General features: G+C 58.2%; 106 protein-coding genes and 1 pseudogene (2 of these 107 only partly in view). 60 read left to right on the top strand and 47 right to left on the bottom strand.

Translation table 11 applies throughout. The features are described from left to right. Together NMK_RS05965 and NMK_RS05960 are read left to right on the top strand one after the other, a co-directional pair. A protein-coding gene (locus tag NMK_RS05965; protein WP_109014831.1) for a monovalent cation:proton antiporter family protein crosses the window boundary here: on the top strand, positions 1–1,001 show its 3' portion. Its footprint begins 970 nt before the window's first position; only the last 1,001 of its 1,971 coding nucleotides appear in the window; its start codon lies beyond the left edge, outside the window; its stop codon occupies positions 999–1,001. After that, positions 998–2,023: an NAD(P)/FAD-dependent oxidoreductase gene (locus tag NMK_RS05960; protein WP_109014830.1), complete on the top strand. Its 1,026-nt coding sequence runs from the start codon at positions 998–1,000 to the stop codon at positions 2,021–2,023. Before NMK_RS05965 ends, NMK_RS05960 begins: the two co-directional genes overlap by 4 nt. Here NMK_RS05960 and moaC read toward each other — a convergent pair. Next, positions 2,020–2,511, bottom strand: a complete 492-nt coding sequence (gene moaC, locus NMK_RS05955) for a cyclic pyranopterin monophosphate synthase MoaC (RefSeq protein WP_109014829.1) — start codon at positions 2,509–2,511, stop codon at positions 2,020–2,022. The genes NMK_RS05960 and moaC overlap by 4 nt on opposite strands. Before the next feature lie 59 nt (positions 2,512–2,570). Here moaC and NMK_RS05950 point away from each other — a divergent pair, with 59 nt between their 5' ends. The 4 genes from NMK_RS05950 (at position 2,571) to NMK_RS18950 (ending at position 6,907) form a co-directional block, all read left to right on the top strand. Continuing rightward, positions 2,571–3,995, top strand: a complete 1,425-nt coding sequence (locus NMK_RS05950) for a beta-barrel assembly-enhancing protease (RefSeq protein ID WP_109014828.1) — start codon at positions 2,571–2,573, stop codon at positions 3,993–3,995. Continuing rightward, positions 3,992–4,441, top strand: a complete 450-nt coding sequence (gene soxY / locus NMK_RS05945) for a thiosulfate oxidation carrier protein SoxY (RefSeq protein WP_109014827.1) — start codon at positions 3,992–3,994, stop codon at positions 4,439–4,441. The genes NMK_RS05950 and soxY overlap by 4 nt, the downstream gene beginning before the upstream one ends. Before the next feature lies 1 nt (position 4,442). Next, on the top strand, positions 4,443–4,760 hold the full coding sequence (soxZ, locus tag NMK_RS05940) for a thiosulfate oxidation carrier complex protein SoxZ (protein ID WP_109014826.1): 318 nt from the start codon (positions 4,443–4,445) through the stop codon (positions 4,758–4,760). Positions 4,761–4,885: 125 nt separating this feature from the next. Further along, positions 4,886–6,907, top strand: a complete 2,022-nt coding sequence (locus NMK_RS18950; protein WP_109014825.1) for a methyl-accepting chemotaxis protein — start codon at positions 4,886–4,888, stop codon at positions 6,905–6,907. Here NMK_RS18950 and NMK_RS05930 read toward each other — a convergent pair. Genes NMK_RS05930 through NMK_RS05920 form a run of 3 tightly spaced genes read right to left on the bottom strand, consistent with a single transcriptional unit; the run spans position 6,904 to position 8,939 of the window. Then, positions 6,904–7,188 carry a hypothetical protein gene (locus tag NMK_RS05930; protein WP_109014824.1) on the bottom strand — a complete coding sequence of 95 codons (285 nt, stop codon included), beginning with the start codon at positions 7,186–7,188 and terminating at the stop codon, positions 6,904–6,906. The two genes, NMK_RS18950 and NMK_RS05930, sit on opposite strands and share 4 nt — an antisense overlap. A gap of 12 nt (positions 7,189–7,200) precedes the next feature. After that, on the bottom strand, positions 7,201–7,872 hold the full coding sequence (hda, locus tag NMK_RS05925) for a DnaA regulatory inactivator Hda (RefSeq protein ID WP_306419337.1): 672 nt from the start codon (positions 7,870–7,872) through the stop codon (positions 7,201–7,203). Between the two features lie 5 nt (positions 7,873–7,877). Then, positions 7,878–8,939: an AI-2E family transporter gene (locus NMK_RS05920; protein ID WP_109014822.1), complete on the bottom strand. Its 1,062-nt coding sequence runs from the start codon at positions 8,937–8,939 to the stop codon at positions 7,878–7,880. Positions 8,940–9,003: 64 nt separating this feature from the next. Between NMK_RS05920 and purM the strand changes: the two genes are divergently transcribed. The 6 genes from purM to NMK_RS05890 all read left to right on the top strand — a co-directional run bounded on the left by purM (position 9,004) and on the right by NMK_RS05890 (position 15,371). Next, positions 9,004–10,053, top strand: coding sequence for a phosphoribosylformylglycinamidine cyclo-ligase (gene purM, locus NMK_RS05915; protein WP_109014821.1), 1,050 nt, complete (start codon positions 9,004–9,006; stop codon positions 10,051–10,053). A 37-nt stretch (positions 10,054–10,090) separates the two neighbouring features. Then, entirely contained in the window at positions 10,091–10,807 is a 717-nt protein-coding gene (locus tag NMK_RS05910) for a DUF3108 domain-containing protein (RefSeq protein WP_109014820.1), read from the top strand. Positions 10,808–10,810: 3 nt separating this feature from the next. Beyond that, complete coding sequence (locus tag NMK_RS05905) at positions 10,811–11,842, top strand: DUF3108 domain-containing protein (protein WP_109014819.1); 1,032 nt, start codon at positions 10,811–10,813, stop codon at positions 11,840–11,842. 45 nt (positions 11,843–11,887) lie between these two features. After that, a complete protein-coding gene (locus NMK_RS05900; protein WP_109014818.1) occupies positions 11,888–13,141 on the top strand; it encodes an RsmB/NOP family class I SAM-dependent RNA methyltransferase in 1,254 nt (417 codons plus the stop codon). Positions 13,142–13,272: 131 nt separating this feature from the next. Continuing rightward, positions 13,273–14,514, top strand: coding sequence for a dicarboxylate/amino acid:cation symporter (locus NMK_RS05895; RefSeq protein ID WP_109014817.1), 1,242 nt, complete (start codon positions 13,273–13,275; stop codon positions 14,512–14,514). A 134-nt stretch (positions 14,515–14,648) separates the two neighbouring features. Continuing rightward, positions 14,649–15,371 (top strand): helix-turn-helix transcriptional regulator, encoded by a 723-nt coding sequence (locus NMK_RS05890; RefSeq protein WP_227871384.1) that lies wholly within the window; start codon positions 14,649–14,651, stop codon positions 15,369–15,371. A gap of 13 nt (positions 15,372–15,384) precedes the next feature. On the opposite strand, the gene NMK_RS05885 is transcribed toward NMK_RS05890, so the two are convergent. Continuing rightward, positions 15,385–15,675 carry a helix-turn-helix domain-containing protein gene (locus NMK_RS05885; RefSeq protein WP_227871383.1) on the bottom strand — a complete coding sequence of 97 codons (291 nt, stop codon included), beginning with the start codon at positions 15,673–15,675 and terminating at the stop codon, positions 15,385–15,387. A gap of 204 nt (positions 15,676–15,879) precedes the next feature. Here NMK_RS05885 and NMK_RS05880 point away from each other — a divergent pair, with 204 nt between their 5' ends. The 4 genes from NMK_RS05880 to NMK_RS05865 all read left to right on the top strand — a co-directional run bounded on the left by NMK_RS05880 (position 15,880) and on the right by NMK_RS05865 (position 20,149). Then, positions 15,880–16,464: an acyl-homoserine-lactone synthase gene (locus tag NMK_RS05880; protein ID WP_109014816.1), complete on the top strand. Its 585-nt coding sequence runs from the start codon at positions 15,880–15,882 to the stop codon at positions 16,462–16,464. 248 nt (positions 16,465–16,712) lie between these two features. Further along, on the top strand, positions 16,713–16,988 hold the full coding sequence (locus NMK_RS05875) for a hypothetical protein (protein WP_109014815.1): 276 nt from the start codon (positions 16,713–16,715) through the stop codon (positions 16,986–16,988). An 80-nt stretch (positions 16,989–17,068) separates the two neighbouring features. Beyond that, entirely contained in the window at positions 17,069–17,935 is an 867-nt protein-coding gene (locus NMK_RS05870; protein ID WP_109014814.1) for an SDR family oxidoreductase, read from the top strand. A 93-nt stretch (positions 17,936–18,028) separates the two neighbouring features. Further along, complete coding sequence (locus tag NMK_RS05865; RefSeq protein ID WP_109014813.1) at positions 18,029–20,149, top strand: DUF6600 domain-containing protein; 2,121 nt, start codon at positions 18,029–18,031, stop codon at positions 20,147–20,149. Here NMK_RS05865 and NMK_RS05860 read toward each other — a convergent pair. Continuing rightward, positions 20,140–21,672 (bottom strand): SUV3 family DEAD/DEAH box RNA helicase, encoded by a 1,533-nt coding sequence (locus NMK_RS05860; protein WP_109014812.1) that lies wholly within the window; start codon positions 21,670–21,672, stop codon positions 20,140–20,142. The two genes, NMK_RS05865 and NMK_RS05860, sit on opposite strands and share 10 nt — an antisense overlap. Positions 21,673–21,711: 39 nt before the next feature. Beyond that, the gene (locus NMK_RS05855; protein WP_109014811.1) at positions 21,712–22,941 is read right to left on the bottom strand and encodes a hypothetical protein; all 1,230 of its coding nucleotides are present in this window, start codon (positions 22,939–22,941) and stop codon (positions 21,712–21,714) included. Between the two features lie 215 nt (positions 22,942–23,156). Here NMK_RS05855 and NMK_RS05850 point away from each other — a divergent pair, with 215 nt between their 5' ends. Continuing rightward, entirely contained in the window at positions 23,157–23,864 is a 708-nt protein-coding gene (locus NMK_RS05850) for a phosphatase PAP2 family protein (RefSeq protein WP_181376179.1), read from the top strand. A gap of 36 nt (positions 23,865–23,900) precedes the next feature. Here NMK_RS05850 and NMK_RS05845 read toward each other — a convergent pair whose 3' ends face one another. Beyond that, positions 23,901–24,215: a hypothetical protein gene (locus NMK_RS05845; protein WP_109014809.1), complete on the bottom strand. Its 315-nt coding sequence runs from the start codon at positions 24,213–24,215 to the stop codon at positions 23,901–23,903. Between the two features lie 205 nt (positions 24,216–24,420). Between NMK_RS05845 and NMK_RS05840 the strand changes: the two genes are divergently transcribed. Continuing rightward, a complete protein-coding gene (locus tag NMK_RS05840; protein ID WP_109014808.1) occupies positions 24,421–26,202 on the top strand; it encodes a monovalent cation:proton antiporter-2 (CPA2) family protein in 1,782 nt (593 codons plus the stop codon). Here NMK_RS05840 and NMK_RS05835 read toward each other — a convergent pair. Next, a complete protein-coding gene (locus NMK_RS05835; RefSeq protein ID WP_109014807.1) occupies positions 26,199–26,525 on the bottom strand; it encodes a cupin domain-containing protein in 327 nt (108 codons plus the stop codon). The two genes, NMK_RS05840 and NMK_RS05835, sit on opposite strands and share 4 nt — an antisense overlap. 70 nt (positions 26,526–26,595) lie before the next feature. Continuing rightward, a complete protein-coding gene (locus NMK_RS05830; protein WP_109014806.1) occupies positions 26,596–30,072 on the bottom strand; it encodes a DUF748 domain-containing protein in 3,477 nt (1,158 codons plus the stop codon). Between the two features lie 194 nt (positions 30,073–30,266). Between NMK_RS05830 and NMK_RS05825 the strand changes: the two genes are divergently transcribed. Then, positions 30,267–31,916 carry a methyl-accepting chemotaxis protein gene (locus tag NMK_RS05825; protein ID WP_109014805.1) on the top strand — a complete coding sequence of 550 codons (1,650 nt, stop codon included), beginning with the start codon at positions 30,267–30,269 and terminating at the stop codon, positions 31,914–31,916. 49 nt (positions 31,917–31,965) lie between these two features. Here NMK_RS05825 and rlmF read toward each other — a convergent pair whose 3' ends face one another. Beyond that, positions 31,966–33,012: a 23S rRNA (adenine(1618)-N(6))-methyltransferase RlmF gene (gene rlmF, locus NMK_RS05820; protein WP_109014804.1), complete on the bottom strand. Its 1,047-nt coding sequence runs from the start codon at positions 33,010–33,012 to the stop codon at positions 31,966–31,968. 201 nt (positions 33,013–33,213) lie between these two features. Between rlmF and NMK_RS05815 the strand changes: the two genes are divergently transcribed. The 4 genes from NMK_RS05815 (at position 33,214) to NMK_RS05805 (ending at position 36,350) form a co-directional block, all read left to right on the top strand. Further along, a complete protein-coding gene (locus NMK_RS05815; RefSeq protein WP_109014803.1) occupies positions 33,214–34,032 on the top strand; it encodes a ferritin-like domain-containing protein in 819 nt (272 codons plus the stop codon). A gap of 14 nt (positions 34,033–34,046) precedes the next feature. Further along, complete coding sequence (locus tag NMK_RS18705; RefSeq protein WP_227871382.1) at positions 34,047–34,229, top strand: hypothetical protein; 183 nt, start codon at positions 34,047–34,049, stop codon at positions 34,227–34,229. Between the two features lie 15 nt (positions 34,230–34,244). Next, a complete protein-coding gene (locus NMK_RS05810; protein ID WP_227871381.1) occupies positions 34,245–35,210 on the top strand; it encodes a hypothetical protein in 966 nt (321 codons plus the stop codon). 147 nt (positions 35,211–35,357) lie between these two features. Continuing rightward, positions 35,358–36,350: a hypothetical protein gene (locus tag NMK_RS05805; RefSeq protein ID WP_109014802.1), complete on the top strand. Its 993-nt coding sequence runs from the start codon at positions 35,358–35,360 to the stop codon at positions 36,348–36,350. Here the strand turns inward: NMK_RS05805 and NMK_RS05800 are convergent, their stop codons facing one another. The 7 genes from NMK_RS05800 to NMK_RS05770 all read right to left on the bottom strand — a co-directional run bounded on the left by NMK_RS05800 (position 36,351) and on the right by NMK_RS05770 (position 39,844). Then, on the bottom strand, positions 36,351–36,569 hold the full coding sequence (locus tag NMK_RS05800) for a hypothetical protein (protein WP_109014801.1): 219 nt from the start codon (positions 36,567–36,569) through the stop codon (positions 36,351–36,353). Positions 36,570–36,718: 149 nt separating this feature from the next. Next, positions 36,719–36,931: a DUF3820 family protein gene (locus NMK_RS05795; RefSeq protein ID WP_109014800.1), complete on the bottom strand. Its 213-nt coding sequence runs from the start codon at positions 36,929–36,931 to the stop codon at positions 36,719–36,721. 7 nt (positions 36,932–36,938) lie between these two features. Next, positions 36,939–37,964, bottom strand: a complete 1,026-nt coding sequence (arsB, locus tag NMK_RS05790; RefSeq protein ID WP_109014799.1) for an ACR3 family arsenite efflux transporter — start codon at positions 37,962–37,964, stop codon at positions 36,939–36,941. A 3-nt stretch (positions 37,965–37,967) separates the two neighbouring features. After that, the gene (locus NMK_RS05785) at positions 37,968–38,471 is read right to left on the bottom strand and encodes an arsenate reductase ArsC (RefSeq protein ID WP_109014798.1); all 504 of its coding nucleotides are present in this window, start codon (positions 38,469–38,471) and stop codon (positions 37,968–37,970) included. Positions 38,472–38,518: 47 nt separating this feature from the next. Next, the gene (locus tag NMK_RS05780; RefSeq protein ID WP_109014797.1) at positions 38,519–38,977 is read right to left on the bottom strand and encodes an ArsI/CadI family heavy metal resistance metalloenzyme; all 459 of its coding nucleotides are present in this window, start codon (positions 38,975–38,977) and stop codon (positions 38,519–38,521) included. Beyond that, the gene (locus NMK_RS05775; protein WP_109014796.1) at positions 38,974–39,315 is read right to left on the bottom strand and encodes an ArsR/SmtB family transcription factor; all 342 of its coding nucleotides are present in this window, start codon (positions 39,313–39,315) and stop codon (positions 38,974–38,976) included. The genes NMK_RS05780 and NMK_RS05775 overlap by 4 nt, the downstream gene beginning before the upstream one ends. Positions 39,316–39,376: 61 nt before the next feature. Then, complete coding sequence (locus tag NMK_RS05770) at positions 39,377–39,844, bottom strand: nuclear transport factor 2 family protein (RefSeq protein ID WP_109014795.1); 468 nt, start codon at positions 39,842–39,844, stop codon at positions 39,377–39,379. A 181-nt stretch (positions 39,845–40,025) separates the two neighbouring features. On the opposite strand from NMK_RS05770, the gene NMK_RS05765 reads away from it, so the two are divergent. From NMK_RS05765 to NMK_RS05750, 4 genes are all read left to right on the top strand, one after another. Continuing rightward, complete coding sequence (locus NMK_RS05765) at positions 40,026–40,310, top strand: hypothetical protein (protein ID WP_109014794.1); 285 nt, start codon at positions 40,026–40,028, stop codon at positions 40,308–40,310. Positions 40,311–40,462: 152 nt separating this feature from the next. After that, complete coding sequence (locus NMK_RS05760) at positions 40,463–41,488, top strand: DUF475 domain-containing protein (RefSeq protein ID WP_109014793.1); 1,026 nt, start codon at positions 40,463–40,465, stop codon at positions 41,486–41,488. 155 nt (positions 41,489–41,643) lie between these two features. Then, positions 41,644–41,919 (top strand): hypothetical protein, encoded by a 276-nt coding sequence (locus NMK_RS05755; protein ID WP_109014792.1) that lies wholly within the window; start codon positions 41,644–41,646, stop codon positions 41,917–41,919. A 184-nt stretch (positions 41,920–42,103) separates the two neighbouring features. After that, the gene (locus tag NMK_RS05750) at positions 42,104–44,167 is read left to right on the top strand and encodes an AAA family ATPase (protein WP_109014791.1); all 2,064 of its coding nucleotides are present in this window, start codon (positions 42,104–42,106) and stop codon (positions 44,165–44,167) included. Here the strand turns inward: NMK_RS05750 and NMK_RS05745 are convergent. Both NMK_RS05745 and NMK_RS05740 read right to left on the bottom strand, forming a co-directional pair. Further along, positions 44,164–44,613, bottom strand: coding sequence for a YaiI/YqxD family protein (locus NMK_RS05745; RefSeq protein ID WP_109014790.1), 450 nt, complete (start codon positions 44,611–44,613; stop codon positions 44,164–44,166). The two genes, NMK_RS05750 and NMK_RS05745, sit on opposite strands and share 4 nt — an antisense overlap. A gap of 12 nt (positions 44,614–44,625) precedes the next feature. Continuing rightward, positions 44,626–45,183 carry a YaeQ family protein gene (locus tag NMK_RS05740; RefSeq protein ID WP_109014789.1) on the bottom strand — a complete coding sequence of 186 codons (558 nt, stop codon included), beginning with the start codon at positions 45,181–45,183 and terminating at the stop codon, positions 44,626–44,628. 51 nt (positions 45,184–45,234) lie between these two features. Between NMK_RS05740 and NMK_RS05735 the strand changes: the two genes are divergently transcribed. Both NMK_RS05735 and NMK_RS05730 read left to right on the top strand, forming a co-directional pair. After that, on the top strand, positions 45,235–45,789 hold the full coding sequence (locus NMK_RS05735; RefSeq protein WP_227871380.1) for a YehS family protein: 555 nt from the start codon (positions 45,235–45,237) through the stop codon (positions 45,787–45,789). A 55-nt stretch (positions 45,790–45,844) separates the two neighbouring features. Further along, positions 45,845–46,717, top strand: coding sequence for an ion transporter (locus NMK_RS05730; RefSeq protein ID WP_109014788.1), 873 nt, complete (start codon positions 45,845–45,847; stop codon positions 46,715–46,717). Here NMK_RS05730 and NMK_RS05725 read toward each other — a convergent pair. Continuing rightward, positions 46,714–48,936 carry an ATP-dependent DNA helicase gene (locus NMK_RS05725; RefSeq protein WP_227871379.1) on the bottom strand — a complete coding sequence of 741 codons (2,223 nt, stop codon included), beginning with the start codon at positions 48,934–48,936 and terminating at the stop codon, positions 46,714–46,716. The two genes, NMK_RS05730 and NMK_RS05725, sit on opposite strands and share 4 nt — an antisense overlap. Positions 48,937–49,164: 228 nt before the next feature. Between NMK_RS05725 and NMK_RS05720 the strand changes: the two genes are divergently transcribed. The 5 genes from NMK_RS05720 (at position 49,165) to NMK_RS05700 (ending at position 64,328) form a co-directional block, all read left to right on the top strand. Then, positions 49,165–50,949 carry an autotransporter assembly complex protein TamA gene (locus NMK_RS05720; protein WP_227871378.1) on the top strand — a complete coding sequence of 595 codons (1,785 nt, stop codon included), beginning with the start codon at positions 49,165–49,167 and terminating at the stop codon, positions 50,947–50,949. A gap of 1 nt (position 50,950) precedes the next feature. Further along, on the top strand, positions 50,951–54,847 hold the full coding sequence (locus tag NMK_RS05715; RefSeq protein ID WP_109014787.1) for a translocation/assembly module TamB domain-containing protein: 3,897 nt from the start codon (positions 50,951–50,953) through the stop codon (positions 54,845–54,847). Positions 54,848–54,961: 114 nt separating this feature from the next. Next, positions 54,962–60,910, top strand: a complete 5,949-nt coding sequence (locus tag NMK_RS05710) for an Ig-like domain-containing alpha-2-macroglobulin family protein (protein ID WP_109014786.1) — start codon at positions 54,962–54,964, stop codon at positions 60,908–60,910. Then, a complete protein-coding gene (pbpC, locus tag NMK_RS05705; RefSeq protein WP_227871377.1) occupies positions 60,907–63,099 on the top strand; it encodes a penicillin-binding protein 1C in 2,193 nt (730 codons plus the stop codon). The genes NMK_RS05710 and pbpC overlap by 4 nt, the downstream gene beginning before the upstream one ends. A 134-nt stretch (positions 63,100–63,233) precedes the next feature. Then, on the top strand, positions 63,234–64,328 hold the full coding sequence (locus NMK_RS05700; protein WP_109014785.1) for a helix-turn-helix transcriptional regulator: 1,095 nt from the start codon (positions 63,234–63,236) through the stop codon (positions 64,326–64,328). Positions 64,329–64,346: 18 nt separating this feature from the next. Here the strand turns inward: NMK_RS05700 and NMK_RS05695 are convergent, their stop codons facing one another. After that, positions 64,347–65,366 carry a MalM family protein gene (locus tag NMK_RS05695; protein ID WP_109014784.1) on the bottom strand — a complete coding sequence of 340 codons (1,020 nt, stop codon included), beginning with the start codon at positions 65,364–65,366 and terminating at the stop codon, positions 64,347–64,349. An 84-nt stretch (positions 65,367–65,450) separates the two neighbouring features. Further along, a complete protein-coding gene (locus NMK_RS05690; protein ID WP_109014783.1) occupies positions 65,451–66,902 on the bottom strand; it encodes a protein adenylyltransferase SelO in 1,452 nt (483 codons plus the stop codon). A gap of 147 nt (positions 66,903–67,049) precedes the next feature. Between NMK_RS05690 and NMK_RS05685 the strand changes: the two genes are divergently transcribed. From NMK_RS05685 to NMK_RS05675, 4 genes are all read left to right on the top strand, one after another. Further along, complete coding sequence (locus NMK_RS05685; protein WP_109014782.1) at positions 67,050–67,397, top strand: HNH endonuclease; 348 nt, start codon at positions 67,050–67,052, stop codon at positions 67,395–67,397. A gap of 3 nt (positions 67,398–67,400) precedes the next feature. Next, positions 67,401–68,177, top strand: a complete 777-nt coding sequence (locus NMK_RS05680; protein ID WP_109014781.1) for a PD-(D/E)XK nuclease-like domain-containing protein — start codon at positions 67,401–67,403, stop codon at positions 68,175–68,177. A 97-nt stretch (positions 68,178–68,274) separates the two neighbouring features. Continuing rightward, positions 68,275–68,448 (top strand): hypothetical protein, encoded by a 174-nt coding sequence (locus tag NMK_RS18420; protein ID WP_181376178.1) that lies wholly within the window; start codon positions 68,275–68,277, stop codon positions 68,446–68,448. 131 nt (positions 68,449–68,579) lie between these two features. Further along, positions 68,580–69,059 carry a septal ring lytic transglycosylase RlpA family protein gene (locus NMK_RS05675; RefSeq protein WP_109014780.1) on the top strand — a complete coding sequence of 160 codons (480 nt, stop codon included), beginning with the start codon at positions 68,580–68,582 and terminating at the stop codon, positions 69,057–69,059. Between the two features lie 120 nt (positions 69,060–69,179). Here the strand turns inward: NMK_RS05675 and NMK_RS05670 are convergent, their stop codons facing one another. Then, entirely contained in the window at positions 69,180–69,794 is a 615-nt protein-coding gene (locus NMK_RS05670; RefSeq protein ID WP_109014779.1) for a TetR/AcrR family transcriptional regulator, read from the bottom strand. A 126-nt stretch (positions 69,795–69,920) separates the two neighbouring features. On the opposite strand from NMK_RS05670, the gene NMK_RS05665 reads away from it, so the two are divergent. Next, positions 69,921–70,664 carry an SDR family oxidoreductase gene (locus NMK_RS05665; protein WP_109014778.1) on the top strand — a complete coding sequence of 248 codons (744 nt, stop codon included), beginning with the start codon at positions 69,921–69,923 and terminating at the stop codon, positions 70,662–70,664. Between the two features lie 381 nt (positions 70,665–71,045). Further along, on the top strand, positions 71,046–73,613 hold the full coding sequence (locus tag NMK_RS05660) for a sensor domain-containing protein (protein ID WP_109014777.1): 2,568 nt from the start codon (positions 71,046–71,048) through the stop codon (positions 73,611–73,613). A gap of 259 nt (positions 73,614–73,872) precedes the next feature. Here the strand turns inward: NMK_RS05660 and NMK_RS05655 are convergent, their stop codons facing one another. The 3 genes from NMK_RS05655 to NMK_RS05645 all read right to left on the bottom strand — a co-directional run bounded on the left by NMK_RS05655 (position 73,873) and on the right by NMK_RS05645 (position 75,344). Further along, positions 73,873–74,154: a hypothetical protein gene (locus NMK_RS05655; RefSeq protein ID WP_109014776.1), complete on the bottom strand. Its 282-nt coding sequence runs from the start codon at positions 74,152–74,154 to the stop codon at positions 73,873–73,875. A gap of 107 nt (positions 74,155–74,261) precedes the next feature. After that, entirely contained in the window at positions 74,262–74,711 is a 450-nt protein-coding gene (locus NMK_RS05650) for a nucleoside deaminase (protein WP_109014775.1), read from the bottom strand. A 60-nt stretch (positions 74,712–74,771) separates the two neighbouring features. Continuing rightward, entirely contained in the window at positions 74,772–75,344 is a 573-nt protein-coding gene (locus NMK_RS05645; RefSeq protein WP_109014774.1) for a nucleoside deaminase, read from the bottom strand. Between the two features lie 311 nt (positions 75,345–75,655). Here NMK_RS05645 and NMK_RS05640 point away from each other — a divergent pair, with 311 nt between their 5' ends. Further along, the gene (locus tag NMK_RS05640; protein WP_109014773.1) at positions 75,656–77,128 is read left to right on the top strand and encodes a RimK family ATP-grasp domain-containing protein; all 1,473 of its coding nucleotides are present in this window, start codon (positions 75,656–75,658) and stop codon (positions 77,126–77,128) included. Between the two features lie 19 nt (positions 77,129–77,147). Next, a complete protein-coding gene (locus NMK_RS05635; RefSeq protein WP_109014772.1) occupies positions 77,148–78,638 on the top strand; it encodes a leucyl aminopeptidase in 1,491 nt (496 codons plus the stop codon). A 60-nt stretch (positions 78,639–78,698) separates the two neighbouring features. Here NMK_RS05635 and ypfJ read toward each other — a convergent pair whose 3' ends face one another. The 3 genes and pseudogenes from ypfJ to NMK_RS05620 all read right to left on the bottom strand — a co-directional run bounded on the left by ypfJ (position 78,699) and on the right by NMK_RS05620 (position 80,719). After that, on the bottom strand, positions 78,699–79,553 hold the full coding sequence (ypfJ, locus tag NMK_RS05630; protein ID WP_109014771.1) for a KPN_02809 family neutral zinc metallopeptidase: 855 nt from the start codon (positions 79,551–79,553) through the stop codon (positions 78,699–78,701). 269 nt (positions 79,554–79,822) lie between these two features. Next, positions 79,823–79,957: pseudogene (locus NMK_RS19025) on the bottom strand (DUF1330 domain-containing protein); the annotation flags it as partial. Between the two features lie 45 nt (positions 79,958–80,002). After that, complete coding sequence (locus tag NMK_RS05620) at positions 80,003–80,719, bottom strand: TSCPD domain-containing protein (protein ID WP_109014770.1); 717 nt, start codon at positions 80,717–80,719, stop codon at positions 80,003–80,005. Positions 80,720–80,922: 203 nt separating this feature from the next. Between NMK_RS05620 and ku the strand changes: the two genes are divergently transcribed. Then, positions 80,923–81,876, top strand: a complete 954-nt coding sequence (gene ku / locus NMK_RS05615) for a non-homologous end joining protein Ku (RefSeq protein WP_109014769.1) — start codon at positions 80,923–80,925, stop codon at positions 81,874–81,876. A gap of 21 nt (positions 81,877–81,897) precedes the next feature. Beyond that, positions 81,898–84,477: a DNA ligase D gene (gene ligD, locus NMK_RS05610; protein ID WP_109014768.1), complete on the top strand. Its 2,580-nt coding sequence runs from the start codon at positions 81,898–81,900 to the stop codon at positions 84,475–84,477. A gap of 105 nt (positions 84,478–84,582) precedes the next feature. On the opposite strand, the gene NMK_RS05605 is transcribed toward ligD, so the two are convergent. The 3 genes from NMK_RS05605 to NMK_RS05595 all read right to left on the bottom strand — a co-directional run bounded on the left by NMK_RS05605 (position 84,583) and on the right by NMK_RS05595 (position 87,553). Then, positions 84,583–85,017: an Hsp20/alpha crystallin family protein gene (locus NMK_RS05605; RefSeq protein ID WP_109014767.1), complete on the bottom strand. Its 435-nt coding sequence runs from the start codon at positions 85,015–85,017 to the stop codon at positions 84,583–84,585. 141 nt (positions 85,018–85,158) lie between these two features. Next, the gene (gene argA / locus NMK_RS05600; RefSeq protein ID WP_109014766.1) at positions 85,159–86,727 is read right to left on the bottom strand and encodes an amino-acid N-acetyltransferase; all 1,569 of its coding nucleotides are present in this window, start codon (positions 86,725–86,727) and stop codon (positions 85,159–85,161) included. A gap of 88 nt (positions 86,728–86,815) precedes the next feature. After that, positions 86,816–87,553, bottom strand: coding sequence for a 16S rRNA (uracil(1498)-N(3))-methyltransferase (locus NMK_RS05595; protein ID WP_109014765.1), 738 nt, complete (start codon positions 87,551–87,553; stop codon positions 86,816–86,818). Positions 87,554–87,618: 65 nt separating this feature from the next. On the opposite strand from NMK_RS05595, the gene NMK_RS05590 reads away from it, so the two are divergent. The 6 genes from NMK_RS05590 to fba all read left to right on the top strand — a co-directional run bounded on the left by NMK_RS05590 (position 87,619) and on the right by fba (position 95,453). Beyond that, on the top strand, positions 87,619–88,176 hold the full coding sequence (locus NMK_RS05590; protein WP_109014764.1) for a thioredoxin family protein: 558 nt from the start codon (positions 87,619–87,621) through the stop codon (positions 88,174–88,176). Positions 88,177–88,400: 224 nt separating this feature from the next. Further along, positions 88,401–90,386: a transketolase gene (tkt, locus tag NMK_RS05585; RefSeq protein WP_109014763.1), complete on the top strand. Its 1,986-nt coding sequence runs from the start codon at positions 88,401–88,403 to the stop codon at positions 90,384–90,386. 161 nt (positions 90,387–90,547) lie between these two features. Then, a complete protein-coding gene (gene gap / locus NMK_RS05580; protein ID WP_109014762.1) occupies positions 90,548–91,546 on the top strand; it encodes a type I glyceraldehyde-3-phosphate dehydrogenase in 999 nt (332 codons plus the stop codon). Between the two features lie 58 nt (positions 91,547–91,604). Beyond that, positions 91,605–92,810, top strand: a complete 1,206-nt coding sequence (locus tag NMK_RS05575; RefSeq protein ID WP_109014761.1) for a phosphoglycerate kinase — start codon at positions 91,605–91,607, stop codon at positions 92,808–92,810. A gap of 92 nt (positions 92,811–92,902) precedes the next feature. Beyond that, entirely contained in the window at positions 92,903–94,360 is a 1,458-nt protein-coding gene (gene pyk, locus NMK_RS05570) for a pyruvate kinase (RefSeq protein WP_109014760.1), read from the top strand. Between the two features lie 22 nt (positions 94,361–94,382). After that, positions 94,383–95,453: a class II fructose-bisphosphate aldolase gene (gene fba / locus NMK_RS05565; RefSeq protein ID WP_109014759.1), complete on the top strand. Its 1,071-nt coding sequence runs from the start codon at positions 94,383–94,385 to the stop codon at positions 95,451–95,453. Between the two features lie 14 nt (positions 95,454–95,467). Here fba and NMK_RS05560 read toward each other — a convergent pair whose 3' ends face one another. The 5 genes from NMK_RS05560 to NMK_RS05540 form a co-directional block, all read right to left on the bottom strand. Then, positions 95,468–96,115 (bottom strand): prepilin-type N-terminal cleavage/methylation domain-containing protein, encoded by a 648-nt coding sequence (locus NMK_RS05560; RefSeq protein WP_109014758.1) that lies wholly within the window; start codon positions 96,113–96,115, stop codon positions 95,468–95,470. A 71-nt stretch (positions 96,116–96,186) separates the two neighbouring features. Continuing rightward, positions 96,187–96,759, bottom strand: coding sequence for an ABC-type transport auxiliary lipoprotein family protein (locus NMK_RS05555; protein ID WP_109014757.1), 573 nt, complete (start codon positions 96,757–96,759; stop codon positions 96,187–96,189). After that, positions 96,756–97,718 (bottom strand): MlaD family protein, encoded by a 963-nt coding sequence (locus NMK_RS05550; RefSeq protein WP_109014756.1) that lies wholly within the window; start codon positions 97,716–97,718, stop codon positions 96,756–96,758. Before NMK_RS05550 ends, NMK_RS05555 begins: the two co-directional genes overlap by 4 nt. 9 nt (positions 97,719–97,727) lie before the next feature. Then, entirely contained in the window at positions 97,728–98,501 is a 774-nt protein-coding gene (locus NMK_RS05545; protein ID WP_181376177.1) for an ABC transporter ATP-binding protein, read from the bottom strand. Positions 98,502–98,521: 20 nt separating this feature from the next. Continuing rightward, positions 98,522–99,640 (bottom strand): ABC transporter permease, encoded by a 1,119-nt coding sequence (locus NMK_RS05540; RefSeq protein WP_109014754.1) that lies wholly within the window; start codon positions 99,638–99,640, stop codon positions 98,522–98,524. An 87-nt stretch (positions 99,641–99,727) separates the two neighbouring features. Between NMK_RS05540 and NMK_RS05535 the strand changes: the two genes are divergently transcribed. Beyond that, positions 99,728–100,147, top strand: coding sequence for a secondary thiamine-phosphate synthase enzyme YjbQ (locus tag NMK_RS05535; protein WP_109014753.1), 420 nt, complete (start codon positions 99,728–99,730; stop codon positions 100,145–100,147). A gap of 95 nt (positions 100,148–100,242) precedes the next feature. Here NMK_RS05535 and hxlA read toward each other — a convergent pair whose 3' ends face one another. After that, positions 100,243–100,941: a 3-hexulose-6-phosphate synthase gene (gene hxlA, locus NMK_RS05530; RefSeq protein WP_109014752.1), complete on the bottom strand. Its 699-nt coding sequence runs from the start codon at positions 100,939–100,941 to the stop codon at positions 100,243–100,245. 148 nt (positions 100,942–101,089) lie between these two features. Next, positions 101,090–101,647 (bottom strand): 1,6-anhydro-N-acetylmuramyl-L-alanine amidase AmpD, encoded by a 558-nt coding sequence (gene ampD / locus NMK_RS05525; RefSeq protein ID WP_109014751.1) that lies wholly within the window; start codon positions 101,645–101,647, stop codon positions 101,090–101,092. Positions 101,648–101,683: 36 nt separating this feature from the next. On the opposite strand from ampD, the gene NMK_RS05520 reads away from it, so the two are divergent. Then, positions 101,684–102,685 carry a sodium:calcium antiporter gene (locus NMK_RS05520; RefSeq protein WP_109014750.1) on the top strand — a complete coding sequence of 334 codons (1,002 nt, stop codon included), beginning with the start codon at positions 101,684–101,686 and terminating at the stop codon, positions 102,683–102,685. A gap of 9 nt (positions 102,686–102,694) precedes the next feature. Here NMK_RS05520 and NMK_RS05515 read toward each other — a convergent pair whose 3' ends face one another. Genes NMK_RS05515 through NMK_RS05505 form a run of 3 tightly spaced genes read right to left on the bottom strand, consistent with a single transcriptional unit; the run spans position 102,695 to position 105,835 of the window. Beyond that, positions 102,695–104,044 (bottom strand): sigma-54-dependent transcriptional regulator, encoded by a 1,350-nt coding sequence (locus NMK_RS05515; RefSeq protein WP_109014749.1) that lies wholly within the window; start codon positions 104,042–104,044, stop codon positions 102,695–102,697. Continuing rightward, on the bottom strand, positions 104,041–105,609 hold the full coding sequence (locus tag NMK_RS05510) for a two-component system sensor histidine kinase NtrB (protein WP_109014748.1): 1,569 nt from the start codon (positions 105,607–105,609) through the stop codon (positions 104,041–104,043). Before NMK_RS05510 ends, NMK_RS05515 begins: the two co-directional genes overlap by 4 nt. Positions 105,610–105,616: 7 nt before the next feature. Further along, positions 105,617–105,835: a PP0621 family protein gene (locus NMK_RS05505; protein ID WP_109014747.1), complete on the bottom strand. Its 219-nt coding sequence runs from the start codon at positions 105,833–105,835 to the stop codon at positions 105,617–105,619. A gap of 52 nt (positions 105,836–105,887) precedes the next feature. Between NMK_RS05505 and NMK_RS05500 the strand changes: the two genes are divergently transcribed. From NMK_RS05500 to NMK_RS05485, 4 genes are read left to right on the top strand one after another with little or no spacing between them, the layout of a single operon-like run. Further along, on the top strand, positions 105,888–106,457 hold the full coding sequence (locus NMK_RS05500) for an RNA polymerase sigma factor (RefSeq protein WP_109014746.1): 570 nt from the start codon (positions 105,888–105,890) through the stop codon (positions 106,455–106,457). Continuing rightward, positions 106,454–106,834 carry a DUF3619 family protein gene (locus NMK_RS05495; RefSeq protein ID WP_109014745.1) on the top strand — a complete coding sequence of 127 codons (381 nt, stop codon included), beginning with the start codon at positions 106,454–106,456 and terminating at the stop codon, positions 106,832–106,834. Before NMK_RS05500 ends, NMK_RS05495 begins: the two co-directional genes overlap by 4 nt. Continuing rightward, positions 106,810–107,235, top strand: coding sequence for a DUF3106 domain-containing protein (locus NMK_RS05490; protein ID WP_109014744.1), 426 nt, complete (start codon positions 106,810–106,812; stop codon positions 107,233–107,235). The genes NMK_RS05495 and NMK_RS05490 overlap by 25 nt, the downstream gene beginning before the upstream one ends. A 7-nt stretch (positions 107,236–107,242) precedes the next feature. Beyond that, positions 107,243–107,653 (top strand): RDD family protein, encoded by a 411-nt coding sequence (locus NMK_RS05485; protein ID WP_109014743.1) that lies wholly within the window; start codon positions 107,243–107,245, stop codon positions 107,651–107,653. Here the strand turns inward: NMK_RS05485 and lptG are convergent. Both lptG and lptF read right to left on the bottom strand, forming a co-directional pair. After that, positions 107,650–108,720, bottom strand: a complete 1,071-nt coding sequence (gene lptG, locus NMK_RS05480; protein ID WP_109015078.1) for an LPS export ABC transporter permease LptG — start codon at positions 108,718–108,720, stop codon at positions 107,650–107,652. The two genes, NMK_RS05485 and lptG, sit on opposite strands and share 4 nt — an antisense overlap. Further along, positions 108,717–109,802, bottom strand: coding sequence for an LPS export ABC transporter permease LptF (gene lptF, locus NMK_RS05475; RefSeq protein ID WP_109014742.1), 1,086 nt, complete (start codon positions 109,800–109,802; stop codon positions 108,717–108,719). Before lptF ends, lptG begins: the two co-directional genes overlap by 4 nt. Before the next feature lie 76 nt (positions 109,803–109,878). On the opposite strand from lptF, the gene NMK_RS05470 reads away from it, so the two are divergent. From NMK_RS05470 to NMK_RS05460, 3 genes are read left to right on the top strand one after another with little or no spacing between them, the layout of a single operon-like run. Beyond that, positions 109,879–111,378, top strand: a complete 1,500-nt coding sequence (locus tag NMK_RS05470) for a leucyl aminopeptidase (RefSeq protein WP_109014741.1) — start codon at positions 109,879–109,881, stop codon at positions 111,376–111,378. 3 nt (positions 111,379–111,381) lie between these two features. Continuing rightward, positions 111,382–111,810 carry a DNA polymerase III subunit chi gene (locus NMK_RS05465; RefSeq protein ID WP_109014740.1) on the top strand — a complete coding sequence of 143 codons (429 nt, stop codon included), beginning with the start codon at positions 111,382–111,384 and terminating at the stop codon, positions 111,808–111,810. After that, entirely contained in the window at positions 111,807–112,202 is a 396-nt protein-coding gene (locus NMK_RS05460; protein ID WP_109014739.1) for a hypothetical protein, read from the top strand. Before NMK_RS05465 ends, NMK_RS05460 begins: the two co-directional genes overlap by 4 nt. On the opposite strand, the gene tpx is transcribed toward NMK_RS05460, so the two are convergent. Continuing rightward, positions 112,199–112,711 carry a thiol peroxidase gene (tpx, locus tag NMK_RS05455; RefSeq protein ID WP_109014738.1) on the bottom strand — a complete coding sequence of 171 codons (513 nt, stop codon included), beginning with the start codon at positions 112,709–112,711 and terminating at the stop codon, positions 112,199–112,201. The genes NMK_RS05460 and tpx overlap by 4 nt on opposite strands. A 223-nt stretch (positions 112,712–112,934) precedes the next feature. Between tpx and pbpG the strand changes: the two genes are divergently transcribed. Next, a complete protein-coding gene (gene pbpG, locus NMK_RS05450; RefSeq protein ID WP_109014737.1) occupies positions 112,935–113,969 on the top strand; it encodes a D-alanyl-D-alanine endopeptidase in 1,035 nt (344 codons plus the stop codon). A gap of 39 nt (positions 113,970–114,008) precedes the next feature. Here the strand turns inward: pbpG and topA are convergent, their stop codons facing one another. After that, positions 114,009–114,549: the final stretch of a type I DNA topoisomerase gene (gene topA / locus NMK_RS05445; protein WP_109015077.1), read on the bottom strand. Its footprint extends 1,946 nt past the window's final position; 541 of the gene's 2,487 nt are visible here — the last part of the coding sequence; its start codon lies off the right edge, out of view — the gene reads right to left on this strand; its stop codon occupies positions 114,009–114,011.

The raw sequence follows: 114,549 nt of genomic DNA, 5'->3' as shown, positions 1-114,549 counted from the left end.
GCGCAGGACTGACACTAGCCCAGGCAGGCGAATTCAGTTTCGTGTTGCTGGCGATGGGGAGTGATTCGGATCTGCTCAATCCCCAGCACACGCAAATCCTGCTGGCGACAATGTTGTTCTCGATGTTGCTGGCGCCTTTCCTCATCCAGAACAACGGACGCCTGGCGCGGTTGATGGCGCCCAGCTACAAGCGTAACCGTGCAAGACAGGTGCAAGGGGTCGCCGACGCCAGCATGGGGCTCGCCGGACACGCCATCCTTTGCGGTTACGGCCGCAGCGGGCAGAACCTGGCGCGCTTCCTGGCGCAAGAACAGATTCCTTACATCGCGCTGGATACCGACCCGGTGCTGGTGAAAGAGACTGCCGCTGCCGGTTTGCCGGTCGCCTATGGCGATTCCTCGCGCTTGGAAATCCTGGAAGCCGCAGGCTTGGAAAAAGCGCGCGTGGTCGTGATCAGCTTTCCGGAACTGCGGGCTACCTTGAAGGTCTTGCACGTATTGCGCGAGCACTATCCCAATGTCCCGGTGATCGTGCGAACGCTGGACGACCGCGACATGGACAAGCTGCGCGACGCTGGTGCGACGGAAGTAGTGCCGGAAATCCTCGAGGGCAGCCTCATGTTGGCTTCCCACGCGCTGGTCGTGTTGGGAGTGCCGCTCAACCGGGTGGTGAAGCGTATCCGTCGTTTCCGGGAGGAGCACTACAGCATGCTGCGCGGTTTTTTCCATGGTTTGTCGGATAGCGATCTCGACGTCGCCGACAAATTCCAGATGCGCTTGCGCTCAGTGCAACTAGGCCCGAGTTCAGCCGGCGTGGACAAAAAGCTGTACGATCTCGCCCTCGAACAGTTCGACGTGCAGGTGCAGTCGGTACGGCGTGGTAGCGAGGGTACGCTTCCGGCTGATCCCGATCTGGTCCTGCAAGACGGAGACGTGGTCGTGCTGCTGGGCATGTGGGAAGGCCTGGCCAGCGCTGAAAATATCTTGTTGAAGGGCAAATGAACGACGTCATTATCATTGGAGCAGGCGCAGTCGGCGGCTTAACCGCGATGGAGCTGGCCAAGCGCGGGGCACACGTTACGCTGATCGACCGACATGAAGCCGGGCGCGAAGCCTCTTGGGCGGGCGGCGGCATCCTGTTTCCGCTATTGCCCTGGCGCTATCGTGAAGAGGTCAACCGCTTGGCGCTGGCCGGAATGACGGCCTACCCGGCTGTGATCGATGAACTGCGGGCGGCCGGGCATGAGCCGGAATACATTGTGAGCGGGATGGAGGTCCATCCTGAATTCGATACTGACGTCATCCGGTCGTGGTGCGAGACTCACGCTTTTCCGGTAGAAATTACGGCCGACAAGGTCTGGCTGCCCAGCGTGGCCCAGGTACGCAATCCGCGTATTCTCGGGGCAATCAAACAATGGCTCAAGGATCACGGCGGCAGGCTGCTGGAACATGCGGAAGTGGCTCCGATCCAAGCGCCGCAAGGCCGGATTTCATCGATCAATGCCGGCGGCGAAAGTTTGCAGGCGGACCACTATGTACTGACCGCCGGCGCCTGGAGCCGGGATATCCTCGGCACCCATGCCATCAATCGCGATCTCAAGCCGATGCGTGGGCAAATGCTGCTCTATAAAACTGATCCCGGCGTGTTGACGCGCATTCAATACAAGAACGACTTTTACCTGGTGCCGCGGCAAGACGGCCATGTCCTGGCAGGCAGTACGGTGGAAGACGTGGGATTCGACAAGGGCACGACGGAAAACGCCTTGCAGGACCTGCATCGCAAGGCGGGTGATTTGCTTCCGGCGCTACGCGATTTGCAGCCAATCCAGCATTGGTCGGGCTTGCGGCCAGGCTCGCCTGACAATATTCCTGTCATCGGCCGCCATCCAGAGGTCGAAAACCTGTGGATCAATACCGGGCATTTCCGCTATGGCGTCACCATGGGGCCGACGAGCGCCAAGCTGTTGGTCGATTTGATGCAGGGCCTGTCGACGGAGCTGGACCCGGAACCTTACGCCGTTTAGGCTTCTTCGGCTGCAGCGCCAGCCACCCAATGGCCGGATTTTCCGCCGGCTTTCTCCAGCAAACGAATCCCATGCATGGACATGCCCCGGTCTACAGCCTTGCACATGTCGTAGATCGTCAACAAAGCCACGCTGACAGCGGTCAGGGCTTCCATCTCCACGCCAGTACGGCCAACGGTTTCGGCCGTCACCAGGCAGCGAATTTCGCAGGCGGTGCCGGTATCGAACTCCACGCTGACCTTGGTGAGCGGAATGGGGTGACACAGGGGAATGAGTTCCGAGGTGCGCTTGCTGCCCTGGATCGCCGCGATGCGTGCGATGCCGAGCACGTCGCCTTTCTTGGCGTTGCCGCCGAGGATCATGGCGTAAGTTTCCGCCAGCATGTGGATCGTGCCTTCAGCCCGCGCCACGCGGCGGGTCTCGTTTTTGTCGCCGACATCCACCATGTGGGCCTGCCCGGCGGCATCGAAATGGGTGAACTCGGCCATTTACAATTCCTTACTGTAATTCATGTGAACTAATATTCGTCAGCCATTATCATAGCAGCATGAAATTTTCGTACCTTTTGCTCGCCGCACTGGCGCTGGCGCCATTGGCATTGGCCGACGGTCTGCCCGACCTGGGCGATTATTCTCAAACCGTATTGCCGCCGCAGGAGGAACGCCGCATCGGCGAAGAAATCATGCGCGAGATTCGCGCCAGCGGCGAAATGGTCAGCGACGTGGAGGTTGCCGACTACATCGGTGCCCTGGGTTATCGGCTGGCTTCCAACAGCTCGGAAAATACCCGCTCGTTCTCGTTCTTCGTCATCCAGGATCCGACCATCAACGCCTTCGCGCTTCCCGGTGGGTTTATCGGCGTGCATACCGGTCTTATTGCCCAAACGCGCAGCGAATCCGAACTCGCCAGCGTACTGGCCCACGAAATCGGCCACGTGGTGCAGCACCACATGTCTCGCATGCTGGAGGCGCAAAAGCGCGCGACCATTCCTTCCATGGCCGCTTTGGCGGCCTCTATCCTGGTGGCTCGGGCCAATCCGCAACTGGCGCAGGCCGGTATCGTCGCTTCCCAGGCAGGGGGCATCCAGCGGCAACTGGATTACACCCGCGAGCATGAACGGGAAGCGGATCGCGTCGGGCTGCAAATCCTTAACGATTCAGGATTCGATACCAGCGCCATGCCGACGTTCTTCGAAACGTTGATGAAGAACACGCGCATTTCCGAAGGCAGCGCGCCGTCCTTCCTGCGCACCCACCCACTGACGACCGAACGTATCGCAGAAATTCGCAACCGCGTGGAGCAGCTGCCCTATCGCCAAGTGCCGGACAGCCTGGAGTTCCAGATGGTTCGTGCCAAACTGAGCGCCGGGGTCGGCACGCCGAGCGATGCTGTACGTTATTTCGATTCGAATTTGCGCGAGAAGAAATTCAGCAACGAGGCGAGCCAGCGCTATGGCCTAGTGGTGGCTTTGCTGCGCAAGCAGGATACCTTGCGGGCAGAGCACGAATTCGCGGCGTTGCAAGCACTGCTACCGCGACATCCCATGGTGGAAACGCTAGGCGCCAACCTGCTCATGGCGGAGGGGAAGGCCAAGGAAGCCTTGGCTCGTTATCGTAACGGGCTGGGCTGGTTCCCCAAGTATCGTGGGCTGGTGTACGGTTATGCCGAAGCCTTGCTTTCAACCGGCCAACTCGACCAGGCGGCCAACTTTTTGTCGGAAAAAGAGTCGCTCCTGCCCGAGGATGGTTATTTGTACGAATTGCAATCTCAAGCTTACGTGCGTCAAGGCAAGAACCTGCTGGGACATCAAGCGCAGGGCGAGGCGTATTTCCGCAATTTCGATATCGGTTCCGCAGTCGAGCAGATGGAACTCGCGGTGAAGAGCGGCGACGGCGACTTCTACCAGCAATCCATTGTCGAGGCGCGCCTCAAGGAGCTGCGCCAGTTACAAGGAGACCCCAAGAAAAAATGAACGATTCTCGTCGAAGCTTCATACAGGCAGGCGTAGCCTTGCTCGGTTTGATGGCGCTGGCGCCGCTCAAAGCGTTGGCTGCCATTTGGAACAAGCCCGCCTTCGAATCAACCAGTGTGGACGGCGCGCTTGCCGGATTGGATGCTAAGTCGCCTCAGCCCAGCAAAGACATCGTGCTAAGCGCGCCCGACCTCGCCGAAAACGGCGCCATCGTGCAGATCGAGGTGGAAAGCCGCATTCCCAATACCGAAGCGATTGCCATCATTTCCGACAAGAATCCCACGCCGCTCATTGCCAATTTCGTCTTCAGCGAAGGTGTTGACCCTTATGTCGTCACGCGCATCAAGATGGCGGAAACCTCAGAGCTGCGGGCGGTAGTGAAAGCTGGTGGGCGCTACTTTATGGCTTCGCGCAAGGTCGAAGTCGCCGTTGGGGGGTGCGGCTGATATGGCAAACGGAATGAAAATAAGGGCGCAGCTCAAAAACGGCGTGACTGAAGTCAAGGTGCTGATGAGCCATCCCATGGAAACCGGTCGTCGCAAGAACGATTTCGGCGAGTTGGAACCGGCGCATTTTATCCAGCTGGTTACGGCAACGCTGAATGGAAAAACGGTCATGGAGGCCCAGTGGGGCACAGGGATTTCCAAGAACCCCTACCTGACCTTCCGCCTGCGCAACGCCAAGGCGGGAGACAGGATCGGTGTGCGCTGGACGGACAACAAGGGCCAGGGCGACGCGATTGAGACGGAAGTCATCTCAGCCTGAGCCGTAAAGATCCGGCATCAAGAATATTAATGATTTCATTGTATTTTTTAATAACAGGACTTGTAAGTATTATTAGCTGGGGGAATGTGACAGACTCCGTGGTGCTGTAATTTTGGAGAACCAATGTGAGTCTAATAAGAAATTATTTTGCTCCGGCAAAGCCGGGCATCGTGACGTTGCAATCCAATTTCGGCGGCCTCGCCGATAAGCTTGCTTCTCTTGGCATAACTCCCGTTTTCATTAGCGGCTACGTTTCGCCTCATCTGGATATCGATGCGGTAGCCCGTCAGGTCGCCACCCGGTTTCCGGGAGTTCCCATGCAGATTTGCAGTACTGCGGGCGAGCTCTGCAATGTCGACCCCGGCAATATGTACCGTTCGGCAGAAGGCGCCTGGGATCATGTTGTCTTGCAGCTGTTCGATAGCAGTGTGATCTCGCAGGTGGAATTGATAGCCCTGCCGCTTAATAGCGAGGATTTGCGGCGAGGCGGGGCATTTGCGCCGATGCGCGACCGTCTAGACCGATTGGCAAGCAACATACGCCAGATGCAGGTTCGGATGGATATCGACCATCGCGACACCTTGGCGCTGATTGCATTCGATGGTCTTTCGGTTTCCGAATCGTTTTTCATGGAAGCGCTTTATGAGTCAGGGCGTTTTCCATGCCTGTTCGTCGGCGGCTCAGCGGGCGGCAAGTTCGATTTCCGTAATACCTGGATGCATGACGGGAAACAGCGGCTGGAAAACCATGCGCTGATCGCTTTTGTCAAAACCGCGCCCGGCGTCCGCTTCGGCGTGTTCAAGACGCAGAATTTTGAGCCGACCGGAACAAGTTTCCAGGTGCTGACCGCATCCCTGGAACGTCGCAACATCAGTCAGGTCATCAACGGCGAAGGTCGCATCGTGCCGCTGATCGATGCCCTATGCGTCGTTTTGAATTGCAGCCAGCAAGAGCTAGAGCGCAAGCTGGCGGATTATTCCTTTGCCATTCGCGTGCGCGACGAGCTGTACGTACGCTCGGTGCAAAAGATCGACCTGGACGAAAACATCATTCATTTCTATTGCGATGTGGCGCCTGGCGACGAGTTGCTGCTGGTCAAGCGTACCGGCCTTGTCAGCACCACGGAGAATAGTTTCAGGAAATTCATGCAGGGCAAGCCGAAGCCTGCTTTTGCCGGTATTTTCAACGACTGTATCCTGCGCCGGCTCTACAACGGCCCGGAATTATCGGCGATGGGCAGGATTTTCGAGGGCATTCCGATCGCCGGGTACTCGACCTTTGGCGAAATCTTGGGGCTCAACCTCAACCAGACACTGACGGCGATTTTCTTTTTCAAGGTGAGCCAGGGCGAGGCGTTCAACGATGATTATGTCGATAACTTCGTGGCGCATCACGGCGAATTCAAGGCGTTCTTTCTGCGGCGCCAGATTGGCAAGCTGGGTGGGTTGTCGCGTGTCATCGTGCAACAAATCGCAGATTACAAAGAGCAAAAATTCGACAACAAACTGGATGCGCTCAATTTCGATAACAACATTCGTTCCGTCGTGGATGGCCTTAACAGCTTGGGCGATGCGTTACGCAATGCGAACGAGCAGCGCGAAAGCACGGCCCACCAATTGGAGGTTTGCGCCGAAGACTTGTACAGCTCTGTCGACGGCCTCACCCATCAACTGGACGAACAGACGCACGTTATTCACCAAGCCAGTTCAACCGTATCGTTCCTGACGCAGCAAGCCAAGGATGTCGCCGGAAACGCGCGCTCATTGGCTATTGCCAGCCAGCGCATCCAAGGGGTTGTGGAAGTGATTCAGCAAATTTCCGACCAGACGAATTTGCTGGCGTTGAATGCTGCCATTGAGGCAGCGCGAGCAGGTGATGCCGGGCGCGGGTTTGCGGTGGTGGCGGACGAGGTGCGTGGATTGGCAGAGAAGTCTCGATCGAGTGCAACGGAAATCGGTGCAGATATTTCCCAGTTGGCGAGGGAGATCGAGCAGGTGGCCCAATCCATTGAAGTGCAATCGGACAACGTGGCTGATTTGTCCGGCATGTTGCAGTCGATCGAGGAAGCTAGTAGTCAAACGGCCCACATTGCGGGGCATACCAAAGGTGTGGCCGATACCCTCAAAAACTTTACTGCGGTGAGTTAGCGCGCCTCATCCCGGTCCAGCATCTTGCGGATTTCGGTTCGGTATTCCGGGAAGTAACGGGCGATGACCGGTAAATCGAATTTCCGCAGGATGCTGCTGTTCGACTCGCGCTCCAGCAAAAACTCGAACGATGTCCTGACCAAACGCCCTAGTGGCACTCCTGGCGCGACGGATGCCGCATATTCGAGAGGAACCGTAACGGTGTGATGGGTGGAAGTCCTATCCTCAACGGCGACATCAAAGGTCGTATCGTCGATTTGCTTGACGTTAATGCTAGCCATGACAGTCCCCTTTTATTGCGTGGGCGAAGAAGCCGGTTGCAGCAATTGCTTCAATAGCGAAACCGTCACCGGCTTTTTGGCGGTGAGCGACCATTTGTCGAGGGAATCCAACACGCCCATCAACGTGGGCAAGTCGCGGCGTACGTGGGCCAGCAGGTAATCGATAACTTCCTGCGGCAGGCGAAACCCGCGTTCGTTGGCGTGACGTTGCAGCGCCTGGGATTTTTCGTCATCCGAGAGCGCTTGCACCTGGTACACCAAGCCCCATCCCAGCCGCGTCCGTAAATCGGGACGCACTTCCAGTGCTTGCGGAGCATCTCGGCCGGCAACGATGAGCGGGCGGCCGGCATCGCGAAACTCGTTGAACAGGTTGAAAAGACCGACCTGGCTGTCTTCGTCGAGGTTTTGGACGTTATCCACCGCCACTGCATCGTAAGCCGAAAGTCGCGACCAGTCCGTAGCTTCTTCGACATAGGCTGCATTCAGGCCGCGGGAAAGATACAACGCGGTGGCGGCTTTCAACAGATGCGTCTTGCCACTGCCGCTTTCTCCCCATACGTAGAGCGAAGCAGCGCCTTGCTCGGCAAGGGGCAGGGTACGCAGTGCATCGATCAATTCCTGGTTGCGGCCGACGACGAAATTCACCAGCGACGGCACCGGAGCCGGCTGGAAATCGAGAAGCATTTGTTTCAATTCTGGTAGAACTCGCTATCGAGGTAGTGGCTGCGTACGTGGCGCAAGCCCACGAGCAGGGTGGCGCTGACCGGCAGGGCGAGCAGGATGCCGAAAAAGCCGAACAGTTCGCCGAAAGCCAGCAAGGCGAAAATCACGACCACGGGATGCAAGCCGATGCGCTCGCCGACAAGGAAGGGCGTGACCACCATGGCTTCCAGCGATTGCCCGATGCCGAAGGCGATAGCGACGGGCAGTACTCCGCTGAATCCTTGAAACTGCATGAGTGTGGCCAGCATTCCCAGCGTCAGGCCCACCGCAAAACCGAGGTAGGGGATGAACACCAGCATCCCGGCGACCAGGCCGATCGGCAGCGCGAATTCCAGCCCCGCGAAGTGCAGCGCAGTTACGTAATAGATGCTCATGACCAGCATGACGGAGAGTTGGCCGCGCAAGAACTCGGAAAGCACGGTATCGATTTCGCGCCCGATTTGCGTAGTAAGCGCATGCCAGCGGCGCGGCAACAGGCTTTCTACCCGGATCATGAGACTGTTCCAGTCTCGCAGCACGTAGAAAAACACCACCGGAACCAACAACAAATTGGTTGCCAGACCCACGACTACAAGACTGCCCGATTTGATCGAGGGCAACAGGCCGACAGCCAAATCCTTCGCATTGGAAAGATGGCCGGTCAGGTAGGTCTTGAATTCGTCCGCATCCAGCGCGACGTCGATGCCGAAACGCGTATGCAGCCAGGGCGCAGCATTTTTCTTGATCGAATCCAGATAACCGGGAAGGTGGGCGATGAACTGCTGGAGCTCGCTCCTAATCAGTGGCGCAATGATGAGCGCCAGCCCGGCAAAGGTGCTGATGAGCATGAGTAGCGCCAATACGGCGCCCACGCTACGCGGCACGCGTTTTTTTTCCAGCCAGTCGACGATGGGGTTGAAAATGTAGGCGAGGATGATGCCGAACATGAACGGTGCGAGAATCGGGCCGAGGCGATACAGCAACCAGAGGCCGGCCGCGAGGGGAATCAGCCAAAAGAATTGAGATAAGCCAGTACTGTTGTCTCGCATTTGGCCGTTTCGCGGTAAAATTCGAAAAAACCGTAATTTATCCTGCTGACAGCGAGAACACAACTTGAGCGCTCCCGATCATCAAAAACCATCCATCAGCTACCGCGATGCCGGCGTCGATATCGATGCGGGCGACGCGCTGGTCGAAGACATCAAACCTTTCGCCAAGCGCACCATGCGCCCCGAAGTGCTGGCCGGCATCGGCGGCTTCGGTTCCTTGTTCGAAGTGCCGAAAAAATATAAAAATCCGGTGTTGGTGTCCGGCACGGACGGCGTCGGCACCAAGCTGAAACTGGCATTCCAGCTCAACAAGCACGACACGGTAGGTATCGACCTCGTCGCCATGAGCGTCAACGATATTCTGGTGCAGGGCGCCGAGCCGCTGTTCTTCCTCGATTACTTCGCCTGCGGCAAGCTTGAAGTCGGCACGGCCGGCCAAGTCATCAAGGGCATCGCCGCCGGTTGCGAACAAGCCGGCTGTGCGCTGGTGGGCGGCGAAACGGCAGAAATGCCGGGCATGTACCCCGCGGGCGAGTACGACCTGGCGGGCTTTGCCGTGGGATGCGTCGAAAAAGACGCCATCATCGACGGCTCGACGATTGCCGCGGGGGATGTGGTGCTGGGCCTGGCTTCCAGCGGTGCGCATTCCAACGGCTATTCGCTGGTGCGCAAGTTGATCGACATGTCGGGCATCGATCTCGACAGCGACTTCCACGGCAAGCCGTTCCGCGATGTCGTCATGGCGCCGACCCGCATCTACGTGAAGCCGCTGCTCAAGCTGTTGGCTACGCTGCAGGTCAAGGGCATGGCGCATATCACCGGCGGCGGCCTCACCGGCAACGTGCCGCGTGTGCTGCCCGAAAACGTAACGGCCGAAATCGACAGCACTGCGTGGATGTTGCCGCCGCTGTTCCAATGGCTGCAACAGCAGGGTAACGTCACGCACGACGAAATGCACCGCACGTTCAACTGCGGTATCGGCATGGTGGTGATCGTCTCTGCGGCCGACGCCGAGCAAGCTCAGCGCCTGTTGGAAGCCGAAGGCGAGACCGTCTATCGCATCGGTCATGTGCGCCAACGCAACAACGGCGAAGAGCAGACCATCGTCAAATAACGGTCGTCTGCTACCCGAGGCCTTGCGTTATCACACCATGAAAACACTGTTCCTGTTACTGTTGGGGTTGGTCGCTGCGACGTCCGCGCCCATAGTGGCCCTGAGCGCGCCGCAACTAACCGCGCCGCAAAAAGTGACGGTGGTCTATGAGGCAACACGCGACGGCAAGCCCTTCGCGAAGGTTAACGAAACCTTCAGCCGTGATGGCAGCCATTACCGCATCGAAAGCGTGACTTCGGGTATCGGCGTCTACGCCTTGCTGGGAAAACGCCATCTGACCAGCGACGGCGAAGTCACGGCGCATGGGCTCAAGCCGCATCATTTCGAGTTGCAGCAGGGTGACAATAGCAAGAAAAAGGTGACGGCAGATTTCGATTGGGAAGGCGGCAAGCTCACCATGACGGTGAAGAGCAAGGCCAATACCGTCGATCTTGAACCAGAAACGCAGGATCTCGCGAGCTTTCCCTACCAGTTCATGTTTCAGCCGCCAGCGGCGGATGAAATCGTGATGCCAGTGACGACCGGCAAGCGTGTTCGCACTTATCGTTATCAGGTGACACGTCCGGAGGATAAGCTGGACGTGTTGGGTGGCCTCAAGGTAATCAAGCTTGCCAATGCCGGCAAGGACGAGGGCGACGATGACAAGGAGTTCTGGCTCGCCGTCGACAAGCATTTCGTTCCGGCCAGAATCGTGCTGCGCGACGACAACGGCGCTCGCATCGAGCAGGTGCTGACCAGCTTGAGCATCGAATAACCCATGCCCAGGCTGCTTCGCCAGCGGCTGCTTTGGGCGCTTGTGGTTTCGCTGGCGCTGCACCTGCTGCTCGTATTCCAGGCGGAAATCCCCTTGCCGGACTGGGACGGCAGCCATGAAGTCATCAGCGTTTCTTTGGCACCTGCCCCCCGGCCCGTTGCAGCGCCGAAACCGCCCGAGCCTGAAAAACCGGCCCGACCGCCGAAACCAAGGCCGATGCCCAAGCCGAAACCGGTGGCCAGGCCTGAAGTACACGAGCCACCCAAGATGCCTCCGCCGCAGGCCGATGCTACGCCGGCTGCCCAGCCCGTGGCCCAGGCAACCCCTGAACCGGAGCCGACGACTTCTCCACCGGTAGAGTCACCCGCCGATACGCTGCCGAAAATTCCGGATGAGCCGGTTTCGGTACCCCCTCCGCCGCGGCATGTGGAAATCGAATTCCGTGGCGCGAACGGCAGCAAAGGTGCTGGCAAGCAAACCTTCGACCGCGATGAGAACAATCACTATCGCCTGGTAGGCGAAATGAGCATGCCGGTGGTGTTGTTCATTTCGGGCAGCATCGAGCAGCATAGCGAGGGGCTGATCACCGACAAGGGGCTGCAGCCGTTGAAATTCACGCAGAAAATCACCGGCAGCAGGCCGCAGACGGCGAGTTTCGACTGGGATGCGCAGAGCCTTGTCATGGACACCGGCAAGCGTACCGAAACTAAACCCCTCTCGCCGGGTACGCAGGACATGCTGAGCTTCATGTACCAGTTCATGTTCATGCCGCCGCTAGAGCAAATGCAGATCACCATGGTGACCGGCAAGAAACTGAGGACCTACGTCTACAACTTCGAAGGCGAGGACACGCTGGATACTCCCATGGGCAAGCTCAAAGCGCTGCACATCGGCCGCAGCAACAACGACGGCGACGAGCGGACGGAACTTTGGCTGGCTTCGGAATATCGCTACTTGCCGATCCGCATCCGCCGCACCGAGAAAGATGGCGCGTTCGTCGATCTCATGGTGACGCGGCTTGTCCTAACAGAATAAACAAAACGTCCCGCCGCGCGGGGCTTAATCAGGAAACCTATCAACATGGCAATTTCGCCCGCACTTTTCGATACTACCGTCGAAGCCATCACCGAGTTGCAGGAAGGCAGCGGCCCCGCCGACGCAAGGCTTTCCGCCTATTTCCGCAATCACCGTAAATTGGGCTCGCACGACCGCGCCTTTATCGCCGAAACAGCCTATGCCTTGCTGCGTCGGCGTCGCTTTCTCGATTACCTTGCGCCGGAAGCTAGCCCGCGTCGGCTAGTATTGGCATGTTTGGTGCGCGTCAACGGCCTTAGCCCGCGCGAGCTGGAACCGTTCCTGCGCAAGACCGAGGTCGAATGGCTACGCGAAATCAAGGCCAAACCGGCCGACAATCTCCCGCTCGCCGTCCAGGCGGAGCTGCCTGATTGGCTGTGGGAGCGATTGGTAGCGCAATACGGCGAGGAAGAAGCATTGGCCATAGCGCGCAGCCTGCAACAAACCGCGCCGCTCGATTTACGTGTCAATCGGCTCAAGGGACAGCGCGAGGCGGTGCTGGCCTTGTTCACCAAGGAAGGCCTGACGGCCACTCCTACGCCCTACTCGCCCGATGGCGTGCGGCTCAAGGAAAAGATTGCGCTCAACCAGCATGTGCTGTTCAACAAGGGCGTGGTCGAAGTGCAGGATGAAGGCAGCCAGTTGTTGGCTGCCCTGGTCGCGCCTCGCCGCGGCGAAATGGTGGCCGATTTCTGCGCTGGCGCGGGCGGGAAGACGCTGGCGCTGGGCGCCATCATGGCCAACACCGGTCGCTTGTATGCCTTCGATGTGTCCGAACGTCGCCTCTCCAATCTGCGTCCGCGCTTGGCCCGTAGCGGCTTGTCCAACCTGCATCCCCAACTCATCGCCAACGAGCGCGACCAGAAACTCAAGCGCCTCGCCCAGAAATTCGACCGTGTGTTAGTGGATGCGCCGTGCAGCGGGCTTGGCACCTTGCGCCGTAATCCTGATCTCAAATGGCGCCAGAGCGAGATGGACATTGCCGAGCTGACCGTCAAGCAGGGCAATATCCTCGAAGCTGCCGCCAAGCTGGTCAAGCCGGGCGGTCGCCTGGTCTACGCGACTTGCAGCTTGCTGGAGGCGGAGAACGAAGGCGTAGTCGCCGCCTTTTTGGCACAGCACCCGGAATTCGAGCAAGCGAACGCGGCTGAAATCCTGGCCCAGCAGAAAATCGAGCTCGATACCGGCGACTTTCTCAAGCTGCTGCCGCACAAGCACGGTACGGACGGCTTTTTCGCGGCGGTGCTTACGCGCCGATGAGCGATTGCTGGTGCCACGCCCTGGCTGCCATCCTAGAGGGCGCGGGGAGCTGGGCATAGCCGCGGTGGAGTGCTGAGGGCACTGGGTGGGATTTATCTCTTTCTGATCCTGCGATTATGAATGGAGTCGGTATGAAGCTTTCACTCAATACCCGAATCGTTTTTGGGGCAGTGGCAGGCATCCTGCTCGGTCTGGGCATGGTTCACCTTGGTTCGGATGCGCCGGTTACCCAGCGCGGCTTGTACGCGGCGTCATTGGTCGGAACGCTATTCGTCGACCTGCTCAAGATGATTCTGGTGCCGCTGGTGTTTACCTCGATTGCGGTGGGCGTCGCTAACCTGCGTCAGCATCATCAGATCCATCGTGTATGGATGCTGACGCTGGGTTTTTTCGTATTCTCCATGGCAATCGCGATGATCCTGGGGTTGGGTGCCGCAAACCTGTTCGCGCCAGGCAAGGGGCTGAATCTTGCGTTGTTCCACGATGCCATGAGCAACTACGAGAGCAAGCACATGGGCTTTCCCGAATTTGTCGCGAGCTTCTTCCATGGGTTGTTCATGAATCCCTTTGCCGCGCTGGCGCAAGGCAATGTGCTGGCCATCGTCATGTTTGCGCTTTTTGTGGGTATTGCGCTGGTCGTGGGCGGCGAGCGCTACCGTAATATTCTGGGCGTGCTGCACGAAGGGCTGGATCTCACGCTGCTCATGGTGGGTTGGATCATGCAGTTGGCGCCGTTCGGCATCATGGCGTTGCTGGCCAAATTGGTCGCGACGCAAGACGCTGCCTTGCTGACGACGCTCGTCAAATTCGTCGCGGTGATCATGGGCACGACCTTGTTGCATGCTGCGGTCGTCTTGCCCTTGATATTGTTTGCGGTGACCGGGGTCACGCCGCTCAAGTTTTGGCGAGGCGGACGCGAGGCGCTGATTACGGCGTTCGCCACAAGCTCAAGTTCTGCCACACTGCCAGTCACCTTGCGCTGCATGCAGCAGCATTTGCATGTGAGCCCGGGCATTGCCGGCTTCGTGCTACCGCTGGGCGCCACCATCAACATGGACGGTACGGCATTGTATGAGGCTGCCGCCGCGCTCTTTATCGCCAATCTGGCCGGCATCGATCTTGGTTTCTCGCAGCAACTGATCGTTTTTATGGTCGCAATGGTTGCTGCCATGGGCGCCCCAGGCATTCCAAGTGCCGGTATGGTGACGATGGTGATGGTGCTGCAATCGGTGGGATTGCCGGCCGAAGCGATCGCCATCTTGTTGCCGATAGATCGTCTACTGGATACATTGCGAACTTCGGTGAACGTCGAAGGCGATATGGTGGGCAGCCTTATCGTGCAAAAACTGACAGGGCGTCACGCTTCAGCATGAGCCCTGTTTGGCACAGGGTTGCATTAAGCGCTCACTCTTTACATAATCCTGAAATCTCGTGCCAATGCAGGTCACGGCACAAACAATAAAAAGAATTGTGAAACCCGCCATGCAAGCCAGAAAGGGGAGCTTACGTGGTCAAGATCGATGCATTGCTCGGTTTGTTGGATTGCGAGACGGAAGAAGCCTGGAGCGCCGCGCTTTTCGAGATCGCGCGCGAACACGGTTTTGAACAAACCTTGTACGGCGTGGTACCGAATCGTCAAACACCGCTGGAACAGGCCTTTTTGCGCAGCAACTATTCCGCTAACTGGCGCAGCAAATACGATTCCGAAAAACTCCATTACGTCGACCCTACCGTCGGCCACTGCCTTCACAGCACTTTGCCACTGGTGTGGGAACCGACGACTTTCTCAGCCCCCAGGCAGCGCGAGTTGTATGAAGAGGCCAGCGGCTACGGTATCCGCTCGGGCATTACCTACCCGGTACATGGCGCCAACGGTGAATTCGGGGTCATCAGCTTTGTTTCCGATACGCTGGCCGATAAGAAATTCCGGCGCGAGCTAGGTCGTTTCATGCCTGAATTGGCCTTGATCCGCGACTACGTTTTCGAATCCTCGCTCAAGTTCGCCAATGCGGCTCATGCCGATTTGGCCGTAAGGCTCACCCGACGCGAGCTGGAAAGCTTGCAGTGGGCGATGAAGGGTAAATCTTCCTGGGAAATCTCCCGCATCATGAATTGCGCAGAAGCCACGGTGAATTTCCATTTCGCCAACGCACGCCGCAAATTCAAGGTATCGACCCGTCAGCAAGCCATCGTCAAAGCGATCCGATTGGGTCTGATCAACCCCGACTGAGGCGCAGACCGCTTTAGGCTGCGGCGACGTCACCGGTCCCGTTGCGGCTCCTGCCGCCGTTGTGGCTACGACGTGCACGCCACAAATCGCCGTCGCTCACGATTCCCTCGAAATACAACTTGACCAGGATGGCCACTGAGGGCGGGATTTCCGTACCGAGTTCGAATCGGCTGCCGCGCGATTGCGTCACGCCAAAGCGCCGCCAGAACTTGGTCTGGCTCTCGCGCCGGGCAATGCGCACTTCGCGCAATATTTCCGGACTGAGCGCCGCATGCTTGGGCGGAACACGAACGTTGTCTTTCATGCTGTTTGACTCCTAAGCCTTTTATTATCAATTGCTTGACTATGATTCCGGTCACTTGATCTCCAGTGGAAGCCGGATATCAATAAGCGATTTTGAAAGTGTTTTTTCCATGTGCATACCTATCAACCTTGATAGTTATGCGAACAGCCAAAACGCATAATCATTCATGCCTCCTGCATAACCAATCGGAATGGAGGCACCAGAATGTCATTGCAAATTCAGATCGCCAGTCGTCGTGAGTTTCAGAGCAAGGACCTGTGGGACATGCACAAGCTGCGGGCCAAGGTGTTCAAGGATCGGATGGGGTGGGACGTGCCCGTCATGAGCGGCATGGAGATCGACGGCTACGACGCCATCGAACCGCATTACATGCTGATGAAGGAACCGGGCGGCCTGCTGCGAGGCTGCTGGCGCATCTTGCCGACCGAAGGGCCGTATATGCTCAAGGATTCGTTTCCCGTGCTGCTGCACGGCCAGCCGGCACCGGAACATCCCCAAATCTGGGAGCTGAGCCGTTTCGCCATCGAGACTGAGGGGCGCCATAGTTTTGGGTTTTCCGAGCTGGCGATGGAGTCCATTTCCAACATCATCGCCTACGGGCACCGCATGGGCATCGAGCAGTATGTGACTGTCACCACGACGGCCATCGAACGATTGCTCAAGCGCGCCGGTGTGGTGACCTCGCGCTTCGGTCCGCCGGTGAGGATTGGTGTCGAAAATGCAATTGCGCTCTACGTCGATATCGAGAAGAGCTACGACGCCTTGTGTGCCATGGCGGAGGCAGCCTGACGGAATCAAAATGGTTCTGCTAACTCACTTTTTCTTGGGGAGGCAACTATCCGTTCTGATAGGTTTTCCCTTGTTGAGATTAGGGCTGTAGAGGATAGAATGGGCAGCATGACGGGTATGCCCCAAAAGGCGAAGCCAGGGTGAGGGTACTTGCATGGCAGGTACCCTAGCCTTACTCCACCTTTCTGGTGTAATGTGGCACCTCATCAAAAATAATTCATAGAAGTGCTGCACACTTAGGAGGAGCAATGGCTTCGGCGGATCAGCAAGAGACGGATATTCAGGAAACAGCCCAGTTGAGCCCTCCTGATCTTGCCGATTTGCTCGACGCAGCAAGGTATCGCTGGCTGCGTAACGAAGCTCGCAAGATGATGGGCGAAAAAGCGCCGTATGTAGTCTATGGCGACGGCGGCGTTGACGACTTCACCATCGACGGCGAGCTGCTGGACACCATGATCGACGCCATCCTCGTGAGCGAACTCCCGGTCTTCCAGACCATGATGGCGCTTCAGAAAAAGTTCTAACCTTGCCTTTGTGGCGCAAGCCACAGTCAAACCCGGCTCGAGCTCCCTACAATCCTTTTTTGGATTGATCGGAGCCCGCCATGCAAGCCGAAACCAAACCGCCCCTTAATCCGCCCCAGCATCAAAACCGCCAACCCGGCATCGAAGCGGAGATGCATCCGCAGCCGGTATACATCGATCCCGAATATCGGGGCAGCCAGAAGCTGCGCGACAAGGCCGCCTTGATTACTGGCGGGGACAGCGGTATCGGTCGCGCCGTGGCCGTGACGTTTGCGCGTGAAGGAGCGGATGTGGCCATCGCTTACCTCAACGAGCACGAGGATGCCGAAAAGACGCGCGAGCTGGTGGAAGCAGAAGGCCGGAAGTGCGTGACGATAGCGGGTGACGTTGCGGATGAAAACTTCTGCCGGCAGGTGGTGGAAAAGATCGTGGCCTCGTTCGGTCGTTTGGACGTGCTGGTCAACAATGCCGCCCAGCAATACCCGCAGCAGAGTGTTGAAGACATTGCGCAATCCCAGCTGGAGAAAACCTTTCGTACCAATATTTTCTCGATGTTCTACACGGTCAAGGCCGCGCTGCCGCATCTCAAGGAAGGCGCTCGAATTATCAACACTGCATCGGTCACGGCCTATCGAGGCAGCGAACACTTGCTGGATTACTCGGCGACCAAGGGCGCCATCGTTGCTTATACCCGCTCGTTGTCGCAGCAATTGGTCAAAAAAGGGATCCTGGTCAATGCCGTAGCGCCGGGACCGGTATGGACGCCTCTCATCGTGGCGACCTTCGAAGCCGATCAGGTCAAATCATTCGGTAGCCAAGTACCCTTGGGCCGCCCTGGGCAGCCTAGCGAAATCGCCCCAGCCTATGTGTTCCTGGCGTCGCGAGATGCAAGCTACATGACCGGACAAGTGCTGCATCCCAACGGCGGCGAAATTATCAACGGGTGAATGCGGGGCAAAGGGTCAACCGCAGCGGTCGGGACGGCGTTGAATGAAAGTGCCGAACAATCGGCGCTTTTTCCCAATTCTAGGAGCCCTTATATGCTCCCGTTTATCCCGAAATTGCTGACGGCCGCTGCCCTGGTATTAGGCCTAGGTCAGTCGGCCTTTGCCGCAGACGATAACGACGTCAATCCGCTCAGGCTGAGCTATATCAATGGTCAGGTATCGTTCTGGCGCTACGGCGCCGAAGACTGGGCCCAGGCCCATATCAATACTCCCCTGGCACGCGGCGACGCCCTCTATGTCGGCCGAGATTCCGAACTGGAACTTCAAGCCGAAAGCCGGGCGTTTATCCGCGCCGACGATGACACACAACTCTCCCTGGTCGAACAAACGCCGGATTACCTGCAAGTGAAGGTGACGGGTGGGCGCGTTTCCTTCGACCTACGCTCGCTGCCATCCAATGGCTACGTAGTCGAGGTGGATACGCCGAATTCGGTCTTCACCATCGATCGCCCCGGCTATTACCGCATCGACGTGAACGACGACGTCCATTTCGTCACACGTCGCGGCGGCCATGCCACGGTGATTCCTGCCGGCGGACAATCCATGAGCGTTCAGCCCTCGGAAGAAATCGTGGTGCAGGGCAACGAGACGGCGCGGGCCGAAGCCTATGTTGCACCTGAGCTGGACGGATGGGACCGGTGGAACTACGACCGTACCAATGACTTGGTCGATGCCATGAGCGAGCGTTACCTGCCACCTGGCGTGGCCGGAGCTAGCGAGCTCGATCACTACGGCAGCTGGCGCGTCGTAGAGGATTACGGCCCGGTCTGGGTGCCGGACGACGTTCCTTCTGGCTGGGTGCCCTACAGCACCGGCCGCTGGATATGGGACCCGTACTACCAATGGACGTGGATCGACGATTCGCCATGGGGTTGGGCACCGTTCCACTATGGTCGCTGGATATGCCGCAACAACTACTGGATGTGGGCGCCGGGTACAGTTCGTGCACGGCCTGTCTATGCACCAGCCCTGGTGGCGTTCTACGGTCCGGCACCGGTGCGTTCCGGCGTCAGCATGACGATAGGCGGCACCTTGGGTTGGGTAGCGCTCAGCTGGGGCGAGCCGGTGCGCCCGTGGTGGGGGCGGCCGGGATTCGTGGGACATCCCTGGTGGGGCGGTTGGAATGGCCCGCGCGTGGCCAACAATACGGTGATCAACCAAACCAACATCGTCAACATCAACCAGATCAACTACGCCAACAGCCGCTTTGCCAATGCCGTGGTGACGGCACCAGCGGATCGTTTCGGCAAGGCCGATGTGAAGAGTTTCGCGATGAAGAAAACGGCTCCGCGCGATATGAAACCCTTGCAAGGAGCCATCCCGGTACAACCTTCGCCGACCGCCTTGGTGGCCGGTGCGCCCAAGGCGGCAAAACCGCCCGAGCAGATCATGGCAAGGCCAGTCATCGCGGTTCGCAAGCCGCCCGAAGTGCGGGTGCCCTGGCAGATTGACCAGAACCGGCCCGCAATGGGGCTGGGGGCGCGTATCGTGACGCCGTCGCCGTCGAGTAATGGAGATATGCGCCGGCCGCAGTTCGGTACGCAAACTGGACCGGAGCGCGAGCGTGCGCCGTTGCCGCCCAAATATGAACGCAGTCAACGCAACGCTGCACCCATGGCCATACAGCAGCCAGCCCCGATCCAACAAATAACACCGCCGACGGATGTGCGCGTGGTACCAGCGCCGCATCGGCGAGAAAGCGACCGCGACGAGATTCGGAACTCCACCTTGCGCCCTCAGGAGCAGACTATGCCGACGATCCGCTCTGCGCCGCCGCAAATGCAGCCAGTGGTACCGGAGTCTACCGAGCGTTCGTCTTCCATGACTTTGCAACGTCAGCCGCAACCCCAGAATGTGCCAGAGCAGCGCATTCCCGATCGACGGGGGGGTGATCAAGATCAACGAAGTCAAGATCAGCGCGAACTGCGCTCCTTTGGCACGGCAGTTCCGCCGGTAGAGCGTCGGGAGGCCGTTCCTGCTCCGCAGCCGCTTGAACATCAAGCGCCCCGCGGTATCGAGGCGCCAGGCGAGCATTCCCGCGAAAGGTCGGAACGCCCCGAGCGCAGCCGTCAGGAGTTGCCGGGCAAGCCCGCCAACCAGATTTTCCGCAGAGCGCCGCAGGACAGCGTCCCTGCGCAAGGCAATCAGCGATAGCCGTAGAAGAGTTCTTTGGAGGTGTCGCCGAAACCCGCTTGGGTGAGCAGTGCCTGTTCGATATAGCGGCTGATGCGAGCGCGTAGGGCAGGCACTTCCTCGCTTTGGTGAAAGATGCCCGGGTATTTGAAGGATAGCCAGGCATAGAGGCTCAAGTCCTTGCTGAGGTATTCAGCCTCTTCCAGATGACGAGGGCTGGTGGAAGCGAGCCACGGCGGCGCTTGAGGCAACCCGCGGGGTTTTTGCGCTGCGAAACTGCGCAAGCAGGCGAGGAAATAATCGCGTTCGTGGTCCTTGTCGAGCGAGACCGGTGCGCAGGAAAAAGCGAATTTATGTACGAGCGGCAAATCCGGCGCGAACTCGTCGATGAGGGCGCCCTGCGCCACATGCAGTCCCAATGTGGCAGTTTCGAAATACGGGCTGTCGATGCCGATCTGTTCCGAAAAAAACGCCAGCAATTCGCCAATTTTGTCGCTATGCCGCGCTTCCGCGAGGTATTGCATGTGAAACAAATTGGGCGTCACCGGCAGTTTTTGCAGGTCCGATTTATCCGAGGTCGCCAGCATGTGGTCGAGGTGCAGCAGTTCGTCGTCCTCAAATGCGTTCACGTACCCCACCGGATAAATGCCGTAGCGCCCGGCCCGGCCTGCAATCTGCCGTACTTCCGTCGCATTGAGGTCGCGCGTCGCCGTGCCGTCGAATTTTTGCGTGGTGGAGAACACCACCCGCCGAATCGGCAAATTGAGCCCCATGCCGATGGCATCGGTTGCCACCAGCACGTCCGCCTCGCCGTCGTTAAAACGACGCGCCTCGGTGCGCCGGACTTCGGGCGAAAGGGCTCCGTAGATGCTAGCAACGCCGAATCCCCATTGGCGGATGCGTGCGCTTAAAGTGAGCACATCCTTACGCGTAAAGGCAATAACAGCGTCACCTTTGCGAATGTGTTTCTTGAGTTTCCAGCGATTGTAGCGGGGGCCGCTCAGCGATTCCGTCTCCAGCACTAACGGCGTCTTTCGCTCCAGCCGGGTGATCTCGTAAGTCTCGCCCAATCCTTCGATGGTCCGCACGCACGGCTCGGTCACCGCGTCCGATCCGCACACGTAAACCTCCTTGGCCGGGGCGCCGACCAGTGCTGCCGTCCACGCATAGCCGCGGCCTTCGTCCTGCAGCATCTGGATTTCATCGATGATGGCGACGTCGACCTCGCGCTGCGGATTCATCATCTCAACCGTGCAGGCGGTATGGCGGGCGCCGGGAATCAGCACCCGCTCCTCGCCGGTGACGAGGTTGCACGGCACGCCCGCATCCATCAAGCGATCCCGGATTTCCATCGCCAGCAGACGCAAGGGGGCGAGATAGACACCCGAAGCAGCGTTTTGCAGCACCATCAAGGCTTCGTATGTTTTGCCGGAATTAGTCGGGCCCAGGTGGAAATGGATGTGCCGGCCGAGGCTACGGGCGACCGGAAAGCTGGAAGGATAGTCGTGCAGCTGGAGCGCAGCCGAAAGTCGAGAATGCGGCATGCGCCAAGGGTATCAATTTTCGTCCGGCGCTAGAAGCGGCTATTGCAGGTGCAAGGCGCGGTCGGGCTCCAGTATCGAGGGCGGCCCCATCGGTTCCGCGATGGGTTCGGCGAGTGGTTCCAGGTCGTCGTCCGTGCTGTAGGCATGGCCGCGATAAACCTTCTGGAAGTAACGTGAAATGTTGACGCTGAGCAGCACGGTAAAGGCCACGAACAGCATGCTCAAGTTGCGTAACTCACCGCGGTAGCAAAACAGTACGAATAAAGGGACGTTGATCGAGAGCGCCATCCAGCCGTGGCGTTTAAGCGTGCGCGGCACATAGGGCCAGGCATTCTTGATTACGAAGGCCACCACGATGAGATGGACGATGTTCAGGCCTTTGGTGGTCACTGCCCCATAATTCACCTCGAACAGCATGTAGGACGAAGGACTCAACAGCCATCGTACGTGTTCGCCTAGTTGATTCACGACGAATCCTCCGGGATTGGCCGCATAGCGCAGCTTGACCCACAGGTTGACGCTAAGCGCCAGCGTCAGCAGGACGCCCTGGATGGCGAGGCCCGCCCTTCGTGAAAATTTCTCGCGAAGAAGGGGATACAGCGTCAGGATGAAGAAAACGAATGACTCCTTGTTGTAGGTGGCTAGCAAGGCGATGGCGCCTAGGAGCAGCAATCGCCCGCGCAGGGCGGACAGCACGGCCAGCGCCATGAAAAGCACCTCGGTCATGTCGTACATATAGCCGCCTTCCGTGGTCAGCATGGGGAACACCAGGGCCAGGGTGAAGGCTGCCAGGGTTGCGGATGTGGCGTCTGGATAGATTTCGCAGCAGACGGCGCGCAATGCGACGATGCCGAACAGATAAGAGGCAAAGCACATCACGAACAACACGTAGTAGCGAAAGGCGTAGCGCGTGTTGGTGCTATCCGTGGCGTTGGAAAAATAACGGTAGATGAAATTGTGCTTGTGCGGATCGGCGGCGAGCCAATCGGTAAAGCGTTGTTCCAGACGCGCGGGGACGATCTCCTCGACCAGGTTGGCGGTGGCAGGCATGAGCTGGCGGTAGACGAACGGCCGCTTGGCGACGCCATCCATCATCTCGATAGCGGAATAGCTCATGCCGTCGCGGAACGCCCATTTTTCGAAGAATCCCCCGAACGATATGGCAGCCACCAGATAGCACAAGAACACCATGGTGGTTTTCGAGCCCAGCCATTGGAAGCGCGAGAGGGGACGGAAGCGAGAGACTTCTAGCGGCGCGTGGTCGTTCATCTTGACTCCAAAGTCAGGACAGCAAAACCCTTGAGCGAATGACCGACTCGTGGCCCTGGCTACCAGCCCTTTCCAGCCGCGACATTGCCCGTACGGTAGAGATTAAATATGAAAGGCATGCGGTCGAATGTTCGCTGTCGAACAGAACGTTTCAAGCTCATCCGTATGATGAATACCAGACAAATCAATCGACTGGGAACGAAAGGGGGTGTTGGATGGAACCGAATGCATTCGATATGGCGATCATGCATTGGCTGGATCAGTACGTTCAGGTGTCGGCGTCGTTCAACCACATCGTCAAGCACATCTCGCTCAACAATGCCTTCAAGGGTTTCCCGCTCATGCTCGCGTTCTGGTACTTGTGGTTCAGTGATCCGCAGGGCGAATACCAAAAGCGCCGCATCCTCATGGTGACGCTGGTGGGGGCTTTCCTGGCGATGGCCTTGGCCCTGGCGGTCAATCTCTCCATGCCGTTCAAGGTGCGGCCTTACGTCAACGACGAGCTCGGGCTGACGCCGTTGCTGGGCCTGCCGGAAAAATCCCATACCGGGCTGTTCTTCGTCAGCAGCTTTCCCAGCGATACCTCCGCGCTGTTCTTCGCGATTTCGATCGGGTTGTTCTACGTGTCGCGGCGTATCGGCTGGCTCGCCCTGCTCTACACGCTGGTGGTGATCGCCATGCCACGGGTCTACCTGCGGTTGCATTACCCGACTGACATCATTGCCGGGGCCGCAATCGGTATCGCCTCGGTGGCTTTCTGCCGCTGGGCCGATGAGAAACTGCGATATGGGGACTGGATGGAAGTGCTATTGCGGCGCTTGCCTGCGTTGTCGCACGCGCTGCTGTTTTTTGTGAGCTATCAGATCATCGATCTGTTTTATACCTTGCGCCTGATTGCCGGCGGACTAGCCAAGGCGCTCTAGTCCGCCAGAATTTAAAAGGGTTAGCTGTAAATGCCATCAGTCATCATCGTGCCAGCGGTGATGGTGACGCCAGCCGTGATCGTCGTCGTGGTCGCGATGCCAGCGACGTGGCGCATCGTAGAAGCCGAAGCTGGCGCGGGGGGTGTAAATCACCGGCGGCCCCGGTTCGTAGTAGACCACCGGCGGGCGTGAGTAGTACACCGGAGGCGGCGGGGCGTAATACACCGGCGGTGCGGCATAGTAGCCGGGAACGCCGATGTTGAGGCTGAAGCCGACGGAATCGTGGGCCTGGGCGGCGGTGCCGGTAAGGCCGAGCGCCAAAGCCAGCAGGGTGGTTTTAAGCTTGGTCATGATGATCTCCTTGTTGCGTCTGCTTCAAAATAACGTACGGGAACGCAACGCGTTGACGACGGAGGCAATCGCCTCTTCCTTACTCCAATAGAACCTGCCAGGTGGGGTTGAGTTCCCACGGCTTGCTCAACGAGCCCTGCCCATTTGGTAAAAATCACGGCAAAATCGCGGCAGAATGAGCGTCCCCAACCATTAGGAGCAATGCATGGCCTCGTCGGATTTTCTGTCTCAGGCGGCGATCTACCTCACCGCAGCGGTCGTCGCCGTGCCCCTGTTCAAACGCCTGGGGTTGGGCTCGGTGCTGGGCTATTTATTGGCCGGTATCCTGATCGGCCCGCACGCACTGCAACTGATCTCCGACCCCGAGCAGGTGTTGCATTTCGCCGAGTTCGGGGTGGTCATGCTGCTGTTCCTGGTCGGGTTGGAGTTGGAACCGCAGAAAGCGTGGGCGCTACGACGGGCCTTGTTCGGTCTGGGCGGGATGCAGGTGGCAATGACGATTTTGGTCGTGGCTGCCGGTGCCAAGCTGATCGGGCTTTCGTGGCCGATAGCCGTGGTGGTCGGCATCGGCGTGGCCATGTCCTCGACCGCTATCGGCCTTGCTTCCCTGGAAGAGCGTCGGCAGCTCGCCACACCGGGCGGACAGGCGTCGTTTGCCGTGCTGTTGTTCCAGGATCTTTCCGTCATCCCCTTGTTCATGGTGCTGGCGCTGATGGCGCCGGATGCCGCCAAATCGGGCGTGGATGGCTGGGCCGTGGCCAAGGCTGTCCTCGTCATCGCTGCCATCGTCGTCGCCAGCCGCACTGTGTTGAGGCCGGTCATGCGTATCGTGGCCCAGACCGGGTTGCGCGAGATTTTCGTCGCCTTTTCACTGCTGCTGGTCATCGGCGTGTCGCTCGCGGTGCAGGCGGTCGGCTTGTCGATGGCGTTGGGGACTTTTCTCGCCGGCGTGCTGCTCGCCGATTCCGAATACCACTACGAACTCAGGCTGGATATCGAGCCGGTCAAGGGCTTGCTACTGGGGCTATTTTTCATCGCGGTTGGCATGTCGGTGGATCTGTCGCTGCTGACGCGCCAGCCGGAAACCATCGTCGGTCTCGCGCTGCTGCTGGTGTCGGCGAAGATCTTGCTGCTGCTGGCGCTGGGGCGCGGCTTCAAGCTGCCATTCCGCGATGCCTTGCTGTTCGGTGTGGCGCTGTCGCAAATCGGCGAATTCGCCTTCGTGATCTTTGGCGTGGCGCTGGCACAAGGAACGTTGCCGCATGCCCAGTACGATCTCATGAACGCCGTGGTGGCCGTCTCCATGCTCATGACGCCGCTGCTGCTGATTTTGTATGACCGGGTGGTCAAGCTTGAATGCAAGGAACGTCCGCAGGACGGCATCGAGGAGGCCAATCCCGTCATCATCGCGGGGTTCGGGCGTTTCGGCCAGATCGTCGGGCGCGTGCTCATCGGCAACGGCATCGCCGCCACGCTGATCGATAAGGACCCGAACCAGGTCGATCTCATGCGCAGTTTCGGCTGGCGCTGCTATTACGGCGACGCATCCAGGCTGGACTTGCTGGAAGAGGCCGGCATCGCCCAGGCACGGCTATTGGTCATTGCGGTCGACGACCCGGAGTCCGCCATGAGCATCGCCAAGCTGGCGAAGCAACGCTGGCCGCATGTGCCTGTCGTTGCCCGAGCCCGTAGCCGCACCGATGCCTTCGATCTACGCGAGTTGGGCCTCGAACCCGTTCGAGAAACTTTCTATTCGTCGCTCGAGGCAGCCCGGCAATCGTTGCTGGCGCTCGGAGAAACCGCCGAATCGGCAGCCACCATCATTGCCCATTTCGAGCGCCATGACCTGGAGCAGTTCGAGAAAACGCGCCATGTCCGGCACGATATGGCCGCTATGCTTAACATCGCCGAGCAGGGGCGGCAGGATTTGAAGGATTTGCTTGCGGCCGAACGCGGCGAGCGCCCGGCACAACAAAACGCTGCCTAGAACGGCAGCAGGGCGCGGATGCGGCGGACTGCCTGAGTGAGCTTGTTGCCGTCCAGGTGATAGTGCTTGTGCAGCGGCTTTTTCACTTCCCACTGACAGCGCAGGCCGGCGGGAAACGTCACGAGGTCGCCCTTGCCGAAGGTCACCGGTTGGCCGCCTTCGGGGGTAATGACGCATTCGCCTTCGAGGATGTAGGCGATTTCCTGTTCGTGGAAAAACCAGGGGAACACCGAGATTTCCTTGGACCAGGTGGGCCAATTGGCAACGCCCAGGGCTTGCAGGCGATCCTGGGCAGGCTGGTGTTCGATTTGGATGTTGCTCATGGTTGTCCTTGCGAGGTGGTAGAGGGCGGCGATGTTACCAGCTTTCGCCCGGCCCCTTCTACCTCGCGCGTTATTTAGCAACGCCCAATTCGAGCTTCACTTTCACCGCGTGACCGTCACCGGCTTCCTTGGCCGGCGCCTGCACCGTTACGCGTTGCGCCTCCAGCCCAGCAGTTTGGACGAGGTAGTGCTGAATGGCGTCGCCGCGGGCCTTGCCTAGCCCCGTCAAATCGGCGTCGCCGACTTTCACCGTTGCTTTGAGTTCGTCCACCATGGCTTGGTACTTGGGCAAGTCTTCGGGTTTGGGCTTGCGGAAATAATCCTTCACGCTATCGAGCGCCTTGATATTGCGCTTTTCGCCCTTGCGATCCTTCAGCAGGTTTTCCACGGCGGTTTGCACCTTGACGTTATTAAGGTCCACCGGCCCAGGCTGCTCGTTCTCCGCCAGCGTCAGGCCCATTTCCCTCGCTACGTCACGGCGGGTGGCCATATCCTGCAAGGCTGCGGTATCGGCAGCCGTGTCGTAGGCCGGGGCGATGCGCAAGGTCAGTTGCGGTTTCTTGCCCATGGCATCGGCGACCGCCTTGAGTTTTTCCTGCTCGGGCGGCGCCAGGGTGGGCAGGCCGGGGTCGAACGCCACGGCTTCCAGCTTGTCCGAGCTGATCCCCAGCAGCTTGCCGAGCGCCCGGAACGGGGCTGTCACTACCTTGCTCACCACGTTCACGACAGCTTTCCAGATCACCTTGCCGTAGCTGAACTGCGGGTCGTCCAAGCGGCCGGAGATCGGCAAGTCGAGATCGATGACGCCGTTGCTGTCCTCCAGCAGGGCAATCGCGAGGTCGAGGGGCAGGTTGACGGCATCGGGGCTATCGACGTGACCGCCCAGTTTCAGCGTATTGATGACGAACTTGTTCTCGCCGAGCAACTGACGGTTCTTGATCTTGTATTCGAGGTCCGCCGACATCTTGCCGGAATCGATCTTGCGGCCCGCGAACTTGCCGGAATACGGCGTCAGGCGGTTCATCTCAAGGTTATGGAAACTTACCTTAAGGTCCGTAAAGTCAGTCGCCCGGAAGGGTTGCAGAGAACCGCGCACACGGGCCGAGCCGTATTCGTCCACTTTGCCGTCGAGTTCCACTTGAGCGGTGCTGGCGGCGTCGCTCGACAGTCCGTTGATGACCCCGGAAAGCGAATTGATGTGCGTGCCGAATTGCGGAACGAGGGACAGGTCGGCGAATTCGAGATCGGCGTTGTCGACGCTGATACGATCCACGGCAACAGGAAACTGGTCGACAGCACTATCCCCGTTTCCCGATTTGGCTGACGCGGTAGTGGGCGCTTGCGTCCTGATCAAGTGCTGGACGTTGAGCGTGCGATCTTCGTAGATGATGAGTTTGCCGGCAGGGCGCACCACTCGCACTTCATCCATATGCAGCCGATTTGGCGCCATGGACAGTTTGAGGCTATTGCTGGCGACCGAACCCCAGCTCAGGAAGGGCCGATTATCGACTTCCTCGATGATGGCCAGGCGTTCCACATTGAATCCGCCGGTATATTGGGCGCTGAGGATTTTGCCCTGGTTGATAGACAGCTTGCCTTGGGTGCTGGCTTGCCCGTCCACCAGTTTCAGCATGGCGGCACGGTTGAGGTAGGGCGCGAACGGCTTGAGCGGCAAACCATTCAGCTTGATTTGCAAATCACCCTTGAGCGGCGCCAGAGCGAGCTTGCCTTCGGCCGCGAAATCGCCGCCCTGCTTGATCTTGAAAGCAGCCTTGATCGGCACGGCTTTGCCCAAGTCGAGCGAAAGCCCGTCAGCCGCCAATTTGGCATTTTGTATATCCCAGGCAATTGGCGCGCCTGAGTAACGGTCTTCAACATGAATGGTGCCGTTTTCCAGGGCAGCGCCGGCCAGGTTCACCTTCCAAGCTGGGCCTGATGCAGTCGGAGCTGCGGCTTTCGCGGTCGCTGCACGTTGCTCCAGCAGGGCCAGCCAGTTCACGCCTTGCTTGGCGTCCAGTGAGACTTGCGATTCCAGCCCGGAGAGCTGGAGCTTGCCGAGGTTGACGGTGTTGTCCTTGAGGGAGATGCCGCTGCTTTGCAGGTGCAGGTCGGCCAGCGTCGCCGCCGGTTGCGGCATGAGGGAGGAACGCAGCGTGAGGTTGCGCAGGGCGGCTTCCATCCCGCTCACTGCAAGGCCGTTTTCATCGCTATTGGCCTTGAGGCTGAAATCGAGGTTGCCGATTTCGGCACTCAGGGGGTGCACAAAAGTCTGGTCTTCGAAACCGGCTTTCCAATGCTGCAACTGGAGCTTGGCGATATCGAAGCGGAACGGCTTGGCCTTGGGTTCTGGCGATTTTTTCTCTGCTTCGGGTTTTGCTGGTGCGGCTTCATTGGTAGGCATCAACTTCAACCAATCGAGCTGGCCGTTCTGGTCGCGCACGGCGTGCACTTCGCCGCCGTTCAGCGCAATGTCCTCGATTCCCAGACGATTCTCCGCCAGGTCGTAGCCGATGCCCTTAATAGCAAGTTCGCCCAGCTTGAACAGCGGCTTGCCGGACTGCGTCAATGCCAGTTGCCGCACATGGGCGTCCAGATCGGTGACATGAAGGCTGGCACCTTTTTGCAGGGCGAGGTCGATGTCGGGCAGGTTGGCCTCGGCTTCGCCGAGGTTCAGCTTGCCGCCTGGTAGTTCGGCAGCGAGCAGGGCGACTTTGGCCTCGACATGCGCCAGCAGCGCTTGCGGCTGCGGTTCGCCCTTGTCGCCGACCATGGCAAAGCCGTAGCTGAAGCGTACATCGGCGCGACCGTCGGTAATCGTCACCGGCAGTTGCTGACGCTTGAGGATGGGCATGAGGCTAGCGAGGTTGACTCCTTCGACTTCCACAGAGCCCGCAGAGGCTACCGGGTTGACGCCCACATCGCCCTTCCAGCGCAGCGTTCCGCCTTGCTCAGGCATCTTGGCCGAGAGCAGGTAGTCGCCGCGGTCCTTCGGGAGTGTGGAAAAACCGTCGAGTTCCAGGGCCAGCGGGGTGAGCTCGGTCTTGAACGGCGTCGGGCGGTTGCGTTCAGTGTATTGCACCTTGCCGTCTTCGATGAGGATATGGTCGATCACCACGCGCGGCATGGTATCGCTTGGCGTCTTGTCCTCGTTGAGCTTGGCGATGAGGTCGGCCCAGTTGAGCTTGCCCTGGGGGTCGATGTCGATTATGCCGTAAGGACCGGAAAGGCGAATATCGGTGAGATGCCAGTTCCAATGCCACAAGCCATTGGCGTCCAGGTCTACGAATAGCCGTCTAAATCCAGCCAGGTTGCTGCCGTTTAACTGATCCAGATGCAGGTTGCTGACGGTCAACGTCAGCCTCAAGGGATCGAATTTCACTTCCTCTACAGCAAGGCGGCTCGCCAGTTTCTTCTCGCCCACCCAGGGTAGGAGGCGCTGCGCAATCGGGTTCACCGCGAAATAGCCGAACAGGAAGTAGAAGGCGATCAATGCCGCCGCAATTTGGAGTGGTCGTGCCAGCAGGATTTTTCTGAGTTTTGGATTCATGGGCATGGCTTTTAGAAATCGGGATACCTCAAGGCGAGCAATGGTCGATCGCCGGTACACGCAAGCAGGTGTTTATTTTAAGCCTAAATCCTACGTCAACCTATCAGAAATGACAGCTTGTAAGGAAATTCCTACAATATGAATAATCACGATCACGTGATACCCAGAATGTCACACATAATAGAGGGGAATGCATGAACAATATGACGGTGCGCGCCAAGCTGGTGCTCATGTTTTCAGCTGCGCTGTTTTTCGTCCTGGTAATCGGCATTTATGCCATTGCCCAGATCCAGACCATCAACCAGGCCGCCCTGGGAGCAGACGCCCGCAACCAGCGGTTGCTACACGCCGTAGACGAATCGCGGGCAGCGCAGGTGGCGTTCAAGATCCAGGTGCAGGAATGGAAAAACGTCCTCCTGCGTGGCAAGGATCCGGAAGCCTTCAAAAAATACCTGGCCGGCTTCAATAAGCAGGAGCAGGAGGTCAAGGCGCACCTGCTCAAGGTGCGTGTCGACGCCGCCCAATTGGGACTCGGCGACACATTGAAGCTCGATGAGGTTTTGGCGACTTTCGATAAGCTCGGCCCGCGATATCGAAACGCCCTGGCGCAATACGACCCGCAAACCGCGGACCCAGCCAGCATTGTCGACCATGCCGTCAAAGGCATCGACCGTGCGCCGACCGAAGCGATCAATGCTTTGGTGGAAAAATTGGGGCGTTACGCCAGGGAGCAGGCCGAGGCGGATACCGCGGCCAGCAACAAATTATTCCATACCGTCGAAATCTGGCTGGGCACGCTACTCGCTGCAGCTTTTGCCATCGTAGGGCTGCTGGCGTTCAAGACCGTGCGTTCAGTTACGGGGCCGCTGAGCGACATCGCTAGCACCATGGAACGCATCGCTGCGAGCGGCGACCTGACCTTGCGCAATCGGATTCAATCCAAGGATGAGATCGGCAAGATCAGCTTGTCTTTTAATCACATGCTGGAACGCTTCCAGGCGCTTATCAACGAGGTACAGACTTCGGTGAGTCGCGTGGATGGAGCTACCAGCCAGCTCGGTGCCTCTTCGGCCCAGGTGGCGCAGGCTTCGCGTCAGCAGGATGCTGCGGTCAACGAAGGGGCGGTAGCCGTTGATCAGCTCAACAATGCCGTGGCCGAAGTGGCTGCGACTGCCTCTGAAGCCTCTCGACTCTCCGCCATGAGTGTGGACGATTCACAAGCGGCGGCTGGTAAGGTGGATGTATTGACTTCCGAAATCGACCGAATCCAGGAGCGCATCCAGGAAATCGCGCATTGCGTGGAAGAGTTTGTCAGCAGCACCGAATCCATCATCAGCATGACCGGCGAGGTCAAGGCGATTGCCGACCAAACCAACCTGCTGGCGCTTAATGCTGCGATCGAAGCGGCGCGAGCGGGCGAAGCGGGGCGTGGCTTCGCTGTGGTCGCGGATGAAGTGCGCAAACTGGCGGAAAAATCCAGCCAGTCCGCCGGGCAGATCGATACCGTGACCAACGCGATCATGGCCCAATCGGCCAAGGTGCACGATGCGATTGCCGCCGGTCAGGTGTCCATCGACCGTAGTTCAGGGATTGCCGTCGAGGTGGACGGTCTCATCCGTCACGCCGCGGAGTCTGTACTGGCTGCCAGTTCCGGGATGGAAAAAATCGCCGCGTCGGTGGATGAGCAGCGCAGTGCGACGGCAGGCGTTGCGCGCGATATCGAGGAAATCGCCGAGATGAGCCGCCGCAATACGACCATCGTCGAATCCCTCAACGCCTCGACCCGTGAATTGCAGCATTTGGCTAACCAGCTCAACACCGCCATGAGCAGCTTCAAGGCCTGATCTTCGAAGTTTGAGAAGATTGATGGTCACCAGCCATCATCGCCTGGATTTATTCCGTTTCGTCTCTGCGCATGCGCTGCCGCCAGGCCTTGTGCTGGGTGTCCGAGAAGAATGTCCAGGCGACGAAGCGGCTCTTTTTTTGCCCTTGCGCCATTTCCACCGTCCGCACTTTCACCGCGCCAACGCTGCGCAATGCCCGATAAACAGCAGGTAGCGTGGTCGACTTCGACACCAGCGAGGTGAACCACAAGCATTGCGTAGAGAAGCGCTTACTCTCTTCGATAAGCCCAGTGATAAAGGCTTCTTCCCCGCCGGAATAGAGAAGCTCGTTGGATTGGCCGCCGAAGTTGAGCTTGGTCGTCGTCGGCTGCTTGCCGAGGTTTTGCCATTTGCGCGTGCTTGCAGCGGCGGCTTCGTCCTGTGAGGTGTGGAAAGGCGGGTTGCAAAGGGTGAGGTCGAACAATTCTCCCGGTTCAACGACATTGCGCAAAAAGCGACGCGGCGAGGTTTGCAGCCGGAGTTCAAGGCCGGTGGCGAGTTGAGGATTGTGGTCGAGTATGCGGCGGACATTGTCGAGCGCGGTGGCATCGATATCCGAACCTACGAACTGCCAGCCGTAGGTGTGGCGACCGATCAAGGGATACACCGCATTGGCGCCTATTCCAATGTCGAGCACGCGAATACTGTCGCCGGTAGGCACCTCCCCGCCATTGGCCGGTGCCAGCAGGTCGGCTGCATGATGCAGATAATCGGCCCGGCCTGGAATCGGCGGGCACAGATACCCGTCTGGAATATCCCAATTCTTCACGCCGTAAAAATGCTGCAGGAGCGCGCGGTTGAGCGCCTTCACGGCGGCGGCATCCGCGAAGTCGATGGAAGCGTCGCCGTGGGCATTGACGGAGACAAAGCTGCCGAGCTCCGGGCAGGCAGCTACCAGCGTCGGAAAATCGTAGCGTCCCCGATGCGGATTGCGGGGATGCATGTCGGCCTTGGTGGCTGGCACGTCAGTGGGGATAGGCTTGTCGGCGGGACGTTTGGTGGCGTTATGAGGACGGCGAGACGAAGGTTGCTTGGGAGCGGGAGGGCGGGAAGCCATAGCGGAAAAGCCGATTTGAAGTGAGTCCGCATTTTATTACAGACGGTTGAAATTCGATGGAATCGCGATATTAAAGCGGCATAACAGACATTGAGCCCACGACAAACGGACTAAGGTTGGCAACCTTCAACCGTCAGCTATCGGCGGTGCCTTCGAGGCAATCCTGTTCCTTTCCGTTCAACCAGCTTCAAGGAGGGCAAGATGCAAGCAACTTCTACCGGTACCAACCGCACCGGAACCAAGGTGTCGCCCATGGGCGTGCAGGCCATGACCGATGCGGTGCAGGAATACACGCCCATGACCTCCATCGATACGGCCGCATTGGAGGACGAACGTCTGGTGTATATCAACGCGTCAGATGCGGTCGGCTCCATTCCGCCGCCGCTTTCGGTCAAGGGTGTGGTCAAGAGCGGCCTCGCCAAGCTCAAGGGGGCACACCCCACGCTGTTTTTCGACAAGATCGGCGAGCGTATCGCGTTCGAACGTTCCGGCGCCCGGCTCTACGAGGCGCTCATCGTCAAATTCCAATCCATCGAGTCGGAGATCGCCGAAATGTTGCCGCCGGCTTATGAGGTACTGGCAGGAAATACGGCAACCTCAGTCAGCCGATCCTCCCGTAGCGCCTTGGAAAGCGAGCTGCCGGGCGAGACGCTGGTGCGGATCCATACTGAAGAGCTGGCGCATTTCAAGATGCTTTGCGAGGTGATGCAAAATCTGGGCGGCGATCCTACCGCGCAAACGCCCTGTGCCGATGTCACAGCCACCGCTTCCATGGGCATGGTCCAGGTGCTGACCGATCCTCGCACCACGTTCGCCCAATGCCTCAACACCATGCTCACCGCCGAGCTGGCCGACAACGCCGGCTGGGAGATGCTAATCCGCATGGCGGAGGATGCCGAGGAAGAAGATCTGTCGCGGCGCTTCCGCATGGCCCTCGCCGAAGAGGAAGAGCATCTCGCCATCGTCAAGGGTTGGCTCGTGGCGCTCATGGCGAACGGTGCCGGCACCCCGGCTGTTTGAAAGGAGGATTTACCATGGCAATCAATCTTTTCGACAAGCAAGGCACGCCGCTGGATCGCCAGCGCTTCACCTGGAAGGACATGGTCGGCAAGCCGATCAGCAAGCTGGACGACGACGCTTTCAGCCGCGTGCGGATCATCCTCATGAACGGCATCGAGCTGGATTCGCTGCGGACCAAGCAAGTGGCGATCCGCTGAAACCGCGAAGCCCGCGTGCCGCTGGCGCAGCTGATGCGCGTGGAGCAGCATCAGGCTACCACCATCAACTGGCTCATCGGGCCCGACCATTCGCAACTGGAAACCACCATCGCCTACGAGCAGGTCGCCATCGAGCTCACCGCCTCGGTTGCCAAGCTGGAGCCCGACCCCTACATGGCCCAGGGCTACCGCTATGCGCTGCTGGAAGATTTCGACCACCTTTACCGCTACAGCGCCCTGCTCGACCGGCTGGAAGGCAAGGACGCCAACAACATCACCCAAGGTTATACCGATATCGTGCCGGGCCGTCCTACCTTCTTCCATCACCGTGCGCCTGAACACGACCTGCTGCGGCCCTATGAACGGGACGCCGCGCTGGCGACCAAGCTGCATGCGCTGACGCTAACCGGCGGCGAATACCAGACGCACGATTACTACATGAACATCGGCCCGCAGTTCGCCGACCCGATGGCGCGGCAGCTGTATGCCGAGATCGCCTCGGTGGAATCGCAGCACATCACGCATTACGGCTCCATGCTCAACCCTGAGGAAAGCCCGCTGGAAAAACTGCTGCTGTGCGAGGCCAACGAGGTGTGGACCTATGCCGCCTGCGTCGACCAGGAAGACAACCCGCGGCTGAAAAACCTTTGGGAGTGCTTCCTGGATTACGAACTGGGCCATTTCCAGATGGTGTTGCAGCTGTTCAAGGACATGGAGCGGCGCGACCCGGCGGAAGTCCTGGGCAGCGGCGAGTTGCCCGATTTCATCCAGTTCGAAAGCCACCGCGAATTCCTGCGCGAAACTGTGGAGCGCGAGTCTTCCATGCGCAAGAACAGCACGGAGTTCGTCGCCGAGACGGATGAAGGCGCCAGTTCCATCGAATACCGCGAGGTCGTCAACGCCGAAGGTTCACCCTCGGAAATGGTGTCGAGCACCTATAGCTGGACGCCGGGCACGGAGTTGATGCGCATGGCGGCTTGAATCACCGGTAAGTATTGAATCACAAGCCCAGGGTAGCCTCTGCCCTGGGCTTTTTGCTTTGGGCGGGCGGCGAATCACGGTACATTAGCGGCGTTCGACAACAGCACGGCGGGATGCGTCGTGATCTACAACAAGGAAAGGACGACGATGTATAGCGATGACGACTTGGCTTCCGCGGTCGAAGCCGGGGTAATGACGGCAGATACGGCCGACGCATTCCGGGCCCATGTCGCTGGCAAGAAGCACATGCCGGCAGTCGATGAAGAACACTTTCGGCTGGTAACAGGCTTCAACGATATTTTCGTCGTCATCGCCTGCTTGCTGCTGCTGGTCTCGGTCGGCTGGATCGGGGCGACTGCAGCGCCTTGGATAGGCAGTGCGTTGGCTGCAGGCACCGCCTGGTTGTTGGCGGAGTTTTTCGTACGGCAGCGGCGCATGGCCTTGCCGGCCATCGTGCTGCTGCTGGCATTCGTGGGCAATAGTATTGCGGCCGTGCACGCCGTGCTGAACGGTACAGTGATTGGACCGATGATGGCGGGAGCCCTGGCGGCGGGAGCGGCATGGCTGCATTGGAAGCGCTTTCGCGTTCCCATTACCGTGGCGGCCGGCATGGCCGTGGCAGTGGGCGGCGTGGTCATGCTGATGTGGCAGCAAAGCCCCGATGTGCGGCATTGGGTCAACCTGATCGCACTGGGATCCGGCGTGATCGTGTTCGGGCTGGCGATGATGTGGGATGCGGCCGATCCGGAACGTAAGACGCGCAAGTCAGATGTCGCGTTCTGGCTGCATTTGCTGGCGGCGCCTTTGCTGGTACATCCGGTTTTTGCGGCGCTGAATATATTCGGCTGGCAAATTTCACTGATGCAGGCCGGCGCTGTAATTGCGTTGTACGTGGGGATCGGCTTGGTTTCCCTGGCGATTGATCGCCGCGCACTGATGGTTTCGGCGCTGGGCTATGTTTTGTACGCGTTCAGTTCGTTGCTGAAACTTTACGGCGTGGTCAGCCTGGGCTTCGCCATCACCGCGCTCGCCATCGGGTCGGCCTTGCTATTGCTTTCGGCGTTCTGGCACCCGTGCCGGGCCTATGTGCTGAATTATTGCCCTGCCGCATTGCGCAGGCATTTGGCGCCGGTGCGTTGATCAATCCTCGCCGTCGGGGTGTACCCCAATGGCGAGATCATGGCCGAGCGCCTTGAGTTCGTCGGCCGCGCCGTTCACCCAATAGGCGAACTGATCCGAATCCCTTAGGTTTTCGGTGACGAAATGCGAGAGGGATTTCACCTTGCCGGTCGCGACTTTTTTCGCCGCCAGCTGACCTTTGTAGTAGGCGTTCCTGGCTTCGATGCTTTCTTTGCTCATGATTCTGGCAAGCATTGCAAAACTCGAGAATGAAGACGGTGATCTGTATAACAGAGCCGGATGAATAAAATATGAAAATAATGAAACTCGTGCGCCGCGCATCATAGCGGCCAATACGCGAAAAGGGAAGGGAAAATACGGCGGGCGGCCTATGCTTTTCTCAAGGGCTCCAGCAATGGCTTCAATCCGTTGTGATCCATCTCTTGCATCAGCGCCAGCAAACGTCCGATTTCCCCTTGCGGAAAACCTTCGCGGGCGAACCAGTTGAGATAATGGCCGGGGAGATCTGCGATGACGCGCCCCTTGTATTTGCCGTAGGGCATGACGGTAGTAACGAGGCGCAAGAGGTCTTCTGGATTCATGCGCGCATCATACCGGAGCGCGCTCGTACCACCCTTTGCTGCGATTGACCACGCTAACCACCAGCAGCATCACCGGCACTTCGATCAATACCCCCACTACCGTTGCCAAGGCAGCACCCGACTGAAAGCCGAACAGGCTAATGGCGGCTGCAACCGCGAGTTCGAAGAAATTGCTGGCGCCGATCAAGGCGGAGGGGCAGGCGACGTTGTGCTGCTCGCCGAGCCTGCGGTTAAGCCAATAGGCCAGCGAAGCATTGAACAGCACCTGGATCAAAATGGGTACGGCCAGCATGGCAATCACCAACGGCTGCCGCAGGATGGCCTCGCCCTGGAAGGCGAACAGCAAGACCAGTGTGAGCAGCAGCGCGCCGATGGACCAGGGGCCGATCCGCGTCATGGCGGCGTCGAAGGCTGCCTGGCCGCCTTTCAACAGCCGCTTGCGCCACAACTGCGCGAGCACAACCGGAATCACGATATACAGCCCCACCGAGGTCATAAGCGTGGCCCATGGCACCGTGATCGACGAAATCCCCAACAGCAGCCCGACGATGGGCGCGAAGGCGAAGATCATGATGGTGTCGTTGAGCGCAACCTGCGACAGCGTGAACAACGGTTCCCCGTTGGTGAGCCGGCTCCATACGAAAACCATGGCCGTGCAAGGCGCGGCGGCGAGCAGGATCAAGCCGGCCACATAGCTATCCAGCTGCCCGGCAGGCAGGTAGGGCGAGAACACCCCGCGAATGAACAGCCAGCCCAGCAGCGCCATCGAAAACGGCTTGACCGCCCAATTGACGAAGAGTGTCACGCTAATGCCTTTCCAATGCGTCTTGACCTGATGCAGTGCGCCGAAATCCACCTTGACCAGCATGGGGATGATCATCACCCAGATCAGCAGCCCCACCGGAAGGTTGACCTGGGCGAACTCGATTCGGCCGACAGCCTGGAACAACCCCGGCAGCCATTGGCCGAGCACGATCCCGGCCACGATGCAAAGCCCCACCCACAGCGAAAGATAGCGCTCGAATACACTCATGGCTTACTCCGGAAGAGGCTCGCCGATCTTGTCCAGTTCGCGCTTGACGGCGCCCTGGTCGAGATTATCCAGCGGCAGGTCGACGAAGCGGCTGACGCGTTTGCGGATTTGATCGAAGACGGTGCGGAAAGCGGCACGCTTTTCCTCATCGCTGCCTTTTACCGCCGCCGGGTCCTCGAAACCCCAATGGGCAGAAAGCGGCGCCCCTGGCCAAATCGGGCAAACCTCCCCCGCGGCGTTGTCGCATACGGTAATCACAAAGTCCATCTGCGGCGCGTCCGGCTGGGCAAATTCTTCCCAGCTCTTGCTGCGCAAATTCTCGGTTGCATAACCGATGGTCTTCAACTGGTCGACGGCAAACGGGTTGACCTTGCCGGTGGGGTGGCTGCCCGCGCTATAGGCCTTGAAGCAGCCGTTGCCCAAGGTGTTGAACAAGGCTTCCGCCATGATGCTGCGGGCGGAATTGCCGGTACATAAAATGAGAATGTTGAAAACCTTGTTGCTCACGGAAGTTCCTTATTTTTTGCGAGAGGGATGCGAACATTGGCCCACTGTCAGCAGCACCCGGAAGCTGCCTTTTTCTTCGACATCGGCATCATCACAACGGGCACGCAGCAGTTGGAATCGTGCTGTTCATCGCCGCCGAACATGGGGACGTTGTCCAGCGTGTGATACGCCTCCCAGGCGATGCCGGAAGGGTCGGTCACCCAATATTTGTCGGACTTAGCGTAGCAGCAGGCCGTGCCCATTTCTTCCTTGACCTGGGTTTCCAGCTGTTGGAGGCGCGTGTTCATCTCGGCCAATTCCTCGCCGCACTCCACTTGGATGCCCAGATGATTCAGTCCCACCGCTGCACCGCGCTGAGAAATGGCGAAGTTGACGCGCGGATCGTCCAGCATCCATTTCGCGTAATCGGGCTTGACCACCGTGGGGTCGGCACCGAACATGGTGGAATAAAAGCGGATGCTGGCTTGCAGGTCGTCGACAGAAATATGCACGTGCATGCGTTTCATGAATGGTCTCCTTCGACATGTGGGCAGGCGGTCGAGCAATCCGGGCCGCAAGGCGCTCCACCGCAACAGTTTTCGGTCATAAAAGACAACAGGGCGTTCATCTGCGCAAAATTGGCCGAGTAGATGACAAAGCGGCTTTCCTGGCGTGACGTCACCAGTCCGGCATGGGCCAGTTCCTTGAGATGAAAAGACAGCGAGGACGGCGCGATGCCCAGCGCCTCGCCGATCTTGCCCGCCGGGATACCTTCAGGCCCGGCTTCAACCAGCAGGCGATACACCGCCAGGCGCGATTCCTGTGCGAGTGCGGCAAGCGCTTTGACGGCGATATTTATTTCCATATTTCAATAATATTCGAAATATAAGCCCGAAAGCAACCTCGCGTTGCTTCTTCTGATTGGATTACAAGCCCAGGTCGCTCAGGCTCGGATGCTCGTCGGGACGCCTGCCCAGCGGCCAGAAGAATTTGCGGTCTGCTTCTTTGATCGGCAAGTCGTTGATACTGGCGAAGCGGCGCATCATCAGGCCTTGCTCGTTGAATTCCCAGTTTTCGTTGCCGTAGCTGCGATACCAGTGGCCGGAATCGTCGTGCCATTCGTAGGCGAAACGCACGGCGATGCGGTTTTCGGTGTAGGCCCAGAGTTCCTTGATGAGGCGGTAATCCAGTTCCCTGGCCCATTTGCGCTGCAAGAAGCCTTTGACCTCGGCGCGGCCGCGCGGAAATTCGGAGCGATTACGCCACTGCGTGTCTTCGGTGTAGACCAATACCACGCGGTCGGGATCGCGAGAGTTCCAGGCATCTTCGGCGAGCCGGACTTTTTGCGTGGCGGTTTCGAAGGTAAACGGCGGCACGGGCGGTTTGATTTCCATGGCGGACTTCCTGAATGGGCGGTAAACCACAAGCGTATAGGAATTTTCAGTTGTAAGGTTGCAGCAGTTTGGCGACAGGTTGGCGAAAGGGAGGGGGCGTAGAGTGGCTTCCACGGTGAGACGCAAAAGGAAACAGCGAATCGCCACCAACCCCGACGTTTACTTTGAAAGGTATTTGAACATGAACAAGCTGATTGCCACCCTGATTGCCGGTCTGTTTGCAGTATCCGTGAACGCATTCGCTGCCGACGCAGCCAAGTCTGCAACTCCTGCTACGCCCGCAACCCCGGCAGCTGAAACCGGCACCAAGGCAACGCCTGCAACCCCGGCTACGCCTGCTGCCGAAGCCAAGAGCGAAAAGGCAGAGAAGCCCGCTGCACCTGCTCCGAAGAAAGCCCACAAGCACGCACACAAGAAGGCAGAAGCCAAGCCTGCTGAAGCTGCACCCGCAGAATCCGCCAAGTAATCCCCTTCTTGGCAGGTTCGAAGGCAGTGCATTCGCACTGCCTTTTTTATTTCTCATCCTTCCAGCGTCATTCCCCACCTTAAGCAAGCCACCGCAATTTCGACGACAATGTCGTGGAGTTGCAGTTATTCAAAAGGCCATTAGGGGGCAACGTGCTGAAACATTATTTCAGTTCGATCATGGTGACAGTGCTGGCCGTGGCGGCAGGTTTTTGGATCGACGGCCCGGCCGGAGCTTGGATGGTGCTGGTACTGGGCGTGCTGGAAATCTCGCTCTCGTTCGACAACGCCGTTGTCAACGCGAGCATTTTGCAGCACTGGAGCCCGCTCTGGCAGGCGCGCTTCATCCGCTACGGCTTGCCTGTGGCCGTGTTCGGCATGCGCTTCGCCTTTCCCCTCATCATCGTCGCCATCCTGGCCGACATCGACCCGGTGGAAGCCTTTACGCTGGCGCTCCATCAGCCGGATGCCTATGCGCGTATCCTGACCGCCTCCCACCATCAAATCGCGGCTTACGGCGGGGCTTTCCTGTTCATGGCATTTTTCAAATATTTTCTGGATAAAGAAAAAAACGTGCACTGGATCGAGTTCATCGAACGCCGTCTGTCGCTGCTGGGCAAGTTGGAGGCCATCCAGGTTGTGCTGGTACTGTTGATCCTGATCGCGGCTGCGGGCGATCTGCCGGCCGCCGATCGATATGCATTCATGCTCTCAGGACTCGCCGGACTCATTACTTACGTGCTAGCCGATGCGCTCGGTACACTGGTGGATGGAGATGCGGCAGGCAAGGGCGGCAGGATGGTGAAAGAAGGCGTCATGGGCTTGCTCTACCTGGAACTGCTCGATGCATCGTTCAGTTTCGATGGCGTCATCGGTGCTTTCGCCGTCACCAACAACATCCTCATTATTACGCTCGGCCTGGGCATCGGGGCCATGTTCGTGCGCTCCATTACCCTGCATCTCGTCGAGACCGGCAAGCTGGCTGAATATCGATTTTTGGAACATTCCGCGTTCTGGGCTATCGGCGCATTGGCGGCGCTGACCATCAGCGGCGTGCATTGGGATATCCCGGACGGCGTGGCAGGATTGCTGGGTGGCTTGCTGATCGGCCTGGGGTTGCTGAGTTCAATGGCTGCCAACAAACGGGATGCGAAAGCGGCCATGGCAAAAGGCGTGTAAAAGGCGATCAACATATTTTTTGCCTGTAAGGTTGCAGCAAGTTTGGCGACAGGTTGGCGAAAGGGAGGGGGCGTAGAGTGGCTTCCACGGTGAGACGCAAAAGGAAACAGCGAATCGCCACCAACCCCGACGTTTACTTTGAAAGGTATTTGAACATGAACAAGCTGATTGCCACCCTGATTGCCGGTCTGTTTGCAGTATCCGTGAACGCATTTGCTGCCGACGCAGCCAAGTCTGCCACCCCCGCCACTCCGGCAGCAGAAACCGGCACCAAGGCAACGCCTGCTACCCCGGCTACGCCTGCTGCCGAAGCCAAGAGCGAAAAGGCAGAGAAGCCCGCTGCGCCTGCTCCGAAGAAAGCCCACAAGCACGCACACAAGAAGGCTGAAACCAAGCCTGCTGAAGCTGCACCCGCAGAATCCGCCAAGTAATCCCCTGCTTGGCAGGTTCGAAGGCAGTGCGAAAGCACTGCCTTTTTTATTTCATCTTCTGCGTCCCCCTCATAAAAAAATTTATTGCTCAGCTTGATTCCAGGCGGTTGCTGACGTTAATCCTTTGTAGTCGTTCCGTATCCGCTCATCGGAAATCATTGGTTCCTCCCCTTGAGGTCTTCGCATGTCCCAAATTACTAACGTGAATGTCCGCCCCAACTTATGGTCAAGCGTCAAGAAAACTGCCTCACGAATTCAGGATTGGTTCGTCGTGCAGTCGGCTTTCGTCAAGGCGGCGCTGGTGATCGTCGCCGTGCTGATTCCTGCCAGCGGCATCTATTCGGCCGTGTTGATGCACAAGCAAGCGGTAATTGCCGATCAGGTGAAGGCGATGGCCAAGGCGGGGGATGTGTGGAAGCTCAACGATGCCTTGCCCGTGGTGTTCGGACCAGGGTCAGTGCTGAATTTCGTCGAGACAAGGCCGGTGGAGCGGATTTCGGTGATCTACGAACCGCTGATGTGGGATGTTTCCGAGCGTATTGTTCTCATTGAATCGCAGGGCAAGCAGCATGCGTTTTACCCCAGCGACATGGAAACGCGCATTTTTACGGAGAAAGCCGTGACGGCGCCTTGGGGCGGCAAGCTGGTGTTCATTCCGCGCAGCGAATTGAGTCCGCGCAGCCTGGAACTGTTCCAGCGGCTTGATCAACGCTTTGCAGAAGCGCGTCCGCAAGCGGAGAAAGACGGTTGGAAAGCCGGGGTGAGCGGTGTGGTGTCTGTGGCCCTGTCATTAGGCTTGATGGGTTTCCTGTTTTTCCAGATGCGCGGGCAATTCAAGTCACTCAAGTTCATTGAGCCGGGCCAGATCAAGGGCTCCATCGACGACCTGGTGGGCATGGACGACATCAAGGGCGAAGTGGCGCAGATCGTGGATCAATACCTCCGGCGAGCCGAGTATGCCGAATACGGGATCAACAAGCCGTTCAACGTGATGTTTAGCGGCCCGGCAGGGACCGGCAAGACCAAGCTCGCGAGCTATCTAGCGAAAGAGCTCAAGCTGCCCATCTTGTTCCATTCCGCGGCCAACTTGGAGACTGGTTTCGTCGCCGGCGGCTCCAACACCTTGACCCGCATCGTGGCGATGGCGAAGCGCCGCCGCCAGTGCATCGTGTTCCTGGACGAGGCGCAGGATTTGTTCGCCAAGCGCGGCGGACGGCGCAAGTACGACGACGATACCGCCAACACGCTGCTTTCCCTGCTGGACGGCGTGCGGAGCCGGGGCGATGCGGAAATCATCTGGATCGTCGCCAGCAACTTCAATAGCGAAACCATGCAGATGGACGAGGCCATGCTGCGCCGATTCCAGATGAAGGTCGATTTCCGCCTGCCCAACAAGGAAGAGCGGCTAGCCATCGTCCATCATTACCTCGACCAGCGTGCCGACAAGGTATTGGCCGATCTCGATCTGCGCCATCTGGTGGACGTGACCGAAGGCCGCAGCCCGGCGGATATCGAAACCATCGTCAATCAGGCTGGCATCAGCGCTGTACAAACGGGTGAGTTGATCGGCGCGGATACCCTGATGCAAGCGGCGGAGCGCGTGCTGGTGGGCAACGTCAACACCAATACCACGGCCGAACGGGAGCGCGACCGCCGCATCATCGCCACGCACGAGTGGGGCCATTTCCTCATGGACCTCGACCACGAGCGCAGGCGCACCGGGGACAACTGGGAAAAGATCCTGGCTGACATGAAGACGATCAAGATTTCGCTCAAGGCCAACCCGCGGACCAACGCGTTGGGTTTCGTGTTCCACAAGCAAGGCAGCAATCTGCTCATGACCAAGGGTGACATCGAGCACGAAGTACGCGTGTTGCTGGGCGGCATGGCTAACGAGGAACTGTTCTTCGGCGAGGATGGCACCACCAACGGCGCGCATAACGACATCACCCGCGTCACCAAGCTGCTGCATCATGCGGTGGGCGAGATGGGCATGTATCGCAAGACGCGGCTCAATTTCGGCGCGCTCAAGGAAGGCAACCATAAGGATCTGGACGAAGAAACGCGCAACATCATGGAAGCCCAGAGCGAGCGGCTTTACGGCGAGACCAAGGCCGTGCTGGCGCGCCTGATGCCGCTCACTGAATACCTGGTAAGCGAATTGCTGGCTGCAGACGAGATGAGCCTAGGCGAAGCGCTGGAAGCTATTCGTCGATTCGAAAGCGTCGCCGCGGAGTTGGCCGCTTAGGTCCGCTGTCTAGCCAAAAAGCGATCCAGCTCGGCCGCAAAGGCCTGCCGGTCGCTCTGGCTGAAGCTGGACGGGCCTGAAATATCTACTCCGCTGCTGCGAAGTTCTTCCATGAAGTTGCGCATGGTGAGGCGCTGGCGGATGTTGTCGGCGGAATAAAACTCGCCGCGAGGATTGAGCGCGTGGCCGCCGCGATCGATGACTTGTGCGGCCAAAGGGATATCGGCCGTGATGACGAGATCGCCAGGCGCGACTTCTTGCACGATGCGGTTATCTGCCACGTCGAAGCCGCCCGGCACTTGCAGCGCGCGGATATAGGGCGAGGGCGGTACGCGCAGCAGCTTGTTGGCGACCAGTGTCGTCATGATTTGCGTGCGTTGCGCAGCGCGGAACAGGATTTCCTTGATGACGACCGGGCAGGCGTCGGCATCGACCCATATCTGCATGAGCCGTTTCCCTTAGTAGGTTTTTTCGTCGGCGGATTTCAGTAGCGAACGTCCGATCTCTACGCTTTGCTGTCCGTTGCCGAACCACATCTGGCCATCCTGAATGGTGCATTGCAAGGACATAGTGCGCTCGATCAGCGCTGCCAGTTCCCGCGTGCTTTCTGCTGACAAGCTATATACCGTCAGGTTCTTCAATCTTGCCAGCTCTTTACTGTTCTGGCTGAACCACAGTTCGGCCGTGCGGCCGCCGTAGCAATATACGATGACCTGTTCAGCGCGGCCGCAGGCTTTGCGGATCAGCTTTTCGTCGGGCAGGCCCACATCGATCCACTGCTCGATAGCACCGGTCAAATCCTTGCGCCACAAATCCGCCTCGTTCTCGTCAGTCATGCCTTGCCCGAACTCCAGCCGCTCGTCGGCATGCAGGGCAAACGCCAGCAAGCGCACCATGAGGCGTTCCTCGGTTTCCGAAGGATGCATCGAGAGGGTAAGCGCATGCTCGTGGTAGTAATGCCGATCCATGTCTGCGATTTGCAGGTTGGCTTTGTACACCGTCGATTTGATGGCCATACGAATAACAGGTCCGATAATGAGGAAGCACGCCTTGGTTAGGCGGCACGGATGTTAACATTGATCCCGGCGCAGCAAGGCAAACCATTGATGGCCTTGCTGCCGCCAGTTGCGCATTTTCAATCCCTGGAGCCGATTTTGACGAACAACGATGTACTGCGAAGCCTGCGTTATACCCTGGACCTGAGCGAGCCCGCCATGGTCGAGATTTTTCAACTGGGCGGTTTCCAGCTCCCTCGCGAAGCGGTTGCCGCCGTGTTGAAGAAAGAGGACGAAGAGGGCTACGTCGAATGCGACGACGAAGCCATGATGCATTTTATGGACGGCCTGGTGATCTACAAGCGCGGGCCCAGCGACCATGTGCAGGAGCCGTATCATCCGCGAAAAAATCCGCTTACCAACAACCTCATCCTGAAAAAACTGCGTGTGGCGTTCGAGCTCAAGGAAGACGACATGCATGCGATTCTGGCCAAGGCCGAGTTCGAAGTCTCCAAGCCGGAATTGAGCGCCCTGTTCCGTAAACCCGGCCACAAGAACTACCGGGCCTGCGGAGATCAGCTGCTGCGCAATTTTCTGAAGGGATTAACGCTGCAAATCCGCGGCTGATCCTCGTCATTGGTGGTTGTGAGCGTTTCCAGGGACAAGCGTTAAGGAAAATTCGATGTCACGTGCCAGTTCAGATGTAAAGCATCCGACGAGTGACGAACACCATCCTCTGGGCCGTCCCTCCGGCGGATGGCAGCTGCGGCTCTACCGCATCGTGTTCGAGTCGGATACGCGGGCAGGACGCAATTTCGATCTCGTACTGGAAACGCTGATCCTGTTCAGCATTGTCGTGGTCATGCTGGACAGCATCACCGTCGTGAGCGCTCGCTGGGGACATGTATTCGATGCGCTGGAATGGTTCTTCACGGCAATTTTCACCGTTGAATACATCGCCCGGCTGGTGTGCGTTGAACGTCCGCGCCGCTACGCCTTCAGCTTCATGGGCGTCGTGGATTTGTTGTCGGTCGCCCCGACCTACCTCGCGTTCTTCTTCCCCGCCCTGCAAGCGCTGATCGACGTGCGCGTGTTGCGCATGCTGCGGATTTTCCGGATTCTCAAGATGGGCGCCTACGTGGCGGAATTCGGTGAACTGGGCCGCGCCATCCTGGCGACGCGGCGCAAGATCGCCGTGTTCTTGTCATTCGTGGTGATGGTGGTAGTGATCCTGGGCACGTTGATGTACCTCATCGAAGGGCCGGAGAACGGTTTTACCAGTATTCCTATCTCGATTTATTGGGCGATTACGACAGTGACGACCGTCGGCTTCGGCGATATCACCCCCAAGACCGACCTGGGACGCTTCCTGGCTTCGCTCATGATGCTGATGGGCTGGGGCACGCTGGCCGTGCCGACGGGTATTGTCAGCGCCGAATTTGCCACGCACCGTGTGTTGACCGAGGGCGGTACGCGCACATGCACGCAATGCGGGAATCCTATCCATACGCTCGATGCCAAATATTGCAGCGAGTGCGGCGCTTTGCTTCCCTAGCTGATCTCCCACCAAGCGGGTAGCAACTCCCGCACTTCCGTCTGGCCGTAGCGGTCGTCGATGAGGTAAATCACCCCGCGATCGTCCGTCGTGCGAATCACGCGTCCCGCCGCCTGCACCACCTTCTGCATGCCGGGGTAGAGATAGGTGTACTGGTAGCCCTGGCCGAAAATCGCTTCCATGCGCGTCCGCATCTGCTCGTTGATCTCGTTGATCTGCGGTAGGCCGATGGTCGCAATGAACGCGCCCACCAAGCGGTCCCCGGGCAAATCGATCCCCTCCCCGAACGAACCGCCAAGCACGGCGAAGGCGATGCCGGTCGAAGTCGGCGTAAAGCGATTGATGAAATCCTGGCGCTCGGCTTCATTCATGAGGCGAGATTGCTGGCGGGTGGGGATTTCCGGGCAGCGCTCGCTGAACAGCGTGTAGACCTGGTCCAGGTAATCGAAGCTGCTCACGAACAACAAATAATTCCCCGGCTGCTCGCGGTATTGTTTCGCCATGATCTGCACGATAGGCATGAGCGAATGCTTGCGGCGCAGGAAGCGCGTCGAAATGTGGTCCACTGCCTGCACCTTGAGTTGCTCAGGACTGAACGGTGACGGCACGTCGATAAAAGGCGTTTTATCCGGCAAGCCCAACATGTCGCTGTAGAAGTGCGAGGGGCTGAGCGTGGCGGAAAACAGCGTGGCCGATTGGGCGGCTTCGAATCGCCCCTTGAGGAAAGGCGCCGGCACCACATTGCGGATGCATAGCACCGTATTCTCATGCAGCAGGTTGGAACGCCGCTCGGTTCGCGTAATGTCGAACATCGAATGCGGCCCGAAAGAATCGGCCAGCGTCACGAACTGCAAGGCGTCGAAGTAGAAATTGAGCAAGCCCGCATCGTTGTTGGTCGGGCGGTCAGCCAGGTAATCGGTAATACGCGTCACCACGCGCTGCAAGGCAAAATGCAGTTCTTCCTCGATGACGGAGTACACCTCGTAAGGCGCTTCCTGGTCTTGCACCAGTTGAATCCAAGCCTGGCTCAGCTTGTTCAGCGTGCCCTGCACCGCCTTGGGCGCGCTTTGCCGCATGTGCTCGAACTCAAACTGGTCGAGCTCTGCGCTATACATCTTGCGGCCGCGCTCGATCATGTTGTGCGCCTCGTCCACCAGCACGCTCACCCGCCACTCGTTGATCACCGTGCCGGCGTACAGCACGGCATAAAGGTCGAAGTAATAGTTGTAGTCGCCGATGATGACGTCGCTCCAGCTCACCAGGTCCTGCCCCAGGTAATACGGGCAGATCTCGTGCTTTCGGGCTACTTCGCGCAGCGTGTCCTTATCCATCATGCCGCGATCCAGCGCTTCGATGCGAGCCTCAGGCAAGCGGTCGTAAAAGCCCTTGGCGAGCGGGCAGGATTCGCCGTGGCAGGCGAAATCCGGGTGTTCGCAGGCTTTTTCACGCGCCACCAATTCCAGCGTGCGCAGCTTGAGGTCGGGATTGCTCTCTTGAAGTACCTCCAGCGCATCCAACGCCAATTTGCGACCCGAAGTCTTGGCGGTGAGGAAGAAAATCTTGTCGAGCTTCTTCCTGGGCATGGCCTTGAGCAAGGGGAAGATCGTGCCCAAGGTCTTGCCGATGCCCGTCGGCGCTTGCGCCATGAGGCACTTCCCGCGGTTGGCGGTTTTATAGACCGCCTCCGACAAAAAACGCTGGCCGGTGCGGAATTCGGGGTGCGGGAATTTCAATGTGGCGAGCTGCTTGTCGCGCGCCAACCGATGCGCCACTTCGCGGTCGGCCCAGGTTTGCAGCTTCTCGCACTGCTCGGCGAAATACGCCTCCAGCTCCGGCGCGGAGAACAGCTCGCTTAACGGGAACTCGTCCTTGCTAGAAACGTTGTAGTACACCAGCGCAGCGTTGATCTCCTCTAGATTGCGCTCGTCGGCCAGCAGCCAGGCGTAAATCCTCGCTTGCGCCCAGTGCAGGTGCCGGTGGTTCTCCGGCATGCGCTCCAACAACCCTTTAAACGTCTTGATCTCTTCCAGTTGATTGGAATCCGGGTCGTAGCCATCGGCCCGGCCGCGCACGAAGATGTTTTTGTACTCGCCGGTGAGCGGGATTTCGGTCTGGTAATTGGGTGGTCGCCGTGAAGTGACGGTGTTGTGGCCGATCATGCCTTCCAGCGCAGTCGGCGATGGCGTAAAGCGCTGGTCGAGATCGCCGACACGCGCCACCAGATCGCACAGGGCGCGAACCGATATGACATAGCGAAACGGGTCGGTGGGATTTTCCGAGACGACCAGGCTGGGGGCGAGCTTGATGATGAAGACTTTCCAGGCGAAAACTCACGGCAGTATAGCAATTCGACCTTGCGCCAGGCAGTCGCGTTCAGGCCAGTGGGTGCAGCCGAACCGACGACTTTCCGCCGAAACTTTTAATGTCGGGGTGGAGTCGAGTCCCTCATGCACCCTTATTTGCAATTATCTCCCGACCTTCTCAAGGCAATGCTGCTGGCGTTGCTGCTGGGGCTCTCCTTGCCGATCCAGGCTGCCTACGAGGTCGCCGTGGATGCCCCCAAGCCGCTGCGCGAACTGCTGTTGAAGTTTCTCGATGTATCCCGCTATAAAAACCGCAAGGACCTGAGCCAAGACCAGTTCGACTTCATGCTCGCGACCACGGAATCGCAAGTCGCCAAGCTGGTGGCAACCGAAGGCTATTTTTCGCCCAAGACCCGCGTTGATGTCACTACCGCCCAGGGCAAGCGGCGAGTGTCGGTCCATGTCGATGCGGGGCCGCGCAGCCGGATCGCCAAGGTCGATGTGCATGTCCAGGGCCCCGCGGTGCGGGATTCGCCCGCACAGGTCGAACGCTTGATCCGGCAATGGCCGCTGGTGGAAGGCGCGCCGTTCCGCCAGGAAGACTGGGACCAGGCCAAGCGCCAGAGCTTGCAGCAGCTGCGCAACCACCTCTATGCAGCTGCCGAAATGACCGATTCCGCCGCCCGCATCGATGCCGACCGGCATGAGGCCGCGCTTTCCGTGGACTACGATAGCGGCCCGCCGTTCACGCTCGGGCCCTTGAAGATTAGCGGCACCCAGCGTTATCCCGAGTGGATCGTCGACCACGTCAATCCGCTGAAGGCGGGTGAGCCTTACGATGCCGAACGTCTCCTGGCCTTGCAGCGGCAAATAGTCCGTACGCCGTATTACAGCAATGCCGTGATCGATATCGACCGCGATCCCGCCAATGCCGACCATGCGCCGGTGACGGTCTCGGTGACGGAATATCCTTCCCAGCGCATCAGCGGCGGCGTGGGGTATTCGACGGATACCGGCGCCAGCATCGAAGGCCATTACTCACACAACAACGTCTTCGGCAAGGCATGGGTGCTGGACACGCAGGCCAAGCTGGAGCAGGAACGGCAGACTGCCAGCCTCAACCTGGCCATGCCGCCCGACAGCGCAAATTTTGTCAACAGCGCGGACTTGACCTATTTGCGCACCACGCTGGAAGGGGTCGATTTGCGCAGTGTGCGGTACGGCCTGTGGCGATCTCGGGTGACAGACAAGCTGGACCTGGCGTTCAAGCTGCAATACTTCCAGGATCGCCTGGAACAATTGAACGGCGCCGAGATTCCCTCGGGCATCATCGTTCAGCCGGGTGAGCACCAAGCCTTGATGGTGAGCATGGAATGGACCTCGCGGCATGTGGACGACCTGGTGTTTCCGCGGCGCGGATATATTGTTTCCAACATGCTGGGCGTCGCGCTGAAGAACGCGCTTACCGACGAGACCTTCGTCCGTGCGCAAACCCGGCTGCGGCAGTTCTTTCCCGTCGGCGATCGCGATCTGGTGATTTTGGGCGGCACCCTGGGCGCTGTCATCGCCAGGAGAGGCGACAACGTGTCTATCCCGGCCTCGCTCCTGTTCCGCGCCGGCGGCACCGAGACTATCCGCGGCTACGACTACCTTTCCATTGGCAACACCGTCAACGGCACGGTGTATCCCACGCGCTACCTGGCGGTCGGCAGCGTCGAATACCAGCACTGGTTTTTGCCCAAGTGGGGCGCGGCCGTGTTCTACGACGTCGGCACCGCTACCGACAACTGGCCCGACAAGGAAATTTTCCAGGGTATCGGCGTTGGCGCACGCTGGCGCAGCCCGGTGGGGCCGATCAACGCCGACCTGGCGTACGGGGTCGAGCGCGGCGAGATTCGTCCGCATTTTTCCTTGAGCGTCGCGTTTTGACATGGCCGACGGCGACCCCAGGCACCCCAAACATTCCAAGGCATGGCGAATACTCGTCCTGCTGCTCGCGGTGCCGGTCCTGGTGGCGGTAGCTTGGTTCGCGACCATGAATACCGAGTTAGGGGCGCGCACGGTCTGGCGTATCCTGACCCGAATGCCGTCTATCAGCGGCGAATATGAAGGCGGCACCTTGAGCTCCGGGCTGCGGCTGCGGCATGTGCAATACCGCGATGCGAAACGCAGGATCGAGATAGACCGCCTGCACTCGCAGTGGCAAATCCGGTGGTCGCCCTTGAAGTTGACCGTGAGCGACCTCGCGTTCAATCAGCTAGCCCTGACGCTGTTGCCCACACCGCCGGAGTCGCGCGTCTTGCCTGATAGCCTGCGCCTGCCGCTCGCGCTCGATCTCAAGCAGGCCAGGGTGCAGAAACTTACACTGAACACTACTGATGCCAACCTGGTCTTTTCCGGCATCGTGCTGCACGCCGACAGCGATGGGGTGCACCATAGGCTGGTACTGGAACGAGCGGGGACGCCTGCGGGCAAGGCGACCTTGCAGTTGGGTATCGACGGCGACCGGCCCTTTGCGCTCAACGGCCGGGCCAGCCTGAGCGGCAGTACGCCCCTACCAGTCCGGTTCCAGGAAACGTATGCGGCGCAGGTGCAGGTGTCCGGCACGCTCGCCAATATTTCAACCGTCGCCGACATGACCGGCAGCCGCGCACATGGGCGGCTGGAGGTCGCCGTCACACCGTTTGCAGATATTCCTTTCAGCCGTGCGATGGTGGATATTCGCGGTGTGAATCTCGCGACCTTCCGCGATGGTTTGCCGAAGACCGACATCGCTATCCAGGCCGATATCAAGCCTGCTGGAGGCCCATCGGCGGAGCTTTCGTCGCTGCAAGTTACCGGGCTGGTCTCGATCACCAACGCCGTTCCCGGCCGCATCGATCAAGGGCTGCTGCCACTAGCCTCCTTATCCGGCAACGCACGGCTGGATAAAAACGCCCAGACGCTCTCCGACCTCACCGTGAAGCTCGCCGGCGGCGCCAAGCTTGTGGGCGGCGCCCGCAATCGCAGCCCTTACCATGGCAGGCTGGATTTACAGGCTGAGGGCTTGAACCTGGCGGCGCTGCATGGCGCGCTGCGGCCAACGCAATTGTCCGGCCCGCTGACGGTGATGCTGGCAGAAACCGGGCAGCGCCTGCATGCCGATCTGGCGGACCGGGCTTATCGCGTCCAGGCTGATGCCACGCTGGACCCCGAAAATATCGTACTAGACCATGCCGAGGTGAAGTCCGGCCCGGCCGAACTCCTATTGCAAGGCCGCCTGGCAAGAAATCAGGCCTCGACCTATGCCGTCAAGGGCGCGCTCAAGCGGTTCGACCCCGCCCTGTTCTTCAGCACCATGCACATCCGGGCGCCAACGCCGGGCAAGCCGCTTCCCTTCAAGGTCTACCAGGCCGACATCAACAGCACCTTCGAGGTGAGCGGCAGCCTGAACCCATCCTTAACTGCCATCGCTCGCTTCGACATCCGCGACAGCACCTACAACAACCTGCCCATGCAGGGCGGAGGCATGGTGCATATTGCGCAAAAAACCGTGCGGGACAGCGACGCGACGCTGGAGATCGCCGGCAACCGTCTCAACGTCAAAGGCAGCTTTGGTCGTCTAAACGATACATTGGCTGTTGCCATCGATGCACCGTCTCTGGATGAGCTTGGTTTCGGGCTCTCCGGCCTGCTCGAGCTGCACGGCAGCTTTGCCGGCACGTTCCAGAAACCCAAGGTGACGGCGACCTTCAGTGCTAAAAACCTGCATGTCGGCGAGCACCGGCTGGCGAGTGCGGAGGGCCATGTGCAGGCGCTGGGCCTGCCGGAAACAGGTTCCGATGCCACGCTTAATCTGGATGTGAAAGCCAGCGGTTACTACCGCGGAGAAGACCGTCTGGAGAGACTTAATGCAAATGTTGCCGGGAGCTATGCCCGTCATGAAATCCAGTTGGCGACAGCTGGACAGCTACACGGCCAAAAACTCGACCTGCTGCTGGCCGCCCACGGACGTTTGCAGCAGGGGCAGGACGGGATGGCATGGTCCGGCACCGTGAGCCGGTTCGATCATCGCGTCTTTCCCCATGTGCATTTGGCAGAACCGGCCAGCCTGGAGGCGGCATCGGGGCGGTTCAGCCTGGGCAAGACCGCCCTCACCGTCGAAAACACCGATTTCGCCCTTGCGCGTTTTGCCTTCGACAACGGCGCAATCAGCTCCGCTGGCCGTGCCGATGCCGTCGCGGTCGCGCATCTGCTGGCACTGAGGCAAGCCCTCACCGGGGCCGAGCCGCTGCCATTGAAAACCGACCTGGTGCTGGATGCGCGCTGGGATTTCAAGCTCGCCCGCCAAGCGCAAGGGTTTCTCCAGATCGAACGCCGCAGCGGCGATATCCGCGGCAAGGGACAAACCGGCGACATCGCGCTCGGCCTCGGCAAGCTCAGGCTCAGGGCCGATTTCGGCGGTAGCCAAGTCACGTTCAATGCCGAGGCCGATGCTAGCCGCGTGGGTCATCTACAAGGCAACGGACGCTTGGGGTTGATACCGTCCGGTGCCCTTCTCACCATCACCCCGCAATCGCCGGTGAGCGGACGCATCATGATGGACATGGCCTTGCAGAAAGCCGGCATCCTCGCCGGGCCGCGCATCTCGCTCAAGGGTCGCGTGAACGCCGACTTGAATCTCCAAGGCACGGTGGGCAATGTGGCAGTAGGCGGCACGATCAACGGCGACGACCTGGCACTCACCCTGTACGACCAAGGCATCAATCTGCGCGACGGCAAGGCCCGCCTCGTACTGCACGACCAGGTGCTGGACATCCGGCAGGCCGTCTTCCACGGCGGCAAAGGCCAGTTGCGCATGACGGGCAGCATCCCCCTGGATCGTCAGCGCCCGGAACTCACCGCATCCATCGTCGCAGAGAAGCTGCAGCTGCTGGCCAAGCCGGGATCGCAGCTCATGCTCTCCGGCAATGCACGCATTACCAATGTCGACCGGCTGAGCGTGGACGGCAGATTCGTCGTCGATAACGCCTTGTTCAACCTGCCCGAGACGCCCGCGCCGGAGTTGGGCGACGACGTCGTGGTGGTGCGCAGCGGCGAGTCACCGGCCGACCGGCAAGCGCTGGCAAAGCAACGCGCGAGCCCTTTCTCGCCGGCGATCCGGCTGGAGGTCGACCTGGGCCGCGATTTCCGGTTTCGCGGTCAGGGTGCCGACCTGCGCATGACCGGCCTTGTGACGATCACCCAATCACCGCAGCAACCGCCCAGGGCGCAGGGTACCGTCAACGTGGCGGAAGGGACGTTCGAGGCATTCGGCACCAAGCTGGCCATTGAGCGCGGCGTCCTCAATTTCCAGGGCGTGATGGATAACCCCAACATCAACATCCTGGCCATGCGCCGCAACCAGGAAGTGGCTGCTGGCGTGAACATCACCGGCACGGCCAAAGCCCCCAGGGTGACGCTGGTCTCCGAGCCGGACGTGCCGGAAGAGCAGAAGCTGTCGTGGCTGGTGTTCGGCCATGGCGGCAGCGGCGCGGGCGAGGGCGGCGCCCGAACCGCCGCGCAAAATGCAGCGCTGGCGCTGGTGAACAGCATGGCGGGCGGCAAGAAACTGGCCAAAAATCTCGGCCTGGATGAAATATCCCTGGAAACAGGCGCCTCCGGCGAACAACTGGTCACGCTGGGAAAATCCATCACCGATAAACTGACCCTGGGCTACAAGCAAGGCCTGACCACGGCTGAAAGCGCCGTCGAACTCACCTACCTGCTTTCGCAGCACTGGTCGGTGGTCACGCGCGGCGGCCAGGTGCTGGGCATCAATATCCGCTATTCGAAGCGATTTGATTGATTGCACGACCTGATAAGGTTGCTAGTTGTACTCCTGCACCGACATATCTATGATCGGCAAAAGGGGCTTTTTTAAGCACATAGGCCTCCAACGAACAATAACAGGAGGGTGGGCATGAGATTGCTGCAAGTCGCAATGTTGGGAGGGCTGCTGCTGGCCGGAGCGAACGCAGGCTGGGTTCAAGATCAGGCTGCGGCTGCGATGCCTGCCAAAGTGGAAGCGTTCAGTCCGCAAGGCGAAGTGAAGGACGTGCGGCAGGTCGTCGCCCGCTTCTCCGAACCCATGGTGGCTTTCGGTGATCCGCGCCTGGAATCGCCTTTCGACGTGCAATGCGACGGGACGGGCACAGAAAAAGGTAAAGGCCGTTGGGCCGATGGGCGCAACTGGATTTACGATTTCGAGAACGATCTTCCCGCGGGGGAGAAGTGCACCTTCACGCCCAAGGCCGGGCTCAAGAGCATGGCCGGTACCCCGGTAGATAAAACGGCTTTCAGCTTTACCACTGGCGGCCCCGCTATCCGTGTGAGCCATCCCGCCGAGGGCGTCGAATACATCGATGAAGAACAGGTTTTCCTGCTCGGCCTGGATGCCCCAGCCGATATCGCTTCGGTCAAGCAACATGCGTCTTGCATTATCGAAGGCATCGGGGAGCGTATCTCCCTAGAGATCATCGAAGGCGGCAAGCGCGAGAAAATCCTCGCCGAGCAAGCGAACGAAGCGCGCAACCTGTTCGAAGTCCTGACCAAACGCGGCGGCCACGGCTACCTGGCGGTCAAGGACAAACGCCTGCAGAACGCCAATGTCGTGGTCGCCAAGTGCGGGCGCACGCTGCCGGCCGGAAGCAAGGTCAGCTTGTTGTGGGGCAAGGGCATCCAGACGACGAACGGCATTCCGACAAGCCAGGACCAGACCTTGCCCTTTCATGTCCGCGAGGCCTTTACCGCGCGCTCGAACTGCACCCGCATCAACCCCAAGGCCGGCTGCGTGCCCGTGCTGCCGATTGCGTTGAACTTCAACGCGCCGGTCGAGCGCGACCTGGCCGAAAAAATCGTGCTGCGCACGGCCGACGGACAAGAAATGCATCCGGCCATATCCAAGGACGAGCGCGGCCCTACCGTGGAGGGCGTTTCGTTTCCCGGACCGTTTCCGTCCCGCACCGAAGTCACGATCGAACTGCCGAAAAAATTCAAGGATGACGCTGGCCGTAGTCTGACCAATGCCGCGGCTTTTCCGCTGAAAGTCAGGATCGACACCGATCCTCCGCTCATCAAGTTTCCTTCCCGTTTCGGCATCCTCGAGCTCAACGCCCAGCCCATGCTGCCGGTGAGCGTTCGCAATGTGGAAGCCACGCTGAAAGGGGCGCAAGCGCAGTTCGGAAAGGCGGCGGAAGCGGGAAATGCCTCCCAAGGCGTATTGGCCCGGCTGGATACGGACGACGACGCCCAACTGGCGCAATGGTTTAACCGCGTGACCCGGCATCCTTACGACGAAAACGGTGCTGTGCAAACCTTCGAGCGGCAGAACCGGCATTACCCTCGCGAAGGCGAAATGCCGCTGCTCATGGATAATGCCAATGACGATTTGTTCAGCACCTCCAAGCTCAGCCTTCCCCGTCCTCACGGCGAGAAACCGTTCGAGCTCATCGGCATTCCGCTGAAGAAGCCCGGCTTCTATGTCGTCGAATTCGCCAGCGACCGCCTGGGAGCAGCCTTGCATGGCGAGAAAAAACCTTATTACGTTTCTTCCAGCGCACTCGTCACCAATATGGCGGTGCACCTCAAGAAAGGTCGCGAGTCTTCGCTGGTGTGGGTGACGCGGCTGGACAACGCCCAACCGGTCGGCGGCGCCGCCATCCGGGTTTCGACTTGCGACGGCCGCCAGCTATGGGAAGGCAAGACCGATGCCAAAGGCATGGCGCATATCGATGAAGAATTGGAGGACGGTTACTTCGGGCATTGCTCCGGCTTGATGGCGACGGCGCGCAAGGACGGCGACCTGTCATTCGTGTTTTCGACCTGGGACGACGGCATCAGCCCCTGGCAATTCAACCTGGGCGGCGGCAACACGGCCGGCCCGGTCATCGCGCATACCGTGTTCGACCGTCCCTTGTTCCGCGCCGGGGAAACCGTCTCCATGAAGCATTTCGTGCGCGTCCGGACCGGCAAGGGTTTCAACCTGGCGACGGATCTGCCGACGACGATAACCGTGACGCACGAAGGCAGCGGCCAAACCTACGACGTGCCTGTCGAATGGTCCGACAGTGCGGGCATTTCCGAATGGGAAATCCCAAAGGAAGCCAAGCTCGGTATGTATTCGGTGAGCTACCAGATCGGGCGCAACACCCTCGCTTCGGGGACTTTCCGGGTCGAGCAGTATCGCGTCCCGCTGATGAAGGCGGTGCTGAAACCGCCGGCACAGCCGCTAGTGAACGGCACCAGCCTGGCGGTCGACGCCCAGCTCAACCTGCTGGCCGGCGGTGCTGCCGCAGGCGCGCCGGTCAAGTTCCGCAGCCGACTCGTGCGCTATCCGCTGCTGTTTCCTCAATACGACGATTTCGAGTTCGGCGGCAGCATTCCCAAGGAAGGCATCGAAGCCGTGGAGCCGTATTCCTACGACCCCGAGGAAGAAGGCAGCGACATGCCCGAGGAGAACGCCGCCTCGAACAATCCAGATCTGGTGCCGGGCTATCCCGTGCGTACCCTCAGCATGACGCTGGATGCCAACGGTGGTGCGCGCGTCACCTTTGACAAGCTGCCGAAAGCGCAGGAATCGCGCGCGCTGGAAGTCGAGATGGAATATTCCGACCCCAACGGTCAGATCCTGACGGCAGCCACCCGGGCGATGGTCTTACCCTCCTCCGTCGTACTCGGCATGAAGATCGATGGTTATTTCTCCACCAAGGACCGCATGGCGTTCAAGGTACTGGCGCTGGACACCATGGGAAAGCCGCTCGCCGACCGCAAGATCTCGGTCGATGCGTATTCGCGCAAGACCTACGCCTATCGCAAACGCATGCTCGGCGGCTTTTACAGCTACGAACAGACCGGCAAGGTCGAACGTGTCGGCTCGGTGTGCAGCGGAAAAACGGACGAGCGCGGCATCCTGATCTGCGACGGCTCCGCGCCCGAATCCGGCGAGTTGATCCTCGTCGCTTCGGCCAAGGACGACCAGGGCAACCCCGCACTCGCCAGCCGTCAGCTTTATGTGGCGGATGCGGACAATTGGTTTACCGCGGGCCAAAGCGACCGTATCGATCTCTTGGCCGACAAACGCGCTTACGAACCGGGTGACAAGGCGCGCTTCGAGGTGCGCATGCCGTTCCGCGAGGCGACCGCTCTCGTCACCGTGGAGCGCGAGGGCATCCTCGATTCGTTCGTGATGCCCATCTCCGCCAAATCTCCCTTCGTCGATGTGCCGATTGCCGCAAGCTACGGACCCAATGCTTATGTTTCGGTGATGGTGGTGCGGGGCCGCATCGATCCTGAAACGCCGGGCGCGTTCGCCTGGCTGAAACGCATGGTCTATCGCATCGGCATGTTCTTCGGCCTGGTCAAGGAAATGCCGCGCGAGGTCGATACCCGGCCGACCGCGCTCGTCGATCTCACCAAGCCGGCCTTCAAGCTGGGCATGGCCCAGATCCGCGTGGGCTGGCAAAACTATGCCTTGAAGGTCAAGGTCGAGCCGGACCGCGACGCGTACAAGGTTCGCGACAAGGCGACCGTCAAAGTCACGGTGACCGACTCGGCGGGCAAGCCGGCCTCCAACGCCGAAATCGCGTTGGCTGCCGTAGACGAAGGTCTGCTGCAACTGGCGTCGCCCACCTCATGGGAACTGCTCGAAGCCATGATGCAGCGGCGCCCGATCGAAGTGCGCACCTCCACCGCGCAATCGCAGGTCATCGGCAAGCGGCACTTCGGCAAGAAAGCCGCCGCGCCGGGCGGAGGCGGCGGACAAGGGGCCAATGCACGCGAGCTGTTCGATACCTTGCTGCTGTGGAAGCCTAGTGTACGGCTCGATGCGCATGGTCAAGCACGGGTTGTGGTTCCGCTGAACGATTCCCTCACTTCGTTCCGCATCGCCGCCATTGCCCATGCGGGTGCGCAGCGTTTCGGCACAGGCGCCGCCACCATCCGCAGCTCGCAAGAGGTCATGCTGTTCGCCGGCTTGCCGCCCTTCGTGCGCGAAGGCGACCAATTCTCGGCGATGGTCACCCTGCGCAACGGCGGTTCTCGTCCGTTAACTTTGGATGTCACGGCCAGCGCCAACGCAGGCAATGGCGCCAAACCGGTCGGCACCCAGCGCGTCAGCATCAAGCCCGGTGACGGTAAGACGGTGTCGTTCCCGGGTGCCGCGCCGTTCGATGCCAAGAAGCTGGAGTGGCTGATCACCGCCCAGGAGGTGGGCTCGTCCGCCAAACAGAAATTGGCGCACGATTCGCTGAAATTCACCCAGAAAGTCGGGGCTGCATATCCGGTGCGGGTGTATCAGCAAACCATGGAACAACTGGAACCCAATAAACCGTGGACTTTTCCCGTACAGAGACCAGCTGGTGCCATTTCCGGTCGTGGCGGCATCGATATTCGTCTGGCTAATTCGCTCGGCGGGGATTTCGCCTCGGTGCGGGAATGGATGCAGCGCTATCCCTTCATCTGCATGGAACAGCGCGCCTCGGTGGCCATCGCCCTCGAGGACGAGCAGCGCTGGGACCAAGTGATGAATACGCTGCCGCTGCATCTCGACGGCGACGGGCTGGTGAAATACTTCCCCATGGACTGGTTGCAGGGCGACGACACGCTCACGGCTTATCTCCTGACCATCGCCAATGAGGCCGGGTACGAGATTCCCGAGGCTTCGCGCGACCGCATGCTCAAGGGGCTGGAGGACTTTGTCGCCGGGCGCATTCACCGCTACGGCTCTCTGCAAACTGCCGACGTGGTGATGCGCAAGCTCGCCGCTATCGATGCATTGTCGCGCTACGGCCGTGCCAAACCGGAAATGCTGGAATCGCTCGAAATTGCGCCTAATCTGTGGCCGAGTTCCGGCGTCATCGACTGGATCTCGGTATTGACCCATGTGAAGGACATCCCGAATCGTGAAGAACAGCTCGATAAGGCATTGCAGATCCTGCGTTCGCGCCTGTTCTTCTCCGGCACCATGATGAGTTTTTCCACGGAGAAGCAGGATTACCTGTGGTGGCTGATGGTGTCGCCCGACCTGAACTCGGTGCGTGCCTTGCGCTTGCTCGCCGATGACCCGAGTTTCCAGGCCTCCGATGCGGGGCGACTCGCTCGCGGTGCTTTGGCACGCCAGGCCGGTGGGCACTGGAACACGACCTTGGCAAACGCCTGGGGTGTGATTGCACTGCGTCACTTCCAGGAGAAGTACGAACGCGATCCGGTGACGGGTACCACTGCTGTCAAACTGGGTACACAGGAGAAAACGCTGCCGTGGGCGCACGCCAAATCGCACGACAACGGCGACCCCACGCTAGGCACGCCCATCGGCCCCGGCCTCGATACGCAATTAGCCTGGCCTGCCGCATCCGCCCCGCTGTCCTTGCAGCACCAGGGCGGCGGCAAGCCCTGGGCGTTTGTAGCCTCAAAAGCGGCGTTGCCATTGCAAAAACCGCTGTTCGCCGGTTACAGCATCAAGCGCACGATAACACCTGTAGAACAGCAGAAATCCGGCGTGTGGCAGCGCGGCGATACTTACCGCGTCAGCCTTGAAATCGATGCGCAAGCCGATATGACCTGGGTCGTGGTCAACGATCCGGTTCCCGCAGGCGCAACGGTTCTGGGCACCGGCCTGGGAGGCGATTCCGCCTTGCTCGTTTCGGGCGAGAAACAAAAGGGCTGGCAGCGCCCTGCTTTCGAGGAGCGCGCCTTCGACGGCTACCGGGCCTATTATTCCTATGTGCCCAAAGGCAAGTTCAGCCTGGAATATACGGTTCGGCTGAATAATCCCGGGCGCTTCGAGATGCCTGCCACGCGCGTCGAAGCGATGTATGCGCCGGAAATTTTCGGGGAGCTGCCGGTCGCCAGGATGGAAGTCAAGGCGCAGTGAAATTTAGGCGGTTGATCCTGATAGGCCTGGGTTCGACGGTCACCGTCCTGGGCCTTTCTGTGCTCACCAGCCCCATGCCATCGTTCGAATTCGTACGTTCGGCGTCATTCAGCTCGGAAGCGACGCTGCTCGACCGGAACGGCGTGGTCATTGAGTGCCTGCGGCTCGACCGCAAGCGCCGGATGCTGGAATGGGTACCGCTGGATGCCTTATCGCCCAGGCTGCAACAGGCTGTTATCGCGGCCGAGGACAAGCGCTTCTATTGGCACCCCGGCATCGATCCGCTCGGAGCGATTTCTGCCATCGCGGACAACTTGCATCGCACCCGTGCCAGGGGTGCCAGCACCATCACCATGCAATTGGCCAACCTGCTGGCGTATCCCGACGACCCCAGAGGCGATCGCGGCTGGCTCTCCAAACTGCGACAGGTCCGCGATGCCTTGGCGCTGGAACTGCGGTGGAGCAAGCGCGAGATTCTGGAGGCGTATCTCAATCGCGTTCCCTTCCGCGGCGAGTTGATTGGCGTGGATGCCGCTTCGCGCGGACTGTTGGCCAAAGGCCCGGGCGGGCTGGATACGGCAGAGGCCGCGGTACTTGCATCGTTAGTTCGGGCGCCGGGGGCATCGCGCACTGCCATTGCCAAACGGGCATGCGCAACGCTCAAAGCCATGGCCGAGGATCGGGATTCCTCTCTCCTATGCGAGCAGTCGGCTTTCCTGGCGACCGCATTGCCGCAGCGCCCATATCTGATGCCGGGCGTGGACGATGCACCCCATCTGGGAAGGCGGCTGCTGCAGAAACCGGGCGAGCGCCTACAGGTCGCCGTGGATGCCAGTCTGCAGCGATTTGCCCGTGAAACCTTGCGTACGCATCTGGCCGAGCTCGCCAATCAGAATGTCGAAGACGGAGCTGTGGTAGTGCTCGACAACACAAGCGGTGAAGTTCTGGCCTATATCGGCTCCAGCGGCGACCTTTCGGGTGCTGCCGAGGTCGATGGCGTGGCGGCGCTGCGCCAGCCGGGCTCTACGCTGAAACCGTTCTTGTATGGTGCGGCCATCGATCAGGGATGGCTGAACGCCAGTTCCGTACTGGACGATTCCCCACTCGCCCTCACGACCCCGTCAGGGCTCTACATTCCACAGGATTACGACCGCAACTTCCGCGGTGCCGTCAGCGTGCGCACGGCGCTGGGATCGTCGCTGAATGTTCCAGCCGTCAGAACGCTCACGCTGGTAGGCGTGGATCGATTCCTCAATACATTGCGCGATCTCGGCATGTCGAGCCTGAACCAGGAGGCGGAGCACTACGGTTTCGGACTGGCTTTGGGCGGGGCGGAGACAACGCTGCTGCAACTGACTAACGCTTATCGTACTTTGGCTAACGGCGGGCAATGGAGGCCAACCCGGTTTCTGCTGGATAAATCGGTACCCTCGACGTCGCCAGCCGGAGCGCGGCAGATCCTGAGTCCGCAGGCCAGTTTCATCATCGCCGATATCCTCGCTGATCCCGCAGCAAGAACCTTGACCTTCGGGCTTTCGAGCCCCTTGTCTACTCACACCTGGGCTGCAGTCAAAACCGGCACCAGCAAAGCCATGCGGGACAATTGGGCTGTAGGGTTTACGGATCGCTACACGGTGGGCGTCTGGGTCGGCAATTTCTCGGGAGCACCTATGTGGGATGTTTCCGGCGTGACCGGCGCAGCGCCGGTGTGGCGCGATATCGTCGAATATCTGCATCGATCGCATCCGAGTCAGGCTCCAATACCGCCTCAAGGTGTTACAAGACTATCGGTAGCTTATCGCCCGGCTATTGAGGCCCCACGGGAGGAATGGGTGATCGGAACGAATCACCCACCGGAACCCGCTGTTATTCGCGTGGCTGGGGCGCTTCCTACGCTTATTGCACCGCCCGACTCTGCCGTTATTGCGCCGGATCCCGATATTCCGCAGCAACGGCAAGCGCTGCTGCTGCAATCCAATGGTATCGGCAATACCTGCATGTTGCTCGATGGTAAGCCTGCAGCCCGATGCGGCATATCCAAAGCGCTGGTTCCCTTGCCGCTCCCGGGCAAGCATAGCTTGATGCTTATTGATGGACATGAAAAAGAACTGGATATGCATCAGTTCGAAGTTCGGGCGCTTAATACTCCCAAACATTCTCCCGCACAGTCCCGAGAAGGGTTGCAGTAAAAGGGTTTTAGCACTTCGGATTAAGTTGGTGATGTGCTGCGGATACGACCGGGTGATTCTCCCGGTTGCGACTCCATGCCCTTGCGTGAAACAATCGTCGGCGCAACGGCTTGCATTAGTCTGCTTGGCGATGCGTGAGCGCCTTGCAATGCGACAACAAGAACAACAGAACCGATTTCTCCATGTCTTCCGACCGCGAAACGCTGCTGCGGCAGTGGCAAATGATGCGCCTGATTCCGGGCCATCCGTTCAAGATTACTGCCCGTGAGCTGTTCCAGAAACTCGCCGCGCACAATCACATCACCAGCAAACGTACTGTAGAGCGCGATCTCAAGGCTTTGGCGCAGCATTTGCCGCTGGTTTGCGACGATAGCGAAAAGCCGTACGGCTGGAGCTGGGGCAAGGATACCGGGAGCTACATGCTGCCTGTGATGTCGGGGACTGAAGCGATGGCAATCAACCTGCTGGGGGATTACGCCAAGCCTGTGCTGGGTGCGACCGCCTTGCCGCATTTGCAGCGGTTGTTCGCGGCGGCGCAGGAGCAGTTGGCCCATGCACCACAGGAGGCCTCCACTAATTGGCAAAGCAAGCTGCACGTCAGTCATGCCGCACAGGCGCATACTGCTTCGGGGAGCGATAGCGAAGTGCAGGCGGTGGTCACCGAGGGGTTGCTGCAGGACAAGATGCTGGCCGTGGGCTACCAGAAACCGGGGGAGCCGCGGGTCGAGCAATTCCGGGTGCATCCGCTGGCGCTGGTGCACCGGGCGCAGTTGACCTACCTAGTGTGCCTGCTGAGCGAGATCGAGGAAACACGGGCCTTGGCGCTGCATCGCATTCGATCCGTGCGGGTGCTGGAGGCACCCAGTCGGCGTCCTGAAAATTTCTCCCTGGATGATTTTGTTGCCAGCGGCAAGCTGGGGTTCGGTGACGAGAAAACCATCCGCCTCGAAGCCTTGTTCACTCCGGCGGCGTTTAGAAAGGTCTATGAGGCGCCGCTCAGCAACGAGCAGAAATGGTCACCCAATGAAGACGGCCGTTTGAAACTCACGGCGATCGTCAAGGAAACCGAGCAACTACGCGGCTGGCTGATGAGCTTGGGCGGCGAGGTCGAGGTCATTTTGCCGCTGCAATTGCGCAAGACCATTGCCCAGGCGGCGCGGGAAATGGTGAAAGTCTATTACGGCTACAGCACGTGGCAGAACTTCAACTGGCCCAGCGTAGACAAGTAGCGCGGGTCGATTCCACCGCTACCATTTCCAGACACCCACTCTGGTGGCACCACGAATCTCGATTTTGCGGCCTACCACCGTATGCGTTGAAACGTCTTCCAGCCACACCGCCGAATAATTTTCCCCCAGCGTGCCGCGGACTTCGTAGACCTTGTTTTTCTCCAACGCGGCTTCGATTTCGCCTTTGACCTCATACACCGGATTGGTCGCCATCTGGAACGGCAGCGCGTATTCGGTCTTGCCGACGATGAGGTATTTGGCGCGTTGAGTCGGCACTTCGCGGTCGATGGCATAGGGCAGCATGGTTTGTCCGCGGAAAATATTGCGGCGATGCGTCACGCTGCGGCTGTCCTCGACCGGTTGGCCGTCGATTTGGGTCAGATAGAAAAAGTCGCCGCGGTCGTTCCATGGCATTTGAATCGAATCGCGGATGACCGCCGTGGAAAAGTCGAAATTGGCCGGATAAGGCTGGGAAAGGGTCAAGGCCAATTTTCCCGAAGGTGCGGCAGGAATTTCCCACGCCTGGCCGTTTTCTGAATACGCCTCCAGCCGCGGCATGTTGCGCTGCGAGGTATGGATGACGACAGAACGCACCGCTGCCGGAACGATGACGTTGCCCTCGAAAAAGTCGTCGTTCAACGTGCCGGTGTGAAGTTGAAAGCGGTAGCGCTTGGCTTCGCCGATCACCTGTTTTGACGCGTTCAAGAACACAAATTGGGGGTACATCACAGTCGCGGCCCCCATGTAGGGCGCGGAGAACAGGCTTTTGAAATTCAGCTTGCGCGGCGTATCGGCGGGCGGAAGTTCGAACGCTGCGTAATAGCTTTTCTCGCCGTCGAAATAGAAGACCGGCGAGGTCTTGTCTAACACCACCCGGGTTTCTTTGGCGTCGGACGCAAACCCGGTCGCCTGCATGCGATCGAATGAGGGTGTGGGCACGGTGGCGGAAGTCGCCAGTTCGTTTTGCATTTGCTGGATGGACGCGCAGCCGGAGAACAGCAGGGCGGCGAGCAGCGGGAAAATCCGCAGAGTGGTCATGACGAGCCTTTGTTGTGAATTCTTATGGCGCGGATTCTAGACCACTTTGTGTGTACGCCGCCAATGCGGCCAGGTTTTAGTACGTCATGTGCCGCAGAAGGTCTGATACGAGTAAATGGAGGGAGGGGCCGGCTGGCGGTAGCTCTCGTCATTTGGCGCGTCAAAAGGCGTGGCGAGGACGGCAAGCAGATTGTGGAACGGGGCGAAATCGTTGTCGCGCACGGCGGCTTCGAGCGCGGCCTCGACCAAGTGGTTGCGAGGAATCACCGCCGGACTTGCGCTGTGCATTGCGGCGATGCGCTTTGGCAGCGGTGCCGGTTGTGCGTTGAAGCGCTGTTGCCAGCGGCTGAGCCATTCCCGAATTTCAGCTTCGTCACCGGGCAGTGTTTGTGTCTCGGCCAGTTGACGGAAAGTATTGGTGTAATCGAACTGGTGACGCTGCATAAGCGCGAGCAGGTCGTCGGCCAGCGCTTTGTCGTGGGCGGCTTCGTCCAGCAGGCCCAACTTGGCGCGCATACCGGCGAGCCAGAGGCGGTCGTATTTGTCGATAAACGCAATAATCGCCGCTTCGGCCAGGGAGACTGCTTGGTCGATATCGTCGTGAATCAAGGGCAGCAGGGTCTCAGCAAACCGCGTGAGATTCCATTGCGCGATGGGCGGTTGGTTGCCGTAGGCGTAGCGTCCCTGGCTATCGATGCTGCTGAATACGGTGTTGCGGTCGAAAGCGTCCATAAAGGCGCAGGGGCCGTAATCAATCGTCTCGCCGCTGATGGCCATGTTGTCCGTGTTCATCACACCATGGATAAAGCCCGCGTGCATCCACTTCGTCACCAATGCTGCCTGGCGGTCGATGACGGCTTCGAGCAGGGCGAGGTAAGGGTTCTCAGTATTCTGAAGTTCGGGATAGTGGCGGGCGATGGTGTAGTCGGCCAGCGTTTTGACGGTCTCCTGACCGCGCATGGCTGCATATTGAAACGTCCCGACGCGGATGTGGCTCGCTGCAACGCGGGTCAGTACTGCGCCCGGTAAGACTTCATCCCGATACACCGGCTCGCCCGTCAGCACCACTGCCAAACTCCGCGTGGTAGGAATGCCCAGGCCGTGCATGGCCTCGCTGATAAGATATTCCCGCAGCATCGGCCCCAGTGCGGCCTTGCCGTCGCCCCGTCGCGAAAACGGCGTTTGGCCGGAGCCTTTCAACTGAATATCGAAACGCCTTCCATCAGGCGTGACTTGCTCCCCCAGCAACAATGCCCGTCCATCGCCCAGCATGGTGAAATTGCCGAACTGATGCCCTGCATAAGCTTGGGCCAATGGCTCGGCGCCTTCAGGATTAGCGTTACCGGAAAATATTGGCGTGCCTGCGTCATCGGCAAGTTGCTCCGCGTCCAATCCCAACTGATTCGCCAGTTCGCGGTTGAACACCGCCATGTGCGGCGCGGCTACCTGTGAAGCGTTCTGTTTGAAATAGAATGTGGGCGGAAGCTGGGCGTAGGTGTTGTCGAAATTCCAGCGTAAATCTTGGGATGGTTTCATCGGAGGCTAGACGGTCGTGTGTATTGGGAACAAGTGGATCGACACGGATGGCTTGCCGATTTCACGGTCAGATAGTTTGTCACATAAATGCCCGCGCAGTTTCCTAGAACTGCGTTAAATTCCGGCATCGGGGTTTCACTCTTTTCTATGACAGGTCATATCCGCCGCAAATTGCTCGCTGCCCAGCAAGGTCTGCCAACACTGGCTACGCTGCCCGTCTGCCCCATTTGCGGCCGTTCGATTCCTAAAGCGCAACAGGATGCGCATCACTTTGTGCCAAAGTCCAAAGGCGGCAAGGCGACGGAAATGCTTCATCGAATTTGTCATCGGCAGATTCATGCGTTGTTTACCGAGACGGAGTTGGCCCGGCGCTACAACACTGTCGAGGCACTGCTGGCGCATCCTGAGATGGCGCGCTTTGTGGAATGGGTTAGAACCAAGCCGAATGATTTTTACGAGCGTACCCATAAAAGCCAACGGGTGCGGGAACGATAGGCCATGAATAGCGCTGCCTCTAACTCAATCATCTCCGACCTTTGCGATATTTCTATCGAAGAATACCTCGGGCGACGTGACTATATTTCGAGCAACGGCTTGAAGCGGGTGCTGGATTCCAAGCTGCACTTGCAGCGCTACCTGCTGCGGCAGAACGATTCCACGCCCCAGCTGGATTTCGGTACGGCTGTGCATTGTTCGTTGCTGGAGCCGGAGCGTTTCCGGCGTGAATACTTTGCCCTGCCCGTGGCCCACGCCGACCTGCTGCACGAACATGATCGCCTGTTGATCGAGGAAGAACGCGGGCATGCCGTCCACTTTATTACCGATTTTCAGATGGAAGCGATACAGGGGATTTGCGCCCAGGTGGAGCGCCTTCCTAATATCGTCCAACTGCTGCGTGATGGGCTGGCCGAGCGTAGCCTGTTTTGGCGTGATGCCGAGACCGGCATTCGCTGCAAGATCAGGCCTGATCTATTGGTCTTGCCCCACCTTATCCTGGAACTCAAGACGACGTTCGATGCGTCCCTGCCGGTGTTCCAACACACCTTGCAGATGCAGCGCTATCACCTGAGCGCCGCTATGTATCTGGAAGGCGTTCGGCAGTTAACAGGACAAACGCTTCACTACGTCTACCTTGTTGCCTCTCGTCATGCGCCTTACGAGGTGCAATCCTTCGTCCCCGACGCTGCACTACTGGAGGATGGGCAGCGGCTGTTCCGCGGGGCGCTGAACCGCTTGCTGGCGGAAGAGGAACTGCGCGCTAATTTTCGGGACTAGGGCTGCGGATAATTTTTCGATGGAACTCCGGGCGTCAAAAGACGGTCAGTATTAATACAAGCTCTCGCTTGCTTTCCAAACAGTTGGGACCCAACCAATGATTTGGATCATCTTAACGGTTGTCGTTGTTTTTCTGATTGCGTCTGCCATGCCGTTGATCCGGCAAAATGCTTATGACCGAAAGCAACGCCTGACTATGACAGATCATCATTTCGAGAATATCGAGGCTTCGCAACATCACGGGGATGACGAGGACGGTCAGCGTCCATAGTGCATAGCCCCACCTTTCCGTTCATTTTTTAGAACATATCCGAGACGGAAAGGATTCGTTTTTTCAATCGATTTTAGTCAACCGCCTGGCTCGTAGTCATTGCGACGCCAATTTTTTGGGAGATTGACGCCATGTTGAACACCGAAGGATTCAAACCGTTTTCTGTTCCTTTCGCAGCGCTCGTCACTGCGGCGAGTCTTGCTCTCATCAGTCCACCGACGTTATCGGCCGAGCAAGGGGCTTCACTCCATAAGCACGCGAAGCCGGCACCCAAGCACAAAACACATCGCCGCGTGCATAAACAAGTCGGGGAGGCTTCCATCTACGCCCACAAGTTCGCCTACAAAACCATGGCCAACGGCAAGAAGATGGACCCTAACGACGACAACGCCGCCAGCAAAACTCTGCCGCTCGGCACCAAGGCCAAAGTCACCAATCTGGAAACCGGCCAAAGCACCTTGGTCACCATCGAAGACCGTGGGCCTTATGTGAAAGGTCGTATCGTAGACTTGCCGCCTGCCAAGGCGGAGGAAATCGGGCTTACCCGCGAGGAAGGGGTGGCGAAGGTGGAAGTCGTGCCAATAGAGGTGCCATCGTCAGACGGAACCTAAGGGAATTATCCATGTGCCTGTCGATTTGACGCAGGCAGGCAGCATATGGGTAATTGCATGCAGTCTAGGGGGGGCTGATCGTTGAGGGGCTCTTGCAGTCGATGCCTTACGGCTCACCCCTCACTTTTTTCGTTGCATCTGCTCGATAAATAGACGGGCCACCCCGAGCAGCTCTTCTTCTGTCGCGCCGCTGGCCGCCTGGATGGCCATGCCTTGATGCACGGTAACGACCAGCTTTGCCAATGCCGCAACGTCGGTTTTCTTGGATAAGTCGCCCTCTTTCCTGGCGGCTTTAAATCGTTGGTAAAAAGACTGTTCGAGACCGGCGCGCATGTTACTCAGCGCATCCTTGATATGCTTTGACTCGTGACTGCCGACGATAGAACTCAAGGTAATCATGCAGCCGCGAGGTTGGGCGGGATCGGTCAAGGCGCGTGCAGCAGTAATCAAGAACTTCTCAATCACCTTGGCGGCATTCGGCTCCTTCAACGAATCGGCCACGAAACTGGCCGGGCCTTCCACATATCGCGCAACGGCTTTATGAAATAGCTCCTCCTTGCTACCGAACGCCGCATAGATGCTGGCCTTGTTCATCCCAAGCGCTTCGGCAAGCGTACTCATTGAGGTGCCCTCATACCCATGGGTCCAAAAGGTAACCATGGCTTTTTGCAGAGCCGCTTCTGCGTCGAAGGCTGGGGGACGTCCGCGTCTTTTTGGGGTGGTTTCCAGTTGCATGAGTAGTTCGTTCCGTCAATTCATTCGATTATTTTACCATTCGGTTATAAATTTGTTGACAACATTTTTCCAAGTCGATAGCATTTATTAACCGATCGGTTATTAAATATTCAACAGGAGAACGAAATGACGCATCAACAGGACAAAGTGGCATTCATCACAGGCGCTAACCGTGGCATTGGATTGGAAACGGCGGCCCATTTAGGGGAGCTCGGTATTACGGTGGTGCTCGGCGTACGCGACGTTACCAAAGGCAAGGCAGCCGCCAACGAACTCGCGGAAAAAGGAATCAAGGCGGAAGCGATTGAATACGATGCGTCCAAGCCGCAAGCCGCGGATCGCGTCGCTGACTACCTGGCTCAGACATACGGCAAGCTGGATATCCTGGTGAACAATGCCGGTGTATTGAAGGAAGAGTTGCTGGGCAACAATACCAGCGCATCCGTCTCCCAGGATGCATTGCGGGAAACTTTCGAGACCAACTTCTTTGCAGTGATTGAACTGACGCAAAAGCTACTGCCGTTGATCAAGAAATCCCCGGCCGGACGCATCGTCAATTTATCCAGCATCCTCGCATCGCAAACGCTGCACAGCATGGAAAACTCCCCTATCGGGCCCGCCAAGGGTCTTGCCTACAACGCCTCAAAAACGGCGTTGAATGTCTTCACTATTCATTTGGCGGATGAACTACGCGGCACCCATATCAAAGTTAATTCAGCGCATCCCGGTTGGGTTAAGACCGAATTGGGTGGACCCAATGCTCCGATGGAAATCGCCGACAGCTGGAAGACCAGCGTACGCCTGGCGACATTGGACGAGAGCGGCCCGACCGGAGGATTCTTCCACGAAGGTGAGCCGCTGCCCTGGTAATAGCAAAGAGAGCGCTCACGAATAAACGAAAAGCCCGCGCATGCGGGCTTTTCGTTTTTGATGAAGGCCAATGGTGTGTCGTATGCAGTGTATCGCTGGCCAAGAGCTATCGGCATTCAGATGAAAAGTGCCAATTCATAAACCTGGGGTATTCTTCAATTAAAGCCGAATACCATTAGAAAACTGAAGGTTAAAGATGCTTTGTGAACATGAATTTGCCAAACATCTTTATACTTCGGGTACGTTTACTCATTATTCTGCGACGTACTGCGAGACCAACAATAATTTTTAGCCGATTACACGGCTAAGTGATTCAGCGTCCAGTAAACAAATTCCCAACTGCTAGATTTGCATCTCAAATTGGCTATGAGGAGATAGTCTGTGCGCAATAAAAACAGTATTCCCGAAGCGATGAGGATGTTTGGATTTTGTGGCCCCATCCTCATCGCTTGCCTCATCTTGTTCGCTAGCAATTGGCAAACGGGGATCAAACGGAATGTCATCGACCTTGTCATTGTCGTTACAGTGTCTTTGGGTTTCTACTATCTAGGCAAGACAGGCAATCGCCGCAGCTCATTACTGGCCGTTAACAAGGTATTCAAGGCATTTCCATTGCCTCTCATGATTATCGAAAAGAAAAAGATCAGGGGGGTTAATGCGAGCTTTGAATCTTATTTCGGATTTAAGCGTCGGGATCTTGTGTATCTGGAGCAATTTTTTATCCAGACATTCAATAACGAAAAATATCGAGAAGAGGTAAAAGGCTTATGGACTCGAAGCCTGTGGAAGGCTTTAAACACATCATCCCCCATTCAACCGCTAGAAGTAGAAATGATGTGTGCCAACGGAGAGGTCAAGAAGATGCTGTTGGCAACGACTCATTTGGATGCAAGCGAACAAGAAGCGTATCTGATCGCATTTCATGATGTGACGACCCAGGCAAGGATGGTCGAGGCGCTGAATGAGTCGCACGCCGTGCTCAAAGCGATCATCGAAACCATCCCCATGCGCGTCTTCTGGAAAGCCACCGATCTGACCTATCTGGGTTGCAACACGGTATTTGCCAAGGATGCAGGACGTAGTGCCCCTTCAGAAATGGTCGGGGGTAATGATTTCGAGATGCTATGGAGGGAAGAGGCCGAATCCTACAGAAAAGATGATCTCGAGGTCATTCAGTCGCAGCGACCAAAGCTCGGTTATGAGGAATTGCAAACGAATGCGGATGGCACCAAAAAATGGCTGAAGACCTACAAACTTCCCTTGGTGACTGAAAACGGCAGCATGTTGGGCGTGTTGGGTTTGTATGAAGATATCACCGAGTCCAAAAGGATTGACGATGAGCTTTGGTTGACCAAGGCATCGCTCGAATTATGCGGTATGCCCTTCTTTAGGCTGAGCAGCGCAGGAGAAGTGATATATGTGAATGATGCCGCTTGCGATAGTTTGGGATATACGCGCCAGGAATTAATAGGGAAACACCCATGGGATTACGACCCGGACTTCAAAAGCGAAGCGTGGCCAGAATTGTGGAATCGCTTGCAGAAGCACGAAATTGTGCATTTGGAAACGCGTCATCGCCGCAAGGATGGAAATATCTTTGACGTAGAAGTCACGGGTAACTACATTTCCTATAAAGATGAAGAATTCTCCTTCGTTTTTGTACAGGACATTTCAGCAAGAAAGGCGGCTGAAGAAGCGCTGCGTAAAAAAGAGAGTTATCTAAGGGCATTGGTCGATAACTTTCCTTTCATGGTCTGGCTGAAAGATAAGGAAAGCCGGTTCCTCACGGTGAATAAAGTCCATGCAAACTCCTATGACTATCAGTTGCCCGAAGACTTGGTCGGCAAGACAGATTTCGATTTAAGCCCATACGATTTAGCGCAGCATTACCGGGATGATGACTTGAAGATCATGGCTTCTCGTAAACGGGAAATCATTGAGGAACAGCATGAGGGCAAGCATGGACGGCATTGGATTGAAACCTTCAAGGCCCCGGTGATCGATGGCAGCGGTGAATTGTTAGGTACCGTGGGTTTTGCGAGGGATATTACCGAGAGGAAAGCGGTTGAAGCCGAATTGGCGATTTCAGCAAGCGTCTTTGAAGCTCAGGAAGGCATGGTTGTTACGGATTGCGACAGCGTGATTCTGAAGATTAACGAGACTTTCACCCGTGTCACTGGCTACAGCCCGGAAGAGGCAGTCGGTCAGAAGATGAGTATGTTGAGCTCAGGGGTACATGACAAGAATTTCTACGAAAAAATGTGGAATAGCATTGTTAATAATGGAAGTTGGCAAGGAGAAATCTGGAATCGTAAGAAGAGCGGTGAAATTTATCCCGAATGGCTGACCGTAACGGCGATCAAGGGAAAGGATGGAATGGTCTCCCATTATGTTGGGACAATGTTGGACATCACAATGCGTAAGGCCATGGAGGATCAGGTTCAATACCTGGCCCACCATGACGCATTGACGGATTTGCCTAACAGAACGCTCTTCAACGATCGCCTCCATTTAGCATTGGCGCAGGCAAAAAGAGAAAACTATTTGATGTGCTTGATGTTCCTTGATCTCGATCGATTCAAGCCCGTTAACGATAATCTGGGGCATGAGGTTGGGGATCAGCTGCTCAAATTGGTTGCGCGGCGAATAGCAGAATGCATCAAGAGAGAGTCCGATACTGTGGCTCGACTGGGAGGAGATGAATTTGTGATTCTTCTTCCAAGAATAGAAAAACAGGGAGATGCATTAATGGTTGCCTCCGCGATCCACCATGCGCTTGAGAACGAATTTGTCATCGATACCCACTCGATATTTATTTCATCAAGTATCGGGATTGCCATTTACCCATCTGACGGCACGGACGAGATAGATTTGATGAAGAATGCGGATAGTGCCATGTACGCGGCAAAAAAAGCGGGTAAAGGCTGCTATCGGCTCTATGGTCAATAAGAATCAACACGCGGGAGTTGATTTGCGGGCTGAACCCGCAGCGGGTTTGTTTGCTAGCGGACAAGAAAGGCTATATCAATGCGGAGTCCGATGACCCTTCAGCAGCCACGCCGTCATATCCCTGCCGACTTAATGGCCTGGAAACAAAGTACCCCTGTAAAGCCGTGCAATTGTTTTCCTTGAGAAATTAGCCTGCTCGTTCGTTCCTACCCCCTCCGCAGCCGAGCTTGATACCGGATTCAAGCTCGGCTTGTGAGGATTACAAAGACATCACATCATCGAATCGGGATGATTTGTGTTCGATGACTAAACCTGTACGCTTGAGCCTAGCCGCCAGTTTGATGACATCGGCGACTTTGACATCGTTTTCTTTTGCCACTGAGTCGATCTGCTTCAGCAGTTCTGCAACGCCGATACTGGCTTTAGTCAGCTTCTTTGCCTTTGAGGACTGCAATTTCTTTTTCTCGGTTTGAAGCGACTTGAGCTTCGCCTGCGTATCTGCAATCCGATCTTCAATCGTACGTTTGACGCGAGTGACCATAGACCTCTCCTTGGGATTGATGGAATGAATTATTCAAGCAAGCGCATCTGCGCCAGATAAACGTTTGAAGCCTAGACGCCGAAAGCGAATTTCTCATACCGTCCTGTTCAGCAGGTAGCCGTCTCGCCGATGTCCTCGGCCCATAGCGTTGGGTTGCGACTGACGAATTGGCGCATGAGTTCGATGCAGGTCAGGTCCTGCACGATTTCGATATCGACGCCGTGGGAGGCGAGCCATTGTTCCTCCCCTGTGAACGAGCGGTTTTCTCCGATGATCACCCGTGGAATGCCATAAAGCAGGATGGCGCCGCTACACATGGCGCAAGGAGAGAGCGTGGTATACAGGGTGCATTCGCGATAAAAGGCGGCGGAGCGGCGTCCTGCGTTTTCGAGTGCGTCCATTTCGGCGTGCAGGATGACACTGCTCAACTGAACGCGGCGATTGTGGCCTCGCCCGACGATGGCCCCGGCATGCACGAGAACCGAGCCGATGGGAATGCCCCCTTCCGACAGGCCTTGCTCGGCCTCCTCAAACGCTGCGTGCAGGAATGGATCCATCGTTTTTCTTTACTCCCAGTTAAAAATGAATCGTAGGGCAGCGGGGACTTGGTCCGAACTTCAGCCGTTATAGATCACACCGTGATCGGCGCTGTAGCAATCGAGCACGGCCTTGGCCTCTTCTCGCAGCACCCCGCGCACAATTTTCACGCCCCGCGCTTCAAGATAGGCGAGCGATGCGTCGAACACCGGCCCCTCCTCAAAACCCAGGTGCAACGCATCCTCCCGCATGGCTGCGCTGACCAGCCGGGTTACCCCGCTCCATAGAGTGGCCCCCAGGCACATCGCGCAAGGCTCGCAGGAGGTGAACAACTCATAGCCCAATCCCGTTGCACTTCGCAGCGTATAACTGCCCATCCGAGCCTGCGCTGACATGATCGCTACAATCTCGGCATGCAGCACACTGTTGTTGTGCCGAACCACGCTATTGGTGCCTACTGAAAACAGCGCACCGGTATCTCGCGAAAAGATGGCCGCTCCGAAAGGGCCGCCGGTGTTGTGCGAGACGTTTTCCTGCGAAAGCGCGATTGCCAGATGCATCTTCTCGCTGTCCGTCGCATAGCGGCGATTCCATGGCACGAATGACTCGACCCAGTCCGGGGTATTGATCGTGATGCCCGCAGAAGGAGTCATTTGATAACCAATAGTTACGCCAAGTGAGTAGCCATGCGCTGATATATCCGTCGACAAAGAGATATTCCGTTCGAAATGAGGAAATTGAAATAAGGGAAGCTACTTAGCCCAAGATGCCAAGTGAGCCATGGAGACTTAACGATCAGTAAAGCGTGCGATTTCAGAACAACTGGCAAGGGTCGTTTATATGCCCCATCAAACAGATCGATTCATTGGATCGTGGCATTAATTGAAGAGAATGAAATGGCATCGGCCCCGCGCCATGCCAAATCAGGTTTCACTGCTTTCCCCTAAAGCCGGGAGCTGGTTGGATGAAAACAATCGTCATTACTGAACAGAGCTACAAATGGTTAGAGATTCCGGATGCCACCGTCGTCACGGCGCGTCACTATCTGGCCGACCCGGAACATGGCAATGAAGGCAACGCACGGGTGCTGAACCTGTGCCGTACGGGCCGCTATCAGGGAAGGGGATATTACGTCTCGCTGCTTGCCGAGGCGCGCGGGCAACGTCCCGTCCCCGATGTAAAAACCATCGAAGACCTGCGGTCCGAAGCTCATCTACAGGCGCTTGCGGACGAGCTTCAATCGCTGATACAAGAGACGCTGGTTCACGACGAGAGCGATCGTTTCCAGCTTGATATCTACCTCGGCAAGCATGTCAGTCATCAAGCCCTCGCCGAACATATCTTCGCAAGGGTGCGTGCACCGCTGCTGCGAGTGCTGTTTGTTCGCACAGAGGGAAGCTGGCGCCTCGACGGCCTGCACGTCATCAGCTTGTCGGATATTCCGCAGCAAGACCGCGCCTTCCTGATCGAAGCTGTTAAGTCGTTCATCGCCGAAAATCCGGCCCCCAAGCGGCAGAGCGGCAAAAGGGATCGTCCCCGGATCGCGATCCTCCACGACCCCAACGAACCCAATAAGCCCTCTAACGACGAAGCCTTGCAGCGCTTGGTAAAAGCTGCGCCGCTCGTCGGCTTGGAGGCAGAGCTCATCGGCCCCGAAGCGCTGGAGCGCCTGCCCGAGTTCGACGCCCTGTTCAACCGCGCCAGCCCCGAGGGCGTCATCTATGAGTTCATCCGCCAGGCGGAATCGCTTGGCATGCCGGTGGTGGACGATCCCGAGTCCGTCCTCAAGTGCGGCAACAAGGTGTTCATGCAGGAGCTGCTGAATCGGCATCGCATCGCTACGCCGCGCACGCTGATCGCGCACCGCGGCAACGTGGACGAAATCGTTCCCACACTGGGGCTGCCGTGCGTGCTCAAGCTGCCGGACAGCGGCTTCGGGCTCGACGTGGTGAAGATCGAATCCGAAGACAATCTACGCAAGGAAGCGGAGCGCTTCTTTACCAAATCGGAGCTTATCATCGCGCAGGAATGGCTGCCGAGCGATTTCGACTGGCGCGTCGGCGTTTACGACCGGCGTCCGCTGTTCGTCGCCAAGTACTACATGGCACCCGGCCACTGGAAAATCATCAGGATGGCCGAGGGCGATCAAGAGATGGTCGAGGGCAAGACCGAAGCGATGACCATAGGCGAGGCGCCCGAGCAGGTGATCAACACCGCTGTGCGCGCTGCCAATCTCATCGGTCGCGGCCTCTACGGCGCCGATCTCAAGCAGGTTGGCGACCGCGTCTATCTCATCGAGGTCAACATCAACCCGAACATCGACGCGGGCAACGAAGACCAGGTGCTGGGCGAGGCGATGTACCGCGAAATCCTTGGGGTATTCGCACGGCGCATCGCGGAGACGGCAGGAGGCGCTGCGCAACGCCCGGAAACATGACCGCCCATGGGATTTGATCATGGAATTTGTCGTCAACCGCGAGAGCCTCGAGCAGCAGCACACAGGCTGCATCGTGGTCGGCGTGTACGAAGGCGGCAAACTTTCGCCCTCGGCAATGGCGCTGGATGTCGCATCGGGTCGCGCACTTACTGAAGCGCTGAACCGCGGCGACCTCGAAGACGAGCTCGGCGCAACGCTACTTCTCCCCAAGATTCCCAACACGGCCGCCGAGCGCGTGCTGCTCGTCGGCTTGGGCCTCGAGCATGAAGTCGTCGAGAGCAGCTATCTCACGGCCCTCTCTGCGGCGACGAAAATGCTGAGCACGACAGGCGCTGCCGAAGCTATCGTTTGCCTCAACGAACTTGCCGTGAATAACCGCGACAGCGCATGGAAGATCGAGCAGGCAGTGCTAGCGGTGATGGATGGCATGTATCGCTTCGATAGCCTTAAGAGCGAACCGCCGAAACAGAAACGCGCATTCAAGAAAGTCGCTTTCCACCTCACAGATAGTGCGGAGGTGTCTACGACAGAGACTGCAATCGGTCGGGCGATGGCCATCGCCGAGGGCATCACGCTCGCCAAGGATCTCGGCAATCTCCCCGGCAACATTTGCACCCCAACGTATCTGGCAAGCCAAGCGCTAGAGCTTGGCACTCAGCACGGCTTCGAAGTAACGATCCTCGACCAGGAAGACATCGCGAAGCTCGGCATGAACGCATTCCTCGCGGTAGCGCGCGGCAGCCGCCAACCGCCTAAGCTCATCGTCATGGAGTACCACGGAGGCGGCTCCGAGGCGCAGCCGGTCGTCCTCGTCGGCAAGGGCGTCACGTTCGACGCAGGCGGCCTCGACCTCAAGTCGCCCTCATACATGGAGGAGATGAAGTTCGACATGTGCGGCGCCGCGAGCGTGTTCGGCGCCCTACACGCGGCGGCCCTCATGAAACTGCCGCTCAATGTGGTCGGCATCGTCCCGGCCGCAGAAAACATGCCAGACGGCAACGCGATCAAACCGGGCGACGTCGTCACCACGATGTCCGGCCAAACCGTGGAAATCCTCGACACCGACTCCGAAGGCCGCCTCCTGCTGGCGGATGCCCTCACCTACGCCGAAAAGTACAAACCCGCGGTAGTCGTCGACGTCGCGACACTCACAGGCGCCATCGTCAGCGCCCTCGGCGAAATCGCCTGCGGCGTGTTCTCCACCAATGATGAGCTTGTACGCGAAGTGCTCAAGGCCGGCGACCGGGCTTGGGACCGCGCCTGGCACATGCCGCTATGGCACGAGTATCAGGACACGTTCAAATCGAACATCGCAGATTTCGCCAACGTCGGCCCAACCGGCGACTGCGCGATTACCGCAGCGTGCTTCCTATCGCGGTTCACCAAGCGCTATCCGTGGGTGCATCTTGATATTGCAGGAACGGCGTCGAAGAGCGGCGAGGACAAGGGTGCGACGGGGAGGCCGGTGGCGCTTCTTGCACATTTTCTGGCAAGCTGTGCACTTACCTAAGTGCAACTACGGGTGTGATGGACCACATCCCAAGTTCTGACGTGCTGTGACCGGTGCCTTTCACGCCCCTTTGCGGAAGGTATTGCATTGACTCATGTCACCACTTTGGAATCCCTTGTTGAACCACTGCATCCGCTGCTCTGATGTTCCGTGGGTGAAGCTTTCCGGCACCACATAGCCCTGCGTCTGTTTTTGAAGCGTGTCGTCTCCAATGGCTGAGGCGGCGCGCAGTGCTTGTTCGGCTTCGCCGGGCTCTAATTGGTGTTTGAGAACATCAGCCTGCCTTCCCCAGACCCCGGCCAAACAATCGGCCTGCAACTCCAACCTTACGGATAAGGCGTTGCCTTGGGCCTTACTGGAGCGTTCTTGTGCGGCGTGGACTTTGTCGGAAATACCGAGCAGATTTTGTACATGATGGCCCACTTCATGAGCGATCACATAAGCTTCGGCAAACTCGCCGCCACCGCCAAAACGGGTTTCCAGTTCATGGAAAAAATCCAGGTCGATATACACGTGGTGATCATTGGAACAGTAAAAAGGCCCCATGGCAGCTTGACCTTGGCCACAGGCCGTTTGCGTTGCGCCGGAAAACAACGTCAAGATCGGTTTTTGGTATGTGCGACCCAGTTTCTGAAATTCCTCAGTCCATATATCTTCGGTGGAACCCAGCACTCGCGCGACAAAACTGCTGGTTGGATCATTGGCTGGCGGCGGGCGGTTAGGTTGTTCCACTGTGTTGTTGTTGCCACCCACCAGGCCCATTAGGGTGCTTGGACTAATGCCTGTGAAATAGCTGATGGCGAGTACGGCCAGCATGCCGACGATACCCAATCGCCCACCCGAGAAAATGCCCCCTCCGCCCGACCCGCGGCGGTCGTCAATCTGATCGCTTTCCCGTTGATCGTCCAGTCTCATTTAACGATCCTCGCCTCGACTGTGCCTTGCATCAGTTCGATAGACTACATAATTCATCTGAGATGAGTCAGAGGAAAGATCATAAATATATTCTCCCGTCAGACAACGTCTGCTTCTGGCCGAAAGTACTCATAGGCTGCCTGCCTAATTGCATGCTTGGCTGAGGCATATCAATCAAAACAATTCGAAGCTTTGTATTTTTCGGCCACTTGGGAACAAGAAAGCCAGCTTTCGCTGGCTTGTATTTTGTCTAGCGAGGATGCTCCTGATTAACGAGGGAGATAGGGGATTGATCCGGCAAGGTCCGTATCGTCGATCAACAACAATGTGCTTTTGCTGCCCGCCTGTCTCGCCTGACCAAAAGGCGCGTATTCCGGATCGTTGGCGAATGCCTTGGCCGCTTCCTTGTTGGGGAACTAAAAAAAAGGGGCCGCAGCCCCTTTTCTAACTTAACCGCACTTACTCTCCCCGCAATTCAAGCAAGTCAAACAGCCATCCATAATAATCGCGGCCTTGGTTTGGCACTTGTTGCATAGCTGCGCGCCAGCAGGGAAGGCGCTGCTTTCTTCGCCTTCGGCAGCAGACTCCTGGTTCTGGCGTTCGAGGTATTCGGCGCGTTTTTCGTCGATGAGTTTCTTTTGATGCTCGTCGGGGCCGGGTTTTTTGAGCATGCCGATTTCTTGCAGGTGCTGTTCGACGACTTCGCCGATCTCGGCCACCAGGCTGGGGATGTATTTGCCGCCGCGCTTGAAGTAGCCGCCGCGCGGGTCGAACACGCTGTGGAGCTCTTCAACCAGGAAGGTGATGTCGCCGCCCTTGCGGAACACGGCGGACATGACGCGGGTGAGCGCGACGATCCACTGGAAGTGTTCCATGTTCTTGGAGTTGATGAAGATTTCAAAGGGGCGGCGGTGCTCCTGCGGCGTGCCTTCGTTCATGATGATGTCGTTGATGGTGATGTAGAGCGCGTGCTCGGTCACCGGGGTCTTGATCTTGTAGGTGTTACCCACAAGCTTTTCGGGGCGGGAAAGCGGTTCACCCATCATGAAAATCTCCGCGCTTTTGGCAGGTTCCGGCGTTGCGACGACTGGGGTTTCGGCCTTGGCTTTGTCTTCCTCAGTCATGACATTGTAGCCGGTGATCTTCTTTTCAATCTTGATGGTCATGGTGCTTCTCCTTGAGCTTGGCCGATTAATCAGTCGTTATCTTAAACCACATTATATTGGAATGCTAGCCATCAATAACACAGTATCTTGGGGTTTTTGAATTCCGCAAATACATCCGCTTGTGCTTGAGGCGTAGAAACCTTTGTCGGCGCCGCCGGGTCTATCAGAAGAATTACGAGCGATTCCGGGAGGTGATTCACATCATGCCGAGAGCATTGTGGAAAGGCGCGATCAGCTTCGGGCTGGTGCATATTCCGGTGGAGTTGTATCCGGCGGAGAGCCGTCACGGCTTGGACCTGGACATGTTGGACAAGCGCGATTTTTCGCCCGTGGGCTACAAGCGCTACAACAAGGAGACCGGCAAGGATATCGAGTGGAACGATATCGTCAAAGGCTACGAGTACGAAAAAGGCCAGTACGTGGTGCTTTCTGAAGAGGAGCTGAAGCGCGCCAACGTGGAGGCGACGCAGACCATCGATATCCAGGCCTTCGTGGATGCGGAAGATATCCCCATCATCTATTACGAGCAGCCGTATTACCTTTCTCCCAGCCGCGGCGGCGACAAAGTGTACGTGCTGCTGCGCGAAACCTTGAAACGCGCCAACAAGGTGGGCATCGCCAAGGTCGTGATTCGCACCAAGCAGCATATCGCCGCGCTACTGCCCATGGACCGCGCCATCGTGCTCAACCTGCTGCGCTACCCGGACGAGATTCGGTCGATGAGCGAACTCAACCTGCCGGATGCCAAATCCAAGACGGCGGCCGTTTCCGACAAGGAAATCAAGATGGCGCTTTCGCTGCTGGAGGACATGACCGAGTTCTGGCAGCCCGAGCACTATCGCGATACTTATTACGACGACGTCATGGCGTTGGTGGATAAGAAAATCCGCGCCAACCAGACCAAGACTGTCATGGAAGCCGAGCCGGGCGAAGCGCCGCGCCAAAGTGCCAAGGTGGTGGATCTGATGGACCTGCTCAAGAAGAGTATCGGGCAGAAAGGCAAGAAACCGGCACGCACGATAAAAGAAGAATCTTCGGACGAAGAACGCACTCCCGCCAAGGTAACGAAAACCGCCGCTCGCAAGCCCGCAGCTAAACCGAGCGCGCGGCCGGGGGCCAAGACTTCGACGCGAACCGGACGCAGCGCCGCCCGCTAAAACCGCTGGAAAGGAATGCCGATGGGATTGGAAAAATATTGGCAGAAACGCGATTTCAAGATCACGCCGGAGCCGCACGGCAAGGTGGTTAGGCCGGGGCGCGAGTTACATTATTTCATCCAGGAACACCACGCCACCCGGCTGCACTACGACTTTCGGCTGGAACTGGAAGGCACGCTTAAAAGCTGGGCGGTGCCCAAAGGCCCGAGCCTCGATCCGGCAGACAAACGGCTGGCCGTACACGTGGAAGATCATCCGCTGGATTACGGAACCTTTGAAGGCGTGATCCCCGAACATCAATACGGCGCGGGACACGTCAAGCTATGGGATCGCGGCGTGTGGGAGCCGGAGGGCGATCCGGTCAAGGGATACAAGCAGGGACGGCTCAAATTTCATCTGGACGGACACAAACTGCATGGCGGCTGGACGCTGGTGCGGATACACGGCCAGGAGAAGGACAAGGAAAACTGGCTGCTGATCAAGGAGCACGACGAGGAGGCCCGGAACGGCGAAGCGGCGCATATCACCGAGCTGCGGCCCGAAAGCGTGTCGGAGCATCCGGTGCCGATGGTGGAAAAGCCTAAATCCAAAGCCAAGCGGCGAGTGATTGCCGATGCCAAACCTGTTGCAGAATCGGAGGTGGACCCAAGCGCCGTTAACGGTGCAGAGGCCACACCCATGCCGGACCCCATCAAACCCCAATTGGCCACCTTGGCCGAACAAGCCCCCGAAGGCGAGCAATGGCTGTCTGAGGTGAAGTTCGACGGGTATCGCGCCTTGACCAGGATTGACCAGGGCGAGGTCCAGATCTACACCCGCGCCGGCAACGATTGGACCGGCAAATGGCCAAGCCTAGCCGATGTGCTCAAATCGTTCCCGGTCAAGCAGGCCTGGATCGATGGGGAAGTGGTCGCGCTGGATGCCGAGGGTAAGGTGAGTTTTCAGGCATTGCAAAACAAGATGCGCCTGGGCAAGTCGGCGCAACTGGCTTATTACGTGTTCGACCTGGTCTATCTCGACGGCTATGAGCTTGCAGCCGTGCCGCTCGCCGAGCGCAAGCGGCTGTTAAAAAAGCTGATGGAGGGCATGCCGCAGGATGGGCCGATTCTCTACAGCGATCATATCGTCGGCAACGCCCACGATGTATTCGAGCATGCCTGCATGCACGGCCTGGAGGGCATCGTCGCCAAGCGAGCGGATGCTGGATATCAGCAAACGCGAGGGCGCAGCTGGCTCAAGGTGAAGTGCAAGCGGCGGCAGGAGTTCGTCGTCGGCGGATATACCGATCCCGGCGGCTCGCGGGAAGCTTTCGGGGCGCTGCTGGTGGGCGTGAACGAAGGCGATGGGCTGCGCTATTGCGGCAAGGTGGGTACGGGGTTCGACGCCAAGCGCCTGAAGACTGTTGCGGGGAATTTCACAAAACTGGAGCAGGATCGGGCGCCGTTCAGCAATCCGCCCAAAGGGGCCGAAGCGCGCGGCGTGCACTGGTTGCGACCGGAGCTGGTGGCCGAGGTGGAGTTTGCCGAATGGACGGAAGGCGGGCATATCCGCCATGCCTCGTTCGTCGGATTGCGGGGCGACAAGCCTGCGCGGGAGATCATGCGAGAGCGGCCCATCTCGGAAAAAGAGGTCGAGCGGGCCACGAAGGATACACCCACTGTTAAGCCGAAAGCCGCTGCCAAGGCTGCGGAGAGCCGATTAGCGAAACCCGGCAAAACCAATCTCGAGGGCATCGAGATTTCAAACCCGTCCAAGGTTCTGTTTCCCCGTATCGGCTTGACCAAGCTGGGCTTGGCCGAATATTACGAGGCCGTGGGCGAATGGATCGTGCCGCATCTCAAGAATCGCCCGTTGACGCTGGTGCGTTGCCCGCAAGGCGGCGAGCACAAATGCTTTTTTCAAAAACACGTCAACGAGACCATCCCCGAAGCCATAAAGCCTATCGAAGTGCCGGAAGAAGAAGGTCCCGCGACCTACATGATGGCGAATGATGTGGCGGCCGTGATCGGGCTGGTGCAAATGGGCGTGCTGGAACTGCATACCTGGGGATCGAGCAAAGGGCATCTAGACAAGCCTGACCGCATGATTTTCGACCTCGATCCTGCGGAAGATTTGCCGTGGGAAAACGTGGTGGAGGGAGCGCAGCTGGTGCACGGCTTGCTGGATGAAATCGGCCTTGCCAGTTTTCTCAAGACGACGGGTGGCAAGGGCCTGCATATCGTGGTGCCGCTCAAGCCCGAACGCACCTGGGACGAGGTGAAGCCGTTTTCGAAAGCGATAGCCGAGCACCTGGCGAACATGTTGCCTGAGCGGTTTACCTCCAATATGTCCAAGGCCAAGCGCGGCGGGCGCATTTTTATCGACTACCTGCGCAACGGGCAAGGTGCGACGGCAGTGGCGGCCTACTCAACCAGGGCCAAGCCTGAGGCCACGGTTTCCATGCCAATTTTTTGGGATGAACTTGGGGAGGGATTGCGCGCCGATACCTTTAACACCCGCAACGCTGTGGAGCGGCTGAAAAAGCTGCACGAAGATCCGTGGAAGGATTACTTCACGCTCAAGCAGCGCATTACGGCCGACATGCTGAAGATTTTTAAATAGAAAACGGTCCTGAAGACAGGAATTGCATGGCTGCAATTTGTAGCTCAAGAGGCCACGCCTGCGCTGCAGGGTGCCTGTCTCAGAACCGTGCTTTAGTAAATCGTTTTAGTGAATATCCAGACGCTTTGCCGAGGTCGCAGATTTCTTCGGCAACGTCAGTTCGAGTACGCCGTCGTTATATTTAGCTTGGGCGCCGGATTCGTCGATATCGCTGGCCAACGAGAAGCGCCGCGCCACCTTGCCGTAGTAGCGTTCCGAATGGACCACCTTGGTGCCTTCCTTGACGTCTTTTTCCTGCTTGGTTTCCGCGCTGATCGACACCAGGTTGCCTTCTATGGTGACGTGGATGTCTTCTTTCTTCACGCCGGGAATCTCGGCGTGGACGGTATAGCTCTTCTCGTCTTCCTTCACGTCCATCTTGATTTGCATGTCCGGTGCAGATTCCGCGCGCACAGGGCGGAAGAATCCGCGGAACACGTCCTCCAGCGGATCGAAGCCGGGAGAGAGTTGGAACGGATCGAAACGGGTCGGGGTAGCCATAGTATCTCCTTTCAAAACAAGTGGATTGGCGGGAGTTTCCGCTGATTAACAATATGTTGTCGGTGTGCGGAATTTCAATACGGGGAGATACGTAGAGGAATACACCGGCGCATTGGAGCGCCGATGTGATGTAACGATGAACTACAGACGTTTGATGAATACCTTGGAGCGGCGCTGAAAGTTATACAGCTGCTGCTTTTGCTTGGGCAACGCCGAGATATCCTGCTCGACGAAACCGCGTTCGATGAACCAGTGCGCAGTTCTCGTCGTGAGCACGAACAGGTGCTTGATGCCCTTCTGCCGCGCTTCTTCTTCGCAATGGTGCAGCAGTCGGTCGCCCCGTCCGCCGCCGCGGAAGGACGAATTGACGGCCATGCACGCTAGCTCCGCCATGTTTTCCTCGGCAAACGGATACAGCGCCGCGCAACCTATGATGCGGCCATCGTGCTCCATCACGTAGAAATGGTTGATCTCCATCTCCAGCCGCTCGCGGCCGCGCCGTACCAGGATGCCTTCCGCTTCAAGCGGCTCAATGAGTTGGAGAATGCCGCCCACATCGCCGATCTCTGCATTGCGCATGGTTTCCAGCGGCATTTCGGTGATCATGGTGCCGATGCCGTCGTGGGTGAACAGCTCCTGCAAGATGGCGCCGTCGGTATGGCGGCTGATGAGGTGGGTGCGCGACACCCCTCCCGCACAAGCCCGAATGGCGGCAGGCAAATAGCACAGTTCGTCCTCGCCGATGTGCTTGGCTTCCTGGTTTTGCGTGTGCCGCAGCAGGTTGCGGGCCTTCTCGGCCGTCATTTCGCGTAGCAGCTCGCCGCGCAAGTTGTGTACGCCTTCGGCATCCATCAGGAAGATCAGCTTGTCGGCGTCCAGCGCAATCGCCGTGCTCGCGGCCACGTCTTCCAACGTGAGGTTGAACGCCTCGCCCGTCGGCGAATAGCCGAGCGGCGAGAGCAGCACCAGTTCGCCATCGTCCAGCCGCTTCTGGATGCCGATCGCGTCGACCTTGCGCACCTCGCCGGTATGCTGGAGATCGACGCCGTCGCGCACGCCCAGCGGACGGGCGGTGACGAAATTGCCGCTCGCTACCCGAATGTCCGAGCCGGCCATGGGCGAATTGACCAGCCCCATCGACAGCAGCGATTCGATTTCCACGCGGATGGCGCCGTTGGCTTCTTTCACGGCTTCCATGGCTTCGTCGTCGGTGACGCGCAGGCCGGAGACGAAGCGCGTTTCGATCTTGTTGCGTTTCAACCGGGATTCGATTTGCGGACGCGAGCCGTGGACCAGCACCAGCCTGACTTCCAGGCTGGCGAGCAGGTTGAGGTCGTGCGAGAGCGCCACGAACTGGCCGTCGTCCACGACTTCGCCGCCGAAGGCGATGACGAAGGTGCGACCGCCGAAGGCGTGGATATAAGGTGCCACGGAGCGGAACCAGCTCACGAATTCCTGCGGTTGCAGCAGATTGAGCCGCGGTGCGGCTTGTGCGGAGGCACCGGCTGCGGCTTCTGCGTGAGCATACAAAAATGCGGGTGAGCAGTCGAGTGCGGTGCATAGACGCCGCAGCATGGCCTCGGACAAGCCTTGTTCGCCGCGTTCGATGCGGGATAGATTGCCGGTATCGGCCGAGGTTCGGTCAGCCAGCTGCTGTAACGTGAGGCCTAACGCCTTGCGACGTTTGCGTATGGCTTGTCCTAGCGGCATGGCTGGCTCCTGTTGTGTGTATTAGGCAAATAATAAACACATACTGCGCAATATGCAAAATTTAGGGTCAGTCGGGCGAAAATCGGGGCTATCTTAAAAAGTCGCCCCACAGGGTTTGAATGGCCGACAGCGCGGCGACGGCAGCTGTTTCCGTCCTCAAGACGCGAGGACCTAAGCGGGTGGATACGAAGCCGCACGAGGCTGCGGCTACTTGTTCTTGCGGGGACAGTCCGCCCTCGCAGCCGATCAGCAGGCACATCGAATCTTCTGGCTTGGTCAGGGTGTGCAAGGTGTGGTCGGCCTCGGGCGAAAGCATGAGCTTGAGGCCGAAGTTCTGGTTTTTGCCGAGCCAGTCGGTCAGCGAAAGAATCGGCGCCACTTCAGGAACGCTGGCTCGGCCGCATTGCTCGCAGGCTGAAATGACGACGTTCTGCCAGTGTTCGCGGCGTTTGTCGGCACGGTCACCCGAGAGTTTGACCACGCTGCGCTCGGCCGCGATGGGCTGGATGGCGTTGATGCCGAGTTCCACGGCTTTTTGTAGGGTGTAATCCATGCGGTCGCCGCTGGAGATGGCTTGGGCCAGAGTGATGGTGAGCGGCGATTCGCGTTCTACCCAGACGCGGCTGTCGATCTTCACCACGACTTCGCTCTTGCTGAGGCGGATGATCTCGCCGCCGTAGTTGTGGCCGTCGCCGTTGAAGAGCGTGACTGCGTCCCCGGCTTTCATGCGTAGCACGCGGGCCGCGTGATGGGCGGCGACTTCCGGCAATTCGACGATGGCGCCCAGGGCGAGGTTGGCGGGGCAGTGGAAACGTGGGGCGGACATGATGGGCGCTATCTGGAGATGTTAAAATTTAAGCAAATTGTAACGGTAAATAAGGAGTCAGCATCATGGTCAGCCTGCAAACCCCAGTCTGCGATTTCGGTTGGAAGGCCCCGGATTTTTCCCTGCCGGGTGTGGACGGCAAAACCTGGAGCCTTTCCGAGGTGGCCGGACCCAATGGGACGCTGGTGATGTTCATCTGCAACCACTGTCCCTACGTCAAGGCGATTCGCACGCGGCTGGTGCGCGACCTGAACGAGTTGAAAGCGATGGGCGTCAATGCTGTCGCAATCATGTCGAACGATCCCAGCGATTATCCGGAGGATTCTTTCGACAACATGAAGGCGGTGGCGGCGGAATTCAGCTTTCCGTTTCCATATCTGTTTGACGAGAGCCAGGCGATTGCTAAAGCCTACGGTGCGGTGTGTACGCCGGACTTTTTCGGTTTTAACGGCCAGCTGGAATTGCAGTATCGCGGACGCTTTGACGAGTCGCGCAAGGAGACCGCGCCGGAAGGCGTGCGCCGGGACTTGTTCGAGGCCATGAGGGAGGTCGCCGATACCGGCCGCGGACCGGCTGAACAGATACCCGGCATGGGCTGTTCCATCAAGTGGAAAGACGAATAAATCGAGGTTTCTCAATGGGCTGAACTATTGCCCTATACGCCCAACTGGGCAATAATAGCCCGATAACCTCCAAGGCGCGTGCAGTTAACGAATAGAAGTGCCTGTTTCCGCGGAGGTAAATTTCCGGGTAATCAAATTGTCCTTGCTCCACTTCCTAGAGTGGCGGCAGGGATTATTTATCTCTAATAGAAATATTTTCTCTTTTTAGGACTAGGGGATTGAATATGGCAACTCGTACTGATTTAGCAAATGCCATCCGTGCACTATCCATGGATGCTGTTCAAAAGGCCAATTCCGGTCACCCAGGCGCCCCCATGGGTATGGCGGAAATCGCCGAAGTGTTGTGGAACCACAACCTGAGCCACAACCCGACCAACCCGCAATGGGCTAACCGCGACCGCTTCGTGCTGTCCAACGGTCACGGCTCCATGCTGATTTACTCCCTGCTGCACCTGACCGGCTACGACGTCACGATGGACGACATCAAGAGCTTCCGTCAGCTGCACTCCCGTTGCGCCGGTCACCCGGAATACGGCTACGCTCCTGGCGTTGAAACCACCACCGGTCCGCTGGGCCAGGGTATCGCCAACGGCGTTGGTTTCGCCATGGCTGAAAAGCTGCTGGCCAATCAGTTCAATAAGCCCGGCCACGACATCGTCGACCACTACACCTACGTGTTCCTGGGCGACGGCTGTATGATGGAAGGCGTTTCCCACGAAGCTTGCGCACTGGCCGGCACTTGGGGCCTGGGCAAGCTGATGGCATTCTGGGACGACAACGGTATCTCCATCGACGGCCACATCGAAGGCTGGTACACCGATGACACCGCCAAGCGTTTCGAAGCTTACGGCTGGCACGTTCAGTCCGTCGATGGTCACGATTCCGCTGCTATCCAAGCCGCAATCGACGCAGCCAAGAAGGTTACCGACAAGCCTTCCCTGATCTGCTGCAAGACCATCATCGGCAAGGGTTCCCCGAACAAGTGCGGTTCCCACGACTGCCACGGCTCTGCGCTGGGCGAAGACGAAGTTGCAGCAACCCGCGCCAACATCGGCTGGAACTATCCTCCGTTCGAAATCCCCGCAGACGTCTACGCCGGCTGGGATCAAAAGGCCAAGGGTGCAGAGCGCGAATCTGCATGGAACGCCAAGTTCGACGCTTACGCCAAGGCTTTCCCGGCTGAAGCTGCTGAATTCAAGCGCCGTATGGCTGGCGAGTTGCCGGCCAACTGGAAGGAAGCAACCGACAAGATGATCGCTGCTTTCAACGACAAGGCTGAAGGCGTTGCAAGCCGCAAGGCATCGCAAAACGTGATCGGCGCTCTGGCTCCGCTGCTGCCTGAATTCCTCGGCGGTTCCGCAGACTTGACCGGCTCCAACCTGACCAGCACGGGCAGCTTCAAGCACGTGAGCGGCAAGGAACCCGGCAACTACATCTCCTATGGTGTCCGCGAATTCGGTATGGCTGCGATCATGAACGGTATGGCACTGCACGGCGGCTTGCTGCCTTTCGGCGGTACCTTCCACATGTTCTCCGATTACATGAAGAACGGTATGCGTATGTCCGCGCTGATGAAGCAACGTGTGGTCTACGTGCTGACCCACGACTCCATCGGTCAAGGCGAAGACGGCCCGACCCACCAGCCGGTCGAAAACACCTCCGGCCTGCGCTACATTCCGCGCATGACCGTGTGGCGTCCTGCTGATGCAACCGAAACCGCTGTGGCATGGGTTGCCGCTGTCGAGAAGACCGACGGCCCGACCAGCCTGGTGCTGTCCCGTCAGAACCTGCCCGGCATCAAGCACGATGCAGCGCAGATCGACCTGATCCGCAAGGGTGGTTACGTGTTCTCCGACGTTGCAGGCAAGGCTGATGTGATCATCATCGCCAACGGTTCCGAACTGGACCTGGCTGTGAAGGCTGCTGCCGAGCTGAACGCTGCCGGCACCAAGGTGCGCGTGGTTTCCATGCCGTCCACCAACGTGTTCGACGCACAAGACCAGGCTTACCGCGACAGCGTGCTGACCCCGGGCGTGAAGCGCGTGGCTATCGAAGCTGCTCACCCTGACTTCTGGCGCAAGTATGTTGGCTTGGAAGGCGCAGTGGTCGGTATCGACACCTTCGGTGAATCCGCTCCTGGCGGCGCACTGATGAAGCACTTCGGCTTCACGGTTGAAAACGTGGTCAAGACCGTTAAGTCCGTGCTGTAATACAATGCAGTAAAACAAGAAGGGGGCTGAGTAGTTGGCCCCCTTTTTGTTTGAAGCTGCTTAAAAAATTCCCGGAAATCCCACGATGCCCGGCTGTCTCAGGGCTATGGAAGTAGGTTTCCTCGAATTTTTTAAACGGCTTTTATGGAGAGGTGTGTAGTATGGCTATCAAAGTAGGTATCAATGGCTTCGGCCGCATCGGTCGCATGGTGCTCCGCGCTGCGATCAAGGATTTCCCCGAAATCGAGGTGGTGGCGATCAACGATCTGCTTGAGCCTGACTACCTTGCATACATGCTGAAGCACGACTCCGTGCACGGCCGCTTCAAGGGCGACGTCTCTGTCGACGGCAATACGCTGGTGGTGAACGGCAAGCCGATCCGCCTGACCGCCGAAAAAGACCCCGCTGCATTGAAGTGGAACGAAGTCGGTGCCGACATCGTCATCGAATGTACGGGCCTGTTCCTGACCAAGGAAACCTGTCAGAAGCACATTGACGCAGGTGCCAAGAAGGTCGTGCAATCCGCGCCGTCCAAGGACGACACCCCGATGTATGTCTACGGCGTCAACCACGACACCTACGGTGGCGAAGCCATCGTTTCCGCTGCTTCCTGTACCACCAACGCCCTGGCACCGGTGACCAAGGTGCTGAACGATGCCTTCGGCATCAAGCGCGGCTTGATGACCACCGTGCACGCAGCCACCGCTACGCAAAAGACCGTGGACGGCCCTTCCAACAAGGATTGGCGCGGTGGCCGCGGTATCCTGGAAAACATCATCCCGTCCTCCACCGGCGCAGCCAAGGCGGTCGGCAAGGTCATCCCCGAGCTTAACAAGAAGCTCACCGGCATGGCGTTCCGCGTGCCGACCTCCGACGTTTCCGTAGTCGACCTGACCTGCGAACTCGCCAAAGAAGCCAGCTACGAAGACATCTGCAAGGCCATGAAGGCCGCTTCTGAAGGCGCGCTCAAGGATGTGCTGGGCTACACCGAAGACAAGGTGGTTTCCACCGATTTCCGTGGAGAAGTCTGCCCCTCAGTATTCGACGCCGATGCAGGCATCATGCTCGATCCGACGTTTGTGAAAGTCGTGGCCTGGTACGATAACGAATATGGCTACACCTGCAACCTCATGCGACTGGTGCGTCACGTCGCCAAATAATAATCCTTGATGCGGGGGCCACACGGCCCCCGTTGTTCATCGCGCAAAGGGAACGATTATGTCCATCATCAAAATGACCGACCTGGATCTCAAGGGCAAGCGCGTCCTGATCCGCGAAGACCTCAACGTGCCGCAGAACGAAGACGGCAGCGTCGCCGACGATACGCGCATCCGCGCTTCGTTGCCGACCATCAAGCACGCGATGGAAGCCGGGGCCAAGGTCATGTTGATGTCGCACCTGGGGCGCCCCAAAGAAGGCCCGACGGAAGGCCGCTATACGGACAAGGACAGTCTGCGTCCGGTTGCCGACCATTTGGCCAAACTGCTCGGTCGCGATGTTCGCCTCTATCAGGACTGGCTAGGTAACGGTAAGAGCTACGTGCAGAACATGCAGGACGGCGAAGTGGCCGTGCTGGAAAACGTCCGCTTCAATATCGGCGAAAACAACAACGAGGACCGGCTTTCCTGGGAAATGTCCGAGTTGTGCGATATCTATGTCATGGATGCGTTCGGGACCGCGCACCGCGCCCAAGCTTCCACGCATGGCGTTGCCAAGTTCGCCAAGGTTGCCTGTGCTGGCCCGCTGTTGGCCGCCGAGCTCGAAGCTTTGGGCAAAGCACTCAAGGAACCCGCTCGTCCCTTGGTGGCGATTGTCGGCGGCAGCAAGGTTTCCACCAAGCTGACCGTGCTGGAATCCCTCTCCCATATCGTGGACCAACTGATTGTCGGCGGCGGCATCGCCAATACCTTCATCAAGGCTGCCGGCTTCAATGTCGGCAAGTCCTTGTATGAAGCAGACCTGGTGGATGAGGCTCGTCGTCTGATGGAAGCCGCCAAGGCCAAGGGCAGCGAGATTCCCGTCCCGACCGATGTGGTTGTCGGCAAGAAGTTCGACGCCAACGAACCAGCCGTAGTCAAGAAAGTCAGCGAGATCGCCGACGACGACATGATTTTCGACATCGGCCCAGAAACCGCCAAGACCTACGCTACCTATCTGCAAAAGGCCGGCACCATCGTCTGGAACGGCCCTGTCGGTGTATTTGAGTTCGACCAGTTCGGCGAAGGTACCAAGGCATTGGGCCTGGCGATTGCCGATAGCGCCGCGTTCTCCATCGCCGGCGGCGGCGACACCCTGGCTGCGATTGCCAAGTACAACATCGGCGACCGCATTTCCTACATCTCTACCGGCGGCGGTGCTTTCCTGGAGTTCTTGGAAGGCAAGAAGCTGCCCGCTGTCGAAATCCTGGAACAGCGCGGGCAGTAACCCTCTTTTCCATGCCTGGGCCAACAGCGGTCTAGGCATGGACCTTAAATTGCGGATAATGAAAATATCCTCAATTTAGAGAAGCCCATTCCGTGACCAGACGCCAAACCAAAATCGTCGCCACCCTGGGACCTGCTTCCAGTAGCCGAGAGGTGCTGGAAAGCATGATCGACGCCGGGGTCGATGTCGTCAGGCTTAATTTCTCCCACGGCACCGCGCAGGATCACATCGACCGCGCCAATCTCGTCCGCGAAATTGCACACGACCGCCATCGCCCCGTTGGCGTGTTGTGCGACCTGCAAGGCCCGAAAATCCGCATCGGCAAGTTCGAAAACGGCAAGGTACTGCTTCAGGCCGGCGACAAATTCATCCTCGACGCTAATTGCGAACTCGGCAACCAGCAGCGTGTGGGGCTCGACTACAAGGAGCTACCGCGCGACGTTGAACCAGGAGCGGTGCTGTTGCTGGATGATGGCCGTATGGTCATGACTGTCGACGATGTTCACGGTGCCGAAATCGTATGTACGGTCAACCAGACCGGCGTGCTTTCTAACAACAAGGGTATCAACCGTCAAGGCGGTGGACTTTCGGCAGCGGCCCTGACGGAAAAGGACCGAGAAGACATTCGCACGGCTGCGGCGCTAGAGGCAGATTATGTGGCGATTTCGTTTCCTCGCTGCGGTGCCGATGTGCAATTGGCGAGGGATTTGATCAAAGAAGCCGGCGGCTATGCTAGCGTGGTCGCCAAGATCGAGCGCGCCGAAGCGATTGCCGCATTATCCGAAATCATTGAAGCCAGCGATGCCATCATGGTGGCGCGCGGCGATTTGGGGGTGGAAGTCGGAGATGCCGCCGTGCCCGGCCTGCAAAAGCGCATGATCCGCGAAGCCAGGGCGCGCAACAAATTGGTGATCACGGCGACACAGATGATGGAGTCGATGATCGAGAATCCAATTCCCACCCGTGCCGAGGTTTCCGATGTTGCCAACGCCGTGTTGGATGGAACAGACGCTGTCATGCTGTCGGCGGAATCTGCTGCGGGTAAATACCCGATGGAATCCGTTGCCGCCATGCATCGCGTTTGCCTGGAGGCTGAACGGGAATACGATACCCAGGTCAACATCTACAACGGGCGTCGCACGGACGAGAATTTCCACCGGGTGGACGAATCCATCGCGCTCGCTACCATCTATACGGCCAATCATTTACACGTAAAAGCCATTGCCTCGCTGACACAATCGGGCAATACCGTAAAATGGATGTCGCGCATCAACACTCAGGTGCCGATCTATGCGCTAACGCCGGAAAAGGAAACGCGGCGCAAACTTACGCTTTACCGGGGAGTCTATCCGTTCAGGTTCGACCAAGTCAGCGATGACCGGGATGTGATCCTTCAGGCGGCAGAAGACGAGTTGCGCCGCCGCGGTGCGGCTAATGACGGCGACTTGATCCTGCTGACGATCGGCGAGCCGATCGGCAAGGCGGGCGGCACCAATACCATGAAGATTGTGCGCGTAGGACAGCACGGCAAAACAGCGGGCACTGCCTGAACATGAATTAGGAGAGCAAGTTATGGCACTAGTATCACTGAGACAACTCTTGGATCACGCTGCGGAATACAGCTATGGTCTGCCCGCATTCAACGTCAACAACATGGAGCAGATCCACGCCATCATGCAGGCAGCCGAGGCCGTCGATAGTCCGGTCATCATGCAGGGCTCTGCCGGTGCCCGCAAATATGCCGGCGAGGCGTTTTTGCGTCACATGATCGCCGCTGCCGTCGAGGCCTATCCGCATATCCCGGTGGTGATGCACCAGGACCACGGCGCGTCGCCTGCTGTTTGTATCCAGGCAATCCGTTCCGGTTTTTCCAGCGTGATGATGGATGGCTCGCTCAGGGAAGATATGAAGACGCCTGCGACCTACGAATACAACGTCGAAGTCACCCGCGGCGTGGTTCAGATGGCGCATGCGGTCGGCGTATCGGTGGAAGGCGAACTGGGGTGCCTGGGTTCGCTGGAAACCGGCATGGCGGGGGAAGAAGACGGTCATGGTGCGGAAGGCGTGCTGGATCATTCCTCGCTGCTGACCGACCCCGAGCAAGCGGCCGATTTCGTCAAGGCGACCGGGGTGGATGCATTGGCTATCGCCATCGGGACTTCGCATGGCGCCTACAAGTTCAGCCGCCCCCCCACTGGTGAAACGCTGGCCATCGGCCGTATCAAGGAAATCCACGCCCGCATCCCGAATACGCACTTGGTGATGCACGGTTCTTCCAGCGTGCCGCAGGAATGGCTCAAGATCATCAACGACAACGGCGGCGCGATTCCTGAGACTTATGGCGTGCCGGTGGAAGAAATCGTCGAAGGCATCAAGCACGGTGTGCGCAAGGTCAACATCGACACCGATTTACGCCTGGCCTCCACGGGTGCGGTTCGGCGCCACCTTTACGATCCCGCCAATGCCAAGGATTTCGACCCGCGCAAGTTCTTGATCGCCTCGACAAAGGCCATGCAGGACATCTGCCGCGCTCGTTTCGAAGCCTTCGGTTCGGCGGGGCAAGCAAGCAAGATTAAGGCGCTGTCCTGCGAAAAAATGGCTGAACGCTACAAGAAGGGCGAGTTGGCCGCGATCATCAAATAACCGCGGCCGATGATTTAAAACGCCATACAGATATTGTATGGCGTTGAATCGTCGAGGCCGGTGTTGGTGAGCCATCCGCCAGCTACCGTACTATAAGCTCTCACCGAGCCGGTGCTGGTTGTGCCATCATCGAGTACCGTATCGATCTGCTTGGCGTAGCGTCCCAACACGCCGGCCGAGCAGGCGATATAGGCCCCGCTCAATCCTGTCGGCGTAGCACCTACCACGCTAGTACTTTGAATGCCGATGCGACCGCCGTCGGCATTGCGCGGCAGAAATGTCGCGTTGCTCGGGTCTGTCGCTCCTGGCGCTAATCCAGCCAAACGAATGTGTTGCCAGAAGCGCACCGATTCATCGCTGGTATTCGTCGAGTCCCAGTTTCCCTCGATCAAACTGTTGCCGTTGCCATCCGCGCAACTGCCGTTGGCCCCGGCTGTGCAACCGGTATGCGTAGTCGAAGCCGCATCGTCGCCAGGCAACGCTTTGTATTTGTCCTGATAGCCGTAGATGAATACCTGGAGGTTCTTGAAGTCGCTCACCATGTTTTTCACCTTGGCGCTGTTGATCAGTTCCTGACCTTTCAGCACGCCGCCTAGCAACAGTCCGATGATGACGAGGACGATGGCAAGTTCGATGAGAGTGAAGCCAATCTGCTTTTTCATTTTTGTTCTCCTTATTCAAGCAGTTGTTGTGATTTTATGAAGCGGGGAGACCGCTTCGACATGCTAGCAAATCATGGCGAAGCTTGGGGTGGTTTGCAATCGAGTTGTTGAGTCCACTGCGCCAATGGAGCCAGCAGTTGGTCGCTACCTGCAATCAAGGCGCTCACGCCGCCTTGGGCATTGGGGGATGGTGCAGGCACATCGATGCTGAATTGCTGCTGCGCACCGTGGGCGCCATCTCTCACTACAGCATTGAGTTGGATGGAGACGTGGCTTGCAGTCGCGCTGTCGAAGATTTGGTCGAAGCGCGTCAGTTCGAGAGAAAGACGGCAAGGGCTAGCATTGTCGAACGCGAAGGATTGTCGCAATTGCTGAGAAAGCAGTTCTGCCGGCGGAGCTATCCAGCGGCTATTGGCATAAACACGAATCTGGCTTCCATCCTGATAGGCTATGCGATAGCGCATGTCGGTCGAGAATAAGCCCGGAGCGGCGGCAACCCCTGCGAACCGTACCGGCAGGGCAATCGACGATGTGGCAGAGACCAGGCCGAAATCGTAGGTGGCGATTGGGGAGGCGGGTTTAGCAAGGCCGGTACATCCCGACAGGGATAGCAGCGCAACAAGCAGCGCAATGGTTTTTATCATGGACGAAATCCTTTTTCGCCGGGGCCGGGCTGGGGCTGCGGCTTGCCGTAGATGAGGCTCTGGGGATGTTGCTCCAGCGTATCGACCAGGCGATGGAGGCTTTGCGCATCTCGATGCAACTGGTCGGCCAGTTCGTGCACGCGGGGCAGGGTTTCCTGATCCAGCGTCTCGCTCAATGCCGTGGATGACTGCTCGATATGCCGGCCAATGCGTTCAAATTCATCGAGCGAATGTTGAATTTTGGACAATGCGGGGCGAGCGGAATCGGAAGTCTCCTTGATGCTGGACGAGGCTTGCTTGATAGCGGAGAGCGCATCGGAGAGCTCTTGCGGATGAATGCCCGCCAGCAGCGCATTGACCTTTTCTGTCGTGTTGCGCGAAGACTTAAGCAAAGGGGCCAGTTCGGCGCTGGATTGCTCGATATTGGCAATCAGCCGGTTGATTTTCTGGGTGTTCTGCTCGTCCAGTAGGGTGTTGAGCGTTTTCATCAGCTGGTCGGTTCTTTCCAGAAGCTGCGCCGACCGGTCCAGGATATCCTTGCCTGAATTCATGAGCTGCCGCATGTCAGATTCGCGCAGGGGAATGCGGCCGTTGCCGATGGGTGTTTTGTCGGTATCGGTATCGTCCAGCTCGATATAGGAAAGGCCGGTCAGCCCTTGCGAGACGAGCTTGGCATAACTGCCGCGCGTAATGGGAATGCTGCGGTCGATGCGGATATGGATGAGGATGGCCCGCAAATCGGACTGGTCGAACGTAATCTCGCGCACCCGACCAACATCGACGCCGCGATAGCGCACCGCGACTTGGGGGTTGAGACCGGAGATCGGGTAATGCGATAGGATGTCGTATTCCGACTCGGGTCGATGCGAGCCGCTGAGCCACCAGAACCCGAGGGCCAGCGCGGCGCCCATCAGCAACGCAAAAAAGCCGGCGACAAAGGCGTAAGCACGATTTTCCATAAGTCGAGTTTAGTTCAAACGTGCCAAATGTTGTTTAACGCTGTGAAAGAAATTGCGGACGAAAGGGTGATCGACCTTGCCAAGCGCCTCGATGGGACAGTTGGCCACGATATGCTGGTCGGCAAGCACGGCGACCCGATCTGCCAGTGCACTCAACGTGGCGACATCGTGGGTGATGAACAGCACCGTCAACCCTAGCTGACGCCGCAGGTTCTGAATAAGCTCGACAAAAGCTTCGCTGCGGTCAGGGTCCAGCCCTGCTGTAGGCTCGTCCAGGAAAAGTAGTTCCGGCTCGAGCACCAAGGCGCGAGCCAGTGCCACCCGCTTGATCATCCCGCCCGAAAGCTGTGCCGGCAGTAGCTGGGCATGTTCGGGTTCCAGTTCGACTAGTGCCAGCTTGTGCATGACCAATAGATGAATGGTGTCCTCGTCGAACTGGTGCAATTCGCGGAGCGGAAAGGCAATGTTGTCGAATACGTTGAGCGCAGAAAACAGCGCACCGTGCTGGAACAACATGCCGAACCGATTTCGCAATTGCCGTTGCTGGTCGCGGTTGAGTTTGCCCAAGACGTATCCGAACAATTTGATTTGACCGCTGCTAGGCTGCGTCAGCCCGATAATGTGGCGCAGCAACGTCGTTTTGCCGCTGCCGGACCCGCCGACGAGGGCCATGACTTCGCCCTTGCGCAGGGTGAGGTCGAGGTTGCGATGCACGACGAGTTTGTCGAACTCGGTCCAAAGATGATGGATTTCGCAAACGATGGGCTGTTCGCTAGTGCTCATAGTGTCGTTCGCGGCCTCGCTCATAATCCTATGGACCGCGTAAGGATGGCGAAAACGGCGTCAACCAGGATGACCACGGTAATGGCGACCACGACCGAGGCCGTAGTGCTGGATGACAGGCTTTCCGTATTGGGCTTGATGCGCAAGCCGAAATGACAAGCGACGAGGGCGATCAGCAGGCCGAACATCAGCGCTTTCAGCATGGCCAACGTGAGATTGACGGGTTTAACCGCACGCGGCAGGTATTCAATGAAGAAGTCGAAGCTGATACCGAGCTGCAGCTTGGCCGCTAGCATGGCACCCAGCAGCGCCCAGCAGGATGTCCAGAACACCAGCAAGGGCGCTACCGCTACCAGGCCCACTACCTTGGGCAGTACCAAGCGTAGCACTCGCGAAATGCCCATGGCGGCCAAGGCGTCGATTTCCTCGGTGACGCGCATGACGCCGATTTGTGCTGTCATTGCCGAGCCGGAGCGTCCTGCAACCAACACAGCCATGAGAATCGGGCCGAATTCTCGGATGATGGACATGCCGAGGATGTTGATGATGAAGATGTCCGCCCCGAACTTGCGCAACTGCAAGGCCATGAGATAACTCATGGCGATGCCGATCATGAATCCAACCAGTGCCGTCACCGGCAATGCCATGACACCACCTTTGTAGATATTGGCGGAGATTTCCTTCCATGGAATCTGCCTGGGCTTGCGGAAAAGATAGCCGATTTCCAATACCAGCGCGCCGACCAGCATGACGAAATCGACGAGGTGGCGGATAAAGTCGAAGTAGTAGCACCAAGCGCCCTTGAGCATGTCGCGCAGGGTAATGGGCGGCTGTTCGAGACTGTCGCGACGCGGCAAGGCGGCCAGGGTGGCTAACTGCTCGGCCTGTTCCGGCCGCAACAAAACGCGGTCGCCCAAGGTATATTGCCAGCCTTGCAGCAGCATGGCGCCGGCGGCGCTATCCAAACGCTCGACTTCCCGCAAATCCCAGCGCAACTGCGGATCTGCGAATAGCGGGGCCAACTGCTCGCGCAGCCGTGCGAAATGGCCCTTGGTCTGCCGTAACGACCAGTCGCCGCTCAGTACCACGCGCGGTGGGTTATCCTGCTCTCGATGGACGCGAAACGCCGCGTCTGTCATGCCGTTCTCCCGAAAATGTCTTGCTTAATCCGTGTAATTTGGCTGGGCTATAATGGCCCGCTTGATCCATAACAACAGGTCGATGCTATGAAAAGCTATCGTAAGGAACTTTGGTACAACGCGCCAACCCGCGTCGCATTTATCAATATTACCCCGCAAATCCGCGAATGCCTCGCTGAGAGCGGCGTGCGCGAAGGCTTGGTGTTGGTGAATGCCATGCATATTACCGCCAGTGTGTTCATCAACGATGACGAATCTGGCTTGCATCACGATTACACGCAATGGCTGGAACGCCTGGCACCGCATGAGCCGGTGAGCTCCTATCGCCACAATGATACCGGCGAAGACAATGCGGACGCCCACATGAAGCGCCAGATCATGGGCCGCGAAGTGGTGGTGGCCGTGACCGACGGCAAGCTGGATTTCGGTCCTTGGGAACAGATTTTCTACGGCGAATTCGATGGCCGCCGCAAGAAGCGTGTGCTGGTGAAGATTATCGGCGAATAACGTTCTATCAGTAAAAGTTCGCGCAGTAAAAATACAAACGGGCCCGAAGGCCCGTTTGTATTTTTAAACGCTACGAGAGCGCTAATATGGCTGGTTTAGCCCAGCAGCTTCTTCAGCCAACCGAACAGGCCACCGCTGCTCTTGGACTCGCCGGAAGCGGCGTCGACCAGTTCGCGGATTTCGCGAGCCGCCACTTCAGGAGCCTTGGCACCGGTGATTGCGCCGCCCACGACGATGATGTTCGGGCCGGACTTCACAACTTGCTGAACGGTGGATTGCTTGATGCCGCCAGCGACGGAGACCTTGACGTTGAGGCCGAGGGCAACCAGGGCAGCCAGGTCGGCAAACGGGGTCTGGCCAGCCAGTTGTTGGTCGATACCGGTGTGGATGCCGATGATGTGTGCGCCCAGCTTGGCAGCTTCGTTTGCGCGGGCAGCCTTATCTTCGACATTGATCAGGTCGACTTGGGCTTGCTTGCCGTAGGCGTTTGCAACGTCGATCACACCTTTGATGGTGCCGAGGTCGGCGGTGCCCAGAACGGTACAAATGTCAGCGCCAGCCTTGTAGAAAGGCTCGGCTTCGTAATAACCCGCATCCATGGTCTTCAGATCGGCGAAGATCAGCTTGTCAGGATGTTGGGCGCGTACAGCCTTCACCAGTGCCAAGCCGTTGTGTTTCAGATTGGGGGTACCGATTTCGATGATATCGACATAAGGGGCGGCTTGACGGGCAAGTGCCAGAGTTTGATCGAAATCCAGACAATCGAGTGCGACTTGGATTAAAGGTTTTGCCATGGTGCGTCCTCCGAATGATTAAGGTTAGTTGCAGGCTTATAGTGCGTATTTTTCGACATCTTAAATGATGTTGCAGCCTAGTTACATTTTAGACGGTTCCCGGTGCGCGTCAACCTTTGACATGTAAATGCGAACGATGTAAGTGCATTTATTTTTTGACTTTTTCCCAATCGAAGTGCGGTCCGGGGTCGGTTTTTCGATCCGGCGCGATATTCGAATGCCCCGTGATATCAGTAATGGAATAACGAGCCCTGATGGCGGTGATCAAATCGTTGAGAATGGCGTATTGTGCCGCTTCAAAATCGCAGTCGTCGGTGCCTTCCAGTTCGATGCCGATGGAGAAATCATTGCAGCGTTCCCGCCCCTGCCACGACGATACGCCGGCATGCCAGGCGCGTTTGCTGCAAGGGACGAACTGAATGAGTTCGCCCGAGCGGCGGATGAAGAAATGGGCAGACACGCGCCGTTGGTAGATCTCGCGGTAATAAGGATGCTCGTTTGGATCCAGTTGGTTGGTGAACAGTTGCAGGACACCCGGGCCACCGAATTGATTGGGCGGCAAGCTGATGTTGTGGATGACGATGAGATCGATATCCGCCCCTGTCGAACGCTCGTCGAAATTGGGAGAGGCGATGAATTCCACGCCCCCCGCAATACCGTCTTCATCAAGAACGATGGGAACTCTGCGGCAAATTCCGTTATCCATTAAAATCTCGGCGCTATTAAACAATATGGTGATTTTATGATTTTTCTCGAACTGGTTTTCATGCTGCTGGTTATCCTGGTGGCAGCGGAAGTATTTACCAACGCGCTGGAGCATCTCGGCGAAAAGCTCAAGATTTCAGAAGGCGTGACCGGCTCGCTGTTTGCGGCTGTCGGTACCGCATTGCCAGAAACCTTGGTGCCGGTGCTCGCGCTGCTGGGTGGCACCGCGAATGTGACTACCAACGAGGAAATCGGCGTCGGGGCCATTCTCGGGGCCCCGTTGATGCTCTCTACGTTGTCGATCTCGCTGCTGGCCTTTGCCGTACTTAAGTTGCGCGGCGCCAAAGGCGAATTCAAGCCCGAAAAAACCGGTTTTGTGCGCGATCTGAATTTCTTCATCGCTGCCTTTGCCTTCTCCACGCTGGCATTGTTCATTCCGCATACCCAGCTCGCTATCCGTGGTGCCTTGGGTTTCACCTTGGTGTTGACGTATTTTATCTACATCATGCTGACACTGCGTGCATCCAGCGCATTGGTGGAAGAAGGCCATGCAACTGAGGCGGATGCGCCCATGTTCTTATGCCGCATCGGTTTGCCTAACAATATGCCGATCATTCTGTTGCAGCTAGCTTTAGGGCTCGGTTTGCTCGTTGCCGGCGCTAAGGGGTTTATCCACGGCGTCGAGCAAGCCGCTGCGCTGCTGGGGATTTCCGCGCTGTTGCTGTCGTTGCTGATTATTCCGATTGCCACCGAGTTGCCGGAGAAGATCAACAGCATCCTGTGGGTACGCAAGGATAAAGATACCCTGGCTTTCGGCAACATCACGGGTGCTATGGTGTTCCAGGGAACGCTGCTGCCGGCTATTGGCATCATGCTCACTCCGTGGGAGCCGCGCCGTGAAGTGCTGGCGGGCGTGGTGATTACTTTGATCTCGGCGCTGTGGTTACGGTGGATGGCTTCGCGCGGAAATCTTAAGGTCTGGCACGTGTGGGTCAACGGGGGGCTTTATCTCAGCTACCTCACCATCGCACTTTCCTGATCGCCTGCGTTATTCGTCCTTGCCGAGCCCCAGCTTGGCAAGGCGATACCGTAACGCCCTAAAGCTTACGCCCAGTAGTTTTGCCGCCGCCGTGCGGTTGTTGTTGGTTTTCTCGAGCGCATCCAGAATAGCCTGCTTTTCGAGGCTCTCAAGATATTCCGGCAACGGCATGTCGCTAGGCATCGCCGGGGACGCCGTTCTGGTCGTGCCTGTCCCGGTTTCGAGGTATAGGTCGACCTCCGTGATGCTTTCGCCATCGCACAAGGCCAAGGCTCGCTCCAAAACGTTTTCAAGCTCGCGTACGTTGCCTGGGAAGGCATGTTGGGCTAGCGCGGCCTCGGCCCCGGCGTTTAATGCCGGAACATCCATTCCGAGCGCGGCCGCTTGCTTCTCCAGGATGCGCTGCGACAAACGGGGGATATCCTCAGGCATTTCACGCAAGGCCGGCATTTTGAGCTCGATGACGTTGAGCCGGTAATACAGGTCTTGGCGGAACTCGCCGTTTTCAAGCATTTGAGCCAGGTTGCGATGCGTGGCGCTAATGATGCGGACATCCACCGGCTCTTCCTGCGTACTGCCGATCTTGCGAATCTTTTTTTCCTGGATGGCGCGCAACAGTTTGACCTGCATGGGCAAGGGCAGGTCGGCGACTTCGTCCAGAAATAATGTGCCGCCAGTGGCGGCCTGGAAAAATCCCTCGCGGTCCTGATTGGCGCCTGTGAACGCACCTTTGCGATAGCCGAAGAATTCGCTCTCGATGAGGTTTTCCGGCAGTGCGCCGCAATTGACCGCGACGAATGGGCCTTCCCGACGGGGCCCGCTGGCGTGGATGAGCCGGGCTGCGAGTTCCTTGCCTGTGCCCGACTCCCCTGAAATATGGACCGGCGCTTGGCTGCGCGCCAGTTTCTCGATCATGGCGCGGACTTGGCGGATAGGTGCCGATTCGCCGAACAAGGTGTGTTGTTGATCGGTTTTTGCATTGCCGGCGGTGGTAAGACGCAGTGCGCTTTCGATGAGCGGCCGCAATTGTTTAAGCGAGATCGGTTTGGATAGGTAATCGAAAGCTCCGGCCTTGAGCGCGGCAACGGCATTTTCCGCGCTGCCGTAGGCGGTGATCACCGCCACTGGCACGCCCGGCTTGAACTGGGTGATATGACGTACCAGGTCTAGGCCGCTGCCATCGGGAAGCTTCATGTCGGTGAGGCACAACCCGTATTCGCGTCGCTCCAAAAGCGAGCGCGCTTCTTCCAGGTTGCTGGCGCTGTCGGCGCTGATCTGCATGCGCTCCAGGGTGAGCACGAGCAGTTCGCGGATGTCGGCCTCATCGTCCACGATCAGGCATGACGCCTGCTGATTCATAGTCCTCTCCTGGCGTGAATTCGGAACATGGCACCTCGTTCCGGGGGGGCGATATATTCTATCCAGGCGCCGTTGGCTTCGCAGAGTTCTCGGGCAATGTAAAGCCCAAGGCCGGTGCCGCTGGATTCGGTGGTGAAGAACGGTTCGAACAAGTGGGAAAGCGCGTCGTTACTCACGCCTGGGCCATCGTCCTGAATGTCGATCTGTATGCGAGTGCTGGCGACGGTGACCGATAGCTGAAGGCTGCCTTCGGTTTTTTGCGAGTGACGCCAGCCGTTGCGGCACAAGTTCCAAAGAATCTGTTGTAGCTGGCGCGGGTCGAATAGGATGGGCGGCAGGTCGGTGACCGGTCCGAGTGAAAATCCCCCCGCCAGAATATTCTCGGTTTGGCAGAACTGGGTATGGAATTCAGGGAGAAATAAGCCCGGAACGATAGGTTCGGGCTTGGCGCGGTCGCGCCGGTTCAGTTGCAGGACGTCCTGCACCATGCCGTCGAGACGCTGCACATTGGCACCGATAATATTCAGCAAACGTTGCTGGGTGGGATCGCTGGCCGCGTCTTCCAGCAACAGCTGCGATGCATGGCTGATGGCGCTTAAAGGGTTGCGTATTTCATGCGCAATATTCGCTGTGAGACGGCCGAGCGCTGCCAACTTCAACTGCTGAGCCTGCGACTGGAGCTGGCTTTGATCGCTGACGAAGACGACCGCACCTAACTCCCTGCCTGAACCTACCTGGGCCAGGCGCAGTTGCAACTCGCGACCGGCGACGGGAAATGTGTAATTGTTTTCCAGGCCGGATTTTCCCGACATCCAGCTATGCAGCAGTGCGGCCAATTGGGGCGCAGAATCCTCCAGCAAGGTGTCTTCCGAAGCATTTTCCATCCCCATCAAAATGCGTGCTTGCTCATTGAGCTGCCGGAGCTTGAGGTGGCGGTCGACGACCAGCACGCCGTCCGGCATGTCGCGGATGATTAATTGGTTAACCTCGGCAAGATTGGCGAGGTCCACGCCGCGCTGCGAGGCCAGGGCTTCGCTTTCCTCGGTGCGTCGTGCAAAACTGTAGGCCAGCAATGCCGTGGCGAAGAAGCTGAGGCTGAGCATGACTGCATGCGTGTAGTCCTCGAACTGCTCGTTCCAGGCGATGAATTGCCAGGATTGTTCGAGCAGAACTGCGATCGAGGCGGTGGCCGCATAAAACAGGGCAAGCCGTCCGTGACTGACTAGGCTGGCGGCTGCGATCGACACCACCAGCAGCAGGCCGAAGCCGCTCTTGACGCCGCCGCTGGCATACATGATGGTAGTAATGAAGGCGATGTCGGCCAGCACTTGTACGGTAAGCTGACGATTGAAACGTGGCCAGCGAACCTTGGCAGCAATGAAAGAAGCAGCGCCGAAAACGAGGTAAAGCCCCGACGCAGTACTGAACAATCGTGCATCGTAGTCTGCCCAGGACTGATGCTGGGCCATGACTTGGCCTACGGTCAGCAGAACGCCGGCGACAACCAGGCGATACAGGTTAAGCAGCAGCAGTGAGCGCCAGTAACCTTCGGGACGGGTGCCCATCAAGTCATCACCGTGCTTTGCGTTGCAGAAAATGCGCTTCGCAGCAGTAATGCCTGCCGCCGGCGGAAATCGCTTCCGTGTCGGGCAGATGAACGCTGCACACCTCACATTGGACCATATTGCCGTGTTTAACGGGCGGCGAAGACGGGCCAGTGGGGCGGGATTGGCGCTTGAGAATGGCGATCAAAATCCAGATCGCCAAGAGCAGTAGCAAGACCTTGAACATGCGCCGATTGTACCCAAAAACCGGGGATCAACTGCTATGATTGAGGCCGATTATGGCAACTCCCAAGGAATTATCGGATTTTCTCGCGCAGGCGGAGCGACGTGCTTTCCGCCAGACCGCTTATGCGGTGCGGGACGACCACGCTGCGCTGGATATCGTGCAGGACGCCATGATGCGCCTCGCGGAAAAGTACGGAGCCCAGCCGGCGGCGGAGTTTCCCATGTTGTTCCAGCGCATTTTGCAGAATGCCATTCGCGATTACTTTCGCCGTCAGAAGGTCCGCAACATGTGGACCACGCTGCTGTCGGCTTTCGGCGGCGGCAGGGACGACGACGAGGAGAGCGACCCGCTCGAAATCCTCGAGGGCGATCCTGACGAGTCAGCCCAGAACGATCCCGCAGCCGAACTTTCTCAAAGCCAGACGCTGGCTGCCATCGAGCGCGCGCTGGAAAAACTGCCCGCACGTCAACGCGAAGCCTTTCTGCTGCGTTACTGGCATGATATGAATGTTGCCGAGACGGCCGAAGCCATGGGTTGCTCCGAGGGGAGCGTCAAAACCCATTGTTCGCGGGCCGTGCATGCGCTTTCCTCAATGTTGCGTACGGAGGGAATCGAATTATGAAAGACGAAGCCCAATTTGCTAAAAAAATAGTCGGTGTGCTGGACCAGCGCGAAATCGATGCCGATACGGCGCGAAAGCTGGCGGAAGCGCGTCAAAAGGCCGTGGCTGCAATGGCGCAGCCTGTGCATGTGGCGGCATTGCGACCGGTGGTAGCGGGCTGGCATCAGATCGTCGAGTTTTCGCATGAAGGGGGGTATCGCTTCTGGTTGCCGGTCATGTTGCTGCTGGCGGGCCTGTTTGCGGTGCTAAGTTCAAATGTTTCGCAATACGGCAATGCGCCCATCGATACCGATGCGCTGCTGCTGGCGTCCGACTTGCCGCCGGAGGCCTATGCCGACAAGGAATTCGTTGCATGGTTAGAGCAGTCCTCGCAGTAGCCGTCCTGTGTTTTGCCGCGCTGGCGCATGCGGAGAACGAACCCAAATGGTCGCAGCTGACCGACGATCAGCGTCAGGTGTTATCACCTCTCGGTGGTGAATGGGATACGTTGCGCCCATGGCAGCGCGAGAAGATGCTCGACATCGCCCGCGATTACCCGCGCATGTCCAAAGACCAGCAGTTGCGCGTGCAGAAGCGGCTTTCCGAATGGAGCCGCATGACGCCTTACGAGCGTGAGGGTGCACGCAAGCAGTATCAGCAGTTCCGTTCCTTGCCCCCGGAAAAACAAGAAGAGCTGCGCCGCAAGTGGCGTGAGTATCACAATCTTCCCGAGTCCGAGCGCCAGAAATTGCGCAACGGGCCGCCTGCGCCTGCGCCGGAAGACGACCTGGGCAATTAACCGTTAGATGCATACTCCTAGCTTGATGCGCCGGGTTGCTGCCGCGCTGTATGACGGCTTGCTGCTGGCTGCCGTGCTGTTTTTCTCGGCTTTTCTATTCCTGATAGTCTTCGGTAGCGCGGTTGCGCCGCCCAAGCGTTATTTCTTCCAGATCTATTTGTTGGCGGTGATGGGGGCTTATTTCGTTTGGTTCTGGACGCATGGTGGCCAAACGTTGGCCATGAAAACCTGGAAAATCCAGGTGGTTGCCGTGCACGGTACGATGACGCCCGCTTTGGCTATTGCCCGGTATTTGCTTGCTGCGGCAGGATTAGGATTCTTTGGGGCCGGTTGGTGGTGGATGCTGTTCGACCGCGAGCATCTTCCGCTGCACGACCGCCTTACCGGCACGCGTGTTATCGCGGTCGTCCCTGACTAATGCCGTTCCATCCAGACCAGCATCCCCACCCCTGAAATCAGAAACAGTAGCGTAGGTGTCGTGGCGCTGAGGATAGGTGGCCAGTCGTTCAGCAGTCCGACATGGATGAAGAGGCGATTGAAGACTTGGTAGACGATTCCCAGCATAATCCCCGCGAAAATCTTGCCGCCGATGCCGCCTGAGCGCTGGTGCAGGAATCCGAAAGGCAGCGCCAGCACCATCATCACGATGCAGGCTACCGGGAACACCAGCTTGGTCCATAAAGCGATCTGCTGGCGCGAGGTTTTCTGATGATTCTCGCTTAGGTGCCGGATGTAGGAGTAGAGATTCCAGGCCGCCATTTTCTCGGGAACGACCAGCAGGATATTCAATAGCTCGGGCTTGACCGCCGATTGCCAGTAAGCCTGGTTGAAATGCACGGAGCCCGCGCTATTTTCCTTGAAGGTTGTTTGCGTAACGTTGTTGAGGCTCCACTTGTCGTTTTCGTAGTAGCCGCTCTGGGCGTTATCTACCACGCGCAGGTGAAAGTCTCGGTCGAATTCGTAAATATGGATGTTGCGCAGGCTGCTATCCGGCAGCACCTCCTCGATATTGACGAAGCTGGGGCCGTCCTTGATCCACAAGCCTGAGCGGAATTCCTGGGCCACTACGTCGTCCTTGGCTTGCAATCGCATTTTTTGCGCGGCTTTTTCGCTGACTGGGGTGATCAGTTCGCCGATAATGAACGTGATCAAGGCAAACACCAATCCGATTTTTAGCATGGCGATGCCAATGTCAGCGCGGGATAAGCCGCTGGCTCGCATGACGACGAGTTCGGAGTGTCGCGAGAACTGCGCCAGGGCATACATGGCGCCCAGCAGTACGGAAACCGGTGCTACCTCGTACACATGGCCCGGTGCCGAAAGCAGTACGAACAGCAGCACCATCCCTAGGTTGTAAGTGCCGTGGCCGAGGCTATCCAGTTCCTGGATCAAATCGAAGAAGGAGAACATGGACAACAAGCCGAGGGCGACCATGGTCGTCGTGCCGATGATTTCCCGGGCGAGGTAGCGGTTGACGATACTCATCTGGATAACCATTTAGGCAGCAGCGGCAGCAGGAACAGTCGCCGGTAGAACAGGTACACGAATAGCATGAACACGAGCACGTGCGCAGGCCATAGGCCGATCAGCGGTGTGAGCTTGCCGCGTACGACCCAGGATTGAAGAATGGACAGGATGTTGTTGTAGATGATGTAGACCAGCAACGCCAGGATCAGGTTGGCCGAACGTCCGGCACGGGGATCCACGAAAGAAAGCGGGATGGCGAGCAGCACCAGCAGGAAGGCCGAGATCGGCAATGAAAGCCGCCATTCCAATTCGGCCGCATTGTCGGGAGAGCGTTCGGTCAGCAGTTGCGTGCTTGGTTTCGAGCGTGGCGTGGGTGGCTCCTGCTTGGCTTCAGCAGGTTCGATGCGCAGCACATAGCGTTCGAACTCCATGACGCCGAATTCCGGGGTGTTGGGCTTGTTTTCGTAGCGCCGACCATTCATCAAGGTGAGGAAAGAATCGCCGTTGCTGGCTGTTTCGTGTTGGCCTTCTTTTGCGACGATGATCCCTAGTTTTTGATGCTGCATGGACTGGGCGAAAATATTATTGATTTTATTCTGCAGAGTTGAGTAACTTTCGACGAAATATACCCGTTCAGAATTTTTCGATTCCTTAAACATGCCGGGGATGATGGCCGATATTTCATCGCTGCTATCCATCTGTTCCCGGTATTCGATACCTTTTTCCACCGCCCAGGGCGCCACGAACAAGCTGAGCAATGCAATTACGGCGATGATAGGCATGGCAAAGGTGAGCAGCGGGCGAATGAGTGCATAAATGCCCTGTCCCGAAGTGAACCACACGACCATTTCGCTGTCTCGATGCCAGCGGGACAACGTCATCAACACAGTGACGAACAAGGTCAACGTGAGCAACAAAGGCAAGAAACGCAACACGCTGAAGCCCAGCAGCGTGCCGATGGCATCGCTTGCCACCCCGCCTCTGGCTGCGAATCCGAGATAGTAGGTAATACGTTGTGCCACCATGATGCCGAGCAAAACCAGAAAGGTGCTCAATGCTGTGGAAAACAGCTCTTGCAGCAATGAACGTTTAAAAATCATGGGGGTTTTGACGATCTTGGTGAAAGAGGTAGATAATCTTGAAAAATGTCTTTGAATCTAAGGAAAAGGCTTACTCATGGAATTTAGCATAAAAAACGGGAATCCGGAAAAGCAGCGCAATGCCTGCGTCATCGTCGGCGTATTCGAGCATCGTAAATTATCCGATGCTGCTGGTGCCATCGATCGTGCCGCCGACGGCTATCTGTCGAGCCTGCTGCGCCGTGGTGACATGGACGGCAAGCTGGGTTCCACGTTGCTGGTCCACAATGTGCCGGGCACGCTGTGTGAGCGTGTGTTGCTGGTCGGTTGCGGTAAGGAGCGCGAGTTCAACGATCGTGCTTATCGCCAGGCCGTACTGGCTTCCGTGAAGGCCTTGGACGGTACCGGAGCATCCGACGCCGCGAGTTTCCTGGCTGAATTGACGGTGCGCCGTCGCGATCTGGGCTGGCGGGTCGAGCAAATGGTCGAGATCACCTCGGACGCCGCTTACCGTTTCGCCCACCCTAGCTGCAAGAAAGAAGAAGAGCGCCGCGGGTTGTCCCGCCTCATCATCAACGTCCCGCAGCGTAACGACCTTAAGCGCGTCGACGTGGCATTGAAGCGCGGCCTGGCCATTGCCGGCGGTGCGCGCATGGCGAAGGACCTAGGTAATCTTCCCGGCAATATCTGCACTCCCACCTATCTTGCCCAGCAGGCGCAGGAACTGGCTAAGAGCTACAACCTTGAAATCGAGGTGCTCGAGCGCGACGACATGGAAAAGCTCGGCATGGGTTCGCTTCTGTCAGTCGCCCGCGGCAGCCGTCAACCGCCCAAGCTCATCGTGCTGCAATACCGCAAGGGCAAGGCCAGCCAAAAGCCGTTGGTTTTGATCGGCAAGGGCATTACCTTCGACGCGGGCGGTATTTCCCTGAAGCCGGCCGCCGAGATGGACGAGATGAAGTACGACATGTGCGGCGCCGCGAGCGTGCTCGGTACCATGAAGGCTGTCGCTGAAATGGACTTGGCCATGAATCTCGTCGTGATCGTTCCGACTTGCGAGAACCTGCCCGACGGTGATGCCAATAAGCCGGGCGACATTGTCACCAGCATGTCCGGCCAAACCATCGAAGTGCTGAATACCGACGCGGAAGGCCGTCTCATTCTGTGCGATGCCATGACCTATGCGGAGCGCTTCGAGCCTGAGGCGGTGGTCGATGTGGCTACCTTGACCGGCGCTTGCGTCATTGCTCTGGGCCATCACGTCAGCGGTCTTTTTGGCAATGAAGAAGGACTGGTCAAGGAGCTCACCAATGCCGGCGACGAGTCGTTCGACCGCGTATGGGCCATGCCGCTCCTGGACGAGTACCAGGACCAGCTCAAGAGCAATTTCGCCGACATGGCCAATATCGGCGGGCGTGCAGCAGGCAGTATTACCGCGGCTTGCTTCCTCTCGCGTTTTGCGAAGAAGTACAACTGGGCACACCTGGATATCGCCGGTACGGCCTGGAAGTCGGGCAAAGACAAGGGCGCGACCGGCCGTCCTGTGCCGCTGCTGGCGCATTTCCTGCTGAAGCGCGGCGGGCATCACCACGCTTAGTCGATGACGCAGATCGATTTCTATTTCAACTCCAGCGACAAGTACCGTCTGGCTGTACGGCTGGGCGCCAAGTCGCTGGAGCAATCGACGCGCATTCTCGTCCTGACGCCGGATGTCGATGCCACCGAGCGGATGGAAATGCTGTTCTGGACTTTACAGCAGACAAGCTTTTTCCCGCATTGTCGCAGCCACCATGCCTTGGCGAGCGAAACGCCCATCATCATTGATCATGAGGCGGAAACGCTGGTGCACGACGAACTGCTTCTGAACCTATGTGACTCCTACCCTCCGTTTTTCAGCCGCTTTCAGCGGTTGATCGAGATCGTTGGCCCGGATGACGCAGACAAGGCTGCTGCTCGTCAGCGGTACAAGTTCTACCGCGATCGCGGCTATGAAATTCGCCAGCACGACATGAGCGGCAAGCGCGTATGAGCGATTATCCGACGCAGCGCGACGATGAGCGCTTCCAGCAGGTATTGGGACGGCTGGATGCCCTGGTGCGCCGAGGGCAGGGCGATGAGATGCCGCCCCCGCCTCCCCCCGCGGTCTCGGAGGCGACTATTCCGGTTTTGACTGAGGTGTATCAACCGGAAGAAAGCGAACAACTGCGTCCGCATGGTGAACAAAGCTTATTGCACGAAGTAGAGGCGGTGGTTCTGGATGCAGTGCCGGAAATGGCAAAGATGCTGGCTGATGCCGTTGAGTCGCAGGTCAAGCCTACGGTGAATCAGGTGTTGGACGCGGTCATTGCTGAAATGCGCCCTCAAATCGAAGAGAAAATCCGCCAGCGCCTGATGCAGGCACTGGCGAATCATTGCGGTTAGTTCGAGATGTAACGGGCTGCCGTCAGGGCGGCTTCGTAATTGGGTTCATTGGTGATTTCAGGCACCAGTTCCGCATACAGCACCTTGTCGTTCTCATCGAGCACAATCACGGCCCGGGCGCACAAGCCGGCCAACGGATAATCCGTGATCATTACCCCGTAATCCTTGTTGAAGTCGCGGCCGCGCATGGTGGAAAGCGTGACTACGTTCTGCAGGTTTTCAACAGCGCAGAAGCGACCTTGGGCAAAAGGCAGGTCTGCCGAGATCACGATCAGGACGGTATTTGGCAGCAAGCTGGCGATTTCGTTGAACTTGCGGGCAGACGTTGCGCAAACCGGTGTATCGAGGCTGGGCACGATGTTCAGGATTTTGCGCAGGCCGGCGAACTGGCTCAATGAGACATCGCTTAAGTCCTTGTCTACAAGCATGAAACTGCGAGCGGTGTCGCCTACTTTTGGGAACGTGCCCCCCACATTCAAAGGTTCGCCTTTGAGGGTTACGGTCGTCACGGTGGATCCTCCTTCTTATTAAGCGGTCAGTCGGTTCAAGTATGCCTCCTGCGGCATTGCCTTGCAAGGCGCAAATGCCATTTCAAGCGTCAAGGAAAAGTGTGTTAAAGCTGTGACGAAATTTCACGATATACATGAGTAAGAGCTTCTAGCTTGCTGATTTTCTTAATGACAAGCTGAGGCGTTTTGGCTATGATTGGCCCGGTTCATTAAGGAGGTTGTCATGCGGCGTTTGAATTTCATCATCTGCGGACTGCTAGCGGTATCCTTGATGCCTGGGGCTGCTTTTGCGGAACAGCAAAAACAACGTCCGGTCGCTGTGAAAAAAGCCCAACACAAGAAGGCAATCCATAAGAAGAAAGTCGCTGCTGCCAATCCCAAGCGCATCATCAGCACGCTTCGTTCAGACAAGCAATACAGTGCGCGCAAAGTCGCGTTCCATCCCAATGGCGGGGACGATTCCGTGTTCGTCACGCCCGGCGGAGAATTGCGCTTGGCTTCGTCCAAGGCGCTGATCGTCAATCAAAATACCGGCGAAACGCTCTACGCCAAGAGTACCGATACGCCCACACCCATCGCATCCGTCACCAAACTCATGACGGCCATGGTCATGCTGGATCAGCAGTTGCCCATGGATGAAGTGCTGACCATCGGCGAAGGCGACGTCGATATGCTCAAGGGTACCAGTTCGCGTCTGCGTGTCGGTACGCAATTGTCGCGCCGCGATTTGCTGCAACTCGCGTTGATGTCGTCGGAAAATCGTGCTGCCTTTGCGCTGGCCCGGACTTCGCCGATCGGCGTATCTAATTTTGTGGCCGCCATGAATGCCAAGGCAACTGCTTTAGGAATGACGCATAGTCACTTTGTCGACCCTACCGGCTTGAACAGCGAAAATGTTTCCACAGCTGAAGATTTGGTAAAGATGGTCAAGGCAGCGTACCAGTATCCGGAAATCCGCACGGTAACTACCACGCCCGAGTACAGTGTGGCCGTGAACGGCTATCGTCAGCCGCTGGAATTCCGAAACACCAATATTCTCGTGCGTAACGGTACCTGGGATATCGGCCTTTCCAAGACCGGCTATATCAATGAGGCAGGGCGCTGCCTGGTCATGCAGGCCAAGATCGCCGACCAGCCGCTCATCATTGTGCTGCTGGATTCGTGGGGTAAATTCACCCGGATCGGCGATGCACAGCGTATTCGCAAGTGGATGGAAAGCAGCAACACCAAGCAGCGTGTTGCCGGTTCCGTCAGTTGAGCTACTAGTTAATTTGAGAAGTGCCCGAAGGCCAGCTAATCAGCTGGCCTTCTTTTTTGCCGCAGTCTTGCGTGCGGCCGGCTTCTTGGCGGTGCCGCCCTTTTCCTTCTCGGCCTTGGCGGCCAGCAGCTCCAGGGCGTGCTCCAGCGTGATGTCGTCAACACTCTCGCTCTTGCTCAAGGTGGCGCGCAGCTTGCCGTGTTGCACATAGGGGCCGAAGCGGCCGTCGTAGATAGCGATCTCGCCTTCATCCGACGGGTGCTGGCCCAGCACGCGCAATGCGTTCTTGCCCTTGGCCATCGCGAGTACTTCCACGGCGCGCGGCAGGTCGATGGTGAAGACGCTATCGGTCTTGGGAATGGATTTGAATGTGCCGTCGTGGTTGAGATAGGGGCCGAAGCGCCCAATGTTGGCCACGATCTTCTTGCCAGTCTCGGGGTGCATGCCCACTTCGCGCGGCAACGCCAATAACTGCAGGGCAATATTGAGATCGACGCCGGTGGACTTGAATTCGGCGGGAATGCTCATGCGCTTGGGTTTGGTCTTGCCCTCGGCTTCGCCTAACTGTACATAGGGGCCG

This window comes from Novimethylophilus kurashikiensis, from assembly GCF_003112435.1.
Classification (GTDB): Bacteria; Pseudomonadota; Gammaproteobacteria; order Burkholderiales; family Methylophilaceae; genus Novimethylophilus; species Novimethylophilus kurashikiensis.
This window is presented reverse-complemented; position numbering and strand designations above follow the sequence as displayed.

Excerpts from the sequence above, each read along its gene's own strand:
- NMK_RS05590 (WP_109014764.1), top strand. The coding sequence starts at position 87,619 with ATGGTCAGCCTGCAAACCCCAGTCTGCGATTTCGGTTGGAAGGCCCCG.
- ligD (WP_109014768.1), top strand. The coding sequence starts at position 81,898 with ATGGGATTGGAAAAATATTGGCAGAAACGCGATTTCAAGATCACGCCG.
- NMK_RS05500 (WP_109014746.1), top strand. The coding sequence starts at position 105,888 with ATGGCAACTCCCAAGGAATTATCGGATTTTCTCGCGCAGGCGGAGCGA.
- NMK_RS05460 (WP_109014739.1), top strand. The coding sequence starts at position 111,807 with ATGAGCGATTATCCGACGCAGCGCGACGATGAGCGCTTCCAGCAGGTA.
- hxlA (WP_109014752.1), bottom strand. The coding sequence starts at position 100,941 with ATGGCAAAACCTTTAATCCAAGTCGCACTCGATTGTCTGGATTTCGAT.
- NMK_RS05895 (WP_109014817.1), top strand. The coding sequence starts at position 13,273 with ATGAAGCTTTCACTCAATACCCGAATCGTTTTTGGGGCAGTGGCAGGC.
- NMK_RS05635 (WP_109014772.1), top strand. The coding sequence starts at position 77,148 with ATGGAATTTGTCGTCAACCGCGAGAGCCTCGAGCAGCAGCACACAGGC.
- NMK_RS05745 (WP_109014790.1), bottom strand. The coding sequence starts at position 44,613 with ATGCAGATATGGGTCGATGCCGACGCCTGCCCGGTCGTCATCAAGGAA.
- NMK_RS05690 (WP_109014783.1), bottom strand. The coding sequence starts at position 66,902 with ATGAAACCATCCCAAGATTTACGCTGGAATTTCGACAACACCTACGCC.
- tkt (WP_109014763.1), top strand. The coding sequence starts at position 88,401 with ATGGCAACTCGTACTGATTTAGCAAATGCCATCCGTGCACTATCCATG.
- fba (WP_109014759.1), top strand. The coding sequence starts at position 94,383 with ATGGCACTAGTATCACTGAGACAACTCTTGGATCACGCTGCGGAATAC.
- NMK_RS05855 (WP_109014811.1), bottom strand. The coding sequence starts at position 22,941 with ATGAACGACCACGCGCCGCTAGAAGTCTCTCGCTTCCGTCCCCTCTCG.
- NMK_RS05645 (WP_109014774.1), bottom strand. The coding sequence starts at position 75,344 with ATGACTCCTTCTGCGGGCATCACGATCAATACCCCGGACTGGGTCGAG.
- soxZ (WP_109014826.1), top strand. The coding sequence starts at position 4,443 with ATGGCAAACGGAATGAAAATAAGGGCGCAGCTCAAAAACGGCGTGACT.
- NMK_RS05470 (WP_109014741.1), top strand. The coding sequence starts at position 109,879 with ATGGAATTTAGCATAAAAAACGGGAATCCGGAAAAGCAGCGCAATGCC.
- ku (WP_109014769.1), top strand. The coding sequence starts at position 80,923 with ATGCCGAGAGCATTGTGGAAAGGCGCGATCAGCTTCGGGCTGGTGCAT.
- NMK_RS05805 (WP_109014802.1), top strand. The coding sequence starts at position 35,358 with ATGTATAGCGATGACGACTTGGCTTCCGCGGTCGAAGCCGGGGTAATG.
- NMK_RS05515 (WP_109014749.1), bottom strand. The coding sequence starts at position 104,044 with ATGAATCAGCAGGCGTCATGCCTGATCGTGGACGATGAGGCCGACATC.
- NMK_RS05830 (WP_109014806.1), bottom strand. The coding sequence starts at position 30,072 with ATGAATCCAAAACTCAGAAAAATCCTGCTGGCACGACCACTCCAAATT.
- NMK_RS05650 (WP_109014775.1), bottom strand. The coding sequence starts at position 74,711 with ATGGATCCATTCCTGCACGCAGCGTTTGAGGAGGCCGAGCAAGGCCTG.
- lptF (WP_109014742.1), bottom strand. The coding sequence starts at position 109,802 with ATGATTTTTAAACGTTCATTGCTGCAAGAGCTGTTTTCCACAGCATTG.
- NMK_RS05465 (WP_109014740.1), top strand. The coding sequence starts at position 111,382 with ATGACGCAGATCGATTTCTATTTCAACTCCAGCGACAAGTACCGTCTG.
- NMK_RS05765 (WP_109014794.1), top strand. The coding sequence starts at position 40,026 with ATGAACAAGCTGATTGCCACCCTGATTGCCGGTCTGTTTGCAGTATCC.
- argA (WP_109014766.1), bottom strand. The coding sequence starts at position 86,727 with ATGCCGCTAGGACAAGCCATACGCAAACGTCGCAAGGCGTTAGGCCTC.
- NMK_RS05740 (WP_109014789.1), bottom strand. The coding sequence starts at position 45,183 with ATGGCCATCAAATCGACGGTGTACAAAGCCAACCTGCAAATCGCAGAC.
- NMK_RS05680 (WP_109014781.1), top strand. The coding sequence starts at position 67,401 with ATGAATAGCGCTGCCTCTAACTCAATCATCTCCGACCTTTGCGATATT.
- NMK_RS18420 (WP_181376178.1), top strand. The coding sequence starts at position 68,275 with ATGATTTGGATCATCTTAACGGTTGTCGTTGTTTTTCTGATTGCGTCT.
- moaC (WP_109014829.1), bottom strand. The coding sequence starts at position 2,511 with ATGGCCGAGTTCACCCATTTCGATGCCGCCGGGCAGGCCCACATGGTG.
- NMK_RS05505 (WP_109014747.1), bottom strand. The coding sequence starts at position 105,835 with ATGTTCAAGGTCTTGCTACTGCTCTTGGCGATCTGGATTTTGATCGCC.
- NMK_RS05710 (WP_109014786.1), top strand. The coding sequence starts at position 54,962 with ATGAGATTGCTGCAAGTCGCAATGTTGGGAGGGCTGCTGCTGGCCGGA.
- NMK_RS05675 (WP_109014780.1), top strand. The coding sequence starts at position 68,580 with ATGTTGAACACCGAAGGATTCAAACCGTTTTCTGTTCCTTTCGCAGCG.
- rlmF (WP_109014804.1), bottom strand. The coding sequence starts at position 33,012 with ATGGCTTCCCGCCCTCCCGCTCCCAAGCAACCTTCGTCTCGCCGTCCT.
- NMK_RS05665 (WP_109014778.1), top strand. The coding sequence starts at position 69,921 with ATGACGCATCAACAGGACAAAGTGGCATTCATCACAGGCGCTAACCGT.
- NMK_RS05950 (WP_109014828.1), top strand. The coding sequence starts at position 2,571 with ATGAAATTTTCGTACCTTTTGCTCGCCGCACTGGCGCTGGCGCCATTG.
- NMK_RS05540 (WP_109014754.1), bottom strand. The coding sequence starts at position 99,640 with ATGACAGACGCGGCGTTTCGCGTCCATCGAGAGCAGGATAACCCACCG.
- NMK_RS05560 (WP_109014758.1), bottom strand. The coding sequence starts at position 96,115 with ATGAAAAAGCAGATTGGCTTCACTCTCATCGAACTTGCCATCGTCCTC.
- NMK_RS05870 (WP_109014814.1), top strand. The coding sequence starts at position 17,069 with ATGCAAGCCGAAACCAAACCGCCCCTTAATCCGCCCCAGCATCAAAAC.
- NMK_RS05730 (WP_109014788.1), top strand. The coding sequence starts at position 45,845 with ATGTCACGTGCCAGTTCAGATGTAAAGCATCCGACGAGTGACGAACAC.
- NMK_RS05930 (WP_109014824.1), bottom strand. The coding sequence starts at position 7,188 with ATGGCTAGCATTAACGTCAAGCAAATCGACGATACGACCTTTGATGTC.
- NMK_RS05850 (WP_181376179.1), top strand. The coding sequence starts at position 23,157 with ATGGAACCGAATGCATTCGATATGGCGATCATGCATTGGCTGGATCAG.
- NMK_RS05920 (WP_109014822.1), bottom strand. The coding sequence starts at position 8,939 with ATGCGAGACAACAGTACTGGCTTATCTCAATTCTTTTGGCTGATTCCC.
- NMK_RS05685 (WP_109014782.1), top strand. The coding sequence starts at position 67,050 with ATGACAGGTCATATCCGCCGCAAATTGCTCGCTGCCCAGCAAGGTCTG.
- NMK_RS05835 (WP_109014807.1), bottom strand. The coding sequence starts at position 26,525 with ATGAGCAACATCCAAATCGAACACCAGCCTGCCCAGGATCGCCTGCAA.
- NMK_RS05520 (WP_109014750.1), top strand. The coding sequence starts at position 101,684 with ATGATTTTTCTCGAACTGGTTTTCATGCTGCTGGTTATCCTGGTGGCA.
- gap (WP_109014762.1), top strand. The coding sequence starts at position 90,548 with ATGGCTATCAAAGTAGGTATCAATGGCTTCGGCCGCATCGGTCGCATG.
- NMK_RS05885 (WP_227871383.1), bottom strand. The coding sequence starts at position 15,675 with ATGAAAGACAACGTTCGTGTTCCGCCCAAGCATGCGGCGCTCAGTCCG.
- NMK_RS05905 (WP_109014819.1), top strand. The coding sequence starts at position 10,811 with ATGCCCAGGCTGCTTCGCCAGCGGCTGCTTTGGGCGCTTGTGGTTTCG.
- NMK_RS05595 (WP_109014765.1), bottom strand. The coding sequence starts at position 87,553 with ATGTCCGCCCCACGTTTCCACTGCCCCGCCAACCTCGCCCTGGGCGCC.
- NMK_RS05800 (WP_109014801.1), bottom strand. The coding sequence starts at position 36,569 with ATGAGCAAAGAAAGCATCGAAGCCAGGAACGCCTACTACAAAGGTCAG.
- NMK_RS05535 (WP_109014753.1), top strand. The coding sequence starts at position 99,728 with ATGAAAAGCTATCGTAAGGAACTTTGGTACAACGCGCCAACCCGCGTC.
- NMK_RS18705 (WP_227871382.1), top strand. The coding sequence starts at position 34,047 with ATGGCAATCAATCTTTTCGACAAGCAAGGCACGCCGCTGGATCGCCAG.
- NMK_RS05755 (WP_109014792.1), top strand. The coding sequence starts at position 41,644 with ATGAACAAGCTGATTGCCACCCTGATTGCCGGTCTGTTTGCAGTATCC.
- NMK_RS05875 (WP_109014815.1), top strand. The coding sequence starts at position 16,713 with ATGGCTTCGGCGGATCAGCAAGAGACGGATATTCAGGAAACAGCCCAG.
- ampD (WP_109014751.1), bottom strand. The coding sequence starts at position 101,647 with ATGGATAACGGAATTTGCCGCAGAGTTCCCATCGTTCTTGATGAAGAC.
- NMK_RS05910 (WP_109014820.1), top strand. The coding sequence starts at position 10,091 with ATGAAAACACTGTTCCTGTTACTGTTGGGGTTGGTCGCTGCGACGTCC.
- NMK_RS05695 (WP_109014784.1), bottom strand. The coding sequence starts at position 65,366 with ATGACCACTCTGCGGATTTTCCCGCTGCTCGCCGCCCTGCTGTTCTCC.
- ypfJ (WP_109014771.1), bottom strand. The coding sequence starts at position 79,553 with ATGAGACTGGACGATCAACGGGAAAGCGATCAGATTGACGACCGCCGC.
- NMK_RS05840 (WP_109014808.1), top strand. The coding sequence starts at position 24,421 with ATGGCCTCGTCGGATTTTCTGTCTCAGGCGGCGATCTACCTCACCGCA.
- NMK_RS05780 (WP_109014797.1), bottom strand. The coding sequence starts at position 38,977 with ATGAAACGCATGCACGTGCATATTTCTGTCGACGACCTGCAAGCCAGC.
- NMK_RS05770 (WP_109014795.1), bottom strand. The coding sequence starts at position 39,844 with ATGGAAATCAAACCGCCCGTGCCGCCGTTTACCTTCGAAACCGCCACG.
- NMK_RS05495 (WP_109014745.1), top strand. The coding sequence starts at position 106,454 with ATGAAAGACGAAGCCCAATTTGCTAAAAAAATAGTCGGTGTGCTGGAC.
- NMK_RS05620 (WP_109014770.1), bottom strand. The coding sequence starts at position 80,719 with ATGACCATCAAGATTGAAAAGAAGATCACCGGCTACAATGTCATGACT.
- NMK_RS05575 (WP_109014761.1), top strand. The coding sequence starts at position 91,605 with ATGTCCATCATCAAAATGACCGACCTGGATCTCAAGGGCAAGCGCGTC.
- NMK_RS05750 (WP_109014791.1), top strand. The coding sequence starts at position 42,104 with ATGTCCCAAATTACTAACGTGAATGTCCGCCCCAACTTATGGTCAAGC.
- soxY (WP_109014827.1), top strand. The coding sequence starts at position 3,992 with ATGAACGATTCTCGTCGAAGCTTCATACAGGCAGGCGTAGCCTTGCTC.
- NMK_RS05795 (WP_109014800.1), bottom strand. The coding sequence starts at position 36,931 with ATGAATCCAGAAGACCTCTTGCGCCTCGTTACTACCGTCATGCCCTAC.
- lptG (WP_109015078.1), bottom strand. The coding sequence starts at position 108,720 with ATGAGTATCGTCAACCGCTACCTCGCCCGGGAAATCATCGGCACGACG.
- NMK_RS05825 (WP_109014805.1), top strand. The coding sequence starts at position 30,267 with ATGAACAATATGACGGTGCGCGCCAAGCTGGTGCTCATGTTTTCAGCT.
- NMK_RS05640 (WP_109014773.1), top strand. The coding sequence starts at position 75,656 with ATGAAAACAATCGTCATTACTGAACAGAGCTACAAATGGTTAGAGATT.
- NMK_RS05545 (WP_181376177.1), bottom strand. The coding sequence starts at position 98,501 with ATGAGCACTAGCGAACAGCCCATCGTTTGCGAAATCCATCATCTTTGG.
- NMK_RS05720 (WP_227871378.1), top strand. The coding sequence starts at position 49,165 with ATGCACCCTTATTTGCAATTATCTCCCGACCTTCTCAAGGCAATGCTG.
- NMK_RS05860 (WP_109014812.1), bottom strand. The coding sequence starts at position 21,672 with ATGCCGCATTCTCGACTTTCGGCTGCGCTCCAGCTGCACGACTATCCT.
- NMK_RS05550 (WP_109014756.1), bottom strand. The coding sequence starts at position 97,718 with ATGGAAAATCGTGCTTACGCCTTTGTCGCCGGCTTTTTTGCGTTGCTG.
- pbpG (WP_109014737.1), top strand. The coding sequence starts at position 112,935 with ATGCGGCGTTTGAATTTCATCATCTGCGGACTGCTAGCGGTATCCTTG.
- NMK_RS05485 (WP_109014743.1), top strand. The coding sequence starts at position 107,243 with ATGCATACTCCTAGCTTGATGCGCCGGGTTGCTGCCGCGCTGTATGAC.
- NMK_RS05865 (WP_109014813.1), top strand. The coding sequence starts at position 18,029 with ATGCTCCCGTTTATCCCGAAATTGCTGACGGCCGCTGCCCTGGTATTA.
- NMK_RS05510 (WP_109014748.1), bottom strand. The coding sequence starts at position 105,609 with ATGGGCACCCGTCCCGAAGGTTACTGGCGCTCACTGCTGCTGCTTAAC.
- NMK_RS05605 (WP_109014767.1), bottom strand. The coding sequence starts at position 85,017 with ATGGCTACCCCGACCCGTTTCGATCCGTTCCAACTCTCTCCCGGCTTC.
- NMK_RS05655 (WP_109014776.1), bottom strand. The coding sequence starts at position 74,154 with ATGGTCACTCGCGTCAAACGTACGATTGAAGATCGGATTGCAGATACG.
- hda (WP_306419337.1), bottom strand. The coding sequence starts at position 7,872 with ATGCTTCTCGATTTCCAGCCGGCTCCGGTGCCGTCGCTGGTGAATTTC.
- NMK_RS05735 (WP_227871380.1), top strand. The coding sequence starts at position 45,235 with ATGTTAACATTGATCCCGGCGCAGCAAGGCAAACCATTGATGGCCTTG.
- NMK_RS05845 (WP_109014809.1), bottom strand. The coding sequence starts at position 24,215 with ATGACCAAGCTTAAAACCACCCTGCTGGCTTTGGCGCTCGGCCTTACC.
- NMK_RS05900 (WP_109014818.1), top strand. The coding sequence starts at position 11,888 with ATGGCAATTTCGCCCGCACTTTTCGATACTACCGTCGAAGCCATCACC.
- NMK_RS05490 (WP_109014744.1), top strand. The coding sequence starts at position 106,810 with ATGGTTAGAGCAGTCCTCGCAGTAGCCGTCCTGTGTTTTGCCGCGCTG.
- NMK_RS05670 (WP_109014779.1), bottom strand. The coding sequence starts at position 69,794 with ATGCAACTGGAAACCACCCCAAAAAGACGCGGACGTCCCCCAGCCTTC.
- NMK_RS05715 (WP_109014787.1), top strand. The coding sequence starts at position 50,951 with ATGGCCGACGGCGACCCCAGGCACCCCAAACATTCCAAGGCATGGCGA.
- arsB (WP_109014799.1), bottom strand. The coding sequence starts at position 37,964 with ATGAGTGTATTCGAGCGCTATCTTTCGCTGTGGGTGGGGCTTTGCATC.
- NMK_RS05775 (WP_109014796.1), bottom strand. The coding sequence starts at position 39,315 with ATGGAAATAAATATCGCCGTCAAAGCGCTTGCCGCACTCGCACAGGAA.
- NMK_RS05960 (WP_109014830.1), top strand. The coding sequence starts at position 998 with ATGAACGACGTCATTATCATTGGAGCAGGCGCAGTCGGCGGCTTAACC.
- NMK_RS05880 (WP_109014816.1), top strand. The coding sequence starts at position 15,880 with ATGTCATTGCAAATTCAGATCGCCAGTCGTCGTGAGTTTCAGAGCAAG.
- NMK_RS05555 (WP_109014757.1), bottom strand. The coding sequence starts at position 96,759 with ATGATAAAAACCATTGCGCTGCTTGTTGCGCTGCTATCCCTGTCGGGA.
- NMK_RS05815 (WP_109014803.1), top strand. The coding sequence starts at position 33,214 with ATGCAAGCAACTTCTACCGGTACCAACCGCACCGGAACCAAGGTGTCG.